This is a genomic window from Acinetobacter sp. AOR14_HL (assembly GCF_027855175.1).
Classification (GTDB): domain Bacteria; phylum Pseudomonadota; class Gammaproteobacteria; order Pseudomonadales; family Moraxellaceae; genus Acinetobacter; species Acinetobacter calcoaceticus.
Genome location: NZ_JAKTII010000017.1, coordinates 55,900 through 171,242 on the forward strand (window position 1 = coordinate 55,900; position 115,343 = coordinate 171,242).

At 38.6% G+C, this 115,343-nt stretch carries 104 protein-coding genes, 1 tRNA gene and 4 pseudogenes (2 of these 109 only partly in view); 53 read left to right on the forward strand and 56 right to left on the reverse strand.

What is annotated here, in order from left to right; genetic code table 11:
* Positions 1 to 22, reverse strand: the 5' end (the start) of a protein-coding gene (locus MKL38_RS16260) for an acyl-CoA dehydrogenase (protein ID WP_270903796.1). Its footprint begins 992 nt before the window's first position; 22 of the gene's 1,014 nt are visible here — the first part of the coding sequence; its start codon is at positions 20 to 22; its stop codon lies off the left edge, out of view.
* A gap of 249 nt (positions 23 to 271) precedes the next feature.
* Here MKL38_RS16260 and MKL38_RS16265 point away from each other — a divergent pair, with 249 nt between their 5' ends.
* Positions 272 to 505: a DUF2171 domain-containing protein gene (locus tag MKL38_RS16265; RefSeq protein WP_003650805.1), complete on the forward strand. Its 234-nt coding sequence runs from the start codon at positions 272 to 274 to the stop codon at positions 503 to 505.
* A 283-nt stretch (positions 506 to 788) separates the two neighbouring features.
* Positions 789 to 1,733: a metal-dependent hydrolase gene (locus tag MKL38_RS16275; RefSeq protein WP_270903797.1), complete on the forward strand. Its 945-nt coding sequence runs from the start codon at positions 789 to 791 to the stop codon at positions 1,731 to 1,733.
* A gap of 67 nt (positions 1,734 to 1,800) precedes the next feature.
* Here the strand turns inward: MKL38_RS16275 and MKL38_RS16280 are convergent, their stop codons facing one another.
* The 4 genes from MKL38_RS16280 to MKL38_RS16295 form a co-directional block, all read right to left on the reverse strand.
* Positions 1,801 to 2,355 carry a TetR/AcrR family transcriptional regulator gene (locus tag MKL38_RS16280; RefSeq protein WP_270903798.1) on the reverse strand — a complete coding sequence of 185 codons (555 nt, stop codon included), beginning with the start codon at positions 2,353 to 2,355 and terminating at the stop codon, positions 1,801 to 1,803.
* Between the two features lie 633 nt (positions 2,356 to 2,988).
* Positions 2,989 to 3,618, reverse strand: a complete 630-nt coding sequence (locus MKL38_RS16285) for a class I SAM-dependent methyltransferase (protein ID WP_270903877.1) — start codon at positions 3,616 to 3,618, stop codon at positions 2,989 to 2,991.
* A 244-nt stretch (positions 3,619 to 3,862) separates the two neighbouring features.
* On the reverse strand, positions 3,863 to 4,201 hold the full coding sequence (locus tag MKL38_RS16290; RefSeq protein ID WP_005048027.1) for a hypothetical protein: 339 nt from the start codon (positions 4,199 to 4,201) through the stop codon (positions 3,863 to 3,865).
* 283 nt (positions 4,202 to 4,484) lie between these two features.
* The gene (locus MKL38_RS16295) at positions 4,485 to 5,252 is read right to left on the reverse strand and encodes a class I SAM-dependent methyltransferase (RefSeq protein ID WP_198078845.1); all 768 of its coding nucleotides are present in this window, start codon (positions 5,250 to 5,252) and stop codon (positions 4,485 to 4,487) included.
* 365 nt (positions 5,253 to 5,617) lie between these two features.
* On the opposite strand from MKL38_RS16295, the gene MKL38_RS16300 reads away from it, so the two are divergent.
* Positions 5,618 to 6,103: an Lrp/AsnC family transcriptional regulator gene (locus tag MKL38_RS16300; RefSeq protein ID WP_031945309.1), complete on the forward strand. Its 486-nt coding sequence runs from the start codon at positions 5,618 to 5,620 to the stop codon at positions 6,101 to 6,103.
* A gap of 178 nt (positions 6,104 to 6,281) precedes the next feature.
* Entirely contained in the window at positions 6,282 to 6,398 is a 117-nt protein-coding gene (locus MKL38_RS16305) for a hypothetical protein (RefSeq protein ID WP_004793556.1), read from the forward strand.
* Between the two features lie 15 nt (positions 6,399 to 6,413).
* Here MKL38_RS16305 and MKL38_RS16310 read toward each other — a convergent pair whose 3' ends face one another.
* The 4 genes from MKL38_RS16310 to MKL38_RS16325 form a co-directional block, all read right to left on the reverse strand.
* Entirely contained in the window at positions 6,414 to 7,229 is an 816-nt protein-coding gene (locus tag MKL38_RS16310; protein ID WP_198078847.1) for a pyrroline-5-carboxylate reductase family protein, read from the reverse strand.
* Between the two features lie 397 nt (positions 7,230 to 7,626).
* Entirely contained in the window at positions 7,627 to 7,851 is a 225-nt protein-coding gene (locus tag MKL38_RS16315; RefSeq protein WP_198078848.1) for a hypothetical protein, read from the reverse strand.
* 220 nt (positions 7,852 to 8,071) lie between these two features.
* The gene (locus MKL38_RS16320; protein WP_003652601.1) at positions 8,072 to 8,287 is read right to left on the reverse strand and encodes a cold-shock protein; all 216 of its coding nucleotides are present in this window, start codon (positions 8,285 to 8,287) and stop codon (positions 8,072 to 8,074) included.
* Between the two features lie 344 nt (positions 8,288 to 8,631).
* A complete protein-coding gene (locus MKL38_RS16325) occupies positions 8,632 to 9,564 on the reverse strand; it encodes an LpxL/LpxP family acyltransferase (RefSeq protein WP_005041842.1) in 933 nt (310 codons plus the stop codon).
* 257 nt (positions 9,565 to 9,821) lie between these two features.
* On the opposite strand from MKL38_RS16325, the gene MKL38_RS16330 reads away from it, so the two are divergent.
* The gene (locus MKL38_RS16330; protein WP_205469587.1) at positions 9,822 to 10,439 is read left to right on the forward strand and encodes a LysE family translocator; all 618 of its coding nucleotides are present in this window, start codon (positions 9,822 to 9,824) and stop codon (positions 10,437 to 10,439) included.
* A gap of 97 nt (positions 10,440 to 10,536) precedes the next feature.
* Here the strand turns inward: MKL38_RS16330 and MKL38_RS16335 are convergent, their stop codons facing one another.
* The 3 genes from MKL38_RS16335 to MKL38_RS16345 form a co-directional block, all read right to left on the reverse strand.
* On the reverse strand, positions 10,537 to 11,082 hold the full coding sequence (locus tag MKL38_RS16335; RefSeq protein WP_270903799.1) for a glycoside hydrolase family 108 protein: 546 nt from the start codon (positions 11,080 to 11,082) through the stop codon (positions 10,537 to 10,539).
* Between the two features lie 30 nt (positions 11,083 to 11,112).
* On the reverse strand, positions 11,113 to 11,502 hold the full coding sequence (locus MKL38_RS16340; protein WP_270903800.1) for a hypothetical protein: 390 nt from the start codon (positions 11,500 to 11,502) through the stop codon (positions 11,113 to 11,115).
* A 209-nt stretch (positions 11,503 to 11,711) separates the two neighbouring features.
* Positions 11,712 to 11,966: a hypothetical protein gene (locus tag MKL38_RS16345; RefSeq protein ID WP_133746450.1), complete on the reverse strand. Its 255-nt coding sequence runs from the start codon at positions 11,964 to 11,966 to the stop codon at positions 11,712 to 11,714.
* 674 nt (positions 11,967 to 12,640) lie between these two features.
* On the opposite strand from MKL38_RS16345, the gene MKL38_RS16350 reads away from it, so the two are divergent.
* Positions 12,641 to 13,312, forward strand: a complete 672-nt coding sequence (locus MKL38_RS16350) for an XRE family transcriptional regulator (RefSeq protein ID WP_017390243.1) — start codon at positions 12,641 to 12,643, stop codon at positions 13,310 to 13,312.
* A 150-nt stretch (positions 13,313 to 13,462) separates the two neighbouring features.
* Here MKL38_RS16350 and MKL38_RS16355 read toward each other — a convergent pair whose 3' ends face one another.
* A complete protein-coding gene (locus MKL38_RS16355; RefSeq protein ID WP_005041855.1) occupies positions 13,463 to 13,696 on the reverse strand; it encodes a hypothetical protein in 234 nt (77 codons plus the stop codon).
* 173 nt (positions 13,697 to 13,869) lie between these two features.
* A tRNA-Met gene (locus MKL38_RS16360) sits at positions 13,870 to 13,946 on the reverse strand.
* Positions 13,947 to 14,200: 254 nt separating this feature from the next.
* Between MKL38_RS16360 and xseA the strand changes: the two genes are divergently transcribed.
* A complete protein-coding gene (xseA, locus tag MKL38_RS16365) occupies positions 14,201 to 15,466 on the forward strand; it encodes an exodeoxyribonuclease VII large subunit (protein ID WP_270903801.1) in 1,266 nt (421 codons plus the stop codon).
* Positions 15,456 to 15,650, forward strand: coding sequence for an exodeoxyribonuclease VII small subunit (xseB, locus tag MKL38_RS16370; protein WP_003652614.1), 195 nt, complete (start codon positions 15,456 to 15,458; stop codon positions 15,648 to 15,650). Before xseA ends, xseB begins: the two co-directional genes overlap by 11 nt.
* Before the next feature lie 269 nt (positions 15,651 to 15,919).
* Here the strand turns inward: xseB and MKL38_RS16375 are convergent, their stop codons facing one another.
* A complete protein-coding gene (locus MKL38_RS16375) occupies positions 15,920 to 16,138 on the reverse strand; it encodes a hypothetical protein (protein ID WP_045435956.1) in 219 nt (72 codons plus the stop codon).
* 48 nt (positions 16,139 to 16,186) lie between these two features.
* The gene (locus MKL38_RS16380; RefSeq protein WP_209830372.1) at positions 16,187 to 16,780 is read right to left on the reverse strand and encodes a LysE family translocator; all 594 of its coding nucleotides are present in this window, start codon (positions 16,778 to 16,780) and stop codon (positions 16,187 to 16,189) included.
* Positions 16,781 to 17,222: 442 nt separating this feature from the next.
* On the opposite strand from MKL38_RS16380, the gene MKL38_RS16385 reads away from it, so the two are divergent.
* Entirely contained in the window at positions 17,223 to 17,555 is a 333-nt protein-coding gene (locus tag MKL38_RS16385; protein WP_270903802.1) for a hypothetical protein, read from the forward strand.
* Positions 17,556 to 18,042: 487 nt separating this feature from the next.
* Complete coding sequence (locus tag MKL38_RS16390) at positions 18,043 to 18,393, forward strand: four-helix bundle copper-binding protein (protein ID WP_270903803.1); 351 nt, start codon at positions 18,043 to 18,045, stop codon at positions 18,391 to 18,393.
* 667 nt (positions 18,394 to 19,060) lie between these two features.
* On the opposite strand, the gene MKL38_RS16395 is transcribed toward MKL38_RS16390, so the two are convergent.
* The 3 genes from MKL38_RS16395 to MKL38_RS16405 form a co-directional block, all read right to left on the reverse strand.
* Positions 19,061 to 19,468: a GFA family protein gene (locus tag MKL38_RS16395; protein ID WP_270903804.1), complete on the reverse strand. Its 408-nt coding sequence runs from the start codon at positions 19,466 to 19,468 to the stop codon at positions 19,061 to 19,063.
* A gap of 29 nt (positions 19,469 to 19,497) precedes the next feature.
* Entirely contained in the window at positions 19,498 to 19,899 is a 402-nt protein-coding gene (gene cueR / locus MKL38_RS16400) for a Cu(I)-responsive transcriptional regulator (protein ID WP_005048061.1), read from the reverse strand.
* 75 nt (positions 19,900 to 19,974) lie between these two features.
* A complete protein-coding gene (locus tag MKL38_RS16405) occupies positions 19,975 to 22,446 on the reverse strand; it encodes a heavy metal translocating P-type ATPase (RefSeq protein WP_270903805.1) in 2,472 nt (823 codons plus the stop codon).
* Positions 22,447 to 22,611: 165 nt separating this feature from the next.
* On the opposite strand from MKL38_RS16405, the gene MKL38_RS16410 reads away from it, so the two are divergent.
* Complete coding sequence (locus MKL38_RS16410; protein WP_080592898.1) at positions 22,612 to 22,812, forward strand: heavy-metal-associated domain-containing protein; 201 nt, start codon at positions 22,612 to 22,614, stop codon at positions 22,810 to 22,812.
* A 57-nt stretch (positions 22,813 to 22,869) separates the two neighbouring features.
* Here the strand turns inward: MKL38_RS16410 and mobR are convergent, their stop codons facing one another.
* Positions 22,870 to 24,540 (reverse strand): phenol degradation transcriptional regulator MobR, encoded by a 1,671-nt coding sequence (gene mobR / locus MKL38_RS16415; RefSeq protein WP_270903806.1) that lies wholly within the window; start codon positions 24,538 to 24,540, stop codon positions 22,870 to 22,872.
* A 369-nt stretch (positions 24,541 to 24,909) separates the two neighbouring features.
* Here mobR and MKL38_RS16425 point away from each other — a divergent pair, with 369 nt between their 5' ends.
* From MKL38_RS16425 to MKL38_RS16455, 7 genes are all read left to right on the forward strand, one after another.
* A complete protein-coding gene (locus MKL38_RS16425) occupies positions 24,910 to 25,197 on the forward strand; it encodes a phenol hydroxylase subunit (protein WP_199942425.1) in 288 nt (95 codons plus the stop codon).
* A gap of 20 nt (positions 25,198 to 25,217) precedes the next feature.
* Positions 25,218 to 26,219, forward strand: a complete 1,002-nt coding sequence (locus tag MKL38_RS16430; RefSeq protein WP_270903807.1) for an aromatic/alkene monooxygenase hydroxylase subunit beta — start codon at positions 25,218 to 25,220, stop codon at positions 26,217 to 26,219.
* An 11-nt stretch (positions 26,220 to 26,230) separates the two neighbouring features.
* Complete coding sequence (locus MKL38_RS16435; RefSeq protein WP_000049450.1) at positions 26,231 to 26,497, forward strand: MmoB/DmpM family protein; 267 nt, start codon at positions 26,231 to 26,233, stop codon at positions 26,495 to 26,497.
* 45 nt (positions 26,498 to 26,542) lie between these two features.
* The gene (locus tag MKL38_RS16440) at positions 26,543 to 28,069 is read left to right on the forward strand and encodes an aromatic/alkene/methane monooxygenase hydroxylase/oxygenase subunit alpha (RefSeq protein ID WP_151744609.1); all 1,527 of its coding nucleotides are present in this window, start codon (positions 26,543 to 26,545) and stop codon (positions 28,067 to 28,069) included.
* A 59-nt stretch (positions 28,070 to 28,128) separates the two neighbouring features.
* Positions 28,129 to 28,491: a phenol hydroxylase subunit P4 gene (locus MKL38_RS16445; RefSeq protein ID WP_198078862.1), complete on the forward strand. Its 363-nt coding sequence runs from the start codon at positions 28,129 to 28,131 to the stop codon at positions 28,489 to 28,491.
* Between the two features lie 14 nt (positions 28,492 to 28,505).
* Entirely contained in the window at positions 28,506 to 29,567 is a 1,062-nt protein-coding gene (locus MKL38_RS16450; protein ID WP_270903808.1) for an NADH:ubiquinone reductase (Na(+)-transporting) subunit F, read from the forward strand.
* Positions 29,568 to 29,755: 188 nt separating this feature from the next.
* Complete coding sequence (locus MKL38_RS16455) at positions 29,756 to 30,637, forward strand: SphA family protein (RefSeq protein WP_270903809.1); 882 nt, start codon at positions 29,756 to 29,758, stop codon at positions 30,635 to 30,637.
* 47 nt (positions 30,638 to 30,684) lie between these two features.
* Here the strand turns inward: MKL38_RS16455 and MKL38_RS16460 are convergent, their stop codons facing one another.
* On the reverse strand, positions 30,685 to 31,644 hold the full coding sequence (locus MKL38_RS16460) for a LysR family transcriptional regulator (RefSeq protein ID WP_003652630.1): 960 nt from the start codon (positions 31,642 to 31,644) through the stop codon (positions 30,685 to 30,687).
* A 44-nt stretch (positions 31,645 to 31,688) separates the two neighbouring features.
* Positions 31,689 to 31,818: pseudogene (locus MKL38_RS16465) on the reverse strand (hypothetical protein).
* Positions 31,819 to 31,925: 107 nt separating this feature from the next.
* Here MKL38_RS16465 and benA point away from each other — a divergent pair.
* The 7 genes and pseudogenes from benA to MKL38_RS16500 all read left to right on the forward strand — a co-directional run bounded on the left by benA (position 31,926) and on the right by MKL38_RS16500 (position 40,090).
* A complete protein-coding gene (benA, locus tag MKL38_RS16470; protein WP_270903810.1) occupies positions 31,926 to 33,308 on the forward strand; it encodes a benzoate 1,2-dioxygenase large subunit in 1,383 nt (460 codons plus the stop codon).
* Positions 33,305 to 33,824: pseudogene (gene benB, locus MKL38_RS16475) on the forward strand (benzoate 1,2-dioxygenase small subunit). Before benA ends, benB begins: the two are co-directional and overlap by 4 nt.
* A 52-nt stretch (positions 33,825 to 33,876) precedes the next feature.
* Positions 33,877 to 34,893, forward strand: coding sequence for a benzoate 1,2-dioxygenase electron transfer component BenC (gene benC / locus MKL38_RS16480; protein ID WP_270903811.1), 1,017 nt, complete (start codon positions 33,877 to 33,879; stop codon positions 34,891 to 34,893).
* 21 nt (positions 34,894 to 34,914) lie between these two features.
* The gene (locus tag MKL38_RS16485) at positions 34,915 to 35,700 is read left to right on the forward strand and encodes a 1,6-dihydroxycyclohexa-2,4-diene-1-carboxylate dehydrogenase (RefSeq protein ID WP_270903812.1); all 786 of its coding nucleotides are present in this window, start codon (positions 34,915 to 34,917) and stop codon (positions 35,698 to 35,700) included.
* A 58-nt stretch (positions 35,701 to 35,758) separates the two neighbouring features.
* The gene (benE, locus tag MKL38_RS16490; protein WP_270903813.1) at positions 35,759 to 36,952 is read left to right on the forward strand and encodes a benzoate/H(+) symporter BenE; all 1,194 of its coding nucleotides are present in this window, start codon (positions 35,759 to 35,761) and stop codon (positions 36,950 to 36,952) included.
* A 477-nt stretch (positions 36,953 to 37,429) separates the two neighbouring features.
* The gene (locus MKL38_RS16495; RefSeq protein ID WP_270903814.1) at positions 37,430 to 38,788 is read left to right on the forward strand and encodes an aromatic acid/H+ symport family MFS transporter; all 1,359 of its coding nucleotides are present in this window, start codon (positions 37,430 to 37,432) and stop codon (positions 38,786 to 38,788) included.
* A gap of 45 nt (positions 38,789 to 38,833) precedes the next feature.
* Positions 38,834 to 40,090 carry an OprD family outer membrane porin gene (locus MKL38_RS16500; RefSeq protein WP_270903815.1) on the forward strand — a complete coding sequence of 419 codons (1,257 nt, stop codon included), beginning with the start codon at positions 38,834 to 38,836 and terminating at the stop codon, positions 40,088 to 40,090.
* Between the two features lie 102 nt (positions 40,091 to 40,192).
* On the opposite strand, the gene MKL38_RS16505 is transcribed toward MKL38_RS16500, so the two are convergent.
* Both MKL38_RS16505 and hrpA read right to left on the reverse strand, forming a co-directional pair.
* Positions 40,193 to 41,299, reverse strand: a complete 1,107-nt coding sequence (locus MKL38_RS16505; RefSeq protein WP_270903816.1) for a beta-ketoacyl-ACP synthase III — start codon at positions 41,297 to 41,299, stop codon at positions 40,193 to 40,195.
* A gap of 94 nt (positions 41,300 to 41,393) precedes the next feature.
* Positions 41,394 to 45,251 carry an ATP-dependent RNA helicase HrpA gene (gene hrpA / locus MKL38_RS16510; RefSeq protein WP_270903817.1) on the reverse strand — a complete coding sequence of 1,286 codons (3,858 nt, stop codon included), beginning with the start codon at positions 45,249 to 45,251 and terminating at the stop codon, positions 41,394 to 41,396.
* Between the two features lie 352 nt (positions 45,252 to 45,603).
* Between hrpA and ahpC the strand changes: the two genes are divergently transcribed.
* Positions 45,604 to 46,167, forward strand: coding sequence for an alkyl hydroperoxide reductase subunit C (ahpC, locus tag MKL38_RS16515; RefSeq protein WP_003652649.1), 564 nt, complete (start codon positions 45,604 to 45,606; stop codon positions 46,165 to 46,167).
* 252 nt (positions 46,168 to 46,419) lie between these two features.
* The gene (locus MKL38_RS16520) at positions 46,420 to 46,629 is read left to right on the forward strand and encodes a KTSC domain-containing protein (protein WP_003652651.1); all 210 of its coding nucleotides are present in this window, start codon (positions 46,420 to 46,422) and stop codon (positions 46,627 to 46,629) included.
* A 51-nt stretch (positions 46,630 to 46,680) separates the two neighbouring features.
* On the opposite strand, the gene MKL38_RS16525 is transcribed toward MKL38_RS16520, so the two are convergent.
* A complete protein-coding gene (locus MKL38_RS16525) occupies positions 46,681 to 47,874 on the reverse strand; it encodes an alkane 1-monooxygenase (RefSeq protein WP_270903818.1) in 1,194 nt (397 codons plus the stop codon).
* Between the two features lie 120 nt (positions 47,875 to 47,994).
* Here MKL38_RS16525 and MKL38_RS16530 point away from each other — a divergent pair, with 120 nt between their 5' ends.
* Positions 47,995 to 49,044, forward strand: a complete 1,050-nt coding sequence (locus MKL38_RS16530; RefSeq protein ID WP_270903819.1) for a helix-turn-helix domain-containing protein — start codon at positions 47,995 to 47,997, stop codon at positions 49,042 to 49,044.
* Here the strand turns inward: MKL38_RS16530 and MKL38_RS16535 are convergent.
* Complete coding sequence (locus tag MKL38_RS16535; protein WP_270903820.1) at positions 49,021 to 49,608, reverse strand: O-methyltransferase; 588 nt, start codon at positions 49,606 to 49,608, stop codon at positions 49,021 to 49,023. The genes MKL38_RS16530 and MKL38_RS16535 overlap by 24 nt on opposite strands.
* A gap of 45 nt (positions 49,609 to 49,653) precedes the next feature.
* Positions 49,654 to 49,872 (reverse strand): DUF1653 domain-containing protein, encoded by a 219-nt coding sequence (locus tag MKL38_RS16540; RefSeq protein WP_003652655.1) that lies wholly within the window; start codon positions 49,870 to 49,872, stop codon positions 49,654 to 49,656.
* A gap of 268 nt (positions 49,873 to 50,140) precedes the next feature.
* Here MKL38_RS16540 and ahpF point away from each other — a divergent pair, with 268 nt between their 5' ends.
* Together ahpF and MKL38_RS16550 are read left to right on the forward strand one after the other, a co-directional pair.
* Positions 50,141 to 51,706 (forward strand): alkyl hydroperoxide reductase subunit F, encoded by a 1,566-nt coding sequence (gene ahpF, locus MKL38_RS16545; protein WP_270903821.1) that lies wholly within the window; start codon positions 50,141 to 50,143, stop codon positions 51,704 to 51,706.
* 174 nt (positions 51,707 to 51,880) lie between these two features.
* Entirely contained in the window at positions 51,881 to 52,225 is a 345-nt protein-coding gene (locus tag MKL38_RS16550) for a hypothetical protein (RefSeq protein WP_270903822.1), read from the forward strand.
* 59 nt (positions 52,226 to 52,284) lie between these two features.
* Here the strand turns inward: MKL38_RS16550 and MKL38_RS16555 are convergent, their stop codons facing one another.
* Entirely contained in the window at positions 52,285 to 52,896 is a 612-nt protein-coding gene (locus MKL38_RS16555) for a glutathione binding-like protein (RefSeq protein ID WP_004642025.1), read from the reverse strand.
* 207 nt (positions 52,897 to 53,103) lie between these two features.
* Complete coding sequence (locus MKL38_RS16560) at positions 53,104 to 55,542, reverse strand: ExeM/NucH family extracellular endonuclease (protein ID WP_270903823.1); 2,439 nt, start codon at positions 55,540 to 55,542, stop codon at positions 53,104 to 53,106.
* A gap of 145 nt (positions 55,543 to 55,687) precedes the next feature.
* Here MKL38_RS16560 and trmB point away from each other — a divergent pair, with 145 nt between their 5' ends.
* From trmB to MKL38_RS16575, 3 genes are all read left to right on the forward strand, one after another.
* Positions 55,688 to 56,404, forward strand: a complete 717-nt coding sequence (trmB, locus tag MKL38_RS16565; RefSeq protein WP_004642023.1) for a tRNA (guanosine(46)-N7)-methyltransferase TrmB — start codon at positions 55,688 to 55,690, stop codon at positions 56,402 to 56,404.
* A gap of 171 nt (positions 56,405 to 56,575) precedes the next feature.
* Positions 56,576 to 56,950, forward strand: a complete 375-nt coding sequence (locus tag MKL38_RS16570; RefSeq protein WP_191899510.1) for a hypothetical protein — start codon at positions 56,576 to 56,578, stop codon at positions 56,948 to 56,950.
* A gap of 302 nt (positions 56,951 to 57,252) precedes the next feature.
* Positions 57,253 to 57,879 carry a glutathione S-transferase family protein gene (locus MKL38_RS16575; RefSeq protein WP_270903824.1) on the forward strand — a complete coding sequence of 209 codons (627 nt, stop codon included), beginning with the start codon at positions 57,253 to 57,255 and terminating at the stop codon, positions 57,877 to 57,879.
* Between the two features lie 14 nt (positions 57,880 to 57,893).
* On the opposite strand, the gene MKL38_RS16580 is transcribed toward MKL38_RS16575, so the two are convergent.
* The 5 genes from MKL38_RS16580 to MKL38_RS16600 form a co-directional block, all read right to left on the reverse strand.
* Positions 57,894 to 58,673 (reverse strand): Rossmann-like and DUF2520 domain-containing protein, encoded by a 780-nt coding sequence (locus MKL38_RS16580; RefSeq protein WP_270903825.1) that lies wholly within the window; start codon positions 58,671 to 58,673, stop codon positions 57,894 to 57,896.
* A gap of 103 nt (positions 58,674 to 58,776) precedes the next feature.
* Positions 58,777 to 60,198, reverse strand: coding sequence for an OmpA family protein (locus MKL38_RS16585; RefSeq protein WP_270903826.1), 1,422 nt, complete (start codon positions 60,196 to 60,198; stop codon positions 58,777 to 58,779).
* 213 nt (positions 60,199 to 60,411) lie between these two features.
* Positions 60,412 to 61,647 carry a dihydroorotase gene (locus tag MKL38_RS16590; RefSeq protein WP_270903827.1) on the reverse strand — a complete coding sequence of 412 codons (1,236 nt, stop codon included), beginning with the start codon at positions 61,645 to 61,647 and terminating at the stop codon, positions 60,412 to 60,414.
* A gap of 12 nt (positions 61,648 to 61,659) precedes the next feature.
* Positions 61,660 to 62,676, reverse strand: coding sequence for an aspartate carbamoyltransferase catalytic subunit (locus tag MKL38_RS16595; protein WP_270903828.1), 1,017 nt, complete (start codon positions 62,674 to 62,676; stop codon positions 61,660 to 61,662).
* Between the two features lie 124 nt (positions 62,677 to 62,800).
* Complete coding sequence (locus MKL38_RS16600; RefSeq protein WP_270903829.1) at positions 62,801 to 63,145, reverse strand: hypothetical protein; 345 nt, start codon at positions 63,143 to 63,145, stop codon at positions 62,801 to 62,803.
* 239 nt (positions 63,146 to 63,384) lie between these two features.
* Here MKL38_RS16600 and rlmKL point away from each other — a divergent pair, with 239 nt between their 5' ends.
* Entirely contained in the window at positions 63,385 to 65,595 is a 2,211-nt protein-coding gene (gene rlmKL / locus MKL38_RS16605) for a bifunctional 23S rRNA (guanine(2069)-N(7))-methyltransferase RlmK/23S rRNA (guanine(2445)-N(2))-methyltransferase RlmL (protein ID WP_270903830.1), read from the forward strand.
* An 18-nt stretch (positions 65,596 to 65,613) separates the two neighbouring features.
* Here rlmKL and MKL38_RS16610 read toward each other — a convergent pair whose 3' ends face one another.
* Positions 65,614 to 66,030 (reverse strand): hypothetical protein, encoded by a 417-nt coding sequence (locus MKL38_RS16610; RefSeq protein WP_270903831.1) that lies wholly within the window; start codon positions 66,028 to 66,030, stop codon positions 65,614 to 65,616.
* 269 nt (positions 66,031 to 66,299) lie between these two features.
* Here MKL38_RS16610 and MKL38_RS16615 point away from each other — a divergent pair, with 269 nt between their 5' ends.
* Positions 66,300 to 66,794, forward strand: coding sequence for a CinA family protein (locus MKL38_RS16615; protein ID WP_270903832.1), 495 nt, complete (start codon positions 66,300 to 66,302; stop codon positions 66,792 to 66,794).
* A gap of 50 nt (positions 66,795 to 66,844) precedes the next feature.
* On the opposite strand, the gene clpB is transcribed toward MKL38_RS16615, so the two are convergent.
* Together clpB and MKL38_RS16625 are read right to left on the reverse strand one after the other, a co-directional pair.
* Positions 66,845 to 69,424: an ATP-dependent chaperone ClpB gene (gene clpB, locus MKL38_RS16620; protein WP_017389110.1), complete on the reverse strand. Its 2,580-nt coding sequence runs from the start codon at positions 69,422 to 69,424 to the stop codon at positions 66,845 to 66,847.
* Between the two features lie 336 nt (positions 69,425 to 69,760).
* A complete protein-coding gene (locus MKL38_RS16625; protein ID WP_270903833.1) occupies positions 69,761 to 73,804 on the reverse strand; it encodes a Dyp-type peroxidase in 4,044 nt (1,347 codons plus the stop codon).
* A gap of 336 nt (positions 73,805 to 74,140) precedes the next feature.
* On the opposite strand from MKL38_RS16625, the gene MKL38_RS16630 reads away from it, so the two are divergent.
* On the forward strand, positions 74,141 to 74,950 hold the full coding sequence (locus tag MKL38_RS16630) for a peptidoglycan DD-metalloendopeptidase family protein (protein ID WP_270903834.1): 810 nt from the start codon (positions 74,141 to 74,143) through the stop codon (positions 74,948 to 74,950).
* Here MKL38_RS16630 and MKL38_RS16635 read toward each other — a convergent pair.
* From MKL38_RS16635 to MKL38_RS16645, 3 genes and pseudogenes are all read right to left on the reverse strand, one after another.
* Positions 74,947 to 75,370, reverse strand: a pseudogene (locus MKL38_RS16635) (GNAT family N-acetyltransferase). The gene MKL38_RS16630 and the pseudogene MKL38_RS16635 overlap by 4 nt on opposite strands.
* Positions 75,371 to 75,462: 92 nt before the next feature.
* The gene (locus tag MKL38_RS16640) at positions 75,463 to 75,885 is read right to left on the reverse strand and encodes an OsmC family protein (protein WP_005041936.1); all 423 of its coding nucleotides are present in this window, start codon (positions 75,883 to 75,885) and stop codon (positions 75,463 to 75,465) included.
* A 135-nt stretch (positions 75,886 to 76,020) separates the two neighbouring features.
* A pseudogene (locus MKL38_RS16645) lies at positions 76,021 to 76,083 on the reverse strand (hypothetical protein); the annotation flags it as partial.
* 241 nt (positions 76,084 to 76,324) lie between these two features.
* On the opposite strand from MKL38_RS16645, the gene crp reads away from it, so the two are divergent.
* Positions 76,325 to 77,032, forward strand: a complete 708-nt coding sequence (gene crp / locus MKL38_RS16650) for a cAMP-activated global transcriptional regulator CRP (RefSeq protein WP_005041938.1) — start codon at positions 76,325 to 76,327, stop codon at positions 77,030 to 77,032.
* Positions 77,033 to 77,191: 159 nt separating this feature from the next.
* Positions 77,192 to 78,241: an NADP(H)-dependent aldo-keto reductase gene (locus MKL38_RS16655; protein WP_003652689.1), complete on the forward strand. Its 1,050-nt coding sequence runs from the start codon at positions 77,192 to 77,194 to the stop codon at positions 78,239 to 78,241.
* Between the two features lie 53 nt (positions 78,242 to 78,294).
* Here the strand turns inward: MKL38_RS16655 and MKL38_RS16660 are convergent, their stop codons facing one another.
* From MKL38_RS16660 to gap, 6 genes are all read right to left on the reverse strand, one after another.
* Positions 78,295 to 79,074: a M48 family metallopeptidase gene (locus tag MKL38_RS16660; RefSeq protein ID WP_209830334.1), complete on the reverse strand. Its 780-nt coding sequence runs from the start codon at positions 79,072 to 79,074 to the stop codon at positions 78,295 to 78,297.
* A 116-nt stretch (positions 79,075 to 79,190) separates the two neighbouring features.
* Positions 79,191 to 79,508, reverse strand: a complete 318-nt coding sequence (locus tag MKL38_RS16665; protein WP_133746483.1) for a hypothetical protein — start codon at positions 79,506 to 79,508, stop codon at positions 79,191 to 79,193.
* Positions 79,509 to 79,629: 121 nt separating this feature from the next.
* Positions 79,630 to 80,949, reverse strand: a complete 1,320-nt coding sequence (locus MKL38_RS16670) for an adenylosuccinate synthase (protein ID WP_003652692.1) — start codon at positions 80,947 to 80,949, stop codon at positions 79,630 to 79,632.
* A gap of 63 nt (positions 80,950 to 81,012) precedes the next feature.
* Complete coding sequence (locus tag MKL38_RS16675) at positions 81,013 to 82,179, reverse strand: ATP phosphoribosyltransferase regulatory subunit (protein ID WP_270903835.1); 1,167 nt, start codon at positions 82,177 to 82,179, stop codon at positions 81,013 to 81,015.
* A gap of 183 nt (positions 82,180 to 82,362) precedes the next feature.
* Positions 82,363 to 83,451: a hypothetical protein gene (locus MKL38_RS16680; protein WP_270903836.1), complete on the reverse strand. Its 1,089-nt coding sequence runs from the start codon at positions 83,449 to 83,451 to the stop codon at positions 82,363 to 82,365.
* Positions 83,452 to 83,638: 187 nt separating this feature from the next.
* Positions 83,639 to 84,658 (reverse strand): type I glyceraldehyde-3-phosphate dehydrogenase, encoded by a 1,020-nt coding sequence (gap, locus tag MKL38_RS16685; protein WP_017389960.1) that lies wholly within the window; start codon positions 84,656 to 84,658, stop codon positions 83,639 to 83,641.
* 270 nt (positions 84,659 to 84,928) lie between these two features.
* Between gap and alaS the strand changes: the two genes are divergently transcribed.
* From alaS to csrA, 3 genes are all read left to right on the forward strand, one after another.
* The gene (alaS, locus tag MKL38_RS16690) at positions 84,929 to 87,565 is read left to right on the forward strand and encodes an alanine--tRNA ligase (RefSeq protein ID WP_270903878.1); all 2,637 of its coding nucleotides are present in this window, start codon (positions 84,929 to 84,931) and stop codon (positions 87,563 to 87,565) included.
* Between the two features lie 65 nt (positions 87,566 to 87,630).
* A complete protein-coding gene (locus MKL38_RS16695) occupies positions 87,631 to 88,911 on the forward strand; it encodes an aspartate kinase (RefSeq protein WP_151744542.1) in 1,281 nt (426 codons plus the stop codon).
* Between the two features lie 245 nt (positions 88,912 to 89,156).
* Positions 89,157 to 89,411 carry a carbon storage regulator CsrA gene (gene csrA / locus MKL38_RS16700; RefSeq protein WP_003652701.1) on the forward strand — a complete coding sequence of 85 codons (255 nt, stop codon included), beginning with the start codon at positions 89,157 to 89,159 and terminating at the stop codon, positions 89,409 to 89,411.
* 67 nt (positions 89,412 to 89,478) lie between these two features.
* Here csrA and rnhB read toward each other — a convergent pair whose 3' ends face one another.
* Complete coding sequence (rnhB, locus tag MKL38_RS16705) at positions 89,479 to 90,045, reverse strand: ribonuclease HII (protein ID WP_005041957.1); 567 nt, start codon at positions 90,043 to 90,045, stop codon at positions 89,479 to 89,481.
* 70 nt (positions 90,046 to 90,115) lie between these two features.
* Entirely contained in the window at positions 90,116 to 90,505 is a 390-nt protein-coding gene (locus MKL38_RS16710) for a hypothetical protein (protein ID WP_005041960.1), read from the reverse strand.
* Positions 90,506 to 90,743: 238 nt separating this feature from the next.
* Between MKL38_RS16710 and MKL38_RS16715 the strand changes: the two genes are divergently transcribed.
* Entirely contained in the window at positions 90,744 to 91,301 is a 558-nt protein-coding gene (locus tag MKL38_RS16715) for a cytochrome b (protein WP_005041962.1), read from the forward strand.
* 43 nt (positions 91,302 to 91,344) lie between these two features.
* On the opposite strand, the gene MKL38_RS16720 is transcribed toward MKL38_RS16715, so the two are convergent.
* The 3 genes from MKL38_RS16720 to MKL38_RS16730 all read right to left on the reverse strand — a co-directional run bounded on the left by MKL38_RS16720 (position 91,345) and on the right by MKL38_RS16730 (position 94,328).
* Positions 91,345 to 92,343 (reverse strand): adenosine deaminase, encoded by a 999-nt coding sequence (locus MKL38_RS16720; protein WP_005041965.1) that lies wholly within the window; start codon positions 92,341 to 92,343, stop codon positions 91,345 to 91,347.
* A 116-nt stretch (positions 92,344 to 92,459) separates the two neighbouring features.
* Complete coding sequence (locus MKL38_RS16725) at positions 92,460 to 93,779, reverse strand: NCS2 family permease (RefSeq protein ID WP_270903837.1); 1,320 nt, start codon at positions 93,777 to 93,779, stop codon at positions 92,460 to 92,462.
* Between the two features lie 321 nt (positions 93,780 to 94,100).
* Positions 94,101 to 94,328: a hypothetical protein gene (locus tag MKL38_RS16730; RefSeq protein ID WP_004641992.1), complete on the reverse strand. Its 228-nt coding sequence runs from the start codon at positions 94,326 to 94,328 to the stop codon at positions 94,101 to 94,103.
* 572 nt (positions 94,329 to 94,900) lie between these two features.
* Between MKL38_RS16730 and MKL38_RS16735 the strand changes: the two genes are divergently transcribed.
* A complete protein-coding gene (locus MKL38_RS16735) occupies positions 94,901 to 95,623 on the forward strand; it encodes a pirin family protein (protein WP_270903838.1) in 723 nt (240 codons plus the stop codon).
* A 77-nt stretch (positions 95,624 to 95,700) separates the two neighbouring features.
* Here MKL38_RS16735 and MKL38_RS16740 read toward each other — a convergent pair whose 3' ends face one another.
* Positions 95,701 to 96,321 carry a TetR/AcrR family transcriptional regulator gene (locus MKL38_RS16740; protein ID WP_003652710.1) on the reverse strand — a complete coding sequence of 207 codons (621 nt, stop codon included), beginning with the start codon at positions 96,319 to 96,321 and terminating at the stop codon, positions 95,701 to 95,703.
* A gap of 524 nt (positions 96,322 to 96,845) precedes the next feature.
* Between MKL38_RS16740 and MKL38_RS16745 the strand changes: the two genes are divergently transcribed.
* From MKL38_RS16745 to MKL38_RS16760, 4 genes are all read left to right on the forward strand, one after another.
* Positions 96,846 to 97,805 (forward strand): metal-dependent hydrolase, encoded by a 960-nt coding sequence (locus tag MKL38_RS16745; RefSeq protein ID WP_045434316.1) that lies wholly within the window; start codon positions 96,846 to 96,848, stop codon positions 97,803 to 97,805.
* A gap of 65 nt (positions 97,806 to 97,870) precedes the next feature.
* A complete protein-coding gene (locus MKL38_RS16750; protein WP_270903839.1) occupies positions 97,871 to 98,704 on the forward strand; it encodes an SDR family NAD(P)-dependent oxidoreductase in 834 nt (277 codons plus the stop codon).
* Between the two features lie 22 nt (positions 98,705 to 98,726).
* Positions 98,727 to 100,250 (forward strand): flavin-containing monooxygenase, encoded by a 1,524-nt coding sequence (locus MKL38_RS16755; protein ID WP_270903840.1) that lies wholly within the window; start codon positions 98,727 to 98,729, stop codon positions 100,248 to 100,250.
* Between the two features lie 113 nt (positions 100,251 to 100,363).
* Positions 100,364 to 101,239, forward strand: coding sequence for a class I SAM-dependent methyltransferase (locus MKL38_RS16760; RefSeq protein WP_270903841.1), 876 nt, complete (start codon positions 100,364 to 100,366; stop codon positions 101,237 to 101,239).
* A 2-nt stretch (positions 101,240 to 101,241) separates the two neighbouring features.
* Here MKL38_RS16760 and MKL38_RS16765 read toward each other — a convergent pair whose 3' ends face one another.
* Positions 101,242 to 102,264, reverse strand: a complete 1,023-nt coding sequence (locus tag MKL38_RS16765) for an AraC family transcriptional regulator (protein WP_270903842.1) — start codon at positions 102,262 to 102,264, stop codon at positions 101,242 to 101,244.
* Between the two features lie 136 nt (positions 102,265 to 102,400).
* Here MKL38_RS16765 and MKL38_RS16770 point away from each other — a divergent pair, with 136 nt between their 5' ends.
* The 4 genes from MKL38_RS16770 (at position 102,401) to MKL38_RS16785 (ending at position 107,450) form a co-directional block, all read left to right on the forward strand.
* Positions 102,401 to 103,888, forward strand: a complete 1,488-nt coding sequence (locus MKL38_RS16770; RefSeq protein WP_270903843.1) for a flavin-containing monooxygenase — start codon at positions 102,401 to 102,403, stop codon at positions 103,886 to 103,888.
* 44 nt (positions 103,889 to 103,932) lie between these two features.
* Positions 103,933 to 104,787, forward strand: a complete 855-nt coding sequence (locus MKL38_RS16775) for an SDR family NAD(P)-dependent oxidoreductase (RefSeq protein ID WP_270903844.1) — start codon at positions 103,933 to 103,935, stop codon at positions 104,785 to 104,787.
* Positions 104,788 to 104,857: 70 nt separating this feature from the next.
* Positions 104,858 to 105,751 carry an alpha/beta hydrolase gene (locus tag MKL38_RS16780; protein ID WP_270903845.1) on the forward strand — a complete coding sequence of 298 codons (894 nt, stop codon included), beginning with the start codon at positions 104,858 to 104,860 and terminating at the stop codon, positions 105,749 to 105,751.
* A 28-nt stretch (positions 105,752 to 105,779) separates the two neighbouring features.
* Positions 105,780 to 107,450 carry a GMC family oxidoreductase gene (locus MKL38_RS16785; RefSeq protein WP_270903846.1) on the forward strand — a complete coding sequence of 557 codons (1,671 nt, stop codon included), beginning with the start codon at positions 105,780 to 105,782 and terminating at the stop codon, positions 107,448 to 107,450.
* 65 nt (positions 107,451 to 107,515) lie between these two features.
* On the opposite strand, the gene MKL38_RS16790 is transcribed toward MKL38_RS16785, so the two are convergent.
* The 3 genes from MKL38_RS16790 to MKL38_RS16800 all read right to left on the reverse strand — a co-directional run bounded on the left by MKL38_RS16790 (position 107,516) and on the right by MKL38_RS16800 (position 112,625).
* Positions 107,516 to 109,714 (reverse strand): OsmC domain/YcaO domain-containing protein, encoded by a 2,199-nt coding sequence (locus MKL38_RS16790; protein WP_270903847.1) that lies wholly within the window; start codon positions 109,712 to 109,714, stop codon positions 107,516 to 107,518.
* 252 nt (positions 109,715 to 109,966) lie between these two features.
* A complete protein-coding gene (locus MKL38_RS16795; protein WP_270903848.1) occupies positions 109,967 to 111,247 on the reverse strand; it encodes an OprD family outer membrane porin in 1,281 nt (426 codons plus the stop codon).
* 31 nt (positions 111,248 to 111,278) lie between these two features.
* Positions 111,279 to 112,625: an MFS transporter gene (locus MKL38_RS16800; protein WP_270903849.1), complete on the reverse strand. Its 1,347-nt coding sequence runs from the start codon at positions 112,623 to 112,625 to the stop codon at positions 111,279 to 111,281.
* Positions 112,626 to 112,996: 371 nt separating this feature from the next.
* Between MKL38_RS16800 and MKL38_RS16805 the strand changes: the two genes are divergently transcribed.
* Both MKL38_RS16805 and MKL38_RS16810 read left to right on the forward strand, forming a co-directional pair.
* Positions 112,997 to 114,682, forward strand: a complete 1,686-nt coding sequence (locus tag MKL38_RS16805) for an arylsulfatase (RefSeq protein ID WP_270903850.1) — start codon at positions 112,997 to 112,999, stop codon at positions 114,680 to 114,682.
* 25 nt (positions 114,683 to 114,707) lie between these two features.
* On the forward strand, positions 114,708 to 115,343 hold the 5' portion of the coding sequence (locus MKL38_RS16810) for a formylglycine-generating enzyme family protein (RefSeq protein ID WP_270903879.1). It continues 318 nt past the right edge of the window; 636 of the gene's 954 nt are visible here — the first part of the coding sequence; its start codon is at positions 114,708 to 114,710; the stop codon falls past the right edge of the window.

Genomic DNA, 115,343 nt, shown 5'->3' on the forward strand with positions numbered 1-115,343 from the left:
TTATAGGTATTTTAATATTCATTGCAAATAATTATTTATAAGACTTGATTTAACCATATCTAAATACTTCTGTTTAAATAAACACATTAATTGTAATAAAAAGATAATTATTATTAGATTTATATCCAATTATTTCATTGTTACTCAAATATATTCATTAAGTGAGTTTATAAACCGATCCTGTAAGGTTTATTAAAAATTCAACATTTAGCTCATTATTTAAAGTAATTTAGTTTCTACCATTTTTCTATTTTCAAAGAAGAGGTCTAAAATGAATACTTTAAATATTACTGACATTCAAAAACACGCAGATGTTATTGCTTCTTGCGGTACTAAAGTAGGAACAGTCGACCATCTCGATGGTGAAAATCAATTAAAGTTGACTCGAGACGAAAGTGGTCAACATCATCTCATTCCTACTGCGTGGATTGGGGAAGTGAACGAAAACCAAGTCATACTCAATAAAAATTCAGAAGAAGTTAAAGATCAATGGCAAGCGATCTAGGCTTTTAAGCACGGCGAGTTACTTACCGTAAGCTTTATAATAAAAAGTTTTAGCTTATAAAAATGAATAGGCTTAAAGAATTTAAAGCCTAGATTATAAAAATGAAGGCTCCTTTTAATAAAGGAGCCTTTTTTATTGACCAAACCTCTCACTTAGACCTTTTTTATCTCTATAAGCCTTTTGTAAGATGTTTTTGTCCCTTAAGCACATGGTGATCGATTTTACTTAATGCTAAAAATTGTGCATTCGCATTAAATGAATAATTATGAATAGGGTGACGTATATGATCACAGGGAATCATCAGCTTAAAGCTCGAAAAGTATATTTTGATTTCGCGGAGTCATCTGTCTGCTGGATGCCGAATGATCCGTTATGCTCACATGTAGCAAATGGTATCAATATGCTTTTGCCAGCTGGCGAGTTTTGGTTCTGCCGAGTGTTTAATAAAACCCTTCCCTACATTACCGATGAAACATTAAAACAAGAAGTAGTAGGCTTTGTCCGCCAAGAAGCAGCGCATGCACGTGCCCATGAAAAAGCTCAAGACTTCTTACGTGAAAATGGCTATGACATTCAAGATCCACTCAACCGTGCCCATTTTGTTTTTAATATTTTATTGGGCGATAAACCTTTTGGTCTGCCGCTTGTGAAAGGCAAAAAACTTGAAGAATATTGGTTACTTTTCCGAGTAGGTGTTATTGCTGCAATTGAGCACTTTACGGGAACTATTGGTCAGTGGACACTTGATAGTAAGTCTTGGGATAGCGCCGACCCTGCAATGGCAGATTTATTCCGTTGGCACCTTGCCGAAGAAGTTGAACATCGCTGTGTTGCTTACGATTTATTTCAGCACCTTTTAACAAACAAGTTGGGTTTTTATGTGTCGCGCCAAGTCATTATGGCCGCTATTTTCCCGCTGTTTATTTACTTCCTTGCTGATTTTGCACGTAGTCTAGGCAAGCAGGATTTAGAGCACGAAGACATTCAAAAATTGATGCGTCGTGGCTTCTTTAATTTCATTCGTGAATTTGAAAAAACGGCTACTCGCTCAGACAACCTACCGACCATTAAATATTTATGGAAAGCGACTTTAAGATGGGTTTCTCCAAAATTTAATCCAATTCATGAAGGTGACACTGAGCAGGCTTTGGCTTATATGGCTCGTTCACCTGCGGTTCAACATTTTGAACAAATGGCCCATTCTGAAAAACCTGCGACATTAAGCTAAGAACCTATTTTCTTTCAAAGAAAAAGCCTCCTTAATAAGAGGCTTTTTTCTATTTAAGTTTTAACAATTAGGCAAAGTTTAAAAAGAAATAATCCAACAGCCGTGCGCTCTCATCTACCCCATTTTCACCTAAAAGCTGAACCATTGCCCCATCAATCATAAATAAAAACATGTAAGCATCTTGGATTGAAGCCGTCATTTTTAAGGTTAAAAGCAACTTATGAATTTCGCCAACAAACCAGTTTCTATAATCAACCACGACTTTATAGGCAACAGGATAGAGCTTTTCAATTTCAAAAATTGCCTTGAAAGGTAAATGATAAAAGCCGTTTAAGTCGACATGTAGAAAATAAATCTCCTTGAGTTTATCGAGCACCATTTGTTCACGATAAGAATTAGAAATTGAAAATACCTTGTCTTTTAGCGCGTCTTTTTGAAAAGTGAGACACATTTCGATGAGTCGTGCTTTTGAATGAAAGTCGTTGTAAAAAGTAGCTTTGGCAACTTTGGCTTCCACAATAATTCGGTCAACACCGACCTTATGAAAGCCATATTGATTAAATAAGTCTTTTGCGGTGTGAAGCACTCTGAGTGCTCTAAATGAAGATTCTAAATTTGGCATAGGAATACCGTTTAAATAATTTTTTGTTGTATATAAATGAGATAGAAATGCCGTCACTCTTAAAATGAGTGCTAAAAACAGGCATGCAAAAGCAGCACAAAATGTGCCCTAAACTATCTCGGGTTTTATTGTTGCTATGATTTTTTAGTCGTAACGATTCTTAAGGCGTAGAAAACCTAAAGTCGGTTAAACCGTTTTAAAGACTGTTTAAACGGTATGAATAGAGAGAGTTTGGCGTAGGCCAATTTAGAAAAATTAGGCATGAATGAAATCCTATATGCATAAAATTTCTGCCAATCACTGCTAAATGATTATGGTGGCAGAACGAAAGAGGGTTAGCAGACTGGGCATATAGAACCAGCACGCACAAGGCGTCCCCCTTCCGTCCTACCGCTACGAATGGGGGACGAACGAGTTCGCCACCAAAAAATTACTTTTTTGATGCGCTATACGCTCTCGGTCTGCTAAAACCGACTGGCAATGTAGGCCAGCACGCAAAGCATAATCGGAGGGGTTTTAGGTGTCAATGTGATATTGGCTAGAAATAAAGCTTTAAAATAATTTTAGTAAAAGGGTTTATTAATCTAATACAGAAGATTTGGTTTATAAAATAGAATAATTATTGAAAACAGCTTAATAAACTTTGAAAGAACATAATGCATTCTTTTCTTTTAATAATTCAACATTCTTAAAACCAGCTAAAGAAAATGTATTTATATGCTCATCAATAGTCATATATAAGTCTTTATTTTTCATTCCTTCCTCATTTTTGACTATATGATCAGTCACTATATATAAAGAATTTGTATTTAAGAGATGATTTCTAACTTGGATATGAAACTCTTTAGCAAAATCTTTATGCCTTAACTCATGTAAAGCTTGGTGAATGATGACCACATCGAAAGTTTCTTGTTGGCATACGTTGTACCACCCAGAATCTTTAAAATTGGCAGTTAAGTAGTTAGCTTTACTCGCAAATGATCCTAAGTTTTTTCTGGATAACTCATGCATAGCTTCAGAAAAATCTAAAGCTGTATATTCCAGAGACTCTATATTTTCTAATAGAATTTTTGCCAGATAGCCAGGACCAGCACCTATCTCAAGAATCTTAGGTTTTTTGATATTGAGTGACTTAATCTCAGCCACATACATGCTAAAAAATTCATATCTCCAAGGGCGTTTCACATTTACTTCTTCAGCCCACTCTAGAGCATCAGCTGCTTTTCTTAGGTCAATTGGACTTGAAACTTCCTTTATAGTCATAATTTTACGCCCTTCTAATAGCTTTTTTCGTATTAAAAAATGAATATACCTTTTAAAATATATCTCTATTAATTCTTCAGTTCTATTCATTTAAAAGAGATTTTAAGTGTCAAAGTGATATTGGGTGGATTCTTAAAGTTTATTTTCTAGTTTAATTGACGAATTATATACGGTGATACACCGATAAAATGAACAATTAAATTCATTCTATCGGCTTGCTAGAAGAGGTTTTTAAAACCTTATTTTATTTTTTAATATAGTTTGGAAACTCTTTTAAAACCCGACTACATAATTGACCTTTTGTATCTTCTTTCTTGCGCTCTTCAAATTGCTTCATACCAAATTTCATGACTTCTCTACCGTATTTATCGCCTAGCTCATGTTTAGTACATTTTGCTGCAGCATCCTTTAACTCTTCTGAATAATAGTGATAGTTACAATCAAGTTGAGCGCGGCTTAAAAAACCATGTAGCTCTACTGCTTTCTCGCAGTGTGTTTGCCCTAGAAGGCTTTTAGGTTCTTGATTAGCATGAATTGATGTTCCTACCAATAAAGTGAAAACCGTTACTAAAATATTACGCATTATTTCCCCGACAAAGTTATTAAAAGTATTAGTGGTAATGTTGCGCGCGTATTAAATAATAATTATTTATAAGTGTCTATTAATAAAAAGAAAATTAAATAAATCGCCTTCTCTTTTGAATACTTAATCACCTTATAAAAATTGTGTGATTAAGTTTTATCAAATAAATGATATTAGATTTGTTTTATACCCATCTTTAATATAATCCGAGCTATTCAAGAAAAGAGTTCTAGTGGCATTTAATTCATTTCTTATCTACTAAAACCCTTACTTATTACACCATTTAAAACCCTAATTTCTTAAAAACAAAATAACCCACATGGCTTTCAAAGCTACCGTCATTCTGAATTTTGAAATATTTCTTAACGAGGTCAGATGAACCTTCCTGCAAATAGCGCAAAGTTTTGATTTGATCTTCAGGGGTTTTCATACGCTTCACCCAACTATCAAAGTCTAACGAGAGCGTTTGTTTATCTAAGCCAACCAAGTCAAAGCCTGCATCTTCGATAAAATAGACCCACTCTTTTACACTGTAGTTTCGTACATGACTCGGGTCTCGAATAGTTTCGATCGTCTGTAAAAACGTGTCTAATATAGGCGAGCTAGAACTAATAATATCTACAAAAATAACAATACCATCAGGCTTAAGAACGCGGTTTACTTCTTTCATGGCGCTAGGAACATGCTGCCAGTGATGAGCTGAATATCGGCTAATGACGACATCAAACTGATGGTCACTAAAAGGCATATCTTCAGCAATGCCCTGCTGCACAAAGATGTTTTTTAATTTGCGTTGGCTGGCAGTCTTAGATACAGTGTCTAACATTTCATGAGATAAATCGTAAGCAAAAACAAGGTCTGCATGCGGAGCAACATTATAAGAGACATGGCCTCCACCACAGCCTAAATCTAAAACAACAGCCTTTTCAATTTTCTGAATTTCATTAATAAATTTATTAAATTCAATTCCTTCAGAATGAGCTTGGCTATTCAAATAGTCGAGGGACTTATTTTGATATTGTTTTTGATTTATATCATGCTGGGTGATCATAACCTTGCTTCCTTCTATGCAATGAAATCACCATAAAGGAAAAGTTAGATAAAAAATAATGATTAGTTTTTCTTCAATTGATAAATAAAAGTTATTATTTAATTTATTTTAATACACTATGACGATTAATGAAAATAGATTTAAAAATTTATAAGAAATCCGCAAAGAGCACTGTTTAGTCACCCTTACTGAAACAGTGCTCTTTGCTCCATCACAACCCCTATCCAGAAAGGTTCAATGCATAGAAATAGTGTATGTACCTTTAGCTCAAAATGTTTCCTGTATTTTTTGCTTTTTTTAAATGATCGCGGCATAAAAATAAAGTATATTTAATTTTATCAGAAGATTCTTCTTTGGTTTATATTTTGAACAGAACAGAATACACACTAGATCGCATAGATCGGAAAATTTTATCTGCCTTACGCGGTAATGGCCGTCTAACCGTTGCTCAATTAGCCGAAGAAGTCGGTCTTTCATCTTCACCATGCTGGACACGACTAAAACGTCTGGAAACTTTAAAAATTATTGAAGGCTATACGGTAAACGTAAACCCTAAAGCGATTGGCATTCATGAGGTATTTTTTATTGAAATTACTCTAGAGCGCCATGATGATGAAATGTTAGAGAATTTCAGCGAAGCATTAGCAGATATACCGGAAGTTGTAGAAGCCCATCTGGTTACAGGTGACTATGATTATTTGGTCAAAGTAGCCGTAAAAGATGCGGATCATTACGAACGTTTTTTACGGAAAAAACTCTATTCAATTAAAGGTATTCGACACACACGCTCAACCTTTGCCCTACGCCCTCTTAAATCTGCCAATACCGCCGATTTAATGTTAATTGAATAAAAGATGTAGCGCCTATAGCACATCGACTTAAAATATTGATTCTAAGATCTTTATTAAGTTAAGCAACTTAAACCATAACAGATTTAGACTCTGTTATATTTTTTTTAAAAAATTCTGTATCTATGATTACAGCCTCCTCATCTCCATAATAAAATTAATCTGAGTTGGAGGCATCGCCATGAACATTTTGAAGAAAAAAAATAAGGCCAGTTTTGTATTCTTTATTATTACTCTCTACTCTTTTATTGGGTTTGGCTTAGGTTTCATTATTTGGGAATACTTTTTAAAGGCCTAGTTTGCTAAAGAAGAGTTAACCAATTTCAGAAATAATTTCTGAAGTAATTTCTTTGCTACGATGATATGCGGCTTTCATAGCTAAACGTATATCATCTGATACATTTCCTAAATCGAACATGCGTAAAGCAGATTCGGTAATTCCGTTGGCTAAAGTGACCTTTCCACATAAATCCGCAGGTGGGACATTGGTTTTACGGATCATTTCAACTGCACCAGCAGCGGCTTGAAGTGCTAAATCTAAGGCAAACTGTTTGTCGAGGCCTAATGAAACGCCCGTCTTAATCATGCTATCTAAAATATAAAAAAAGTAAGCCGGTCCTGAACCAGATAATGCAATAATTGCATCAGTTTGTGTTTCCGAAGCTGCCCAGAAAGTCTGCCCCGTTGCAGAGTACAGCATTTCGATGACATCTTTATCGAGCTGGTCCATTTGCTCAGAAGCAATGAGTACGTGAGTACCCGTATGCGTAAGCACAGGTGGATTTGAAATTACACGAACAATTTTTTTTGAGCCAGTAATCGTTGATAATTTTGCAATATCAACCCCTGCCATCATAGAAATAATAACTTTACGTGCTAAATACTTTTTAAATGGTTCAAGCGTTTCTTTTAAGTTTTTAGGTTCCAATAATAAAATAACAATATCTGCTTTTTTTAAACCATTTTCCTTTTCCTTTTGCTTTAACATATTTTCATCGTTATTTTTTTTCTCTTCAATAAGATGGATCTTTTCTTTTTTGAATCCTTTTAAAACTAAGCCTCCTATTAATGCTAACGCCAAATTACTACTACCAACAAAACAAATATGAGGTTGTACTTCATTTAACATTTAAAATATTTTCCTTTCTTAGGGGTATTATAGTAATTAATATTATCTATAATTTAATTATAAGTATTGAGTTAATGAAAGGCTACCTTAATAAAGAACCCACTCAAATAAACTATATTAAAGTGGGTTTCGTTTTATTTGCGCAATAAATAAAACAACTTTAGCTTAAGCCTAATGTATAACTATTTATAGCAAATTCTACACAGAAATTGTTAAAGTCTGTAATTATCATTATAAAATTGTACACTATTTTAATAGCTTATAAAGAGTATGAAATTGTTAGGTTTTCTAAACAAAAAAATGATGAATGAAAGACTCTACTCTTCCATGAAACAATTGCTAATGCTTTTATCAATCAACAATATTCACAACTCATAATTATTAATTAAAAAAGCAGCTAATTAGTTTCTTTTTTATTCTTTAAAATTCTCTCAGCTTTGCTCATGGCTTGGGTTAGATCAACATCTTCACAAACCCAGAAAGTAAAAATTTGTCCAAACAAGTGGAAGTGCTGTTTAATATATTTAGAACTATTGTCTGAATAATGCTCTTCAACCTTAAAGAAATCATTATTGTTTTCTATTTTTTGACCGTCAAAAATACCGCCGATACAAATATCCATTTTAATACCATACACCTAATTAGTTATGTTATAACATAAAATTTTTAAAACCTTTTATAAGAGTATTTTTATACTTCTTTTTTTTAAATATAAGTTGAATCAAAACTTATAAAAAACCCACAAAATATAAAGTGGGCTTTTTAAACTCTAATAAAACGCTTTAGACTCAAATATATTTTATTTAAATAATATATTTAAATCAATTAAATGCTCTATTTATTTATGAGTTTTGAACAATCACAATATTTGAAGCTTGTGGGCCTTTTTTACCCTGTACTACAGTAAACTCAACACGTTGACCTTCCAAGAGAACTTTAAAACCAGGTGTTTGAATATCGGTAAAATGAGCAAAAATATCTTTACCTTCATCAGTCACAATAAAACCAAAACCTTTAGTTTCATTAAACCATTTTACTGTACCAGTAGTAGTAGACATATGTTATATCCTAAATCTTAAAATATTATAACTTATTATTGGGGAAACCAATTTAACTAAAAAATAGACGTCAAAACTTAAATATCTGAAAAAACCGAAGGATTATAAATAAAACTGCGCAAATAGAAATTTATGATGACAAGAATATTTTGTTAGTTATGCTCGATAATACACGCTTCAGAAGCATTTGCAATCGATATTCAAAATAATTAAAGCAAGAAAAATTCTATACCTCTTCCCACTCATCTTTCATATTGATTTAATTAAGATTCCTTTCAATTAAAAATCAAATTTTGTTTCATTTTAATCGAAAGGAGTACCTTTGTTATTTCCCCATAAGACCATCAATAAAATTTCTTTTCACCCGCAGGGCGTGTCTTAAAACGTCGATGGAACCACATGTATTGTGTAGGTGCGATGCGAATTTGATTCTCAATAATTTTATTTACTCTTTCAGCATCACTAACTTCACATCCACTTGGAAAATTCTCTAATTTGGGTTCAACGAGAACATGATATTGAGGATTTCTAATATTGCCACTTCTGTAAAAGTATAAAGGCACTGCTGCTGCTTTTGAGATATCCATAAGCCTGCGGTGGGCTGTGACAGTAGCTGCCTGCACCCCGAAAAATGATGCCATTACACCTTGCTTTAAGCCAAAATCCTGATCTGGGCTATACCATATGGCATGACCATGTTTAAGGTTTTGGATAAGTCCACGCATGTTATCTCGAGCAATCTGGTTTTTATACACTCTTGCACGGCTACGATGAATCAGAAAATCTAAAAAGGGATTGTTTTGAGGTCGGTAAACCACGTCCATATTAAAAAATAAGGTACACGCGGCTCCGCCTGCATCTAAAAGGGTGCTATGAGTGCCTAGTAAAAGTACGCCATTTTCCTGATTGTTGGTTAAATTCTCTAGTCCATCTATGTGAACACGGTTTTTAAACCAGTTTGGACTATACCAAGCATTTAAAGCCTCAAATACACCCGTTAAAGTATCAACAAAAACCTGTTTGGCTTTCACTTCAATTTGCATAGGTGTTTTTTCAGGAAAGCATGCTTCTAAATTACGTAGTGTTGTTTTTCTTCTTGAACCTAAAGATTTCCATGCTATTTTTGAAAGAAAATCGGCTAGACGCCATTGAATAGCCCAAGGTAACATCGCAAATAACATCAGAATAAAAGCTAAAACCCATAGACCCCAATATTTAAACGATAAAAAGGAAAATCGAAATTCGCCAGATTTAAACTGCCGTTCTTTTTTCGTCATACTGTATATTTCTTGAGGTATAGACTTAACATACTAACACGCCTACTTGTCGGGGTTGTATGTTTATGTTGCAATAACGGCTATGCTTTTAAATACATTATCTATTTATATAAATGCATATTTTATTTCGAAACTTTCAAATTTTAATATTTAATTTATTTATTTTAAATATACATAACCTTCTGTATACATAAATTATTTTCTCATTTAAAGTAATCGCATAATTTTGTCTCAATTGATAAATAGGATATATCAGCGTGAGCGGTCTTTTAGTTTTTATAACAATTGCATTCCTTACCCTATTAAGCCCCGGCCCCGGTGTTTTATTTACTGTCACAAATTCAATCAATTATGGTGTTAGAACCGCTTTATTCGGTATTAGCGGCTTAATTATTGGTATGTTTGTAATTGCTGTAATTTCCGCCAGTGGTGTAGGTCTTATTATTACGAGTAACCCTACTATTTTTACGGTTTTAAAATTTATTGGTGCATTTTATTTAATGTATCTCGGATATAAAAACTTTAGCAAAAAAATTCCATCGCAAGATTTAATCACAGATCAGCAAAGCGATAAAAATGTCAGTAAATCTAAACTATTTTATCAGGGTCTACTCGCATCTTTGCTTAACCCTAAAACAATCGTATTTTTTATTGCTCTTTTCCCTCAATTTATCGATATAAAGAAAGAAATTTTAAATCAGTTTTTAGTTCTATCTTTAACCTTTTGTTTGATTGGTTTTTTAATTCATCTAGTCTATGCAAATTTCTCTTCAATTTTTAAAGAAAAGATGTTGGCTGGAAATAATTTTTCTATACTCAATAAAATCAGTGGGGCTATTTTCTTTCTTCTTGCAATTTTACTCATCGCACAATAAATCATTGCTTTAAGAATTATGCTTTAAAAGCCTTAACTCATGTTTAGACTTTTAAAGCATTTCGATGATTGAGCATATTTTTATCTAATTACAATCTTTAAAACGATACCCTGTTTAAGATCCAACCATAAAAGAAGTCTTCATAATTTGGGTTCTTCTCTGTAATTTCTATATAGTGCTGCCCTTGCATAATATTTAAAACGCGTACCAATACCTTTTCTCCTTCTTTATGACGCCTGTTCAAATAACCTCTAAGAGCTTGAAAAGTGAGAGGCCCATACTGACCATCTAAAGCAAGATCTGACCAGCCTTCTTTTCCCTGCTTATTCAGCAAATTTAAAGCACGCTGCAACAAGGGTTTTGCAAAATTGACGCCACAGTTAACGCCTGTATCAAATAACTCTTCTGCAATAGTCGGGCTAATCTCATTGATCTGGTCAAATTGGGGTTCAAACCAATATTGTTTCTTATAAATAGATTTAGCCACAGCTAATGTTAAATCCTGCATATCACCTTGATAGCCGTGTGATCGAGCGACTGCTTCTGTAATGCCAAATTTGGTGGCATGTCCATGGTCTGATGGATGGTTAACATACCCACCTTCTCTGTTTATGATTGCTTCTAAGTACTGGTCGATATTCATTTTATTTTACCCATATGATTACAACTGTTTTTAGCTATTTTGCAGATCATCTTTTGCTTTTTTTAAGTCTTTCATGACTTCCACAATCGTTTTACCTTCTTGTTTATTGATGAAGTTAAATACCCATCTCACAATAGCCCAACCAGGCAAACCGCAAATGAAGAAGAATCCACAAAGTGTGATCATTCCCCAAATATCCAAAACCCATTCTTGTAAATTCCATTTCATGATAATAAATGAGCCACCTGTTAAGCTTGAAACTACTGTGCAGATCAGCCCAACAATCCATTCTTGCGGTGAGCGAGGGAAACGCATCATTAACACGACTGCGACAACTAAGCTGACTGCTAAAGCCACCATAATTGCAATGCTATAAAAATTTAAAAATGTGGCTAATCCATTCATTGGAACTGTTTTCATAATCTTGTCCTGCTTTAAAGGGTAAAACTTGAAAATCCATCACCATGACTAGCTTGTTGTTTTTCAAGTTTTATAAATACCCTTAGTTTTCTTTATTACAGTCAATAAAAAACACTAACGCTTTAATGCCGCGCTAAATTGCAAGACGAACTTACCTTGACCCGCTTAATTTCAGGGCCCAAGAAAGAATGTTTGTGTGCTAAAGCTGGTTAGTGTGCGCTGTTTAAGGCTTGTTCAATCAACTCAATCACGGTGATTGCACCTATCGCTTTTTGCATCGAGACTTGATCGTCAAATTCGAACGCTTCATCTTCAAGCTCACTTGCAATTTGCTTCGCCTCTTCAAGTGCCCTTTTTATTTTTTGTACCTTAAGTTTGTTTACGTCTTTTGCAATTGTTGGGACATACCCTCCACGTTTTGCATTTTTAAGTTGTTTAGCTCTGTTCTGCATTGCTGTAGTCATTCACTATCTCCAACTCAACTTACTCGTTTAATAAGGCATCTTTATCGTTTGTTATTCTTGAAGTTTTGACGCATTCTTTGAGCAATATAGCTAAGCTATGGCTACAAATGTGTGTTCGAAACGTTTCAACTGGTACAACAAACATATAGAACCAAACAATATGCGTTTAAAGCATTAATTTAAAAATAAATATTTCCTTTTCTGAAATTGTAAAAAAGTATTAAAGCTCTTAAGTTTAAGCCTTTTCCGGACTTTAATTTTTTGACCAAAAAGTTCAAATAAGGCTTTGCCGTATATCGGAAACTTTTGTTACGACTCACAATCTTTGTTAAATTCTCCATGTTCTTGATACCCTTTATCGACGAACATTAAGCCTGATCCACGGAATCGGGCTTTTTTTTATTCCAATTTTTGTTTTGATAGCCTATCTGCACATCATAATTGAGCTATCTCCCTTTTATTTTGCCTCCTATAAAAACAAAATAAATTTAGCTTTCATCTCAACACTTTGATAAAGCTATAAATAGAGACTTAAACACTACTAAAACTTTATCTATTCATCTTAAGATATAACTGATATTATAACTATAGTTATTATTAGTCAATAACTATAGTTGTTTTACTCGATATAACTTAAGTTATATATTTGTTATAAGTTTGCAGGTGTGACCGTTATGGCTCTTAAAGACCGTTTAAAAGACTCTAGGCTTAAAGCGAAAAAAACTCAGGCTGAAGTAGCAGAAGCAGTCAAGATGTCTCAGCCTGCCTATCAAGCTTTAGAGTCAGGGAAAAATTTGAAATCAGCGTTTCTTCCATTAATTGCCCAATTTTTAGGTGTAGATGGTTATTGGCTAACAACTGGAAATACTGAAGATTCTTTTAGAGAAAGTGATGTATTTAGCCCTACTGTTGTGAGTGCTGAATCCACCGATCAATATGTCTGGGTTGAAGTTGTAGAAGCTAGCTTTTCTTGTGGTACGGGTGAATCTATCGAGTTTCACTTCGATGCAATTAATGGAAAAATTCCTTTTCCAGCCTCATTTTTTAAAGAAAAACGGGTTGCTCAAGAGTGCATGCGTATTATCAAAGCTAAAGGCGATAGCATGACCGATTACATTAAAGATGGAGATTTAGTCGGCATTGATATCTCTCAGACTGAAGTCATTGATGGCGAGATTTATGCGGTTTACTTTGCTGGGGAAGGAATGATTAAGCAGATTTTTAAAGAAGCAGATGGCTCTTTAATTTTGCACAGTTTAAATGAAAAGTTTAGAGACCGACGTGTAACCGAAGAAAATGGAAAGAACTTTAAAGTCATGGGCCGTCAATTCTGGCGAGCAGGTTAATTTAGTTATAAATATAATTAAAAGAATAATTCTATCAATTTAATACGTTTTTGCTTTTTATAACTTTAATTATTTATAAATCGTATAGATATAAAAAAACCTATCTCCATTAAAAGAGATAGGTTTTTAGCTTGAGAGCTAAACATTTTATTAGCAATACGTACTTAAACGATAAAGCTGGTTAAATGCAGCATAAAAGCTTTTACCATCTTGGTTCAACTCGATTTCTTCACCAGTTTGAAGTTGAACTTTCTTACCAACTTCGACCCAACGATAACCATCTTGAGAGTTTTGCTTACGCACGTGAGGAACCACTCTCACATTAATTTCATTGCCATTTACGGCTGTGGCAATTTGCCACTCATTTACTATATTCACAATCATTCACTCATCACTGAGCTCATGTGATTTAACGGTATTTAATTAGAACGCTAGATTTAAGGTATGGACAGTCAGTCTAGAATTTAATATTTAGCTTGATATAGGGTTATTTATAAGCTAATGCTTTTCATAATTTTTGCATTATGAAAAGTGGTACATCACAGAGCATAATATTTTGGTTGCGGGGGTCGGATTTGAACCAACGACCTTCGGGTTATGAGCCCGACGAGCTACCAGACTGCTCCACCCCGCAATTGGAAGTAAGCTTTATACGCTTATATATTTCATAAAGCAAACTTTATTTTTTAATCTGTTGTAATTCATCAGTTTTATCTTTTTTAATTAATTTTATCTTTTGAATTAATTAGTAATGAACAAGCTAAATTTAAATTTAATCTTTTGAATTGTTGTATTTATTTTAAACAGAACCCTAAATTCACAGACAGCAATTGCCTTGGTTGGATGGCTTTTATACTATCTAGGTTGGTCCTTTAATGTTTAGTTCGTATGTCTGAACCTCAGTTTTCCCTTAGTGAATATCTCGGCACAGTTCAGGAAGTCATACGTTTGGCTTTTGATGAGCCAGTTTGGGTAAAAGCAGAAATTCGAAATTTAAATATTAAAGGCGGTCACTACTATTTAGAGCTTGCAGAAAAAGATGCAGAGACTGATAAAGTCATTGCAAGTTGTAAGGCCACAATCTGGAAATTTTCGGCAAGTAAAATTGTTTTAAAGTTTGAACGTGAAACTGGTATTGAGATTTCAAGTGACTTAAATGTTCTCATAAAAATTCGCGCACGTTTTGATCCTCAATATGGATTTTCAGTCAATATTGAAGAGATTGACTCAAGTTTTACCTTAGGCGAAATTGCTAAACGTTATCAGCAAATTATTGAACGACTCACTCAAGAAGGTTTAATTCATAAGAACAAACTCCTCTCAACTCCTTTTGATATTCAAAATGTTTTAGTGATTGCGCCTCAAAATGCTGCGGGCTTAGGTGACTTTAAAAAAGATGCCGATGCGCTAGAAAGAAATGGTGTTTGCCATTTTGTGTATCACACTGCTACTTTTCAAGGAAATACAGCCGCAACCAGCTTAATCGAGTCTTTAGGTGCAGGTTTAAGGCAATGGGCCAGCACATTTACATTTCCGCCGGACTTGATTGTGATTATTCGTGGCGGTGGATCTGTTAATGATTTAGCCTATTTGAATGATTATGAACTTGCAGCTCTGCTCTGCAAACGCACTGTACCCATTTGGGTCGGTATTGGTCATGAAAAAGATCGTACCATTCTTGATGAAATTGCCCATCGTTCATTCGACACGCCAAGTAAAGTGATTGCTGGTATTCGTAACCATATTGTTGAACGCGTACAAGAAGCAGTAGATAGTCTGCAAACCATTAAGCTGCTTTCACAGCATCAAATCACGACCTATCAAAGCAAGAATGACCAACTGCTTCACCACATTAAATCTTCAGCACAGAGTCAACTTAACTCGGCTCATCACCTGCTTGACCAGATGAAAGAACGCATTCAGTTTAGTTCACAGCAACAAGTTAAATTTTCATTAGCCCAAATCGAATCGTTAATGAAAGAAGTCCTTCTACAAAACCCGAAACAAGTTCAAGCCAAAGGGTATGCAATTGTTAGATCAGAAGGAAAAGCAATTCGTTCTATACATCAAATTTCAAACCCTGCTATTGCCATTGAAATGCAAGATGGTGTGATCGAAGCCAACATTACACAGGTAATTCCAAATGAAGAATAAAGAGTTAACATTTAAGGATGGCCATGACATTTTGAAGAAAAATGCCGAACTACTTGAGTCTCAAGAAAGCCCAGATATTGATAATTTAATGAAGATTGTTGAAGAATCGATTACTGCTTATAAAGCGTGTAAATCACGTATAGAAGCAGTTCAACAAGCCTTAGATGAAACATTTAAAGAATAATATGCAATAAAAAAAGCCCATTCCTACTTCTCATTGAAGGAATGGGCTTAGTGAAAACCACTTAGTCCTGAAATGCAAAAGTGTGGATTAGGTCACACTTTTACAAAAAGCATGGTCCCACAACAATTCCTGATATTCAATATTTTAATTGTATTCAATGGTTAATTTTGCTCGTATTTTCATCAGATTCTAGCTAAAAACTTTCTTACTAAAATCGTGATGAAATACAAATGTGTTCTAGATGTTATTTTCAAAAGTGAATCTAAAAATTATTCCTCGTTGAATGGCCCAATCAATTGATAAATTTTCCCGTCTTTAGGATTTTCATAGAGTAAATCCATATTGGGTAAAATAATGTCATCATCAATTTCAATATGTTCAACGCTTTTATGAAGTTCAAGGGCGTGGTCATTCATGGGTCTAACTTTCGCTAAAGCAATCGTTTCTTTGTTAAACTGGTCCTTAATAATTACTTTTACTCTTTTCATAAAAATCTCCTGAAAATTAAATTTTTTAATATAAATAATGGGTTAAGTTTAAAATGAGCTAATCGCTGAATAGCCGATTGGCATAGCAAAAAAAGTTAAAATAAATGCAGCCGTACGTTGTAAATTACGTTGGTTTAACCAAGTTACTTTGTTTGAAATTAATACGGTTCCAAAAGCAATCCATAAAAATGCAATGGGTGTAATTAATGATAAAAAAATAGCAATATGCACAAAATAAACGTGAAGCACTTCCCATGCTGCATGTGGAAAAATAGCAGAAGCAAAGAGTAAAGCTTTAGGATTTAAAAGTGTTGCGACAAATAAAGCCTTAGGCGTAATGAGTGGGTTGTCTAATTTGATGTCATTTGTTGATGTTACCCAAAGTTTAAATGCAAGGTAGAGAATGAAAGTTGCACTTATTAACTTTAATAAGGCAGGAAGCCAAGGGATTAAATGTGAAACTGACTCAAGCAAAACACCCCATGAAGTAATTGCAATGAGATACCCCACCACTTCAGCAGGAATAAGTTTAAGAGACTGCTTCACCCCTGCCTGTATTCCAGCCGAGGCTAACAATGTGTTTGTGGGGCCTGGAGTCAACAAAATGGTGACCACAAGTCCAATAAACAGAAATGACACCATAGGCAACGAACTCTTTAATTATGCTAGGCGAAATATGTCAAAAATGAGCATCTATTGTCGATAAAATGGTTGTAACAAGAAATATTAAAATTAAATTATTTAACATTAAAACAAATAGTTAACTCAAACCGACTGTAAATTCACTTACGATTTAAATAATTTTAAATGTGCAAAATCGATCACATAAATAGAGAATAATGAGCTATTATTACAAGCCTCTATGACATTAACTTGAGAGTTTTTTACTCAAAAAATCTGCTGTTTTTTTAATATTTTGAACTTATATAACTGAGTAAATAGCAGCTTTTTGCCTCACTTGAAATTTTAAAATTGAACAATATATAAACAATTAGAAATCGTGATTTTACTGAATATGATGTCTCATTCCCCATCAATTCATTGATTGTCGCTTTCATCAAATAAAACAAATGATGGAGGATGCATGATGAATGCTTATGTTCGCCCTCATCCAGATGGTTTTAAATCTTACTTAGGAAAGAATCTAAAAACTGGCCTCTATGCCGTGCGGCTCGGTTGGACAGTTTATGAAACGAATGGCAATGGTTCTGTGCTATACCTTGTCAAGAATGAAGATAAGATTCCATTGGATGTAGACAAGTTTAAAACTGATCGTCCCAAAATCTATGCTGCGCTTTTAAGTGAAGTGCAGTTTCAACGTAAAAAACAGTTAGCTATTGATCTGCAACAATCCCATATTCCTTCTTATGACCGCCAAGCCTACAAAAAGCGTCGTGGTTTTGTAGGGTCATCATAAACTCTTTGATTCAACCCGATGTTAGATTCAAATATAGAAAAAGCACCCTCGGGTGCTTTTTCTTTTAACGACCAGTTGTAATTAATACGAACATACTCAGTATTAATGTGCTTAATGATCGTTTGCAATGGATGTGGACTTCATGCTCAGCTCCGTGAGCGTATTGATTAACGTTTTCCATTTCGTGTCCTTCAAAGTTCACATTCCTAATTTGCCTAATATTCACACAATAAGAAATTAGCCAAAAGTATTATATGCAATTAAATTTAACACAATCCTTAAATTTAATTGACACTTTTTATCATCAAGAAATAAGCGCTTTTAAGCTAAAAACTGGATGTAACATTCTACTACGAGGTTAATTATGTATTGGGTATTTGTACCCCTTTCATCTCAAATGCCCATTGTTTAAAAAATGATCTATAAAATAGAAAAACATAACAATATTCCATTTTTTAATAAAGACTTTTGGAATAGGAGAATTCATATGCAAACCAATCAAGAAGCAAATAATTCATTATTTTGCCAAGCCTCTAGCTCAATTCAAGCCTTTGTAGAATGTATGATTGCTTGTAAGACCTGTGCAGCCGCCTGTTTGCAAGAAGAACATATGATGCGTGAGTGCATTAAACACTGTCTGACTTGTGTAGAAATCTGTCAGTTATGTACTTCTTTAGAGTTAAGGCATTCTGAGTTAGCTGAACAAGCGATGCCATTATGTGCCCATGCATGTCAACTTTGTGCAGCAGAATGCGGCAAACACAAGCATGAACACTGCCAAATTTGTGCTAAAGCATGCCTAGCTTGTGCTCAAGCGTGTCAAGCCTATCGTGCCTAGTCGCGTAACGCATAAGAAAGTTTGTATAGCTGATTTATAGTCAGGCTATATATGGTAGGAAAATTTCTAAAAAACTTAATGACTTAAGATATTAAAAACTAATAATTTATCTTTTTTATTTAAGTGAGGTTAATAATAACTTTTCTTTAGGCATAAAAAAAACCCGCATCTTGGGGAAGAATGCAGGCTCTTAGATCTCCCACAACGACCATGAGTCCATTATTAAACTTGAACTTTAAACCGTTAAGTAAATGTACCTATAAATAAATTAAATTGCAATACAGAATAGTCTGTATGTTTAAAATATTTTATTATTTCTTCAGAGTTTTATTTGCTTAAGACCATATGGTAAAAAATGGCGTCATAAAAAAATTTATTTATTGGATGACCAGACTATAAATGGCTTTTTTATAGGCATTAAAAAAGCCCGTTTCACGGGCTTTTCTGCAACGGTGAGCAATCTAAGATTTGTGTCTATCCATCTCTTACATGCTCTTTGCTAGCTATATGTAAGGTCTTATCGTATCTTTTGCCCTGTCCCAAGTTTCCCTGTGGATCGAGGAGATATTACGATTACCTTAAGTACAGTTATAGCACATTATTTATTCATGGCTAGTCTTGTTCACGTTTTTTTACAAATGAATAAAATACGATCCAACCTTAATATTTAAGGGTTTTCTACCCCATTTTGATATTGGTGAGCACTATCGCAAATTGGATACCACTCCACTTTTGAAGACACAAAAGCATGAGAAATGACAGATGTCGATATTTCTTCATTAATAAGCCCTACCCTTAAACGCACTACTTCAGGCTTATCTAGACGCTCACTCCAGATCGGTGAACCACAGGTTTTACAGAACACTCTCTTTTTATTAGGTGATGCAAAATAAGCCTGCAAAAGGTTTTCACCCTGCACAATATTTAAGTCATTTTTTTGTACTTGAGTAATGGCAGCGAAAGCAGCACCTTGGGCTTTTTGGCACTGCGTGCAATGACAAACCATGATGGGTGCTAATTCGGAATTAATACTGAGTTGAATACCATTACAAAGACAAGAAGCTGTATAAGCCATGATTTTTCCTTTTTTTATTTTAATAAGATTTAGCTTACACCTACACCTTTTTCAATGTGATCTAAAATGGCACAAGAAGCTTGCTGGTTACCACAGCAATCATCGGCTGATGCCTGCAAAATATTAACCATTTCTTGTAAATGCGCAATTTTCTGTTTTAATTCAGCAATATGTTTTACGGTTAAGGCTTTCACCTCTGCACTATGCCGATCGGTATTTTTCCAAAGCGAAATCAGCTCTTTCATTTGTTCGGATGAAAAACCTAACTCTCTGGCATGTTTTAAGAAGTTTAAAGTCTTTAGGTCTGTTTCTGAATAAATGCGATAGCCTGAAGCAGAGCGCTGAGCGGCTTCAAGTAAACCGATTTCTTCATAGTAGCGAATCATTTTTGCTGAAATACCAGACTGTTTAGATGCCTGACCGATATTCATCTCACACCTCAAATATTAAATTTGGTTTAAGACCTTCTGTCATGATCTTAAACCAAAATATGAGTTTCAGCACACTCACTGTACTGGCGCATGAAAACGTTTTAAGCGTAATGCATTGCCTAAAACAAAGACTGAAGAAAGTGCCATCGCTCCTGCTGCAAACATAGGTGAAAGTAGCACGCCAAATGCTGGATATAATGCGCCTGCCGCAATTGGAATAAGTGCAACGTTATATACAAATGCCCAGAACAAGTTTTGGCGTATGTTGCGCATAGTGGCTTTACTTAACGCAATTGCGTTCGGCACACCTTTTAAACTACCTGACATAAGCACAACATCAGCAGCTTCAATAGCAACATCTGTTCCTGTACCAATGGCTAAGCCGACATCTGCTTGCGCCAAGGCTGGTGCATCGTTAATGCCATCACCTACAAAAGCCAAACGACCATACTGCTTTTGCAGCTGGCGAACGGTGTCCACTTTACCTTCAGGTAAGACCTCCGCCACAACTTCATCAATATTAAGTTTTTTCGCAATCGCTTGCGCTGTATGACGGTTGTCCCCTGTAATCATGGCAACCTTGAGACCTAATTGATGTAAGGCCTCAATGGCAGCATAGGTTGTTTCTTTAATTGGGTCTGCAACGGCAATAATCGCAGCAAGTTGTTGATCAATGGCAACATAAAGCGGCGTTTTACCCTCTTCACCCAACTGTGCAGCAATCGCTTGAAATGAGCTGGTGTCTAAACCAAGTTGGTGCATATAACGGTCTGCGCCAATTTGTACTTTTTGACCTGACACTTCAGCTTCAATACCTGAACCTGTAATCGAGTTGAATGCTGTTACTGGTAATAAAGTTATTCCCTCGCCCTCAGCAGCCTGAACAATGGCTAGAGCAATTGGGTGTTCAGATTTGGCTTCAACCGAGGCAACCAACGTCAGCACTTGTTCACGCTCAAAACCAGATTGCACATTAAAGTCTGTCAGTGTGGGTTTGCCTTCAGTGAGCGTTCCAGTTTTATCAACGGCAACCACCTGCGCTTCTTGTAAAAGCTGCAAAGCTTCGCCTTTACGGAACAAGACACCGAGCTCAGCACCACGTCCAGTACCGACCATAATAGAAGTTGGTGTTGCAAGTCCCATCGCACAAGGGCAAGCAATAATCAGTACTGCAACGGCGTTGACCAAACCAAAAGTTAACGCAGGCTCTGGCCCAAAAATAAACCAGACCAAGAAAGTCACTACAGCAATGAGCATCACCGCTGGCACAAACCACATGGTGACTTTATCGACTAAACCCTGAATTGGAAGTTTAGAACCTTGGGCTTGTTCAACCATGCGAATAATTTGTGAAAGCACAGAAGAAGAACCAACGGCGGTTGCCCGAATGTTTAGAGTACCGTTCTGGTTGACCGTACCACCAACCACCTGATGCCCTACTATTTTTTCAACAGGAACAGGCTCACCCGTAATCATAGATTCATCAATGTAGCTGTGCCCTTCAACTACTTCACCATCGACAGGCACACGCTCACCCGGACGAATTTCTACAATAGTTCCACTAACTACTTCGGCAACTGTAACTTCCACTACTTGACCATCACGCTGAATACGAGCAGTTTTTGGCTGCATTCCCACTAAATGTTGAATCGCTTGTGAAGTACGACCTTTAGCTTTGGCTTCAAAATATCGCCCAAGTAAAATTAAGCTGACAATTACAGCAGCCGCTTCAAAGTAAACATTGACTGTGCCTTGTGGTAACACATGCGGCATAAAGGTTGCTACAACAGAAAAACTATAGGCAGCCAAGGTTCCAACAGCCACCAGAGAGTTCATATCTGGTGCTAAACGCCATAGGGCTGGAATACCTTTTTGGTAAAAACGGCGACCGGGAAAAACCAAGACCAGTGTTGTCAAAACAAACTGTAAAAGCCAGCTATTGTATTGACCAATCGTGTGCATGACCCACATGTGAAAAGCTGGAATTAGATGTGAACCCATTTCCAAAATAAACACAGGTAAAGCCAATACAACCGAAATGATCAAATCTTTTTTAAGCTGATCTAACTCTGACGCTTTTTTGTCGAGCTTCTCATCTTGATTTTTTTCAGAGGCTTTTGCGTCGTAACCTGCTTTTTTAACAGCGCGAATTAGGTCTTCAACATTGACTGATGCATCTGCCTGAACCCAAGCCTGCTCTGTGGCTAAGTTAACTGTCGCTTCTTGAACGCCGTTTACTTTTTTAAGGGCTTTTTCAACTCGTGCCACACAAGATGCACAGGTCATACCCTCAATAGACAATTCCACTGGTGCCGCTTTGGGAACATCATAACCCGCTCGTTCAACTGCTTTAACCAGTGCTTCACGCTGAATTGGTTGGTTTGAATATACAACAGCTTTTTCTGTTGCCAAATTAACGTTGGCAGTCTCTACATTTTCAACTTTCTTAAGTGCTTTTTCGACACGACCTACACATGAGGCACAGGTCATGCCTTCGATTGGAAGTGTTTCACTATATGCTGGCAATTTTGTGTTTTTTGAGTCCATCAAACACCTCTGCAAATCTGCAAAATTTAATATTCTGTATTGAGCATACAGATTCCCATCATGGGAAGGTCAAGCATATTTTTTAAAAAATTGGTCTTGACCTTACAATCATGACAAGGTTTAGACTCAGTGTTATCCAAACAAACATCTCATTCTTGATGGAGTATGAACATGAAACTACTTATTGAAAATATGACTTGCGGTGGCTGCGCTCGTGGCGTGACAGCAACTATTCAAGATGTCGACCCAAATGCAAAAGTAGATGTAGACCTAGCGACCAAAATAGTGACTGTCGAAACCAGTGAAAGTGTCGAAAAAATTACCGAAGCGCTGGATGAAGATGGTTTTCCAGCTCAAGTACAATAATGAATAAGGCCTAACATTTAAAGTTAGGCCTTTATTTTTGATCTTGTTGATATTTGCTCAAAGCTGAAATTTTTTAATTCGATAATCCAGTGCTGCCCGAGTTATTCCCAATAAACGTGCCGCTTCAGACACATTATGATTTGCCTTTTTTAGAGCCATTAAAATTAACTGCTTCTCGTGTTCTTCTAAATTAAAATCTGCCTTTAATAATTGCTCAAAGTCAGTTTCAACAGCTACAGCCTGCTCTGGGTCATGCTTGATCTGTGGGAAAATGGCATTTAACTTAATCAGCTGCTGATCGTCCGTTAATAAAACGGCCCTTTCTAATAAGTTTTCCAACTCGCGAATATTGCCCGGCCATTCATATTGCTGCATAAAAACTTTGGTCTTTTCACTTACACCCTGAATAGTTTTACCGTACATTTTTTCAAAGCGATGAAGAAAGTGTTCAACCAATAAAGGAATATCTTCACGGCGCTCTCGCAAAGGCGGAATCTGCACTGGGAAAATATTTAAGCGATAATACAAATCTGCCCGAAAGCGTCCTGTTTTCACAGCTTGCTCAAGATCTTCATTGGTTGCTGTAATTACACGGACATCTAAAATACGAGTTTGTGAATCTCCGACTCGCTCAAATTCACCTTCTTGCAAAATGCGTAATAGTGCCGCTTGTGCACGAGGTGAAAGCTCAATTACTTCATCTAAAAAAATAGTTCCGCCATTGGCTCGTTCAAACTTACCCAAGCGGGATTGATGCGCTCCTGTATAAGCCCCCTTTTCTACGCCGAATAATTCAGACTCAATTAACTCTGGTGGAATCGCTGCACAGTTTACTGCAATAAAAGGTTGGTCTTTTCTTTGGCTATTTTCATGAACTCCTCGTGCAAAAGCTTCTTTACCAACGCCTGTTTCGCCTTGTAGCAAAATGGAAACTTTCGAACCTGCTGCTTTTGTTAGTAATGCACAGACCTGTTTATAAGATGCTGACTTACCCACAGAACTAAATAATTGGTAATCGGCTTCGCTGTCGCTATAAATTGATTTTTTAAGTTCAAACAGTTCAGCCTGCAACGCAATGAGTTCTTTTTCCATAGGTTCGGGTGACATGAACTGAATCAGCTCATCTGCATTTTCCCACTCTTCTAAAGGCTTACCGATAATACGACAATGCTCATCGCCACAGGCCTTACACTCTATTTCTTGATAAATAATGGTCATGCCCGTCGCAAAACTGCTATATCCGCATGCATAACCAAGAAGCATCCAGCACGCAGGTTCGGCACTTGGGCCAAAATGCTCTAAATGTACATCGGCTTCAAAAGAATTAAGCCAGTTTAAATCGGCATAAAACTGTTTTTTATCGTGGCTTAAATTGAGCTGGTTGGCCTGTACTTGAACCATTCCACGAATCGCATGCATTTGTGGACCTGCCATAAAAGCATCGTATTCATTTAGATCTGGACGCATCTTTGTTGTCACTTCTGCATCCTTTAACCCAGCTTGATACCCTAAACGAATAAAGAAACGCTTAGTCCGCTCAAGCCCAATCATGTGCGCTAAATCTTTACGTAAATATCCCATAATGCTGGTGTGTAAAAGCAGCATCCGATATTCATCAAACCAGATTTGGCCGTGGGCAGTATCAAAGTGCAGTTTAGACAGCAAATCGTGAATTTCTTGCGGATGATCTGCGTATCGTCCCGTTGTATCGTATTTTACTCGAGCCATGAGTGATCTGTTTTAATCCATTAAACACATTTGGGTGTTATCTCATCTTATCGAAGAACAAGATAAATGTCCTAGTACCTTAAAGACATAACTTCATACTAAAAAAGTATTTCTAAATTTCTCCTTTTAAAGCCTCAAACATTCTAAAAATAAATTTTTACAACCCTCTTCATCAAATCATGAATATCTCTATTTCATCATTCAAAAAAATTCATGAAATGGTGAATTTAAAAAACACCTCACTTTCCATAAAAATTCTAATTAATTGTTTTTAATAATAAAAATAAAGTTGGCATAGCTTTTGTAAAGCTAATAGTGAGAGCAAGGAGCATTCATCAATTTCAAGACCATGTCTTGATGGAGTACAGCATGACGCAACCTCAAGTCGAAGCATTAACCAAATATATTCGGGTCACTGGCGACTTAAACGCAGAGTTTATCGAATTCGATTTTGCCATTCACGACCCAAGTCTATTTGTGGAACTGGTTTTGCCTAAACATGCATTTAATGATTTTTGTAAAACCAATCAAGTGGTTGAAATGACCCAAGAGCAGCAAGCTTTTAACGATGCTCAGGAAGAAAAATGGCGCTATGGCAATGAAGCAACCCTAGTCGGCACGCAACGTAATAGCAAAGATCACGATGATCAAATGTAAAAATATAAGGAGATAAAACTATGACTTTAGAAATCAAAACTTCAAATGTCGAACCCATCCGCCAGAACTACGCCTATATCGAAAGACGATTTGGCAGTAAGCCAGCAACTCGATATCAAGAAGTCAGTTTTGATGTACAGGCAGAGACTAACTTTCACTATCGTCCGTTGTGGAAACCTGAAAAGACCTTAAATGATAAAACCCATACTGCCCTGCAAATGCAAGACTGGTATGCATTTAAAGATCCACGTCAATTCTATTATGGAACTTATGTTCAGCACCGTGCGCGTCTGCAAGATACTGCTGAAAGTAATTTTACTTTTTTTGAAAAACGTCAGCTTGCAGAACATTTGTCTGATGAAGTCAAAGTAAAGGTGATTGAATGCCTATTGCCATTTCGCCACGTTGAACAAACTGCAAACTTACACATGATGTCTGGCAGTGCCTATGGTTATGGCACTGTGCTTACCCAAGCCTGTATTTATGCTGCGATGGATCATTTAGGAATAGCGCAGTATATCTCACGGATTGGCTTAGCTTTAGATGGTAACAGTGGCGACTCATTACAACAGGCAAAACAGGCGTGGATGCAACATCCAGCATGGCAAGGCTTACGCCGTCTGTGTGAAGAAAGCCTCACCGAGCAAGACTACTTCAAACTTTTCTTATTACAAAATCTTGTGATTGACGGCTTTGTGACAGAGCTTGTCTATCAACAGTTTGATCAGTGGTTAGTGAGTCAAAATGCTCGCGACTTAGCTATGTTGACCGAATTTATGAAAGACACTTTAGGTGATTTACGTAAGTGGTCAGACACTGTCATTAAAACTGCCGCAGCAGAGTCGGATCACAACAAACAGCTATTAAATGAATGGTTCGCTCAGTCTTTGGCTCAAGTGAAAGCAGCCTTTACACCTTGGGCAACAGCAGCCTTAACAGCAGATGCAGTCGATCAAGCAGAACAAGCCGTTATTGAACGTGCAAAAAAACTCGGCCTACAACCAGAACTTGCAAACGCTTAAGGAGAAGCAACATGTCTAAAGTCTATCTCGCGTTACAAGACAACGATACTTCACGCTACATCCTCGAAGCGATTGAAGAAGATAACCCTGAAGCTTCAATTCAGTATTTGCCCGCCATGATCCGAATTGAAAGTGAAACTGATTTGGTCATTAAAGCCGAAACCGTTTCTGAAAAATTAGGCCAAGATTGGGACATCCAGTCATTACAACTCAACATGATTACGCTAGGCGGCAATGTCGAAGAAGATGACGATACTTTCCGTCTTCATTGGAATTAATCACAACATAGACGTTGTTTAACAAAGATTTAAGGATGATCAATCATGACAACTCAAACTAAAGAAACCAGCAAAAAATTAAATGCTAAAGATCGTTACCGTGCATTAACTCGTGATCTGGACTGGGACTTTTCCTATGCTGACCGTAAAGAAGCCTTCCCTTATGAAGAGTTTGAAGGCATCAAAATTACTGACTGGTCTAAATGGGAAGATCCGTTCCGTTTGACCATGGATTCATACTGGAAATATCAGGCAGAAAAAGAGAAAAAACTTTATGCCATTTTTGATGCCTTTGCTCAAAACAATGGTCAGATGAATGTCAGCAATGAACGCTACCTCAATGCGATCAAACTCTTTTTAACGGCAGTTACCCCACTTGAATATCAGGCTTATCAAGGCTATGCCCACGTAGGCCGCCAGTTTAGTGGTATTGGAGCACGTATTGCTTCTCAGATGCAGTCGATTGATGAGCTGCGTCATGTACAGACCCAAATTCATGCCATGAGCCATTACAACAAGTTCTTTGATGGTTTTCAGGACTGGGCGCATATGCATGACCGTGTTTGGTATTTGTCTGTGCCTAAATCATTTTTTGAAGATGCCCGTTCTGCTGGTCCTTTCGAATTTTTATTAGCGATTAGTTTTGCTTTTGAATATGTACTTACCAATTTGCTGTTTGTTCCGTTTATGTCAGGTGCAGCCTATAACGGCGATATGGCAACTGTAACCTTTGGCTTTAGTGCGCAGTCAGATGAAGCGCGCCACATGACGCTTGGTCTGGAAATCGTAAAATTCTTGCTCGAACAACATGAAGACAACGTACCGATTGTGCAGGAATGGATTGATAAATGGTTCTGGCGTGGGACGCGTTTGCTTTCAATTGTGGGCATGATGATGGATTACATGCTGCCAAACAAAGTGATGTCTTGGAAAGAAGCTTGGGAAGTTTACTTTGAACAGGCAGGCGGCGCGCTATTTAAAGATTTAAGCCGTTATGGCATTCGTATGCCGAAATATAGTGATGTGATTGTGAAAGAAAAAGAGCATGTCTCACATCAGGCATGGTGGATTTTCTATAACTTTGGTCATGCTGCCGGTTTCCATACATGGATTCCAACCGACGAAGAAATGGATTGGTTATCGGCTAAATATCCAGACACTTTCGATAAATACTACCGTCCAAAATGGGAACTGGCTCGCAAAATGGAAGCCGAAGGTAAACGCTTCTATAGCGCAGGTTTACCACAGCTTTGTCAGGTTTGTCAGATTCCTATGACCTTTACCGAAATGGGCGATGATCCGACTCAATTTAGTTATCGCCATAGCATCTATCAAGGCGAACGCTACCACACCTGTTCAGATGGTTGTCATGACATTTTCGAGCGCGAGCCTGAGAAATATATACAAGCATGGCTACCTGTAAATCAAATTTTGCAAGGCAACTGTGGTGGCGGTGACCTCGAAACTATGCTCCGCGATTATTACCGCATGAATGTCGGTGCCGACAATCTGGATATTGAAGGTTCACCAGACCAACAGCGCTGGAAAAAATGGAAAGGCAACGCAGCTTAAGCACAAGGAATTGTTCAGGCAGTCATCAAGCTGCCTGATAGGAAATAAGGAGATTGAACATGACTGTTCGCGCGATACACAACAACTATCAATTTGAACCACTGGATCTGCAAAAAAATTATGGCGATCAATTCTTACTTTACGTGGGTTGGGATCATCACACCCTTTTTTGCTCGGCACATGCCATGCTTGCCTCGCCTCAACAAACTTTTGGACAGTTGATTGAGCAACAAATTACAGGTGGTTTTGCCCAACATCCAGATTTTGCCAAAATTGATTGGTCAAAAGTGCAATATACCTTAGATGGTCAAACAATAAATCCAGAGGGTACACAAAGCTTGGCAGAGCTTGGTTTTGGTCATAAGTCATTACTTCGTTTCGTTACGCCAGAATTAAATGGCTATAACGACAGCTATGTTTAATTCGGAGGTGTGTCATGAGTTATCAAGTCACCATTGAACCGATCGGAACAACGATTGAAGTAGAAGAAGACCAAACTATTTTAGACGCCGCTTTACGCCAAGGTGTTTGGTTGCCCTTTGCCTGTGGTCATGGCACTTGCGGAACATGCAAGGTTCAAGTCACCGACGGTTTTTACGATGTTGGTGAAGCTTCTCCATTTGCGCTCATGGATATTGAACGCGATGAAAACAAGGTACTTGCCTGCTGCTGCAAACCACAGTCCGACATGGTTATTGAAGCCGATGTCGATGAAGACCCAGATTTCTTAGGTCATTTGGTTCAAGACTATCAAGCGACAGTCATTGAAATGAAAGACTTATCGCCAACCATTAAGGGTATTCGTCTACAACTAGATCGTCCAATCGAGTTTCAGGCTGGACAATATATCAATGTCCAATTTCCTGATATTGAAGGAACTCGTGCGTTTTCAATTGCCAATTCACCAAGTGAAGTCGGCATTGTTGAGCTGCATATTCGTAAAGTTGAAGGTGGCGCAGCGACGACTTATGTACATGAACAACTTGCCACAGGTGATCAGCTTGATATTTCAGGCCCTTATGGTCAATTTTTCGTACGCAAGTCAGATGATCAAAATGCCATTTTCATTGCAGGTGGCTCAGGTCTTTCAAGTCCACAATCGATGATTTTAGACTTACTTGAGTCTGGAGATAGTCGCACGATTTACCTCTTCCAAGGAGCAAGAGACTTGGCAGAGCTATACAACCGAGAATTGTTTAAACAACTTGTGAAAGACTATCCGAACTTCCGTTATATCCCTGCCCTCAATGCCCCAAAAGCAGAAGACCAATGGACTGGATTTACTGGATTTGTGCATGAGGCTGTTGCCGATTACTTTGAAAATCGATGTGGCGGACACAAAGCGTATTTGTGCGGTCCACCAATCATGATCGACTCGGCAATTTCAACACTCATGCAAAGCCGCTTATTCGAACGTGATATTCACACTGAACGTTTCTTAAGTGCAGCCGATGGTGCTGCTGGACAATCGCGTTCGGCTTTATTCAAACATATTTAAAGATAAACCTTTAAGCAATCTGCTTTTTCAAATGAGCTTTGTATTTGCGCTTTAGCGAAAGTAAATACAAAGCTCACAGGAGTTCTGCATCCCAAAATTACAGGTTAAAACAGACTCAAATTTTTAAAAATCGTTAAGGAATAACGTTTTTTTAGTGACAAACCAAACAACACAGAATAGGACATTCTATGAACAACAAAATCTCTGCAATCATATGTGGTGCAATTAGCGCCTTTTACCTTCCCTCTGCATTTGCAACAGAAAATGGCGCAGACTCTTTTGCTTTAGGAGCCGAAGGTATGATGGCAGGTGCCCTACCACCTGCTGGTGTCTATTTACTCAGTTATTATCAAAATTATCATGCATCAGAGTTTCAAAATGGTCCCGACCAGTTCCATGTTGATGTCAACGCCGTGGTTCCTCGTTTGGTCTGGATGACTGATCAAAAAATTATGGAGGGACAACTTGGTTTTTATGCAGCCCAGCCATTGGTTGATCTAAGACTAAAAGTAAATGGAATGACTGACTCAAACCAAGGACTCGGTGACCTAATTTTGGGTGGTATGCTCGGCTGGCATCAAGGAAATCATCACTGGATCGCAGCCCTAGAAACCGTACTCGGGACAGGTGAATATGACAATCCAAGTACGATACATCCAGTTGAAGCCAATCTCGGGAAAAACTATCACACCATTCGACCTATTCTTGCCTATAGTTATGCCAACGCGGCAGGTTTAGATCTTTCAACTAAACTGTCTTATAGCTGGAATACACGTAACGACGCGACCGACTACCAGTCTGGCCAATACATTGCGGGTGACTATAGCTTGGGCTACCGTATTAACCCCAAACTCAAAGTTGCAGTTGAAGGCTATGCTTTTAAACAAACCACAGATGACAAAGTAAACGGAAATGACATTGGGTTTAAAGGACAGGCTTTTGCAATAGGTCCAGGCATTCAATATGCCGATAAAAACTGGTCTATTGAAGCCAAATTTCTAAAAGAATCCGAAGTCGAATATCGTCCCGAAGGCCACACCAGCTGGCTAAAACTGATTTGGGCTTTCTAAAACACATCAACGCATAGCTTCAGCTTTTGAGGCTATGCCCTGCTTATTTAAAAATCGATACCGTTTGAATCATCTATCGGGTTTTGATCAAGTGTAAAAACCGTCCGTTGATAAGGTATCCCTTCTAAATCGTAAACCTGATAAATACAATCAAATAAAAGCTGTAAGTCTTCACTTCGATCCATTGCGCGTGCCGTAATGAAAATCGGACTGACTGCACCGTTATCTAAAATCGGAATGTAGTTTAAATGAGGAAAACGAATGGTATCGGCACTGGCAGGAATAATACATAAACCTTCACCCGCTGCCACCAAGCCCAAAGCCAGTTGAATTTCCCGTATTTCATGCATATTTTTTGGAACCAAACTATGCTCGGCAAAAATGTTCAAAAGCTGGGTCGAAAAATTCGGTTTCGGCGAAGTGGGATACATAAACATCTTTTCATCAATAAGATCGGCCAGATATACCCCTTCCGTACGCTGTGCAATGGGATGGCTGGTATGTGCAGCAACCACCAGTCGTTCTTTACGTAGCAAAATACGTCTCACCGCAGGATCACTAATTCTTAGACGTCCAAATCCAACATCAATACGTCCTTCTTTTAATGCCTGTAGTTGCTCGGTCGTACTTAACTCCATCAATTGAATATTCAAATGAGGTTGTTGTTGCCGAAATAAATAAATGATTCGCGGCAGTAAACCATAGAGTAAAGACCCAACAAAGCCAATCGTCACGCTACGTTCAATCAGACCAATCCGCTTGGTCATACTTTTTATTTCTTCAGCATTCGACAAAAGTTTAAGGGCATGCTGATAAAAGAAATGTCCGGCTGGGGTTGTCTGTAAAGGACGGCTTCCGCGCTCAAACAGTTGAATTCCAAGCTCACTTTCCAAATTTTGAATCTGTCGACTCAAAGGTGGTTGAGCAATAAATAGTTTTTCCGCGGCTTTTGTAAAGCTCTGCTCTTCAACAACAGCCACAAAATACCGTAAATGTCTTAGTTCCATAAGGCTTCCATACCTTTAAGATATAAAAAAATGCAAATTCAGTCTTAGACACAGTTTAACCATTCTTTTAAGGTATATACAAGCAACAAACCGATGAAGTGATGAATTGCTTTGTGAAAAAGCCTTCTTGCCAATCTTCCAGTAATTCATCTTCATCAATTCACGGTTAAACACCCAGCGCACTCATGCGCTTCATTGACAATATTAGGATATCAAGACCTTGTAGATCTTTAGCTAAGGCCTTGGTGACTTCCACACTTTTGGAAAGTCGGAGAACGGACATGCCACGTATTCCTGTAATCAATACTAGCCATCTTGACCGTATTGATGAATTACTTGTAGATAATATCGATACAGGTGAATTTAAACTTCATCGCTCAGTGTTTACTGACGAAGCCCTATTTGACCTCGAAATGAAATATATCTTCGAAGGTAATTGGGTTTACTTAGCACACGAAAGCCAAATTCCAAATAATAATGACTACTACACCACTCACATTGGTCGTCAGCCAGTCATTATTGCCCGCAATCGTAACGGTGAATTGAATGCCATGATCAATGCATGTTCACACCGCGGAGCACAACTTTGCCGTCACAAGCGTGGTAACAAAGCAACATATACCTGCCCTTTCCATGGCTGGACTTTTAACAACTCAGGCAAACTTCTAAAAGTTAAAGATCCAAGCGAAGCTGGTTACTCTGACTGTTTTAATCAAGACGGCTCACATGACCTTAAAAAAGTGGCTCGCTTTGAGAACTACAAAGGCTTCTTGTTTGGCAGCTTAAATCCGGATGTTCCTTCACTTGAAGAATTTTTGGGTGAAACCACCAAAATCATCGACATGATTGTTGACCAGTCTGAATATGGTCTGGAAGTTTTACGTGGTTCATCTACCTATACCTATGAAGGCAACTGGAAACTCACCGCTGAAAATGGTGCGGATGGTTACCATGTTTCTGCTGTGCACTGGAACTACGCAGCAACAACTCAACACCGTAAAGAAACTCAAGCTGCCGATAACATTCGTGCGATGAGTGCAGGTTCTTGGGGTAAACAAGGCGGTGGCTCGTATGGTTTTGAAAATGGCCACATGTTGCTTTGGACACAATGGGCAAACCCAGAAGACCGTCCAAACTTCCCGAAAGCAGACGAATACACCGAAAAATACGGTGAAGCGATGTCGAAATGGATGATTGAGCGCTCACGTAACTTGTGCCTCTATCCAAATGTGTATTTGATGGATCAATTCGGTTCGCAAATTCGTGTACTTCGCCCACTTTCTGTAAATAGAACCGAAGTCACCATTTACTGTATCGCACCTAAAGGTGAAGCACCTGAAGCTCGTGCACGCCGTATCCGTCAATATGAAGATTTCTTCAATGCTTCAGGCATGGCAACACCAGACGACTTAGAAGAATTTCGTGCTTGTCAGGCAGGCTACGCAGGTATTGCACTTGAGTGGAATGACATGTGCCGTGGTTCAAAACACTGGATTTATGGACCAGACGATGCAGCGAACGAAATTGGTTTAAAACCAATGTTAAGTGGTATCAAAACTGAAGATGAGGGTCTTTACCTTGCCCAACATCAATATTGGTTAGAAACCATGAAGCACGCAATTGCATCAGAGAAAGAAATTGCTGATCAGGGAGAAACAGCATGAGCGCTCAAGACAAAGCAACTTTAGAAAATATTGCTCAGTTTCTCTATCGTGAAGCTCGCTTTTTAGATGATGAACAATGGGATGACTGGATTGCATGCTACGCACCGGAAGCTTCTTTCTGGATGCCAGCTTGGGATGATGACGATAAATTAACTGAAGATCCACAATCTGAAATTTCACTTATTTATTACCCAGACCGTCAAGGTTTAGAAGATCGTGTGTTCCGTATTAAAACTGAGCGTTCATCTGCAACCATGCCGGACACACGCACAAGCCACAATATTGCCAACGTTGAAGTCGTCGAGCGCGATGGAGATAAAGTTACTGTTCGCTTTAACTGGAATACCTTGAGTTTCCGTTACAAGACAAATTACAGCTATTTCGGTATGTCACGTTATGTGATCGATTTTTCAGGTGATCAACCAAAAATCTTGAGCAAGTATGTCGTTTTGAAAAATGACTACATTAATCAAGTGATTGATATTTACCACCTTTAAGACATACCCCCTCAGTTAAACGGACTGTTGGCTGAGGGTAAAAGTTTCAAATATTTTGTAGGATACATGCCATGTCAAACCACAATGTTGCACTTCAATTTGAAGATGGTGTTACACGTTTCATTAACGTAGCTCAAGGCGAAACCTTATCTGACGCAGCCTATCGCCAAAAAATTAATATTCCTTTGGATTGCCGTGATGGTGCATGTGGAACTTGCCGCGCATTTTGCGAGTCAGGTCATTATGACATGCCAGAAGAAACCTATATTGAAGATGCATTAACACCAGAAGAAGCCGAGCAAGGTTATATTCTTGCTTGCCAATGCCGCCCAACTTCAGACGCTGTATTTCAAATTCAAGCATCGTCAGATGTCTGTAAAACAGAAATTCATAGCTTCCAAGGCACATTAGCCCGCGTTGAAAACTTATCAGATTCAACCATCACTTTTGATATTCAACTTGATGAAGGCCAACCGGATATTCATTTCCTTGCAGGTCAGTACGTTAACGTTGCAATTCCAGAAACTGGGGAAACACGTTCATATTCATTTAGCTCAAAACCGGGCAATCGCTTAACAGGCTTTGTGGTCCGTAACGTACCGAACGGCAAAATGAGTGAATTCTTGAGCAAAAATGCCCAAGCTGGCGACAAAATGACATTTACCGGTCCATTCGGTAGCTTCTATTTACGTAATGTAGCGCGTCCAGTGCTGATGCTCGCAGGCGGTACTGGGATTGCCCCATTTATGTCGATGTTACAAGTGCTTGAAGAAAAAGGTTCAGAACAGCCTGTTCGTTTAGTCTTTGGTGTCACCAATGATTTCGATTTGGTGGCTCTAGAAAAACTCAATGAATTGCAGGCGAAATTCCCATGGTTTGAATATCGAACTGTAGTTGCAAGCCCTGAGAGTAACCATGAACGCAAAGGCTATGTCACTGGTCATATTGAAAGTGAATGGTTAAACGGTGGCGATGTCGATGTTTATCTATGTGGTCCAGTTCCAATGGTAGAAGCTGTGCGTGGCTGGTTAGAAACTGAAAATATCAAACCTGCTAGTTTCTTGTTTGAAAAATTCTCTGCAAACTAATTCAAGGTGGAGAAGTTATCCATGTCAAACCGTCAAAGATTTACTAATAAAGTCGTGATTGTTACGGGTAGTGCCCAAGGTATTGGTCGTGGCGTGGCACTGCACGTCGCAGCTGAAGGTGGCCAAGTCATCATGGCTGACCGCTCTGAATATGTTGAAGAAGTTCTCAAAGAAATTCAGAGTGCAGGTGGTGATGCTGTCACGATTAACGCTGACCTTGAAACCTATGCAGGCGCGCAAGCGGTTGTTGCAAAAGCCATTGAACACTATGGTCGGGTAGATATCCTGATTAATAATGTAGGTGGCGCGATCTGGATGAAACCTTTTGAAGAGTTTTCCGAAGAAGAGATCATTAAGGAAGTAAATCGCTCATTGTTTCCAACGTTATGGTGCTGCCGCGCTGTGTTGCCCGCCATGCTTAAGCAACAATCGGGTGTTATTGTAAATGTATCTTCAATTGCAACACGTGGTATTAATCGTATTCCCTACTCGACATCTAAAGGTGGTGTAAATGCTTTAACGGCATCACTTGCTTTTGAACATGCCAAAGATGGAATTCGAGTCAATGCCGTTGCGACTGGTGGAACCGAAGCACCGCCTCGGAAAGTACCGCGTAATGCCAACCCATTAAGTCAAAATGAAAAAGACTGGATGCAGCAAGTGGTTGATCAAACAATAGATCGAACATTTATGGGCCGTTATGGCACAATTCAAGAACAAGTGAATGCAATTTTATTTCTTGCATCAGATGAAGCATCGTATATGACTGGATCAGTCATTCCAGTCGGAGGTGGAGATCAGGGTTAACCCTGATCTTTTTACATGATTGGGTAAATAAAATGATTTGCATGGAGGCAGTCAAAGAATGACAACCCTGTTAAAGATATTAAAAAATGACTGGTCTATATCAGCAACAGTTGCTGGCTTTCTTGCGGTTTTAATTTCTTACTCAGGCCCACTGATTATTTTTTTCCAAGCTGCCCAGCGGGCCCATGTTTCAACCGACATGATGGTGTCATGGATTTGGGGAATTTCAATTGGTGCCGCCGTTTCAGGTATTTATCTTTCAATTAAATATAAAACTCCTGTCATAACCGCATGGTCTGCACCGGGTACTGCCTTATTGGTCACCCTGTTTCCAAACGTCTCACTGAATGAAGCAGTAGCTGCCTATATTACTTCTGCCATCGTTATTTTTTTAATTGGCGTTACTGGTTACTTCGATAAGTTACTTAAATGGATTCCGCAAGATGTCGCTGCCGGCATGATGGCAGGTATTCTTTTTCAATTTGGTATTGGTCTATTTACCGCGTCTGATAGCATGCCTTTTATTGTCTTTAGCATGCTCATTGTCTTTTTAATTGCCAAACGTTTAATGCCGCGCTACACCATGATTTGGGTGTTAGTTGCCGGAGTTTTATTAAGCCTCATTTTAGGCAAAATGAATCCGGTTGGTGTGAGTTTTAATTTAGCGATCCCGCAGTGGATTAGCCCAGAGTGGACATGGAACTCAACACTGAACCTCGCTGTTCCTCTCATTTTAGTCAGTCTAACTGGCCAATTTTTACCGGGTATGGCGATTATGAAACTCAGCGGTTACGACACCCCAGCCAAACCGATTATTACTGTTACCAGTATTACCTCTTTAGCTGTTGCTTGCATCGGCGGTATTACCATTGTGCTTGCCTCAATTACCGCAGCTTTATGTATGGGCAAAGATGCACATGAGCTGAAAGAAAAACGCTATATCGCAGGAATCGCCAACGGGATTTTTTATATTTTAGGAGGCTTATTTGCTGGCAGTATTGTCATGCTATTTAGTTTACTTCCTAAAGAGTTAGTTGCCGCACTGGCAGGTTTAGCCTTGCTTGGCGCGATTGCTACCAATATTTCTGTCGCCATGAGAAATGATAGTCAACGTGATGCTGCACTTATTACCTTTTTAGCAACAGCATCAGGCATGCATTTTCTTGGATTAAGCTCAGTTTTTTGGGGTATTTGTATTGGTGTAATCGCCCATTTCATTCTCACACCACGATCAACTCCAGCCACAAATTAAGTTTTTTATCTAAACACTCCAACCAAAATAAAGCCTAAATCGCCAAATCAGGATGCAAATAATTTGCTAACCCTGATTTGGCGATTTTTATTTAATATCAATTAAATTTCATTTTTAAGATCAATTTATAAAATAATTAAATAATAGACTTTAATCTCCTGTCTTAATATTTTCACTCCAATTCATAATATAAATTTAGCTCTATTTTTATCAGTGATTCTTAGCAAGAAAATCAAGAATAAAACACCAATAAAAACATTGAAATTCTCACCATATAATATTTACTATCATTTAATACAGATAATAAAACCCAATTCAACAATCAAAATAAATTAATATTTTTCAAACAATTAAACCAATAAAAACACAATACCTTAAAGACATAAAGATATATCAATTAGGTTTTTGACTCTAACTCAATAACAAAATAGCTTATTAAAAAATAACGCGATACTTCACAAATTGGAGGTGAAGAAAATGGATACGAGCAAGGTTAATATTAATGAGCTAATTGATAAGGCCAGTTTTACTTCTTTTCATTGGAAAGTTTTAATCTGGTGCTTACTTATTATTATTTTTGATGGATATGATTTAGTCATTTATGGAGTAGCACTCCCTTTATTAATGCAACAATGGTCATTAACTGCGGTAGAAGCAGGTTTGCTTGCAAGCGCGGCTCTATTTGGCATGATGTTTGGCGCCATGATTTTCGGCACACTTTCGGACAAGCTCGGGCGTAAAAAAACCATCCTGATTTGTGTGACTTTATTTAGTGGATTTACCTTTATCGGTGCTTTTGCCAAAGGACCAACTGAATTTGCAATTTTGCGCTTTATTGCTGGCCTTGGTATTGGTGGCGTTATGCCAAACGTGGTCGCACTCATGACCGAATATGCGCCTAAAAAAATTCGTAGTACATTGGTCGCAATCATGTTTAGTGGTTACGCAATTGGTGGCATGACATCTGCCCTACTCGGTGCATGGCTCGTTAAGGATATGGGCTGGCAAATCATGTTTTTACTTGCAGGTATTCCACTGCTATTACTCCCACTGATCTGGAAGTTTTTACCAGAGTCTCTCGCATTTTTAGTGAAATCTAATCAGAGTGAACAGGCAAAAAGTATTGTCAGCAAAATTGCGCCTCAAACTCAGGTAAATGCCAATACACAACTGGTGTTAAACGAAAGCACAACAACTGAAGCACCTGTCCGTGCGCTTTTCCAACAAGGCCGTACCTTCAGCACATTTATGTTCTGGATTGCTTTCTTTATGTGCTTACTCATGGTGTATGCCTTAGGAAGCTGGTTACCTAAACTTATGCTGCAAGCGGGCTATTCGCTAGGTGCAAGCATGTTGTTCCTGTTCGCACTTAACATCGGTGGCATGGTCGGTGCTATTGGTGGCGGTGCTTTAGCAGACAGATTCCATTTAAAACCTGTTATTACCATCATGTTTATTGTTGGGTCAGCAGCTTTAATTTTACTTGGCATCAATAGTCCACAATTTATTTTATATAGCCTGATTGCTATTGCTGGTGCTGCCACAATTGGTTCGCAAATCTTACTCTACACCTTCGTTGCACAGTTCTATCCGACAGCACTTCGTTCAACTGGCATGGGCTGGGCATCTGGAATTGGCCGTATCGGTGCGATTATCGGTCCAGTTTTAACTGGAGCCCTACTCACATTTGAGCTTCCTCACCAAATGAATTTCTTAGCAATTGCGATTCCGGGTGTGATTGCTGCACTTGCAATATTTATGGTCAATCTTAAAGCCTCTGTTGCTGCACAGACTCCATCAACTTTTACCCCTCAAAACACGCTTACCCAGCAGTAAACATACATGCGCCTAGGACTGGCGCATATATCACGGAAATGGATTATGGAATTATTACATCGCTTTAAGCCACATGCTTTAACCTTTGCAACCTTAGTATTGATGTGTGGCAATTCATTCGCTGCAAATCCAAATCAGCAGGCTGAAGATGAATGGAAATTCACTTTAAAAAACGCCTATATCAACCGTAATTTTGACAATGATGCCTTAAAAGACACTGGCAGTTGGTCTCAGGCAGCGTCATTATTTTATAAATCGAAAATGCATGACACTCCACTGCAAATTGCAGACAAACCGATTACGATTGGTGCCGATGCTTCTGTTCAATACGCCGTTCGCTTAAGTTCAGATAAACATGTTGCGGACACTGTTTTGCCTTTTAATAAAGAAACTCAGTCACAAGCATCTGACTTTTTAAAATACGGGGCGACATTAAAATTAGGTTATGACAAAACGCTTTTGAGTGTGGGTGAGCTTTGGCTAGACCTGCCTGTAACCGCTGTCGATGCCAGCCGACAATTGCTCGCTTCTTATTGGGGAACCAATTTAAAGTCGCAACTTTCGGATCAACTTTATGCCGAAATTGGTCGAGTTGAAAAAGTCTCGCCACGAAATGAAGAAGATTTTAAAAAGTTTTCTTTTACGGCAAATGGAATTACTAAAGAATCTGATGGCTTAAACTACGTTGATCTACGTTATCAATTTACGCCGTCACTCAAGGGTGAGTACTACTTTGGTAATTTAGAAGACCTCTACAACAAACACTATGTTGGACTTGAACATAATTGGAAACAACCTAATTTTGCTCTTACGTCTAAGTTTAAATACTTCAATGCAAAAGATGATGGCAATACTTTTGATATTGCTGCGCAAAACATTGGGTTGTTAGAAACGCTCAAAGTAAAAAACCATACCTTTGGTTTGGGCTACCAACAAATTATGGGTGAGTCAGCTTACCCGCTACCCGATGGTTTTTTACCAGAGACCTATTTCATTAACTGGAATACCACTGGCTTCTTTAAAGAAGACGAGAAGTCTTACCATGTCATGTACGGCTATGACTTTAAAGATTACGTGCCGGGCTTAAACGCGATGGTGAAATATGTGTATGGCCATGACTTTAAAGCAGCCAATGGCGAGAAAAACCACGAAACTGAGTCGAACGTGATTTTAAACTATGCGTTTCAGCAGCCATTCTTAAAAGGCGTCGCCCTGCAATACATTCGCATTGATTACAACGTAAAACATGGCAATGATTTTGGTGAAGACCGATTGTTTGTAAACTACACCAAAAAGTTTTAATAACTTTTGATTCAATCTAAGCGAGCTATTTTGGTTCGCTTTTTTATATTATTTCACTCATAAAAAAACGCCCTTACGAGCGTTTTTAATTAATCTAGCAACTTAAGCAACGTGCTTTTGTACAACAATCGAACCGACTGAATAGCCTGCGCCGAAAGATGAAATCACACCATACTCACCATCATTCACTTCGTGGCCTGTACGATGTAAAGCAATAATCACACCTGCTGAAGAGGTATTGGCAAATTCATCTAAAATAATTGGTGCACGGCTTAAATCTGCCTCTTTACCAGCCACATATTTCAAGATTAGTTCATTCATATTGGCATTGGCTTGGTGTAACCAGAAACGCTTAATATCATTTGCAGTTAACTGCATTTTTTCCAACTGCGCATTAATGATTTTTGCTACCAATGGACAAACATCTTTAAATACTTTGCGGCCATCTTGACGGAATAATTTGTCGTCAGCCACTGCATCTTCGCTACGGTTTAAGAAACCGAAGTTATTACGAATGTTGTTTGAAAATTGAGTAAATAAATGAATATCTAAGATTTCAAAACCAGTTTTAGTCGTAGTCTCTTCAATAATAGAAGCAGTTGCAACATCACCAAAAATGAAGTGGCAATCACGGTTACGATAATCTAGGTGACCAGAGGTAATCTCAACATTCACCAATAAAACACGGCGAGCACCTGAACGAATTGCATCTGCCGCTTGTTTCAAACCAAAAGTAGCAGCTGAACATGCAACATTCATGTCATATGCATAACCTTGAATACCTAGCGCCGACTGGATTTCAATCGCGACTGCCGGATAAGCACGCTGCATGTTTGAACATGCCAAAATCACAACATCGATATCTTCAGCAGTTACGCCTGCATTTTCCATTGCCTGTTTCGCAGCAATAACGCCCCACTCTGCTTGAAGTGAAAGTTCATCATTTGAACGTTCAGACAAACGAGGACGTAAACGAGTCGGATCGAGAATTCCTGATTTTTCGATTACGTAACGGCTTTTAATACCAGAAGCTTTTTCAATAAATTCAGCACTTGAACCACGTAACTCTTCAAGTTCACCAGATGCAATTTTCTCTGCATTGTCTTGGTTATATTGTTCCACATAAGCATTTAAACTGACGGCCAGTTCTTCATTAGAAATGGTTTCTGTTGGATGAAATAGCCCAGTACCTGTAATACGAATGCCCATGTAAAACTCCTAAAAAAATGAAAAGGGTCTGTTAATCTTTCATTTATAAATTGCGTTGTTCGCTAAAAACAACATAAACAGACCCATATCTATTTTAACTGATTCCCAAACGATCCCATAACTTTTGCAGTCGAGTTGGTGAAATAGGCATCTTGGTTTTCATCGGTTGAGAAAATAAAGAAATGCGAAACTCTTCCAACATCAAATACAATTCTTTGACTTTAGGATCATTTTTTAATTTAAACACCTTGTCCATCCATGGATCGACATCGTCAATTGCTGCATGATCTCGCTGTAGATTATTGGGCAATCGGTCTAAACGCAATAGCAGCGCTTTCAAATAACGCGGGTATTCCTGCCAAAGATCGACAGGCTGGCAATAAACAAAATTACTCAGTGACATTAAATCTAACTGATCTTCAATATCATCAATACTTCGCCCAAATATCTCTGGATCAAGCACCAAAAGCTGACGGCGAATTTGCTGCCATTGAATATAAATCTCGCTCAATTGCTCAAGAGCTTGCTGACCATAACTCAAAAATTGCTTTTTGACCTGTTCTAGCAGTTTATTAAATTCATCTGCATTAATTGGCAGAGTCGTAATTGCCATTTGCAAGGTTGCATAAACCAACATCTGCTCAAGTTTAGCTTTATCACCCAAAGGTGAGTAAGCTAAAGCAAGCGGTTTTGAAATCTGCTTTTTCAATTGACGAACCAAGTCACCAAGTTGCATGTGTACCAGACGGATAATACCTTCACGATGGTGTTTAATGGCTTCAGCCTGATCATTAAAGGTTTGTATGACAATACCAGAATCATCTTTAGCATCAGTTTCAGCAAAAGCTTTGGTCGGCACTAAAGCCTGATATTGTTTCACAACAACACCTGTGACCTTGTGTGAAGCCTCAAAAGTAAAGTTGTCAGGGAAGTTTTTAAACTCACCTTTTTGCTGTTTTACTGGACGATGCGTTTCCACACGACAACGTGCTTTTAGCTCTGGCAGATCACGACCTTTCGCAATCAACTTACCTTTTTCATCAATGACTTTAATGAATGGCACCAAATATGGATCAATGCGTTCAAACGAGAAATCTTTGTCTGTAATTTGCTCGCCACGTAAGGCAAAAGCTAAATAACTAAAAATATGTTCACGTAAATGTACTGCATCAATACCCTGCATGAGCTTACGAGCTGTATCAGGAATAGGCACCACATTACGACGCTTGTCTTTAGGTAACGCTTTGAGTAAAGCCTCAATTAAGTCTTGGCGCCAACCAGGAATTCCCCATGACCAAATATTTTCATCAACCTGAGGTAGTGCCTGAACAGGAATCTGAACAGTTGCACCATCTTCGTCATGGCTTGGGTCAAAATGATATGTTGTGGCTAAACGTAGTTGCCCATTATGCAGATGATCTGGAAATTGCTGCGTAGTTGGTCGATCATTGAGCCAAAGTGCATCATCCTCAACAAATAAATAACGCGGATTATTTGCTTCTACCGTCGCTCGCCAGTCTTCAAAACTACGACGGCTTGCAATTTCTTCGGGAATTTTAGAGGCATAGAACTGATAAATTGTTTCTTCATCAACCACCAAATCACGGCGACGCAATTTATCTTCAACTCGCTCTACTTCTTCAAGTTTAAGTAAGTTGTGTTTTAAAAATGGTGGAACCGTACCCAAATTACCTGTAGTTAATGCATCACGTAAGAAAATCTCATGAGCAGCAGGTTGATCAACTTTCTCAAAATTAATTAAACGTTTTGGTTCAATAATTAAACCAAATAAGGAAATTTGCGCATACGCATTTACGATCCCCGCTTTCTTAGACCAATGCGGTTCAAAATAGTGATATTTCAACAAGTCACGTGCAGCGAGCAAAATCCATTCAGGATCAATTTTGGCCAAAGTACGTAAATATACCTGCGACGTTTCGACCATCTCAAAAGCCATCACCCACGAGGTATTGGTTTTGTGCAGAGTACTTGCCGGAAAAACTTTTGCCTTTTGCTGACGCACTGCCATAAAGGTATTGCGTTCATCTGTTTTATTGGCAATGAAAGAAAGTAACCCTGTCAGCAATGCACGATGCAAGTTTTCATAATTTGCATCTTTTTCATTAAAGCTGAGTTTTAAACCTTCTGCTAATTCAACTAATTGCTGATGCGTTTGTTTCCACTCACGTAAACGCAACCAACTTAAAAAATTCTCCTTAGCAAACTGACGTCGTTTATTTTCAGACATACTTGCTTCACCTTTAGGATTTAAAGTATCCCAAAGTTTCAAATAAAACAGAAAATCTGAATCTGCTTCTTTGAACAATGCATGCTTTTGGTCAGCCTGCATTTGTTTGTCTGCTGGGCGTTCACGCGGATCTTGAACCGCTAAAGCACTCACCACAATCAAGATTTCTTTGAGTACACCAAAATGTGCACCACCAATAATCATACGTGCTAAACGTGGGTCAATCGGCATACGTGCCATCATTTGCCCGACTTTGGTTAGCTCATTTTTCTTCTCATTCATTGCCCCTAACTCAATCAAGAGCTTTCGACCATCATTCACAAGGCGGAAATCTGGCGGTTCAATAAAATCGAAGTTTTCTAACTCACCTAAACCCAAACTTTGCATTTGCAAAATAACGGAAGCTAAATTAGTTCGTTTAATTTCTGGTTCGGTAAATTCTGGACGGCTTAAAAAGTCTTCTTCGCTGTATAAACGAATACAGACACCGGCAGCAATACGACCGCAACGCCCTTTACGCTGATTGGCAGCAGCTTGGGAAATGGCTTCAATCGGTAAGCGTTGTACACGTGATCGATAGTTATAACGAGAAATACGGGCAAAACCGCTATCAATCACATAGCGAATATTTGGAACAGTAAGCGCAGTTTCGGCTACGTTGGTCGCAATAATAATACGACGGCCTTTACCACCTGGACTGAAAATCTTTTGTTGTTCAGAAACAGCTAAGCGCGCATACAACGGTAAAATTTCGGTATGTCTTGGCCCGTACTTTTGCAAGGTTTCCTGTAATTCACGAATTTCTTGCTCTGTGCTTGAGAAAATCAGAATATCGGCATGTTCTGGGTGACCTTTTGCTTCGGCATCGGCAAAACATTCTTCAACCGCTTGTACCACTGCACGTGGTAGATTTTCTTCAAAATCATCAAACTCATCGTCGTCACTTCCGCCAATATTCATCTCTGAAATTGGACGATAAAGCACTTCAACTGGATAACTACGCCCTTCCACTTCAAAAATTGGCGCATCATTAAAGTAGTTACTAAAACGATTTACATCTAAAGTTGCCGAAGTCACGATGACTTTAAGGTCTGGGCGTTTTGGCAGTAATTGCTTTAAATAACCCATAATAAAGTCGATATTGAGTGAGCGTTCATGCGCCTCATCAATAATGATCGTGTCATATTTAGACAAGAAGCGATCATTGCCTAACTCGGCAAGTAAAATACCGTCGGTCATTAACCGGACAATCGAATCTTGCGAACCTTGTTCATTAAATCGGATTTTAAAACCAATCGACTCGCCAAGCTTTTCGCCGACTTCTTCTGCAATACGCTGCGACACACTACGTGCTGCTAAACGGCGTGGCTGTGTATGACCAATCATACCTGTTAAGCCACGACCTGCTAACATTGCAATTTGGGGAAGCTGAGTGGTTTTACCGGAACCTGTTTCACCTGCCACAATAATGACCTGATGCTTTTGAATTGCATCAATTAGGCGGTCAGCATATTGAGAAACTGGTAGTTCCTGATTTAGTTTAATTTCAGGTAAACGTGCAAAGCGCTGTCTTACTTTGGCATTAGATTGTTCAAATAATTTTTCAATCTCTGCTGTATTGGCTTTTTTATCTTTACGTAAACGATTTAAACGGTGACGATCTCTTGCCATCACCCACTGATCTATATTTAAACCATTCTGCACAAACAAACTTTCCTGAAAATACAACAATCCGCTATTTTACGCTTTAATGTGCATAAGGTAAAACAATTGGTTTTTGATATATTTTTAATTTTTTTACATTTTACCCTTGAATTCTCACTAACGAGACTTCATGTTGTTAGGCAAGTTTCTTTTACTATAACTGTCATTTGATTTACATGTTTTTGCAGTCAAATCGAGTACAGTGTTTGGGGACTTAAAAATCGCAAATTTATCACTTATTCAATTTTCCGATTTTAGTCATGTAAAAATACTATTTCCCCAATAAAGAATTTTTATTTATTCTACATCTCGTAAACAAGTTTAAATATAAACCTCAATCATGGAGACAATGATGAGCTTGATTAATACTGAAGTTAAACCATTCCAAGCAACTGCTTACCACAACGGCCAATTTGTTGAAGTTAACGAAACTAACCTTAAAGGTAAGTGGTCTGTTGTATTCTTCTATCCAGCTGACTTCACTTTCGTTTGTCCAACTGAACTTGGTGACTTAGCAGACAACTACGCTGAATTCCAAAAACTTGGTGTTGAAATTTATGCTGTATCTACTGATACACACTTCACGCACAAAGCTTGGCACGACACTTCTGAAGAAATCAAAAAAATTCAATATCCATTAGTTGGTGACCCAACTTGGACTCTTTCTAAAAACTTCGACGTTCTTATCGAATCTGAAGGCTTAGCTGACCGCGGTACTTTCGTTATCGATCCAGAAGGTAAAATCCAAATCGTTGAACTTAACGCTGGTGGTATCGGCCGTGATGCGTCTGAACTTCTTCGTAAAGTAAAAGCTGCTCAATACGTTCACGCTCACCCAGGTGAAGTTTGCCCAGCTAAATGGAAAGAAGGCGAAGCAACTCTTGCTCCATCTATCGACTTAGTTGGTAAAATCTAATTTTTTAGATTAGACCAATACGTCTGAAACCACCCTTTTTAGGGTGGTTTTTTTATTGTTTATTTTTATAAATCTAAGCCCTACTCCACACCAAAATTTTATAGCTAATTTTTTACAATTCTTATACTTATAAATTTATAGCAATATTCATTTATGAATTGTCAGCCTGCTTAACTTAGAGTACTGTCAAATGATGAAACAAAAGAGTTTTATATATGTATTAAAAGATCAAACAAAAGTAGGAGTAGTTATATGGAAAAATCTGTTGTTGTAACCTCTTGGAAATACGATGTTTCTTCACGCTATTTAAAAATTTTCTATAGCAATGGCTCAGGTGAGCTCTATCATCCCGTTCCAGAGTTTATCTACAATAATTTGCTACGTACAAATGATAAAACTGCATTTGTTCACAAATATCTTGAGTTTGATCTGCATTTTAAAAGGCTCTGTATTTCTGCTTAATCATAAAAAATCAGCCCGCTTGGGCTGATCTGTTTTATATCTTTCAACTATTTAAGCCGCGTCATTTTGTTCAATATATTTTTCTAGCATTTTTTCCTTCACATCAACATGCATATTGATTTTACTGAGGTCGCCCTTATAGTGATCGACAACGCGATCATCCATAATTTTTGACCACCAAGATGGAATAAATGCAGGCAAAATCATTGCACCATAGCCTGCTGGTAATTGCGGCGCATCTTCAAAGTGACGTAAGGTCTGAAAGCTGCGGGTTGGATTGGCATGATGATCTGAATGGCGTTGTAATTGATACAAGAACAAATTGGTCACCACATTATTATTGTTCCAGCTATGCTCTGGTAAAGTACGTTCATATTGGCCATTTTCTTTCTTTGCACGCTTTAAACCATAATGTTCAATATAATTCACCGATTCAAACAAAGTTACTGCATAAGCGGCTTGAGTGACTTGAAATGGAATCGAACGCGCACCAAATTTCATCAACATGGCTGTATGGTACACAGCAGACATCGCCCAGCCATGAATTAGCTCATTTTCCTTACAGAAGAAAGGCAATTTCTTACGTTCTAAACGATTCTTTTCAATTTCGATTGCCGATTTAAAGCTACCAATTACGGTACGTGGTAAAAACTTCCAGAAGGTTTCACCAAATTGCGAAGATGCTGGATCTTCAGGTGTCGCAACGCGACGGTGGTGTCCATAAGGGTGTTCAATTCGGAAATGGTTATAACCCGAGGGCACTAACGCTAAATGCGATAAATAATGTTCAAGCTGTCCATTCTTGTGGCTAAGTTCATGTGCCGTATTAATAGCAATCCCATTGACCATTCCCACCAAAGTTCCCAGTAAAACCTGATCAGCAAGAGGTGTATTTTTACGACTGGCTAAATATGCCCCATAGATATTGGTCGCGTATTGCAGAGGAATAAAAAGTTTAACAATACGAGCGTAATACGGATCAGCTTCTAAATCGGCGATTGCATCTAATGGCGGATTTTCGTTGTCTTCACCAATCAATTTATCCAATGCAGGAATAACACCATGAATAAATAATGGCCCAAATGAAGCGAAGAACTTTTTAGTTTTTTTAGGACCAAATTGATAGCCCGCCAGGCCACCCATTGCAATTGTCGGTACAGCCAAACCCAATAGCCATAAATGACGTTTTTTATCCTTAAATGTTGTTGTCGCTTGCTCGACATCCAATTGAGTATGCGTATTCATTAGAGACTCCAATCAAACACAAAATGTTTTTCTTGAATTGATTGTGCTCGTTCATAGCCCCTCTATATTATCATTTTAAGACTTGCTATTATCATTTTAAGACTTTACTGAGTTTTTCTTGTGCAGAAGCAACAGATCCCTGTTATTCCATCACGTTATTATTTACGGCTGATTGAAATTTTAATCAACACGCATCAATACGATAATGATTTGTTGGTGGCATTGCAGCAAGAACTGGCAAAAACAGAATTATTATCGATTCAACAAATTGAACAATTTATTGAGATGGGTTTAAGTCTGCCCAATACCCAAGACTTGGCCTTTGAACTGGGTAAAAATATAAAACTCAGCTCACATAGTCTAGTGGGCTATGCGCTAATGACCAGTCCTAATTTGGAACATGCACTGAGGCTGATTGCCCAATATTTTAGACTGATTATGCCGAGTTTTAAGCTCAGTATTGGATTTCCGACCAATCAGCAAAAGGTTGAACTATTATTCGAACCGATTTTGCAGATGAATAAGCAATGTTTGGCCTTTCATATTGAAGCGATCGCCGTGGCGTTTTACTACAGCCTGTTAGAGTTAGCAGGTCAGCAATTGCAACGCTACCAAGTGTATTTGAGTGTTCCAGAGCCGAGCTATCAAGAACGTTACGTATCCTTAGTGAAAGCCAATTTCCACTTTAACTATACGTGGCTTTCAGGTATACGCGTGGTAATTGATCAGCAACAATTGGCACTGCCCTTGCCTTTAGCTGACGCACATAGTTTAAAAATAGTTGAGCAACGCTGTCAGGAACAAATCCAAAAGATCTATCATCAAGGTGAAATTGTTGAATGGGTCAGCATGATGTTGCGGCAAGCCAATCAAGTCCCAACCCTAATGGAATGTGCAAAAGTATTAAACATTTCTACCAAAACCCTACAACGCTATTTGCAGCAACAAGGTGTTGAATTTCATGCTTTAAAGCAACAGATCAGCACTGAGCGCGCCATTGATTTATTAGAGAATTCCGCCTTTACCATTACCCATATTGCCTATGAGCTGGGGTATTCCAATCCTGCCAATTTCACCCGTGCATTTAATAAAGTACAGGGCTGTAGTCCGCAAGCTTATCGGCAAGAATATCTAAAGAAAGTGAACTTACTTCAGAACCACCATACATAAACCAGCGCCTACCGGCAAAATACTGCTCATAAAGTTTTGATCATTTTTAATCAGTTCCAGAAATGATTTTACTTCAGCCGCATGTGAAATGACGTTATCAATAATGAGTACGCCACCTTTTGGCTTGATCAAACGTTTTAAATCTGGCCAATAATTCTCGTAAGCATGACGCTCGGCATCTAACAAAATAAAATCAAACGTTTCCTGCGCTTCTTTTAAATAATCAGTTGCATCCCCTACCCAAAATTGAACGATTTCACTAAGCTCTAACTCAGCAACATGGCGTTTCGCCTCAGCACTTCGCTTTGCATCAATTTCAACTGTAGTCACCTGCCCACCAGTTGCCTGAGCGGCTTCAGCTAACCATAAAGTTGAGTAACCCGTTGAAGTACCAATTTCTAAAATAGCCTTGGCTTGCTGCATGCGAATAAATTGCGACAGTAGTTTTGCAGACTCAGCCTCAATATTGCGATAACGCAGCAAGCGATCTGCCTGCTGGGCATCATGCCGTTTAAAGGTGTCATATAAATCTGCAACTCTTTGTAAGAAAAAAGTATTTGGCATCTATTCACCCTTTAAACTCGTTATTTTATATGACAGCCGTTTGAGTTAAGTGCTTTGAATTAACTTAAACCGCGGTACGATACTTCCATCAGCCACTTGAACCGTTTCAGTAAACATATCTAGTGGACGCACCCAAGTTGAATAGTCACCATAAAGACACTGATAAACGACTAGCTCCTCTTCAGTCTCACTGTGTTTTGCCACAGAAAAAACTTGATAGAGATTACCTTTATAATGCTGATAAATGCCGCGTTGCAATGACATGAAAGTACCTTTTAATGTTATGACATAAAATCTTTACAGCCATATAACATATATAAATTTTTAAATACTTTCACTTTAAAAGATAAAAAAAAGTAATAAAGGACACTTAAAGACAAATTACCGCTTTAAATTATTGATATTGTTTATGAGTATCATAATACATTCAAAAAACCGATCAAATCTATAAAAACATACTGTTTTACCTATTTTGTGTTTTAACGTACTATGCATCTATTGAAAGAATTTGGATGCATTGGAGTAAAAACAGATGTTAGATCAAAACATTAAAACTCAATTAAAAGCTTACCTAGAACGTTTAGAAAGTCCAATCGAATTAGTTGCTGCTTTAGATGAATCAGATAAAGCTGCTCAAATTAAAGAGCTAGTTAGCGAAATTGCTGAACTTTCTGACAAGGTCACTGCCCGTTTTGATGGCAACAATACACGTCGTCCAAGCTTTGGTGTGTCTAAAGCAGGTGAACAACCACGTGTGTTCTTTGCCGGCTTACCAATGGGACATGAGTTTACATCTTTGATCTTGGCACTGTTACAGGTGTCTGGCTATGCTCCTAAAGTTTCTGATGAAGTGCTTAACCAGATTAAAGGTTTAAACCTCAAAGCTGACTTTGATGTGTTTGTATCGCTAAGCTGTCATAACTGTCCGGACGTGGTACAGGCGCTTAACCTGATTGCAATTTATAACCCGAACACAACTGCAACCATGATCGATGGTTCATTCTTCCAAGACGAAGTTGAACAACGCAAAATCATGGCGGTTCCAATGGTCTTCCAAGACAATGAACACATTGGTCAGGGTCGTATGACACTTGAAGAAATCGTAGCAAAACTCGACACCAACTCTGCTGAAAAAGATGCAGCGGCGCTTAATGCCAAAGATGCGTTTGATGTGTTAGTGATTGGTGGTGGTCCTGCGGGTGCAACTGCTGCGATCTATGCAGCACGTAAAGGCATTAACACAGGTATCGTGGCTGAACGTTTTGGTGGTCAGGTCATGGACACCATGGACATTGAAAACTTCACTTCTGTTCAAAAAACTCAAGGTCCTAAATTTGCTGCCGAAATGGAAGCACATGTTCGTGAATACGATGTTGATATCATGAACCTGCAACGTGTAAGCAAAATCGTTGGTGCAGATCAAACTGCAAATGGTCTGGTTGAAGTTGAACTTGAAAATGGTGCAAAACTTGAATCTAAAACAGTAATCCTTTCAACAGGTGCACGTTGGAGAGAGATGAATGTACCGGGTGAAGCTGAATACCGTACCCGTGGTGTCGCGTACTGCCCACACTGTGATGGTCCATTGTTCAAAGGAAAACGTGTTGCCGTGATTGGTGGCGGTAACTCAGGTGTTGAAGCTGCAATTGACCTTGCAGGGATTGTTGAGCATGTCACTTTGGTTGAGTTCGACACTAAACTTCGTGCAGACCAAGTCTTGCAAAACAAATTACATAGCTTGCCAAACACGACAGTGATCATGAATGCTTTAAGCACAGAAGTGTTAGGCGATGGATCACAAGTGACAGGTCTTAAATATAAAGACCGTGCCACTGATGAAGAGCATGTAGTTGAGCTTGCAGGAATCTTTGTACAGATTGGTTTATTGCCAAACACTGACTTCTTAAAAGACAGTGAGCTTGAGTTAACCAATCGTGGCGAGATCATTGTAAATGACCGCAACGAAACCAATGTGAAAGGTGTATTTGCTGCGGGTGACTGTACAACTGTGCCTTACAAGCAAATCATTATTGCCACGGGTGAAGGCGCTAAAGCATCACTCTCTGCGTTTGATTACATCATCCGTTCGGGGCAATAAAAATAGGTCAAACCATTATTATTTAATTCAAGCCTAGCATTACAAAATGCTAGGCTTTTTTAATATTAGAGTTACAACTCTTTAACAATTTTCGATCTTTATTAATCAGTTAGTTTATGTTTATATTTTAGACATCCATAATTTTGGATGCCATAAATTAGAAGGAAAAACACAATGAATAAATTACTTGTTGCTTTAGGTCTTGCTGCGACCGTTGCTCTTGTTGGATGTAATAAAGATAAAGCTCCAGAAACAGGTGCGACAACGGGTGAACACTTAGAAAATGCAGCTCAACAAGCAAGTGCAGATATCAAATCTGCTGGTGACAAGGCTGCAGACGATATTGCAACTGCAACTGATAATGCTGCTGATAAAATCGACGCTGCAACTGACCATGCTGCTGATGCTACCGCTGAAGCTGCTGCAAAAACTGAAGCGACTGCTCGTAAGGCAACTGCTGATACAGCTCAAGCTGTTGAAAATACCGCTGCTGAAGTAAAAAAAGATGCTCAAAACTAATTGTCTTTAACAAAAAAAGCCCCTATTGATTAGGGGCTTTTTTTGGCTTTTAAAATCTTTTATGAAATTAAGCCTTCATCACGCATCGCAATTTGTACAGATTGACGCTCTGCAACTTTATTACGTAGTGCAATAATGTGTTTATATGGTGTTAAATCATGCTCAATTGAGTTTGACCAGTTTGTTAAAACAAATAGATAAGCATCTGCTGGGCCAAAATTATCATTTACCAAATAATCATAATCAGATTCAGCCAAATAATTATCGATATATTTTAAAAGACGATCAATTTCTGCATAAGCTTTGGTTTTTTCATCATTTGTTAACGGTGCGCCAAAGAAAACTGCATAAGCATCATGTAATTCAGAGTTTAAGTACCCCAACCACTCCAATACTTTCGCACGACCCATACCAGATGGCGGAATTAAATCCTGCTTAGGGTCATGCTGAGCAAGAAATGGTAAAATCGCAACGTTTTCAGTTAACATTAAACCCGGGTTAATTTCTAAAGCTGGTACATATCCTTTTGGATTAATCTCGTAATAATCTGCGCCTTTTTCTGTTTTATGAGTTTTTAAATTTACCCGTTCTAAGTCAAAATCAACATTAATTTCATTTAAAATAATATGTGCAGCTAAAGAACATGCGCCTGGCGAATAATATAATTTCATATCTGATCCTTGTTATCTCATATTAACGTTTTAAATTGCTTCTAGAAAACCTGCAAGGTTTGCACAATTCTTTAATTGTAAAAAAGCGTAAACTTATAAAATACTTACACCACCTAATATTCTTGAAAAAGTCATTCCTTGCAAGTTGTCTTGCGTGACGATTGTTTAAAATATGATAAAACACATTTGCGTCACGCAATTTTTCCGTTAACTGCGCTTAAAAAGCTGGCTAAGCCAGTTCATTAATTCAGATAAGAAATCAAAAATACCATTTTTCTTATCATCATCCGGATGACTTGAGTCTTTTCCATTTAAATCTAGGTCTACAATTACTGGGTCGTGGTCCGAAGAGCGATAAGCATCTTCACCATAGAACAACGCCTTTTGCTCATCTGTTTTATATTCTTCGTTATAGTCTAAAGCCGTTGGCTCATCAGCATTGATATGCCATGCAAAGGTTCTCACTACTTTTGGATATAAAGACGCATCAGCAATTGCATGATCTAGGTTACCTGCTCCCCCATTACCGTTGGCATCACTTGCAACACCAAAAACATAGCTATATGCCTGAGTACCCTGACCGATTTTAGTGTCATTAAGTAAAACTTTATAATTCGCTTTTTCAAATGACAAAATAGGTTCTTCTTTTGCGTAGCTGTTCATATCCCCGACAAGTAAAGCATTTTGCTTAGGCACTTGAGTTGGATTTTTCGCTAACCACTGCACAATTTGATCAACTGCTTTCACACGAGTTGGATTCCAACAGCCTTGACCATCTTTTTGGTCTGCATCAGTAGAGCTAGCATCGACCCCACTACAGCTTTTCGATTTAAGATGATTTGGAATAACAGTAAACGTTTTATTACCACGAACTGCTTGGAAACTTTGCGCCAAAGTTGTTCGGTTCTTATCACCCAAATCGAGTACAACAGGCTTATTTAAAGGCTTAACACGCTTACTGTTATAAATAATAGCCACAGCAATCGCATCACCACCTAAACGGTCTAGATTTTCAGGAACGACATATTTCCAATCGCTACCTAAAGCTTTGGTCAAATGAGCAATAGCACTGTTCGGTCCATAACCGTTGTTGGCAATTTCCATCAAACCGTATACATCGGCATCAATCGCTTTAAGTGCACTCACAATTTTACGATGCTGTTTGTCAAACTCAGCTTGTGTTGTCGCACCACGCTCTGTTGGGAAACCTGTTGCGCCATTGTCATAGTTCAAAACATTAAATGAAGCTACACGAATGTGATTGGCATTTTTGGTAAGGACACTTTGACGTGGGTTTGGTTGAGTAAGAACCTCAGGTTGATTGCGCCCAAGCACAGGTTGTACACGCCAACCATTAAAACGGTATTCTAAAATACCTTCAGCATTTTTAAGTTCATAACCCGAACGTAGCGTATTGGCAGCACTAAAATTGCTTGGTAACCATGGTGTACGGTTTTGGTTGTTATAACCATCATCAAAAATAATTTTTGATAATAAGTTTTTCTGAGCTAGAGCCTTAGCTTCAGGAGATAACGCAGGATATAAATTGGTTGGAATATATAAGCGGCCTAAGCTCAGCGATAATTCACCATAACGGCCATAATTGTAGTTCTCGCTGACCGTTAAAGTCTGAGGTAATTTGACCAACATACCTTGATAACGCTGTGGAGAATTGGTCGATCCACCAGTTAAATTTGCAAATGGAAGTTCAAGGCTAATCGGCTGAACCTGATTTGCCATATTGCTATTACAGGTTTGAATATCTTGTTGTAACTGATCTATCTGTAACTGATTTTGATAAGAAGTTAAACGACCACGTAAAATAACTTCATCGCCAACTTGTCCACCTTTTACCGCACTACTATTTGGAATATAAACAAAAATGGCATTGCTAACATTTGCACGTGCTTTTGTGTCTGGCGTCTGAACATAAAAACCAGAGAATCCATTGGCATAACGATAGTCAGCTGTAATCACACCACGCACAGTATAAGTCTGGTCTTGAGTTGCTGCAGCTAAGTCAGCAATCGCTGTATTTGAGCTTGAGCAACTGACTGTTTCAACAGGAGGCTGAGTTGTAGATCCTGATAAATTTGAAAAGTCATTTCGGTTTGTCCAAGCAGACCATGAATGGTCCAAATCAAATGCGGCGGTTGCATCAACACTTAAAGCTGGGTTCTCTGTTTCAATACGCTTAAAACTATTTCCCAAGCTTGAAACTGCTGTCCCCCATCCCGCTGCTGGGCGTTCACCAATACGACCAAAACGGTCTACAGGTGTACCTTTATAAACAAGTACGACTGCATCATCACCATTAAAAGAGAGTGCTGCCACCTGATTAACTTTACTTCCAAGCTCAGTTTGCAACTCTGAGCGGCCCACTAAAAACTTCTGTTTACTCGCGAGTGTACCTTGTAAACGAAAAGCCACAGTCTTCGCTGTTCCACCATTATTAAATTGTTGAATCTCATAATCGGCTAAATTAACTGTAGCGCCATCTGGATTATAAATTTCCAAGCCTTTTTTATTGCTGCTGCCGTCAACATATTGACTAAACATCAGCTGTGCTTGAGCAACTGAGCTATATGAAAATGCACCTAATGCACTTAAAAAGACCGAAAGTGTTCTTAATTGAAAAGTTTTCATGAGTAAAAGTGTTCATATGAGTTTTAATTAGTCTCTTAGAGTAAATATTGATCATGACATCTACATGAAGAAAAACACCGAAACATTTGACTTGATCACCTGAAGACTTAAAATACCGCATTTGAATTTCAATATTGCCAAGGTTATGTCGATCGATCAGTTAGAAACGCAAATTGCAGACTTAGACAATTTGCCTGAACACCGTGAAATTGTGACGTTTATGCGTCGTTCAGCACCACTTAATACGTCTCAACGCACGGCATTAGAACAACATCGCGATTTAATTTTGGAATATCCTGTTGGCGACTTACGTCAACACTTCGAACACCCAGAGCGTCCATTAACTGTAGAAATCGGTTTTGGTATGGGGCGTTCGTTAGTCCTTATGGCAAAAGCGAACCCTGAACGCAACTATGTGGGTATTGAAGTTCACGTACCTGGTATTGCTCAATGCCTATATGAAGCAGGTATAGCAGAAGTTAAAAACTTACGTGTACTTGATGCAGACGCGATTCAGGTTCTACGTGAAATGCCAGACAACAGCATTAACTGCGTACAACTTTACTTCCCTGACCCTTGGCAAAAGAAACGTCATTTCAAACGTCGTTTTGTTGCCCATGAGCGTATGCCATTGGTTGAACAAAAGCTTGAGCTTGGCGGTACATTCCATGCTGCAACAGATTGGGAACCGTATGCTGAATGGATGCTAGATGTATTAGACAACCGTCCAGACCTTGAAAACTTGGCAGGTAAAGGCAATAGCTACCCTCGTCCAGATTGGCGCCCAGTGACTAAGTTTGAACGCCGTGGTATTGAGTCAGGTCATAAGATTAATGACTTTATCTTTAAAAAGATTAAGTAACTAATAAAAAAGGCTTAGAACAAAATCTAAGCCTTTTATTTTAAAACCAATCTAGTGAATAAGCGGAATTAAAAATTAGCTGAGCATAAAGATTTAAATGAAAATAACCTTTGAATTATTAGTTATATAAATATAATAATAACAACCATTTTAACTAGACAGAAAATAACAATGAAGCTTTTCGCATTTCTAATTTGCGTAATTGTCTCAAGTGGCTGCTTTGCCTCAACTCAAGAAGACTTTGAACTTAAATATTACAAGTTAATGGAACGATACATTCAAACACAATCGGACAGAAATCAAATCATTTCCACAGAAGCAAAAACTGAGCAAGAAGATCTTGTTAGGTCTAATAAACTCAAAGCTCTTGATTGCAAAGGATGGAAAGAAAATATTGAACTTTTTGACTTTATCTTAAGTAGATTTAAAGAATATGAATCAGCCTCAGAAGAGGTTAGAACAATGGGATATACTAAAGAAAATCTACAGGAGGATTCTGAATGGCTGCGTGAGCAATTACACAAGCCAGAGAACCAATGTAGATAAACCAAAATTCAAAAAACCGCCGAAGTGCGGTTTTTTATTACCTGCTAAAAGCAGATGCAGACAGCATAACGAGCGAATATTCATTTTGTTTTCACGTAACAACATCCCCCTCTTGAGGTATATTGAATCTTCCTTTATTCACATATCTCCCTAAAAACAAAAAGCTCACAAGCAATATAGTTTTCTTTAAATATCACTTTAGTTAATCTCTAGACTTATTAATATTCATAAATCATGTTAAAAATATAGAAATGAACACTTCACTAACTAATTACTTAAACTCACGAAAGTCAGAAAATAATATGCTAAAAATCTTAGGGCGCGATAACTCAATTAATGTTCGTAAAGTCTTGTGGCTCTGCGAAGAATTAAATCTTGAATATGAAAGAGAAGATTGGGGAAGAGGCGTTCTTTCAACACAATCTCCTGAATTTCTACAATTAAACCCCAATGGACAAATTCCTGTTGTTTTAGGTGGTGATTTAGTACTTTGGCAGTCCAATAGTATTATCCGTTATCTAGCAAATGCTTATGACAAAGAGCATCTGCTTTACCCTACACAAGCGAAAGAAAGATTTTTTGTAGACCAGTGGCTTGATTGGCAAGCGATAGAGCTGAATAACAGCTGGACTTATACGATTATGTCTCTGCTTAGACATTCACCAGATCATCAAGACCCAAACTTATTACAACAAGGTATTGATAAGTGGAATCGTCATATGCAGATGCTTGATCAACAACTTGCAAAAACTCAAGCCTATGTTGCAGGTTCACAATTTAGCTTAGCCGATATTCCAATTGGTCTGTCTGTACAGCGCTGGAAGGCAACGCCTTTTGACCATCCAACGCTTAGTCATGTCGACCAATATTTTGAACTTTTAAATCAACGTGCGGGCTTTTTAAAATGGGGAAATAACGGCGAACCTTAATTTTTAAATAAGCTTTAAGCCGAGTGATGGCGTTGTAAGATGCCATCACTTAAAAGTTGATACACCTGTTTTAAATCATCTCGTTCTGCTTGAGCTAATAGGTTTTGATGCATTGCTAAGATATTTTGATCGCCTCGTACCGCTGGCCCTGTTTGCATTTGTTTTGGATCATTTTCAGTGGCTTTTTTTGCTGTTTCCACAATTAATGGATAAAGCAAACTAAAGTCCACCTGTTCTGCATCCACTATTTGCTTTGCCATATCAAAACAATAATTACTAAAATTACAGGCAAATACGGCTGCTAAATGCAAAGTTAAACGCTGCTTTGAGGTGTATTGATATACTCGTTTGCTTAGGCTATTTGCTAAATCTAAAAGTAGTTCCTGGTCGACATTTGTTACGGATTCAACAAATAACGGCGTTGCAGACCAATCAACATCTCTTTCTAAGCTAAAAGTTTGTAATGGATAAAACACCCCTGCTTTTTCATGCACATGACTGATGACTTCAATATTAGTGCTACCCGAGGTGTGAACCATAAGAGTTTCAGGAAATAATTCATGAACCTGTTTTACAAGCTCAGCAATTGCACTATCTGAAACCGCTAGAATGATGAGCTCGGTCGATTGAAATTGCTGTAAAGACTGACATGCTTTTGCTTGAATTTTCTCTGCAAATTTTTGGGTTTTATCAAAATCACGTGCATAGACTTGTACGATGTTATGACCTTGAGCCAATAAAGCCTGTGCCAAATGAAAGGCAACTCGTCCACTTCCTATCAAACTGATTTTCATATTAACCCAACAATATTTATCTCTATAAAAAAAGCTTCTCAAAATGAGAAGCTTTTTTCAAATCAAAATGAATAAAATCAATAATTTTTCATAAATTATTTCATTATTGAGCTACTGAAAACTCGATGCGACGGTTTTTGAAACGTCCTTCATCAGTTGTATTTTCAGCAACTGGTTGATCAGAACCATGACCTTGTGCAACTAATTTAGAGGCATCTACACCTTTAGATGTTAAATAGTCTACTACAGCTTGAGCACGGCGTTGAGACAAAGCTTTATTTGAAGCTGCATTACCGGTTGAGTCTGTATGGCCGCCAACATTTAATTTCACTCCAGACACTTTATTTAAAAGTGTTACAGCTTGATCAAGAATAGCTTTGTTATCCGCAGGGATTTCACTTGAACCACTCGCAAAATTAATAATTTGCAAGTTAAGGGCTTTCACCAAAGCATTTACATCGACATTGTTCGGGTCAATTGCTGTTAGAGCAGTTTGTGATGCACTCAAGCTATTGCTCACAGATTGTTCAGCTGTTACTGGTGCTGCGGCTACAACCTCAGTATGTGGCACCAATGCTTTTACTTTTGCAGTTAAAGCTTCTAATGTTGCCGCATCCCCCGCTTTCAAAGTAATTTTATCACCCACCCATTCTAAAGATGCATTTGGCACACCTTTTAATGCACCGAGCACACCAGCAAGTGCATCTTTGTCTGTAAATGAAGCCGCATAAGTTTGGCTTGTATCCACATTACAATCTTGAGTTGTCGAAAAAACCTTTTTAACGTTTGTTTGTAGCGTTGCCAAAAATCCTTGGTCACCAATCCCAGCCTGACACTGACTCACTGCCCCTTTATCATCTGTACTTAAAGTTAAACTAGCTGGTGCAGCAGCGGCTTCAACACCACTTGCAGCCGACGGTTCTGGTGCTGGTACAGCTTCTTTATGCTGGCAAGAACGCCATAACCACGCAATAATAAGACCCAGAATAATTAGAGCAATAATAGGCAAGAACCCACGAGACTTACCCGTTTTTTCGCTGGCTGCAGCTAATGGTGGAGCTGTTGAAGTTGAGTGTGGAACCGAAGATAAACCTGCACCAACACCTAAAGGTGCTAATAGACCTACTGCCCATGCAGGTAAATACGAACGAATAGTATCTGCATGCTGGCGCAAGTAATTCACAATACTTTGCTGGTCATTTCCAGCAACATCTGAAATTGCAGTAAGACTCGGTTTAATTGCACTGTTAAGTGTGCTTTCAATTTCATTATTTGGTGCTGTGCCGCTTAAATGAGTAAGCACAGTATTCTTGATTTGATCATTATGAGAAAAAAGATCGGATAACGATGGAGCCAGACTATTTTTCAATTGTCCGATAAGATCAGGTTTAGCAGCTAATAATGAAAGTAAAATTGGATAAAACTTAGATAAAGCATTTGATTTTTCGCCTAGGTATCCATCCTGTTCATCTAATAATATTGAAGATACTTTTTCTTTAAGCAATTCTATAGGGTTTATCGACATTGGTTATTCTCCCGAATTTATACGTCGTAACCAGCAACTTTTGATTATTCAAATAGTTCTTCTTTGCTGATAGTTTTTTATTCTAATCTGCCTAGAATCTTTTATTGTTTTTTATATAATTTATATACAATTTTCCATCTAGTATTTACAAAACAGGCAGATCTTATTGATCTACCTATTTATATTTTAAATTTACTTTAACTAAGTACTTTATCAGTTAGCAAAAGTTTGAAGTACTTTACCCGTCAAGGTTTGACCCAACAATGGGGTATTTTTTCCTTGCGATAAAATAGTGTCTTTGCTTACTGTCCAGTTAAAAGCAGGATCTACCAATACCCATCCAGCTTCATCTTCCCAACGCGAGGTCATGTTCGCAACCTGTGCTGGTACGCTGGTTACTTTAGCAACCCATTCTAGAGGTTCAAATAAACCTTCATTAATGAGTTGAATCCCTAACGATACATAGGTATCAAAAGCTGTAATGCCCGGCTGAGTTTCAGCAAATGGCGCCATTTTTGCCGAACTGCTTAAAGGCTCATGGTGCGTACAAATTGCATCAATTACGCCTTCTTTTAAGCCTTGACGTAAAATTTCTTTATCTTGCTCAGAACGCAATGGTGGGCGAACGTGTGCAAGTGAATTGAAACCGTCTGTTAAGTGTTCAGTTAAATGTAACTGGTGCATTGCAACATCGGCAGTCACAGGTAAGCCTTTTGCTTTTGCAGCACGAATTAGGTCAACCGATGCACCACAAGACAACAAACCAAAGTGAGCTTTTACGCCAGTTGCTTCAATCATAAGCAAATATTTTGCAATCGCTACAGTTTCAGCAAGTGCCGGAATCATCGGCAGACCTTGGCGAGAAGCAATAAAGCCTTCGTGTGTACATCCATCTTTAGCAATCTGTGGTTCTTCAGCATAGAACACAACCGTTAAGCCAAGACCAGCTGCATATTCCAAAGTACGAATAACAACATCATCATTTTCAAAAGCAGCGTTAGCATTTGAAACAGCAGTACATCCGCCCTTTTTCAGGCCAGCCATATTTGCAGGTTGTTTACCATTTAAGCCTTGAGTTTGAGCACCAATAATATGCATGTGAATGCCACCATCAAGCCATGCCTTTTCAATCAAGCCATGAATGAGGGCACCGTTGTCTTGTACAATCGGCTTTGAGTCTGGTGGGGTAATGACGTGCAAAATGCCATTAGCACGTGCCGCCTTCCCTTCAGATTTAAGTGTCCCATGTTGCTGTTGACCAGGCTCACGTAAACGCGCGCACAAATCAACCATGGTTGGCATTAACCATTTGCCTTGACCATCAATGGTTTGTTCAACTTGCTCTACTGGAGCAACCAGCTTGCCATTTTGAATATATACAGTTTGTACGTTGTCTGTTTTCTGGATTGGGTCTAACACACGTACATTTTCAATTTTTACAATACTCATGTGATCCATTCCTTACAACGTAATCGCTTCAATTAAGCCTTGTTCTTGGAGTTGGCCTTGCATTGACAACGCCAACACAGCCATACGAACTGCAATACCGTTGGTTACTTGTTTCAGAATAACCGACTGGTCTCCATCCGCCACACTTGAATCAATTTCTACACCACGATTCATTGGCCCTGGATGCATAACGATACAATCAGGTTTAGCCAAACCAAGACGCTCTTTGTTTAAGCCATACATTCTGTAAAATTCAGACTGTGAAGATAATGCTGGAGAATCAATACGCTCATTTTGAATACGTAGAGCAATAATCACATCACAATCTGCGATCCCTGCATCCATGTTATTAAACAAGCGGACATGCTGGCCATATTCTGAAAAGCCCACTGGTAATAATGTATTCGGTGCAATCACACGAATATCTTTACATCCTAGTGTTTGTAATGCTGCAACATCCGAACGTGCTACACGAGAGTGTTTAATGTCACCAATAATGGCAACACTCAACTCTTCAAACGGTTTTTTTGTTTCACGGCGAATGGTAAGCATATCGAGCATCGCTTGCGTTGGATGGGCATGACGTCCATCTCCAGCATTAATAATTGCGACCTTTGGACACACATCTTTAGCAATGAAATGTGCAGCGCCCGAAGATGAATGGCGTACAACAAAAATATCCGCAGCCATTGCTTCCAGGTTCCAGAGCGTATCTCGTAGCGTTTCACCTTTTGATGTACTTGAACGTGCAATATCAATATTCAATACATTTGCAGACAAGCGTTTTGCTGCTGCTTCAAAAGTAGTACGAGTACGGGTGGAGTTTTCAAAGAAAAGATTCATAACCGTCAATCCCTCTAAGAGCGGACGGTTAATTAAATTATTATTATCATCTAAAAAGCTTTGTGCGGTATCTAAAATCTTAGTGAGGTTTTCTTTTGAAAGTCCCTCAATCGTTAAAAAATGTTTTAAATTTCCGTCTTGATTGAGCTGAACCTGGCTCGGTTGATGCAACGCTGCAATATGCATAATGGATTCCTATGGGTCGAATCGCGAAAACGTGCATAGTGTAGCTGAATTCCGCTCTTTTCGCAGAAGAACTTTACAGAATAAGGCCCTAAATTGACCAGAAAATTTAGGACCGTGATCTGGACTATCTCAATGCACCTATATAATGGTGTGGAACTTGTGCCCGATAAATGTCTTCGGCGGTAATTTCTGAACCTTCATCGACTTTAACATCAGCAAGTTTTTCTTTTTGAGAAGACTCGGGTATTGCGTCAACCAACGATCTTAATCGCTCAACGCATCGTTTTAATTCGTCATCCTCTGTTTCTAACGCTACCGTAATTACATATTTTGCATAATCTTTATTTTGAATCACGTACATTGCATCTATTACCCGCCCAGTCACCCTACGCATACGTACATATATTTGTGTAGCCACAGAGAAAGCATCTGCATTAGTGATAAAACCATTCCCGATCATGTCTTTCATTTATAACGTTCCCATCCATTAAAATTATAAAAATGGTTAAAAACCGACTATGTCTGTTAAATAAATAACCATCGATAGTATTGGTCTAGCAAAATACATACCAATTTCAAGGTATTACTCATTAAAAATCAGTTTATTGGTTGCTAAATGATAGGTTGCAATAATTTAAAAACCTTTAGACATCAAAATACGTTAAACTTTGCATCGTTAATATTTATATGTTTTGGTCAATCGAGTTTATGAATACCTCTTTACGTTTAAACCACTATTGGATTACTTGTGCTGATGGTTTAGAACCCCTCTTACAAGAAGAAATAGAACAACTTGGCACCAAAGTGACAGAACGTAAAGCAGGACGTTTAATCATTGAAGGAACGCTTGAACAAGCTTACCGCATTTGTATGTGGTCGCGTCTCGCTTCTCGTGTTTTACTTCCTATTCATACTTATGAACTTGAATTTACGCATGATGCACGTGATGTAGCAGAAGAGCTCTATGAAGGCGCGATGAGCTTTGATTGGTCACTTATTTTTGCACCACAAAGTACTTTCGCAATCCGCTTACATGCAGAACGTGAAATCATGGTCAATTCGCAATTTGCCACACTGCGTGTAAAAGATGGCGTTGTTGATTCCTTTATGGAAGCTGTAGGCCGTCGCCCTAGCATTGACACCAAACAACCAGAAATTACGATCTATGCTTTGGCAGGTAAAACTGAACATACCTACTGTTTAGATTTATCAGGTGACTCGCTCCATAAACGTGGCTATCGTCGTTTTATGACGGATGCACCAATTAAAGAAAACCTTGCTGCGGCAATTTTACAAAAAGCTCAGCTCAAACAGCGTAATCCAGAGATTGTGCTTGACCCAATGTGTGGTTCAGGCACATTTATCATTGAAGCATTAATGATTTTAACTGACCGTGCACCAGGGCTTGTTCGTCGTTTTGGATTTAATGGCTGGCATGGTCATGACCGCGAACTTTGGCTTTCACTCAAAGCAGAAGCAGCAGAGCGTCACGAAAAGGCACTTGAATTACCTCTACCTAAATTTTATGCCTACGATGCAGACTGGGAAGCAATTAAAGCAACCCGTGAAAATATTATTGCGGCAGGCTTTGAAAATTTATTAGGTCAGATTCAGATCGAAGAGCGTACTTTAGCTGACTGGCCAGATTTTGCTGCTGAAGGCAAAACTGCATTTATTGTGACTAACCCACCTTATGGTGAACGTTTAGGTGAAAAAGCTTCTAACCGTTCTCTATACCTAGGTTTATCAGCGCTTTTACAAAAACATTTTCCAAATCAATATGCAGCAATTATTGCAGCTCAAATTGAACAATCCGATGTTTTAGCATTTGAAGCACCTGAAACTTTACGTTTAATGAATGGTAAATTACCAATTTATATTCGTTTCGGTGTAATCAAACCTGAAAAAGTAACTCAACCATTTTTAGCAACTTGGCAAGCTCAACCTATTGAAATGGAAGAAGCACAAGACTTCGCTAACCGTTTGCAAAAAAATATGACAGCCTTGAAAAAATGGGCAACTAAAGAAAATATTTATTGCTTACGTTTGTATGATGCCGATTTACCTGACTTTAATGTCGCTGTTGACTTATATGGTGACCGTTTACACGTTCAGGAATACGCTCCACCAAAAACAATCGATCCAGAAAAAGCTAAAAAACGTTTTAATTTAGCGCTTGCTGCAATTCGTGCTGTTACTGGTTTAAACCGCGATGCCATCTTTATTAAGACACGTGCACGCCAAACTGGTACAACTCAATATACGAAACAAAGTACAGCTTCAAAACGTTTTATCGTGCAAGAAGGTAAAGCTAAAATTTTAGTTAACCTGACTGATTACCTAGATACAGGTTTATTCCTTGACCATCGTCAAATGCGTTTACGTATTGCTCAAGAAGCACGTGGTAAACACTTCTTGAACTTATATAGTTATACATCTACTGCAAGCTTACATGCTGCACTTGGCGGTGCCGCAAGTACGACAAGTGTGGATTTATCTAACACTTACTTAAACTGGTCAAAAGAAAACTTCGTGCTAAATGGTTTAACTGTAGATCATGCAGATGAACAACACATGTTCTTTGCCAGTGACTGTTTTGAGTGGTTGAAAGAAGGTCATGAACAATACGATCTTATTTTTATTGACCCACCAACATTCTCAAACTCGAAAAAATTCTATGGTACATTCGATGTACAACGTGACCATATCTCACTAATTAAACGTGCAATGAACCGTTTGCACAGTGAAGGCACGCTCTATTTCTCGAATAACTATCGTGGTTTTGAAATGGACGAAGAGATCGAAGCTATTTTTCAGGTTGAAGAAATCACTTCTGAAACAATTGGCCTTGATTTTAAACGTAATCAAAAAATCCACCGTGCGTGGAAAATTCAGCACCCTGCTCTAGATCAATATTAATGAAATTAGAGGTTATTATTACTTCACGGTAATAATAACCTCACCATGAACATTTTTTGACTCAAAATCATATTTAGTAAATCGGTCTGCTCTTTCCGGTAGCGCAATTATTTCTAACCTCTTCTTTTCTTTACTATCAACAACATGATTTTGTTTTTGTTCTTGATAAGGCGAAAGTACGCTAGTTCTAAGCGCATCCCATCGAACCTGCTGTAAATAGTTATCTCCTAACGCCTGACGTACTTGTTGTTGTTCTATCGCAGGTTTTTTGGCATCGTCCTGAGCTTTCGCAATAATGACGGGTAAAGACGTGGTTATCGCTCCTGTTTGAGTTGCAAGTGCACTTTCTGACATTGGTTGAGCTGCCCATGTGTTTGATAATAATACAGATATACCGCTCAAAATTCCCAGCATATACCCTTGTTTATTGTTCATTTCATTCATCCTAAAATTGTTATTGTTTGTTATATCGAACAAAATTAACAATTTTTTAAGCATGTCGCAATGTTATAAACAAACTTCCCGACAATTAACATTGATCATTTTAAAACCTGAATTTTTTCACGAGCATTTTGTGAATATTCCAGTAGTTTTATAGATTGTTATCTCAGACTTGAACCACATCCTTAAATCACTTACTGTGATTTTATAATTTATCTGTAAATTGATTTTATTTATAAATAAACACCATTCGAGGTGAAATAATGCTTCAGCACTGCTGCCAAATATTAGAAACTCGTCAACTCAAAATTGCCTTTATTGAAAGTGCCAGTTCGGGTTATTTAACTAGCCAATTTTCCATTCATAAAAATAGCGGTGCAGACATTTTACTTGGTGGTTTAGTGAGTTATGACCCTAGCATTAAAGTTAGTATTTTAAATATCGACCCAAAGTTAATAGAAACCTACACAGCAGAGTCACCACAAGTTACTGAGGAAATGTGCAAACTGGGTCAACAGTTATTTCAACAAGCCGATCTTATTGTAAGTTGTACTGGTCTATTAAAATCTGGAGGAAGTGAAACCGCAGAAAAACCTGTAGGTACTTTTTTCATTTGCATTTCTTATCAAGAGCGTATTTATCATTACCACTATTTTTTATCTGGCCACCCCGAACAAAAATTAAAAACATTAACTCAGAAAGTTTCAGATGCCTTAGTTGCTTTACTCACATCAACAACACAAACAGCTTCATCATAAAAAAAGAGAATATGTTTCCATATTCTCTTTTCGGTTTTAGCAGAAAAAGCTTAGCTGAGTTTCATTTTATCGAAGACTAAGTGCCCATTTTCACCTTTAACTAAAATGGTATCACCTGCGACAAAATCACCCGACAAGATTTTTTGAGCTAATGTGTTTTCAATCTGTTGTTGAATCGCACGTTTTAATGGGCGCGCGCCATATACAGGGTCGAAACCAGCATCAATCAATAAATCAAAAGCAGTATCATCTACAGTTAAACTCATATCACGATCAACAAGTCGTGAACGTAATCGATCCAACTGAATATCGGCAATACCACGAATTTGTGCTTTCTTGAGTGAATGGAAAATCACAAGCTCATCAATCCGGTTAATAAATTCCGGACGGAAATGCTGACTTACCGCATTCATTACAATGGTACGCACTTCATCGTCTGTTGCACCCTCACCTAGCTCACGTACATCTTGTGAACCTAAGTTCGATGTCATCACAATAACCGTGTTTTTAAAGTCGACTACTCGGCCTTGTGAGTCTGTTAAGCGTCCGTCATCCAACACTTGTAGCAAGATATTGAATACATCAGGATGGGCTTTTTCAACCTCATCAAACAACACCACACTATATGGTTTACGGCGAACAGCTTCGGTTAAAACACCACCTTCTTCATAACCAACATAACCCGGAGGCGCACCAACCAAACGGCTAACCGAATGTTTCTCCATGAATTCACTCATATCGATACGAATCATGGCATCATCGCTATCAAACAAGAAGTTCGCCAGTGCTTTTGTTAACTCGGTTTTACCAACACCTGTTGGACCCAAGAATAAGAATGAACCACTTGGACGATTCGGATCAGACAAGCCTGCGCGTGAACGACGAACAGCATTCGAAACGGCAACAACGGCTTCATCTTGCCCTACAACGCGGTCATGTAAAAAACCCTCCATATTGAGTAGTTTTTCACGCTCGCCTTGCAGCATTTTAGCAACTGGAATTCCTGTTGCTGCACTCACGACCTCAGCAATTTCATTTTCAGTTACTTTAGTACGAATAAGTTTTGGCTCTTCGTTCTCTTCTGCAACTTCATCTTGCTCAAGTTGTTTTTGAAGCTCTGGAATTACACCATACTGTAAACGTGCTGCTTCAGCTAAATCACCCTCACGCTGAGCCTTTTCAAAAGCAATACGCGCTTTATCAAGTTCAACCTGAGCTTGTTTAGTGCCTTCTACAAGAGTCTTCTCAGATTTCCAGATTTCTTCAAGATCGTTGTATTCTTTCTCGACTTCAGCAATCTGTTTTTCAAGGTGAGCGACTTCGGCTTTACTGCCTACATCTTCATCTTTTTTTACAGCTTCCAATTGCATTTTCAACTGGATTAAACGGCGGTCCAGCTTATCAAGCGCTTCTGGTTTAGAGTCAATTTCCATCTTAATACGAGAAGCTGCTTCATCAATCAAGTCAATTGCTTTGTCTGGTAATTGACGATCTGTAATATAGCGATGAGACATTTTTGCCGCTGCAATAATCGCCGAGTCTAAAATTTGCACACCATGGTGAGTGGCATATTTCTCTTTTAGACCACGCAAAATCGCAATGGTATCTTCAACGCTTGGCTCATCAACCAATACTTTTTGGAAGCGACGTTCTAAAGCTGCATCTTTTTCAATATATTGGCGATACTCATCTAAGGTTGTTGCACCCACACAGCGCAACTCACCGCGTGCCAATGCAGGTTTTAACATGTTCCCTGCATCCATTGCGCCATCACCCTTACCTGCGCCTACAAGCGTATGTAGCTCGTCAATAAACAGGATGATTTCGCCTTCATGTTTAGCCAAATCTTTTAAAACAGCTTTTAAACGTTCTTCAAACTCGCCACGATATTTAGCACCAGCCAGTAATGAACCTAAATCTAATGATAAAACTCGTTTGCTTTTTAAGCCTTCTGGTACTTCACCATTTACAATACGCTGCGCCAAACCTTCAACAATAGCGGTTTTACCAACACCCGGCTCACCAATGAGTACAGGGTTGTTTTTTGTACGACGTGATAAGACCTGAATAGTACGGCGGATTTCATCATCACGCCCAATAACCGGATCAAGTTTTCCCGCTAAAGCACGTTCAGTTAAATCAATCGTATATTTATTAAGTGAGTCACGTTGATCTTCGTGATTATTACTCATGACTTTGTCACTACCTCGAATATGTTCAATAACTTTACGTAAGCTGTCCGGAGTTACACCTACGGCACTTAAAATATTTTTAGTTTCGCCTGTCTCTGCCAACCCTAATAGAACCCAGTCAGTTGACAAAAATTCATCGCCTGCTTTTTGCGCATATCTATCTGCCAGATTAAGCGCTTTAACGGCTTCAGGGTTTAAATTGACATCTCCAGTTGGATTCGCAATGGTCGGAGCATCTTTTATAGCTTGCTCAAGCTTTTGTTTAAGTTCAGGTAACCGTGCACCTGCTTGTTGCAACAAACTAATATTTGATGGCTCTTCTAATAGGGTAGACAAAATATGAATACCTGCGATCGCGGTATGGTCTTTACCCATCGCTAAAGATTGAGCATCTGAAAGGGCTTGCTGCAAGCGGTTTGTAAATTTTTCAAAACGCATTCTTGTTATTCCTCACAACAAATTTGTACTTGTCTAATAAATGGGAACACTTTTTCGGATTTCAAATAAATTTTTATATATTTTTCATAATGTTATTAAAACAACAATGAGTAAAACTCCATTATAATATGGGTTTATGAATGATCTATTTCAAGTATATTTTTTATAATTTTTAAGTAGAGAACGAAAAAACGATATTTTCATCTGAATTTTTATAACAAGTAGCAATTTTAAAGCTGCACTATGTTTAATAGTTATCACTGTTAAATTTTAAAATATTAAAGGCAGCCCTTCGTCTGAAAGACTACCTTATTTCAAAATAACTAATTAATTATGCTATTGATGGAATGGACATTTAGCTTGCTCTGTTTTTTCTTTTGGAATATCTGGCGTAGAGATTGGACGACGCTGATGCTGTTCCTGAATGATTGGGAAAACAGATGTAAAGAAGTTTGACCAACCACCAGTACGTACTCGTAACAAATTATACTGCTCAGGTGATGTTACAGCTTCACTAAATGTTTCTGGGTTAGCCACAGTTATTGTTAAAATATTAGATGAACTACCTTGGCTGAACTGTTTTAAAATACCAATCAAATCTTTAACACCAAAGTCTTCACGAATATTAAAATCTGTAGGTGCTCCATCGGCCATTAAGTCTGTGCCAATACCATCAAAGCCTTTTAAAGCACGGCTAAACTCAACTTTTTGATGATCAATTGCCAAATCTGCAGGACTTGGTGATGGACTTAGATCAGAAGCTACTGTCGTACCTAAACGGCGACCATCAGCACTCGCACCATTCCATGCCCCCATCTCCACATGATTTTCAAAAGTTCCCACACCCGGTTGAATCTGTATACCAAACGGATGCTCTTTTGAACCATAGCGTTCAGCCAAATTTTTAAGGCTTTGTGCGAATTGTGGCCATGGATGAGTAAATGTCTTGACTGATATCTCAGCAATCATTTTAACAATCTCATCACCTAGTTTATCGACTTCGGGGTTACCACGCCCATAGCGTGGTTGTGCCAAAGCAATTTCACGTAAACGCTTATAACGATCAGCTTGCGCAGCAATACGAGCATGACCAGCTAAATTGCTAATAAATGGCTCAGTCATTTTATATCCCCAGTCACAGCAGAGACACTCTAATAGTTCAGGCAATGTAGTAACTGCAGTTAACGGGTCAAAAACCATCGCCTTAATGGCATACAACGAGTTAATTGTATTACTGAGCGAGATATAACACGGTCCATAAATATTATATTTAGCACCACCACTATAAAAATCTTGCCCTTTAGCCAAGCAGTCATCCATCAAAACATTTAGAATTGGAGATGGACAAATATCTGTATTGGCACCGTAGCCTAGAATTTGCCCATTGAATGCCTTGCGATTGAGCAATTCAAAATGTTGCTTGTATAACTCTAATAATTCTTCAAAACTATCAATCTGATCAGCAGGTTTCGTATTTAATGAAACAGTTTGCCCAAACAGATAACTTTGTCCCGCACTTGAAATTGTTTTACCCTGATTTAGTGCACACTCCAAAGGCTGTAATGTCGAGAATCCACCTAAAGAAAACCAGTTTTCGCCAGGGAATTGAGGTTCATAACAACCATCGCAAGCATAATTTTGAGCTGAACGAATATCGACTTTAGAATTCCAATTTGGCAAATTAGTGAGTGTATCTCCCCCTACACCATTTCCACTTTGATGAAGACTAGGAATAAGCTTTTCATCATTTAATAAAATTGGATGAGCACCACCAGATAAAATTGCATGGGCAGCTTCTTCTAAAATATCTTCAGGAATATCTTTTCGGGTTCTTAAAGACAAGCATGGCGCATTTAATGGTAAACGACCGGATGCACGTATGAATAATCGTGTCACATCATTGTAAGCAGGTTCGGTTTTAGAAAAGTCTTCTTCACCATCAACTTTTGTACCACCCACTGTAATCTGTTGAATCCATTGTCCCAAAGATGCACCTTGAGGATAAGGCCCTGAACTGCCACCCATCGCGAGATTACCAAAAGGCTGATGGTCTTCCATAAAAATACGGTTTTGTTGTACTTTTTCATCTAGCTTGATATAGAAAGCATCAATAATTTCTTGTGCTTGTTCAGGCGTAGCTGAATGGTTGTCCAAGAAAGGTTGTAACAGTTGATCCATGCGTCCAAATGCTGTTGGTTCACCATTTAAATGCAAACAGCTATGCAATGTAAAAATAAATTGAACTGCTTCAATAAATGTCTCTGGTTTATCTTTCGACAACTTTTCCATTCGATGACCAATCGCATTTAAGTTCTGTTTTTCAAATTGTTGCCCGTCTTGCATTTGCCCTGCGACTTTAAATGCGAGCTTTGAGTAATTTAAAAAATATTCAGAAATACCGGTTAGCGCCAATCTAGAAGCTTCATAAAAATCTTTTTTCTCTGGAGTCTGTGCATTGCTTGCATGTTTAGCAATTTCTTGTTGTAGACCAGCCAAACCTAAATCTAGTGCTTTTTTATAATTCGGAATAACATGTCCAACACCCGATGCTTCACTTAAGTTACGCAAAAAGCCCTGAATACGTTCTTCCTCAGATAAATACTTCATGACATAGCGACCTTCACCCAAGGTCAGGTTTGGCATGGCTCCTACAATAATTTCATCAGGCATGATGCGATAGGTATCTGATCCATAAATAACCTGACCATCACATTCACGTCTATTCGAATATGGAATCATTTCACCATTTTTTAATACAATTTTCCTTCCACGGAAACCATAATTTTCTGATGAAAATAACTGTAAGCTTAATCGAATAGCCCAACCTTTACGCAACATAATAGATAAACCCATAATATTTTCAGGCTTATCACTGATGTTAAACTCATCAATGTAATAATCTATCCCGTGCTCAATCTCTTCTTGTTTACGGTTGAAATACCAGTTGTCTTGCCACAAAGAAAATGTATTCTCAAGTAGACTTAAAATACGATTAGAAGGTGGCTGAAAAAAATCACTATGATGATTTAGCCGAGTCGCCATATTAAAGAGATAATTACTATGGTTGTAATACATCAAACCATTATCAGAACTGTTCGTATAATGTCGATCAAAACGCGTCCAGTCCATACCTGGGAATAAATTCCAGTCCATGTCTTTGTCCATGTCTTTGTCTTTGTCTTTGTCTTTGTCTTTGTCTTTGTCTTTGTCTTTGTCTTTGTCTTTGTCTTTGTCTTTGTCTTTCAGATAATTGAAATTATTTAGATATTCTGGAGCATTATCTAATAGCAAGTCTTTTAAACTCGGAATATAGAAAATACCTCCTAAGTCTGAGTGAAGATTATTGAATAGACGGTCATTCATGAAGCCTTTGAGGACAGCTTGCTTGGAATCTTGCTCGGAATCTTGCTCGGAATCTTCCCTAGAATCTTTTCTTGGTCCAATCTGGCTTGCCATCACTTCTTCTAAAATGGCAGCAGTTTTTGCAAAACCAGCAAAATAAATTCCTTCTTCATCTGCTTTAGTTACCGATTTTGGCACTCTAAAACTTGAATTTGACTTAGCACGACCAAACGGCAAACCTAAACGCAGAACTGGTGTAGTATTTCCATTTTCATCTTGCACACGAGAAGCTTTAATGTGCGAACGGCTATCACGGTCTGGAATAATTGTGTCGTCAGTTTTACGTCCAATCAAATCTTCAATTTGGTCTTCTGACATCATGTTGATTTGATCCCAGTTAATCAGAAACCTTTGGGATAAAACGTATGAGCCACCAAAGTGCTCAATGTCTTCTGCACCAATTAAAGTATGCTTTGCCAGTGAAATTGGATCAGACGGGTTATTTAAGTTCTCAGAAAAACGACAACCTAGAACCTTACCATTACGACCAGTTTTAGATTGTGAAGCAGTATACTGTTCATTTATTCCTTTGATATCTGAACCTAAAAATTTCTTAATATATTCCTGTAATACTGTACATGCATTAGCATCATCACTTTTCACATGCAGCCAAATATCACCATTCGAGTTTTTAAAACTTTCATTAGAATCAGTAAAAACTTTTGAGATATTTGGATTTTTTTCTTCTGGATAATGTAATTGCATTCCTTTTGGTCGTGATAAACCATCTTTTTTACAAATTGCATCCCAGTTATCAAAAGATACACCAATCGCCAAAGTTGTATTTTTACTGGAAAGTGCCGGATTATTATGGACCTCTTGACGCACAGCTATCATTAATTGCTTGATTTTTTCACGTGTAATTTCTGTGTTAAGCCAAACCGTACTAAAAGTTGCATGAGGGGCAGGATAAACCAACCCACGTTGCATATATTTCCATATTTCAGTAAAACGATCTTCATAAGATATATTTAACATTATATTAAAGTCCTTTAAAATATTTATATAATAATTAAAATTTTGATTATAAATTTAACCAAAAAATCATTATTGACAATAAAAATTAAAATAACAAGATATTTAAAATCAAAGAAAAACGGTAAGAATTAATAAATAATAAAAATAAAAAGTTAAGTTTAGAAAATTTAAAATATAAGATAAATAAAATCACAAAAACAAGGATAAACAAACAATCAATTATTAAAATAAAGTAATAAATAAAATTATAATTCAATTGTTAAAAAAATTAAAATAACTCTTAATTAAAACTTACTGATATAATCTCGAATATTCTCTTATAAAATTATTGTTGCTATGTTAATAAAAAAACTTATTTCTACTTTGCTTTTTACATCAATACCTTTTTACTGCTTTGCCGAGCTCCCCCAAGACTCTCGAAGAGCTGGCGGAATCGCAGTTATTCCCTTAACTAGTGATATTACTCGGGTCACCTTTCAACAAAAGCCAGTTTTAATCAGTCAGGAAGGTCATCAGCGTTATGCTGTACTTGGTATTCCATTATCTACTCCACTCGGCAGTGTTCAGCTCGATACCAATAAAGCCCCTATTCAAATAGAAATTAAATCCTATTCTTATGCTGAGCAACGGATTAAAGTTACTAACCAAGACTATGTGAACCCCAACCAAAGTCAGTTAGACCGTTACGCTCAAGAAGCGAAAGAACAAAATGATGTGTATAGCTCATTTACACAGAGCACATGGCAAGCCTTGCCAAAATTTATACGCCCCACTTCGGGGAAATTCAGTAACTCTTTTGGGCGGAAACGCTTCTTTAATGGCGAAGAGCGCGCGCCCCACTCAGGTTTAGATATCCCTGCACCAGTGGGACAAAAAGTAGTTGCACCAGCAGATGGTGTTGTAATTCAAACCGGATCTTATTTTTTTAATGGTCAAACTGTATTGATTGATCACGGGCAAGGCTTAATCAGTATGTTTTGCCATTTAAGTGCAATTAAAGTAGAGAAAGGCCAACATATTCGCCAAGGAGAAACTTTAGGTTTAGTTGGTAAAACTGGACGTGTGACAGGTCCGCACTTGCATTGGGGCATGAGTCTCAATAATGCACGAGTAGATCCGCAATTGTTCTTAGGTAATGCCCGCTAATTTAAAACTTTCCGGAAATATTTTGGCGCATCTACATAGCCTTCTCGTAAGTAAAATTGATGCGCCAATGTCCGTTGTTCGCCTGAATGCAGTTCCATTCGATCACAACCACGTTGTCTTGCCAATTGCTCAGCCTGCTGCAAAAGTAAATGTCCAACACCTTTACTTCGTATATTTTCATCAACACATAAATAGCATACTTTGGCAAAGTCCCCTTTTAAGGCGATTTGTGGAATAAAATAAAGGGACAAAAAACCACAAATTTTATTCTCTTCTTCAGCAATCAAAATTTGTGATTTAAGATCGCTATGCAGTATTTCAAATTTTTCTTGGATAAGAGCGAGTGGTTGTGGGTACCCCATGTTTAAGTAAATTACAAATTGCCTGAGTATCTTCCCATTTAGCAGCACGAATATTCACTTTCATTTCTCCTCTTATTTTTTAGTTATTTTTGACAATAAAAAAGCCAACTCTAATGTCAGCTTCTTTTTTCTACCTATCAAAAAAACACCTTATTCAGCTTCAATAATTTCGAAGTCATGGGTAATTTCAACACCACCATCTGAAAGCATTTTACTCGCTGAACAATATTTTTCGGCAGATAATTCAACCGCTTTTGCAACCTGTTTTTCTTTTACAGCTTTACCTGTTACCACGAAGTGTAAGTGGATTTTAGTAAAAACAGCCGGAATTGTGTCAGCGCGCTCAGCTTTTAAATTACACACAACATTCGTCACATCTTGACGAGATTTCTTTAAAATGGTCACAATATCAAACGAAGCACACCCACCAAGTCCCATTAATAGCAACTCCATAGGACGTGGACCACGGTTTTCACCACCATACTCAGGTGAGCCGTCCATGATGACACTATGCCCACTATCTGATTTCGCTTCAAAAGCAACATTCTCTAGCCAATGTACACTTGTTTGCATTGCAACTACCTAAAAAAAATTATAAATTTAAGCAGGGTCTGTTGACATTTCATCTATGGATTGCGTTAGAGCTAAAAATTAATCCAAATAAGACGCAAAACCCAGACAATGGCAATCCTTTGTCCAGTTTTGTTATATAGTTTGTGAAATTTCAGCCATAATCTGAGTTGCCATTTAAGCAGCGCAGGCATAGCGCAAGACTATGTTATTTTGTACGTTCCGTTGTTAAGATCTATTTATTTAGAATGGCTAAATTTCATAGCTCTTGCTTGGTAACGTCTAAAAGAATTGTCTTATGTCGCAACCATCTGTGAAATGTCAACAGACCCTTGTTTTGTACACTAACATAAAATGAGTTGATAAGGAATTTCATCTCTTCTGTGTAATAGCTCATCTCGGGCTTGTGTGAATTGTTTACCCTATTCGGAACATATTAAGCATGACTTCAAATTTTTCACAACTCAGCACAGATGCTTTATCCCCGGGGCAACTACCTGAATCCGTTAAAGCATTGTTAAAACGTGCTCACATCAACAGATATCCAAAACGAACCACAATTGTTGATGCCGGAACAGAGTCGAAATCTTTATATTTAATTTTAAAAGGCTCAGTTTCAATTATTTTACGTGAAGATGATGAACGTGAAATTGTTGTTGCATATTTGAATCCGGGCGACTTCTTTGGGGAAATGGGGCTTTTCGAACCGAACCCTCAACGTACAGCTGAAGTTCGTACTCGTGATGTCTGTGAAATTGCAGAAATTTCTTATGACAACTTTCACGAACTTAGCAAACAATATCCAGACTTAAGTTATGCTGTTTTTGCACAACTCGTTCGCCGTCTAAAAAATACGACCCGTAAAATGACAGATCTTGCATTTATCGATGTGTCTGGCCGTATTGCACGTTGTTTAATCGACCTATCTTCACAGCCAGAAGCAATGATTTTGCCAAACGGTCGTCAAATTCGTATTACTCGTCAAGAAATTGGTCGTATTGTGGGTTGTTCACGTGAAATGGTTGGCCGTGTACTCAAAACTTTAGAAGATCAAGGCATGATCCAAACAGATGGTAAAGCTATTCTTATTTTTGATGTTTCATTAGAAGATGCACCTGTTTCTGATGACGACTATGATGATGACGAATAATATTTATTAAATTTTTAATCAAAAGCAAACTTCGGTTTGCTTTTTTTATATGCAACAATGAGTTAATACACAAAACTTACAAACTATTCTAATTTTATGATTTAAGTTGAATACATATTCTCCGTTAGGCTAACTCAAAATTTCCAAGGATTCCGCTGTATGCAATTTAACCCACTTAGTCGCACAGGCCTCAAGCTTCCAGAAATTTGTTTAGGCACCATGACATTTGGTGAGCAAAACTCCCAGCAAGAAGCATTTCAACAACTCAATTATGCTTTGGCACACGGTTTATATTTTTGGGATACGGCAGAGATGTATTCGGTTCCGCCAAAACCTGAAACTTACGGTGCAACAGAAACGATCATTGGCAATTGGTTTGCCCAAAATGGTCAACGTGACAAAGTCTTTCTCGCTTCTAAAATTGCCGGACCTGGCTTTGGAGGAACACACATCCGAGAAGGCCATACGCGCTTCAACAGCGATCATATTGCGAAAGCCCTAGATGGCTCGCTCAAACGTCTCCAAACCGACTATATCGACCTTTATCAACTCCATTGGCCTGAACGTCACACCAACTTCTTTGGTACGCTAGCTTATGGCAACCAACAAGCTCAAAATGATTACGACACGACACCTTTAGAGGAAACATTACTCGCCCTACAAGAAGAAATTAACCGCGGGCGCATTCGCTATATTGGCTTATCAAATGAAACGCCGTGGGGCACTATGAAATTTTTACATTTGGCTGAAAAGCTAGGTGTTAGCAAATTTGTAAGCGTTCAAAACCCATATAGTCTACTCAACCGTACTTATGAACTAGGTATGTCTGAAATTGCTAAATATGAAGATGTTGGTTTACTGGCATACTCTCCTCTTGCTTTTGGTTATCTTTCTGGCAAGTTTAGAAATGGCGCTCGACCCGCTAATGCCCGTGTCACATTATTTCCGCGTTTTAGCCGCTACAGCAACCCTCAAAGCGAATGGGCAACTGAGCAATATGCACAGCTAGCAGAGAAACATGGACTCAGCTTAACCCAAATGGCATTAGCATTTATCAAACAACAATTCTTTGTGACCAGCACAATTATTGGCGCCACGAATCTAGACCAACTTAAAGAAAATATTCAGGCATTTGAAATTGAATTATCTGCTGAAGTTTTACAAGGTATTGAAGCCATTCACACTCAACAGCCCAACCCTGCACCTTAAATAAAAAACGGATGCTTAAGCATCCGTTTTCTTTATCTATAAAAATTTATATCTTATTTACGGGTATTATAAACTGCCATTGCTGCAGGCAAGTTTTTACGCATTTCGCCAATACGCTGAGAGTTAGATGGGTGAGTAGACAAGAAAGATGAACCACCACCACCTTCAAGCTTGTTCATTTTCTCCCACAGTGTAATCGCAGCATTTGGGTTATAACCTGCACGCGCCATTAGCATTAAACCACCTTGGTCAGCACGACTCTCCAAACTGCGAGAATATGGCAAGCCCACACCCACCTGTGTACCTAATTGAGCAGCAGCAGTACCAAGCTGACCGACATTATTACCGGCATAGCTTAAACCAATACCTAATGCTAAATCAGTCAAAGCCTGAGCACCGATTTTACTTTTTGCATGCTCTTCTAAGGCGTGAGTCATTTCATGCCCCATAACCGCTGCAATTTCAGCATCAGTGAGGTTCAATTTATTGACAATACCGGTATAGAACACAACTTTACCGCCTGGTGCTACATAGGCATTAATCGTGTCAGACTTCAACACTGCCAACTGCCAGCTAAATGGCTGACCTGTCTGGTTCATCTGGTTCGCATACGGTTTCAAACGGTTGAATACAGAATTAATGCGGTTATATGTACTAGAACTAGTATCTAGCGCACCCTTACCACGCGCTTCCTGCACCATTTTACTAAAACCTTGAGCAGATTGAGCATTTAACGTTGCCGTATCTGCACCTGCCATGTCAGCTACTGTTGTACAACCAGAAATGGTTACAACACTCGCAGCACATAAGCTTAAAAAAAGTTTTTTATTCATCAATTGGATCACCTAAATCGTTAGAAAAGCTGTTTATTCTTTTGCACTTATTATAAGAAATCCCGCGTATGCTTTGAATGTCTCATTTCTTCATGATCATAGTATTTATGTAACGATCAAGTAGATAAAGTCATCAAATAAATCCAGAAAATCAAACATATTACATTTAAGCCAAGATAGATATGACTTAAGGTCTTAACTTTCTCTTCAAGATTAGGACTTTCTCTTTTCCAGAGTAAATAACTATTTTGTATGAATACCACAGGAATTAACACACATGCGAACAATACTGACAAGCTCATAAAAGCAGTCATGAAGAAATCTTCATGATATTCTTGCCCATAAATAACCAACATTGCTAATGTAGGTGAACCACCAATAGCAAATAAAAAAGAATAAAAGATTGTTTTTGAAATAGTTGGTTGCAGCTTCATCCTGAGCCCATCATTCCTTATCGATATATAACGTTTTAATCTGAATCGAATCAAACAAAAACTGCACTTTAGTCGGGTATAAAAAAGCCCCCTTTCAGGAGGCTTTTTTAATCTTTGCTAATTAAGCAGAGAATGGATGACGTAAAACAATTGTTTCTGCGCGGTCTGGACCAGTTGAAACGATATCAATCGGACATTCGATTAACTGTTCAATACGCTTCACATAAGCCAAAGCATTTGCTGGTAATTGGTCGATACTAGTTAAACCAACAGTCGACTCGCTCCAACCAGGCATAGTTTCGTAGATTGGTTTCAAGCATTCAAAAGAAACCGCATCAGAAGAACCTACACAGCCTGAATCTGTATTTTCATAGCCCACACAGATTTTCACTTCTTCTAAACCATCTAAAACGTCAAGTTTAGTTAAGCAAATACCAGAAAGTGAGTTTACATCTACAGAACGGCGAAGGATTTCAGCATCAAACCAACCACAACGACGTTGACGACCAGTAGAAGCACCAAACTCATGACCTACTGTACCCAAGTGTTTACCCACTGGATCACCAGCATCAGCTGCTGCATCGTAAACCAATTCAGTTGGGAATGGACCAGCACCTACACGAGTTGTATAAGCTTTAGTAATACCTAATACATAATCAAGATGTAAAGGTCCCATACCTGAACCAGAGCTTACGCCACCAGCAGTTGTATTTGAACTTGTAACATATGGATAAGTACCGTGGTCAATATCTAGAAGTGAGCCTTGAGCTCCTTCAAACATTACAGCCTTACCTTCTTTGCGATAGTCATGCAACACTTTAGTAACATCAACCACTAATGGAGCAAGAACTTCACGCCATTGGTTGCAAAGAGCCAATACATCTTCAAATTTAACAGCTTCTACACCGTAGAACTGAGTCAATTGGAAGTTATGTAACTCAAGCATTTCAGACAGTTTTTCTTCTAATGCTGCACCACCACGAACAAGGTCAGCAACACGCACTGCACGGCGAGCCACTTTATCTTCGTATGCAGGACCAATACCACGACCTGTAGTACCGATTTTAGCATTACCACGCTTCTTTTCACGTGCCTGATCAAGTGCAATGTGGTTAGGCAAAATGAGTGGACAGTTTGGAGAAATACGTAGGCGTTCTTTAACAGGAACTCCTTCTGCTTCCAAAATTCCCATTTCTTCAATTAACGCGGCTGGTGAAAGTACCACACCATTACCAATTAAGCACAATACGTTTTCACGTAAAATACCTGATGGAATGAGGTGCAATACAGTTTTTTTACCACCTACGACAAGAGTATGACCTGCGTTATGTCCGCCTTGATAACGTACTACCGCAGCCGCCTGATCTGTGAGCAGGTCGACGATTTTACCTTTACCTTCGTCGCCCCATTGGGTACCAAGTACCACAACATTTTTGCCCATAATAGCCTCATTACATCATGCTGTTAAAATTGGAAACCACCAGTAAAAAATTACCGTTGGCGTTTAAATCTTTTCAATATTCCATTGACCATTTTGCGCCACGAGTTGATGGGTCGCGTATGGAATAGAACTTAAATCATCATTACCTAACAATTGAACGACACGTAAACCTTGAGCGCGTGCATTCGAAATTGCTGAAAGTAAATCTTGTTCTGAGCCTTTTGGAGCAACAACAGTTTCGATCTCTGCGAACTGATTTGCACCTAAGGCATATAAATCACAACTAAAGCCAGTAGCAGGACGTGCACGACCAAAGTGTTCACCAATACCATCGTAACGGCCACCCTGCGCTAACGGCGCAGCACGGTTCGGCGCATATACTGCGTACATTAAACCAGTGTGATAGTGATAACTACGTAGCTCTACAACATCGATACCGATATTGAGATTTGGCCAACGCCCTTTAATTTGCTCAAGCGTCGTCTTAAGTGCATCTAATGCTGACTTAAATTCCGCATCTTGCAAAATATTGGTACTTAAATTCGTCTGCAATGCTTCTAGATCACTAGAATAACGGCCAAGCGCATAGAAATCAGAACCCATATTCAGGCTTTGAGTAAATTCTACTAACTCTGGCAATGCTTTTCTTTGATAAAGATCAGACAGTTCATGCTCTTCATTTTTTGACAGTCCAGCATACTTGACTAGACTACGGAACAACCCTACATGGCCCAAATCTAAATGCGCGCCTTGCAAAGTATAGATGTTCTCAATCAACCCCAGCATAACATCGACCATTTCGACATCAGCTTCGATACTATCGTGGCCATATAATTCGGCACCTAATTGTAAAGGTGCACGAGTGGCATTGAAATTTTGTGGTTTAGTATGTAATACAGTCCCTGAATAACAGTAACGTGCAACGCCTTCAACTGGTCTTACATGTGCATCAATACGTGCAACTTGTGGCGTCATATCAGCACGAACACCGAGTAAACGGCCTGAGAGCTGATCAATAACCTTAAAAGTTACTAAATCTAAGTCTTGATTTGATTCTGATAATGAAGACAACGATTCGATGTATTCGATAAATGGTGTATATACCAATTGATAACCTCGTACCGCGAGGAAATCTAAAGCTTCACGGCGAAGTTTTTCAATGACTTGTGCCTGTTCCGGCAATACATCGGCTACCCCGTCAGGCAGCAACCATGTCTCTGAAATGGTCATATTTCAAGCCTAAAATCTGATCAACGTGGAACGACCCCACATAAAAAAATCGGGAACACACCCGATTTCTCTTAGTGTAGCATGATACTTTCTGCCATGCACCTGACAATTTGCATAAATCTTTCTTAATAAACTCTAAAGTCAAAAAGAAGATTTAAACAATTAATAATAATATTCAATATCTTACTCTGCTTCGTTTATATCATAGACAAAAGTTCTTCGACCAAAGAAAGGGCCAATAACTGAACTATCACCTTGTTTCCAGTTAACCAAATTTAGCTTTTGAATAGCTTGAGCTGCCTGAGTATTAAAAGCAAAGCAACCTTTTTCAAGATTTGCGATTTTTAACTTTTGTCTGAAAGCAATTAATGAATGCACATCATTAAGCGGGTTATCTTCTATAAAATAAAGGTGAGACTTCTCATACGCCAAACTTTTATCGGCATCCCATAAACTGCTTGATACAAATTCCATAGAAGCAGACTGATCATTATTATTACCTGCTACACTTTGAGTATCACCAGTTTCTAAGTTTTCTAAAACAGTTAAGTTATAACCATACCACTGCGAGTTTAGAAGCCTAAAATACTTTTTATCTAGACCTAGGTTATTATATCTTTCGATGATTGACTGCTTTTTCTCACTAAACGCGGGATTGGCATAAAAACTAGATATATATGAAATATAAGATTGATTCCATTGAGTCTCTTTTAAACGATAACAATAACTATTTTTTGGAAACCTAACATTCTTATAGTTTTGATAAAATTCAATTAAATTTTTATCAAGTTGATTATGAAGACCCGTTTCTAGATTTTTATTTTCTTTATAGCCCGGTAATACACGGTCAAAGATATTTTCACCATCCAACTTCACAATTTCAAACTTTAAATTCTTTTTCAAATCAGGCGTTAATTCATAAGTCCAACTGCTAGGTGTCAACCTTTTTACAATATTTGTTTGTAATGTACCTTTATTTAAAATTTTTTGTTCAGTAAGAAGTTCATTCTCTAACGGCAGGTTATGTGACTTTACAAAAAATATTTCATTATTTTTAATTGGATATTGAGTGATTTCAAAAAAATCACTATAAACCTCTGAAGAAAAATTAGAAGGTTGGTAATAAACTTGGTAAATTGCATCGTCTTTTTCTAAATTACTTTCAGCTTGATCATTAGTATTTTGATCTGAGCCTCCACCACCACAAGCGGTTAAAATAATAGTAGATGTAATAATTAAAAAACCACTTATTTTTTTTGAGTTAAATTTCATATGAACTCTATAATTAAAATTTTAATGTTTGCGAATCATACAAATAGAGATAGTTTTTCACAATATAAATATTTAGAATTTTAAAATAAATTTTCTTTTAAGTTATTTCTATAACTATTCAGATCATAAATTAGTAATTATAAAAAAGGATGTTAATTTAACATCCTTAAATTATTTCAATTGACGTTTAGAAAGAATCACACAAATCTAATAATCGATTTGCATAGCCCCATTCATTATCGTACCAAGCAAATACTTTAGCTTGATGCCCCACCACCATGGTCTGGGTTAAATCAACAATCAGCGAATAAGGAGAATGGTTGAAATCACTTGAAACTAATGGTTCATCAGTAACAGCCATAATTTCTGCATAATCTGTTTGAGAAGCTTTAATCAATACTTCATTAATATGATGCACAGTAATTGGCGATTGAGCGATAAAAGTTAAGTCAATTGCAGCAACATTAATAGTCGGCACCCGAATTGAATAACCATCTATACGGTCTTCCATTTTTGGCATAACGCGTTTTAATGCACCGAGTGCACTAGACGTAGTTGGTATAATATTTTGCCCAGAAGCTCTGGCACGACGTAAATCACGATGCGCGTGATCAAGTACAGACTGGTCTGCTGTAACAGCATGAATTTCTGTCATGAGCGCTGTTTCAATGCCAAACGCATCGTCAATGATTTTAACTAAGGGTACTAATGCCTGAGTAGTACATGACACACTTGATATGATCTGATCAGTCGCTTTCACATCTGCATGGTTAACACCATAGACAATTGCTGCATCTACATGATCAAAAGGTGCTGCACCAATAATTACCCTTTTTGCTCCAGCTTGTAGATGGCGGGTTGCATCAGCGTGGGAACGGAATAGTCCAGTACACTCAAGTACGACATCAACATCCAAACTAGACCATGGCAAAAGCTCAGGTTGTTCCTGTTTTAAAACTTCAACTTTTAGTGTTCTTTGATTTGATTGAATATTCAAAAAAACTTTTTCATTTTCAATAAATATTTCCACATTTCCATTAAAACGGCCATGTGTGGAATCATATTTAAATAAGTGCACTAATGTTTGTACATCTGCTATATCGTTAATCGCCACGATTTCAAATTGAAATTGTTTTGAGCTCTCGAACCAAGCACGTAAAACATTACGTCCAATCCGCCCAAACCCATTAATGGCGATACGTTGCATGACCTATCCTTATCTACAAAACTAAAGGCTAAAGAAGGCATATAGTAAAGCACGTCACGCCCAATTGAATATAGATTTTTAGCCAAATCACAGTTTTGTAAGATATTCCTTTTAAAATCGTTGGTTCGGTGGGGTTTTTCCGCTACAATTTAGCGTTTTTAAAAAATAAGCCCCGTATCAAATGCTCAGGTTTGACATAAAACAAACAGGCATTGATACATTTAGCCAAATTCGAAAATATGGAGTGACTTGGTTGTGAGTACTCGTTTAATGACATCTGCTGAAATTCGTGAAGCATTTTTGCGCTACTTTGAGACGCAAGGGCATACACGTGTCGCGTCGAGTTCTCTTGTTCCTGCCAACGACCCAACTTTATTATTTACAAATGCTGGGATGAACCAGTTTAAAGACTGCTTTTTAGGTCTAGAGAAACGTGACTATGTACGTGCAACCACATCACAAAAATGTGTACGTGCTGGCGGCAAACATAATGATTTAGACAACGTTGGTTACACTGCTCGTCACCATACATTCTTTGAAATGTTAGGTAATTTCTCATTTGGTGATTATTTCAAACGTGATGCTCTTAAATTTGCTTGGGAATTTTTGACTAGCGATGAGTGGCTAGCACTTCCTAAAGATCGTTTATATGCAACCGTTTATCACACCGATGATGAAGCTTATGACATCTGGAATAAAGAAATTGGTTTAGCACCTGAACGTATTATCCGTATTGGTGATAATAAAGGCGAAAAATACGCATCTGATAACTTCTGGGCAATGGGTGACACAGGTCCATGTGGTCCTTGTTCTGAAATTTTCTTTGACCACGGCGATCATATTTGGGGCGGTTTACCAGGCACACCTGAAGAAGATGGTGACCGTTTCATTGAAATCTGGAACAACGTTTTCATGCAGTTCAACCGAACTGCTGATGGCGTACTTCACCCTCTCCCTGCTCCATCTGTTGATACAGGTATGGGCTTGGAGCGTATCTCTGCTGTATTGCAACATGTTAATTCAAACTATGATATTGACTTGTTCCAACACTTATTAAAAGCTGCTGCAAACATTATTGGTATTGAAGACGAAGGTCAGCCTTCTTTACGTGTAGTTGCAGACCATGCGCGCTCATGCTGTTTCTTAATTGCTGATGGTGTAAACCCAAGCAACGAAGGCCGCGGTTATGTATTACGCCGTATTATCCGCCGCGCTGTGCGTCACGGTAATAAGCTTGGTGCAACTGGTACATTCTTCTACAAAATGTTGCAACCTTTAATCGAAGTTATGGGTGAGGCTTATCCTGAGCTCGCAGCTCGTAAAGATGTGATTGAAGCAACTTTAGTTCGTGAAGAAGAACAGTTTGCTAAAACACTTGAGCAAGGTTTAAAACTACTTGAAGGTGAACTTGCTCAATTAAAAGACAAGACTATTCCTGGTGCGACAGTCTTCAAACTTTACGACACTTACGGTTTCCCAACAGACTTAACTGCTGATATTGCACGTGAACGTGACTTTATTATTGACGAAGCTGGCTTTGAAGTAGAAATGGCTGCTCAGCGTCAACGTGCTCGTGATGCTGGTAAATTCGCTATTGACTACAACAGCATTGTACAAGTTGAAGGCGAAACTCAGTTTGACGGTTACATCAACACTACTGGTCAAGGCCAAATTGTAGCGATCTACAAAGATGGCGTACAAGTTGATGAAGTTTCTGAAGGCGACGAAGCACTTATCGTTTTAAACCAGACTCCTTTCTATGCAGAAAGTGGTGGTCAGATTGGTGACACAGGTATCTTCAAAAATGAAACTGGTATTTTTGAAGTTCAAGATACTAAGAAGTCAGGTGGTGCCTTTGTTCATCAAGGTATTGTGACCGTTGGTAATCTTAAAGCCGATCAAAACGTTGAAGCGATTGTTAAAGCAGACATTCGTGAGGCAACAGCTCGTAACCACTCGGCAACTCACCTATTACATGCTGCTCTACGTCAAATTTTAGGTTCACACGTACAACAAAAAGGTTCTTTAGTTGCAAGTGATATCTTACGTTTTGACTTTGCTAATGACCAACCAGTAACGTTTGAACAGTTACAACAGGTTGAGCGCTTGGTAAATGCAGAAATTATTGCAAATACCGCAGTAACCACTGAACTACTTGACATCGAAGCGGCAAAAGCCAAAGGTGCCATGATGTTGTTCGGTGAAAAATACGGTAACGAAGTTCGTGTTCTCGCTATGGGTTCAGTGATTGATGAGAAAAACTTCTCAATCGAACTTTGTGGTGGTATTCACGTTAAACGTACAGGCGATATTGGTTTATTTAAAATCACTTCTGAAGGTGGTGTAGCTGCTGGTGTACGCCGTATTGAAGCAGTTACAGGTACTAAAGCTTTAGATGTGGTACAAAAAACCGATTCAGATATCCAGCACATTAATGGCTTATTAAAAGCACAGAAAGACCAAACTGTTGAGCGTGTACAAGCCAATGTTGAATTGGTTTCTACATTACAAAAGCAGATTGAACAGCTCAATCAGAAATTGGCAAACTTCCAAGCGTCAGAATTGATTGATCAGGTACAAACGATTGCTGGTCGTCAAACGCTTATTACCACTGTTCAAGGTGTAGATGCGAAATCACTTCGCAACTTGCACGACAGTGTTAAATCAAAATTAGAGAACGCAGTCATTGTATTAGCTGGCGTAGAGGGTGACAAAGTTAGCCTGCTTGCTTCAGTTGCATCACAATACACTGCAAATCTAAAAGCAGGTGACATCATCAAGCATCTAGCAACCGAGTTAGGTGGTAAAGGTGGTGGTAAACCTGACTTAGCACAAGGTGGCGCGCCACTTAACGAGAAGTTTGGACAAGTTATTGCTGCATTACCTGCATGGCTTGAACAAAAATAAGACTTCACTTTTTGTGTAACTGACCCTGAAAAGCCTCTCAGGGTCATGGCTTATATGGAAAAACTATGGCATTAATCGTTCAAAAATATGGCGGTACTTCTATGGGTACCCCCGAGCGCATTTTAAATGTTGCTCGTCGTGTTAAGCGTTGGCATGATCACGGTCACAAAGTTGTTGTGGTCGTATCTGCAATGAGTGGTGAAACAAACCGCTTACTTGCTCTCGCTAAAGCCATTACCGAAACACCTGACCCACGCGAGTTAGACCAAATGGTTTCAACCGGTGAACAGGTGACGATTTCCATGTTAGCTATGGCACTTAATTCGATTGGTGTGGAAGCTAAATCCTATACCGGACGTCAAGTCGGTATTAAAACTGACAGTGCATTTACCAAGGCGCGTATTGAGTCTATTGATACAGATGTCATGACCAATGACCTTGATGCAGGGCGTGTTATTGTTGTTGCTGGTTTCCAAGGCTTTGATGCTCATGGAAATATCACAACTCTAGGCCGTGGCGGTTCAGATACTTCTGGTGTTGCTCTTGCTGCTGCTCTAAAAGCAGATGAATGCCAAATTTACACTGATGTAGATGGCGTTTACACCACTGACCCTCGTGTTGCTCCTAAAGCAAAAAAAATCGACCGTATTTCTTTTGAAGAAATGCTAGAAATGGCTTCATTAGGTTCAAAAGTTTTACAAATTCGCTCAGTAGAATTTGCCGGAAAATATCAAGTTCCTTTGCGTGTATTATCAAGTTTTGATAATGATAACGACGGCGTGTTTGACGATGAATTTAAAGAAAATGTAGGTACACTCATTACTACTGAGGCGGAAGATAATATGGAACAGCCAATTATTGCAGGTATTGCTTTTAACCGTGACGAAGCAAAATTAACGATTTTAGGTGTACCTGATGAACCAGGTATTGCTTCTAAAATTTTATCACCAGTAAGTGATGCCAATATCGAAGTCGATATGATAGTGCAAAATGTTGAAGAAGACGGCACAACAGATTTCACTTTCACTGTAAACCGTGTTGATTTAGCTAAAGCTGAAAAAATCTTAAACGAAACTGCCAAAAATATTGGTGCACGTGAAGTTTCAACACGTGATGACATCGTTAAAGTGTCTATCGTGGGTGTAGGTATGCGTTCACATGCAGGCGTAGCGAGCAAGATGTTCACTGCCCTTGCTGATGAAGGCATTAATATCCTTATGATTTCAACATCTGAAATTAAAGTTTCTGTCATTATTGATGAAAAATACTTGGAACTTGCTGTTCGTTGTCTACACACCGCTTTTGGTTTAGATCGTGAACATGGTGAAAGCAGCGCCCGCGCTTAATTTTACCAAACGGTCAATTATTCATTAAAAAATGTTTACTTGTCCGACAATAATTAAAGAAAACACAGAGCCGCTATAGTTTTTTTTATAGCGGCTCTGTTATATTAAACGGAAAGTTTTTTGGCAGTGATTATCAAAATATGACTTTGTTCTCATATTTCTGTTAGAATCTGACTGAAAACTGAGGTTGAGCTTTTATTTGGGTACCAATATTGCAGTTTTAAGCGTTTAGCAAGGAGATAAACATGCTGATTCTGACCCGCCGTGTCGGGGAAACATTAATGATTGGGGATCAAGTCAGTGTTACTGTGCTTGGCGTCAAAGGAAATCAGGTTCGTATTGGTGTGAATGCACCAAAAGAGGTTTCTGTTCATCGCGAAGAAATTTATCAACGTATTCAACATGAACGTGCAATGCATGAACACCTTCAACATCTTGATCAAGATTATCAAGTTTCTTTTGAAGATGATAATTTTGCACAGAAAAACTTCAATCGTTAACATGAAGTTATTCTCTCCCTAATTAAAGCGACTTTATAGTCGCTTTAAATTTTTTAGGAAGTTGTATTTATAGGCCTAGAGCACGTTTAACAGGTGCATAACTACGGCGGTGCTGATCAATTACACCATGCGCTGCAATCGCTTCAAAATGCGCTTTAGTCGGATATCCTTTATGTTTGGCAAAACCAAATAATGGATATTGTTGATCTAATTCCTGCATTTGTCGATCACGCGTAACTTTTGCCAGAATACTCGCTGCACTAATCTCAGCATGACTCGCATCTCCCCCAACAATCGCTTCACAAGGAATAATGATTCCTTTTGGAATTTGATTACCATCTACAATCACTTTTTGTGGCTGAGTTTTCAAACCATCTACTGCACGCTGCATAGCCAAAAAAGTCGCTTGTAAAATATTTAATTCATCAATTTCACTGTGCGTTGCTTCTGCAATTGACCAAGCTAAGGCTTTTTCTTGTATTTCAATAAACAACTTTTCACGTTTCTTTTCAGTTAATTTTTTAGAATCATTTAATCCCGCAATTGGATTATTCGGATCTAAAATAACAGCCGCTGCCACAACAGAACCCACCAAAGGTCCTCGTCCCGCCTCATCTACACCAGCAATAAACATCAATTCTCTACCTTTAAACAAAAGAGGCTGATCAATAATAATCAGCCTTCTTTAATACAAAAATCATTAATTACTTTTGTAAAGCTTCTGCCACACACTCATTTACAGTTTTTGAAACCACTTGGTTTACAATTGTAGCACGTGCATTTACATCAAATGCAGCCGCAGCCAATTCTACTGCTGTCACACTATTTGGTGCTTTTTCGCTCACACAACCACAAACATTAGTTTGAATGCTGTCACGTTGGTCAGCAGTCATATATTTTGTTGCCGTTTTCCAAGCTGAAACATTATTAATTTCTGTAATACATTTTGCATTTACAGCAACTTTTAATGCAGCAACACCCAACTGTTGAGTTGTAGTTTGTGCAGAAGTAGCGCCTGTACCCGTACCTGTAGTCGTTGCACACGCTGTTAAAGCTAAAACAACTGGCGCTAGAGCGAGCATCAATTTTTTCATCATTTTTTCCTTTGATTGAACGTTGGCAGCGCGTATTGTGCCTAAACTCGACTTTATAAGAAACAAATAATTTGATGCATTTATGCAATCTATTTTCCCCTGCAAAACTCAACTCATCAAATGCATTTTTTCTTAAACGTTCTGTTTTTAGCACGCTCTGTTACATTTAAAACATTTCTCAAAATCAGCGCTTTCCCATAAAATTAAAAATCAAAACGACAAAAAAATAGGGTTTTTTATGCCTGCTGTTTCATCTCAGTATTACACCCGTACCGCACAAGTCCTGCATTGGGTGATGGCAATCATTTTCATCGCAGCGTGGGCTATTGGCTTCTATAGTGGAAATTTTTTAAGTTATGACGTTGATGGTCCCTTTAAAGGCGATGTCATTACGTTGCACAAGAATATTGCGACAACCATTATCTTTTTGGTGATTATCCGGATTTTATGGCGCTATACACATCCAGCTCCAAAATTACCAGATACGATGTCGCCGACCATGAAAACACTGGCACATATTGGTCATCTATTCCTTTATGTGATTTTGGTGGCGTTACCTGTCACTGGTTGTTTATTTAGCTGGAGTGCTGGTCACCCTGCCCCTGTTTTATATTTATTTGAAATTCCGCGTTTAGTACAAGATAACCCAGAGCTTTTAGCTGTTGTTAAACCATTACATATTTATATTTCTTGGTTTGCAGGCTTTCTTATTGTTGGGCATGTGCTGGCCGCTTTAAAACATCACTTTGTTGATAAAGACAATATTTTAAATAGTATGACCAAACAACCAAAGTAATTGTATGTATAAAAAAACCGCCTGAGATAGGCGGTTTTTTTATTTAGATTTTTTTGATTTCTGCAATCCACTTTTGTTTCTCTTCATCTGAAATGAAAGAGGCTTCAAAAGAGTTGATTGCGAGTTTTTTCAACTCATCATTTGTTAGGTCTAAAGCTTGCTGAATTGCAAAGAAGTTATCATTCATATATCCACCGAAATATGATGGATCATCTGAGTTTACAGTCACGTGTACGTCTTTTTGTAGCAAACGACGGATATTATGATCTTTCATATCCTTTACAACGCATAGCTTTAAGTTACTTAAAGGACAAACCGTTAGAGGCATTTTTTCGTTAATTAAACGTGCCATTAACTGTTCATCTTCTTCAGAACGTACACCATGGTCAATACGGTTCACTTTGAGCAAGTCTAAAGCTTCCCATACATATTCAGGTGGACCTTCTTCACCAGCATGAGCAACGATTAAGAAGCCCTCTTCACGCGCCTTAGCAAAAACACGTTCAAACTTAGCTGGCGGATGCCCCACTTCACTTGAATCAAGCCCTACAGCAATAATGTCTTGCTTAAATGGTAAAGCCTGCTCCAAGGTCTCAAAAGCTGCCTCTTCGCTTAAATGGCGTAAGAAACACATAATAAGCTGAGAACTAATACCAAACTTAGCTTTGGCATCAGCACAAGCACGTTTTAAACCGTTAATCACTGTTGAGAAAGCAACGCCACGATCAGTGTGAGTTTGCGGGTCGAAGAACATTTCTGTATGAACCACACGATCTTCGGCACATTTCTCAAAATAAGCCCATGCTAAATCATAAAAGTCTTGTTCATGTACAAGAACATTTGCACCAGCATAGTAAATATCTAAAAACGACTGAAGATTATGGAAGTTATAAGCTTGCTTAACTTCTTCAACAGATTTGTAAGGAATCTGAATCTGATTGCGCTGGGCAATTGCAAACATTAATTCAGGTTCAAAAGTCCCTTCAATATGCACATGCAATTCGGCTTTTGGTAAGGCGCGAATCAGCTCGACTTGATTCATATTAACTCCACGTCTAAAGAAAAAAGGGTGTGGTAAAAATCACACCCTTCTATAATTTTCTTCTTATTAAAAACTATGACTAAGACAGCTCAAGAAGAAAATTATAAAAAATCATATTAACCGCCAAACGCGATAAATTTAAATACCCAAAGTGCAGCAATAATCCACACCATGTACGGTACAATTTTTGCCTTACCTGTGAATAATTTAACTAATGCATAGCTGATAAAGCCCATTGCAATACCATCAGCAATTGAATAGGTAAATGGCATAAATACAATAGTCAAAAATGCTGGAACAGCTTCTGTAATATCATCCCAATCGATATGAGTGATCCCTTGAATCATCAACACACCAATGAACAATAAAGCTGGCGCTGTTGCAAAACCTGGTACAGATTGAGCAAGAGGCGCTAAAAATAAACAGCAAATAAATAAGACTGCAACGACAACAGCAGTTAAACCAGTACGTCCACCTGCTGCCACACCTGAAGCTGATTCAATATAAGGTGTAGTTGAAGATGTACCTAATGCGGCACCAGCAACAATTGCAGTAGAGTCAGCAAATAATGCTTTTTTCAAACGAGGTAATTTACCATCTTGCAAAAGACCAGCACGGTGTGAAACACCAACCAAAGTACCCGTACTATCAAACAAGTCGACAATAAAGAATACGAAGATTACGCCAACCATACTTGCAGTAAATAGACCTTTAAAGTCCATTTGCATAAAGGTTGGTGCAATTGAAGGAATTTGACCAACTACACCCTTAAATTCGTTTAGACCTAAGGCAGTCGCAATTGCTGTAACAACCAAAATACTAATAATGATTGCGCCACGGATTTTTAATTGGTGTAAAACCACAATCATTAAAAATCCAAATAACGCTAATAATACTGTAGGTTGTTTGATATCACCCAAGCCAACTAATGTCGCTTGATTATCAACAATGATGCCAGCATTTTTTAAAGCAATAAGTGCGAGGAATAAACCAATACCACCGCCAATGGCAAACTTAAGTGACATTGGAATGGCATTTACAATCGCTTCACGAATTTTAAAGAAGCTAATTGCAAGGAAGACAAGACCTGAAACAAATACAGCTGCTAAAGCTGTTTGCCATGGCACGCCCATACCCATACAAACTGAATAGGTAAAATAAGCATTTAGACCCATACCAGGGGCCAGTGCGATTGGATAATTAGCAATGATCCCCATCACTAAACAGCCGATTGCTGCTGCCAAACAGGTCGCAACAAATACGGCGCCATGATCCATGCCGGTTTCAGATAAAATGAGTGGATTGACAATAATGATGTAACACATCGTTAGAAATGTAGTTACACCAGCAAGAACTTCAGTCCGGAAAGTGGTTTTATTGTCGCTTAACTTAAATAAACGCTCTAACCAGCCTGCCGAAGAATTGGGCGCCGCCATAAGTAGCCTCTATGCAAAATCTGAACTGTGGAATATTTACTTCTATGTAGGTCGCTGAACAATATTGTTTTTCTGTTCAGGCCTATCAACAAGAATCTCAAATTTAAGAAGCAACAAATATGCCACTCATTTGGTTTCTAGTTCATCCATAGGAAATAACCACAGCCCCTCTTGAAACACAAAAAAGCTGCATAACCCCTATGCAGCTTTTTTACTATACGTTAAATAAGTTTAACAGATTCAATCGAAACATGATCAAAATTTATGAAAAGATATGACCAATGACGATGCAAAAAATCAGAAATTTAAAGCGCGATATTATTAGAAAATAATTTTTTTCTCGCTTATATAGCCTTGCAAATTATAAGAAGCCAAATTGCTGTGATGAGCATGATTAGGATTGCGTTCGATACTTTGTAAATTTTGTTCTGCTTCTTGAATGATTCGCATCAATTCCTGATGTCTTTTATTTTGGGTATCTAAATAAGCCCAATATCCTAATACAAAGACGATACTCACACACAACACGATTAATACTTTATTGATCATTATTATTATCTCTATGTTTTTAATGTTAATGATCTTAACAAAAAAAAATAGCTTTGTGAATGTTTTCACATTTATTTACAATAATACACATTCATCCAAATAATTGATAAAAAAGGTGATTTTAAATTTCTCACTACAATGATTGATAAATACGAAACATTTCCATTGAAAAGTAACTTTATTTTAAAACAGTTTGTGTTTAATTATTTTTAATATTAGCTTTTTATTCATTCCCATTATTAAGTTCATTTAAATATGCAGTGTAGACAAATGTGTATATCGCATGAAAAATCTCTAAATTTTCTATGTACTGAATAAGATAAAAAGATCGATTTTTCTTTCAATTGTTATATTTAAATTTGTTTGGTTACCCAGCCATTTCCCTATTTTATCCTTAGCTTCAAAAGTAAAATTCCAATTTTAACTAAAAGAACCCTTTTTCTGATTTGAGAAATAGCTTTCCATTTTATCGTTCTATAAATCGTACCAAGCTTTCCATTTTTAGAGCTTTATTACAATAATCGCTACGATAAACTGCACTCAGAGAAAAAATTAAATTAGGAGAGTAGATCATGTTTGATATGCGTTTATCTCATGAACGTGGCGCAGCACATCACGGCTGGTTACAATCAAAACATAGTTTTTCATTTGCTAACTATTGGGACCCAAAACAAGTCGGTTTTTCAGATCTACTTGTAATTAATGATGATAATGTTGCTCCGTCTAAAGGCTTTGGTACTCACCCTCACCGTAATATGGAAATTATTTCCTATGTACTTGAAGGCGCATTAGAGCATAAAGACTCGATGGGTACAGGTTCTGTGATTGTACCTGGCGACATTCAGTTAATGAGTGCAGGTCGTGGAGTGGCTCATAGTGAATTTAACCATTCTGCTCAAGAAGGCGTACATTTTTTACAAATTTGGGTCGTTCCAAATGAAGTAAATACAGATCCAGGTTATCAACAAATTCATATTGATGAAGAAGACAAACGCGGTAAATTGCATTTGATTATTTCACCAAAAGGCGGTGAAAAAACTTTATCCATCAAACAAGACATTAATATTTACTCAGGTCTTTTTGATGGTGAAGAAACTGCCGAATTTACGATTCCTGATGGTCGATATGTCTACCTACATGTTGCCAAAGGTCGCATTGATGTAAATGGTAAAACCTTTAACACAGGTGATGCAGCACGTATCCGTGATGGTGGAAACTTATCGTTTACCAATGGTGATCATGCTGAAATTCTGATTTTTGATATGCGTCCGGAAGAAGTTCCAACCATGCCATAATGAAGCTAAGCCCTCACATAAAGATTTATGTGAGGGCTTTTTTAGCGTTTATACAAATTGACGAAGTCTAGCTGTGATCAATGCTCTTCTGAGCGCGACATCTCTGCATTGATATAACTCATGATCATAGTGGTTAACCCCTGCACCATTTCATCAAAACTAATGTAAGGATTTGGCAAAATAAGATGCCGAGCCACATTAAAAATCCCACTGTTAATACAGATGTAGGTAATCACAGCTACGTTGTTAATTTTTAAATACTTAGGATTATGCATCATATATTTCATGATGACTTCCACTAAAGCCTGCTCAATTTTTGGAATGTATTTATCGTACTGTAACTCGCCTGCATAACGTAAAACAGTTAAATAACGGTCATTATTTTTCTTTAATAAATCACTAAAAGTATAAAAAATCATTTCAATGACTGGTTCTAACTCCAGCTGTAAAATAGTTGGCGTAAGCTCCGTAATCATGTCCAAAATTTCTCGAACAAAATAGTGATTCATCGCATCGTAAATTTCTTCTTTATTTTTAAAATATTCATATAAAGATCCGACACTCACCCCTGCAATTTCTGCAATATGACGTGTGGTAGTGCCACTGGGTCCATGAAGCGCCACTGCAATAAAACCCGCTTCAATAATAGTATCGACAGTAACTTTGGCTCGAGTTTGACGAGGTTTACGCGTGGTCATACGATCTAATCAATAATCCGAACATAAAGTCAGATTAGCATGTAATCAGACTCGGTAGAAATAAAAAAACAAAATCCGAATAGTTGTCAAACTTGATCAAAAAAAGCCTTCAAAATAGATGCTATTAAGGATATCTAAATATTCTTATATTTGCTTTAACGACCCTAATAAAAATAAATTATTTATTATTTTTCAATAATATGTACAAATTTTTATTAAAGTTTTTCTTATGCAAGAAATTGATAAATTACTTTTATATATTTAAAAATTTACCCGAATTGAATCCGAACATAAAGTCAGATTAATATGAAAAAATTAAAGAAGAGTCACTGAGAAATTCTGTGTATCTCAACTCTTCTTTCCGTTATTCAGCCAAATAATCAAACAAATAACGGAGCAACAACACCGTAGTCAATCCAGAGAACACTCTGCTTTGAAAATGGAATTTACAGTGCCTTGTTGAACATTAAGTTTATTGATTTTCATCAAAATGCACTACTACTGATTTGTCTCAAGGTGTCGCTATGATCTCGACCACAGTAAAAAAATCATTTAACAAACTTAAATTTCAACGTGAAATTGAGTTGCCGGATTTTGCCAGTAAAAGCACTATTCCAATCCGTCATTTAAATATTGGTTTTGATGGTAAGGAAATTGATGTCAGATTCTATATGGACAATCAATTTGCAACCTTGTTTTTTGCCACACTTTCAGTTTTTTTAACCTATGGTGAAGATCTGGTGATCGAAACTGCTCGTCATCACCGTGACTTTATTAAAGACCCAATTTTAAAACAGCGAGTGACTTCGCTTATTGGCCAAGAAGCAATTCACTCAAAATTGCACAATGAATATAACGATGCACTTCAAGATGCTGAATATCCTGTTGCACTCTATCGTTTCCTTGGCTCGAACTTCTTTAAATATGTGTTTTTAAAGTTTCCGCAGCCACTCAAATTATCAATGATGGCGGGTATTGAGCATTTTACTGCTGTACTTGCTGAATATATGATGAAGCATGAAAAGAACTTCTATTATTCAGATGATGCGAAAAGCCGTGCTTTGTGGATGTGGCATATGCTTGAAGAATCTGAGCATAAAGATATTGCCTACGATGTTTATCAACTCTTAAATGGTAGCTACCCATTACGAGCTTCTGGTTTCGCTCTTGCTCTAATTACCATTTTAGGGCTTATTCCTGCGACGACCTTATTTGTTCCTGTTTTAAGAAAACCGCAAGAGATGTTCACCTTAAAATTCTGGAAAGATGCCCGTCGTGGTGTAGGTTTAATCTTTGGCCCGAAAGATGGCGTTTTTGGAAGTACAATTGGTCAAATTCTTGACTATTTACGTCCAGATTTTCACCCAAATGACCATGATACGACTGAATATCTTGAGTACTACAAAAAGAAATTGCTGAACGAAGGTGGTGCAATTGCTCCTTACTTTGTTAAAGAATTTACCCCTCCAGTACGCATGTCTTAATCGTCCTGCATTTCCAGCTATCAAACAGATAGCTGGCATCTCTTCAAGTTATTTATGGATGAATCATGATTTTATTTGGCAAAAAGAAAGTTAAACCAAGCCAAAAAGCTTATGCAGTGGTGACAGGTGCAGGCAGTGGGATTGGTCGAAGTTTTGCAATTGAACTGGCAAAACGTGGTGGCAGTGTGGTTTGTGCAGACATTAATCTCGAAGCTGCTGAAGAAACCGTAAAAATTCTTGAACAACAAGGCGCGAAAGCTTTCGCTATACGTTGCGATGTCGGTAACTCAGAACAGGTTACAGATCTAGCAGAAACTGCTGAGATCTTACTTGGGCACCCTGTCACCCTTGTGATTAATAATGCAGGTGTAGGTTTAGGCGGAAAATTCGATGAAATGACGCTCGAAGACTGGAATTGGGTCATGAATATCAACCTTTGGGGTGTTATTCACGGTTGTCATGCTTTCGTCCCAAAATTTAAAAAGTTAGGTTATGGTGCGATTATTAACGTTGCTTCCGCTGCATCGTATACGGCTGCACCAGAAATGACCGCCTATAACGTGACTAAAGCAGGTGTACGCGCGCTTTCAGAAACGCTTTCTGCCGAACTACACAAGTTCAATATTAAAGTTAATGTGCTCTGCCCTACTTTGGTTCCAACCAATATCATCAAAAATGGTCGGATTCCGGGACGCTATTCAAAGCTTGCAGATCACGCGCTTATGAACTATGCCCTCACCACAAGTGATAGTGTAGCCAAATTAACACTGAACCGCCTTGATCAGAATGAGCTTTACACCATTCCTCAAATCGATGCGAAGTTATTCTGGCTCATGAAACGTGCATCACCAAGCTTGTATAACAAGTTCCTTGGCACGTCTTACAAATTATTTAAATAAGAAATTTATAGGTAGTACGCATATGACTGCTCAAATGAAAACAAATGCATCAGCAAAAAAAGCTGTCAATTCACCCAACCACATTTTCGACACCTTTATTGTAGGTGCCGGCATTTCAGGTATAGCTACTGCCATTCGCCTAGATCAAGTTGGCTATACCAATTATAAAATTATTGAAAAAGCTGGCCGTGTTGGTGGAACATGGCGTGAAAACACCTATCCAGGCTGTGGCTGTGATGTGCCATCTGCGCTTTATTCTTACTCGTTTGCACCAAGTGCAAAGTGGAGCCATTTATTTGCTCGACAACCAGAAATTTTAAGTTACTTAGAAGATGTGAGTAATGAGTTTAATGTCGCATCTAAAATCGAATTTAACAACGAATTGCTGAACGCCGCATGGGATGACTCACGCCATGTGTGGGTACTTGATACCACTACTGGTCAGTATTTATCTAAAACTGTTATTTTCGCTACAGGTCCAATTACTGAAGCACAAATTCCACGTCTTGAAGGTTTAGATACGTTTAAAGGTGAGATGTTCCATTCAGCTAAATGGAACCATGATTATGATTTGACAGGTAAACGCATTGCTGTGATTGGTACTGGTGCATCTGCCATTCAGTTTGTGCCCCAAATTCAACCAAAAGCGAAAGAGCTTTTTGTGTTCCAACGTACAGCACCTTGGGTACTACCAAAACCAGACACAGACTTGGGCGAATTTAGTAAATCAGTGATTGCTAAGTATCCATCTATTCAAGCAAGCTGGCGTAAAAGTGTAGCGTTAACTCTGAATGCAATTAACTTTGGTTTACGTAACCCGCTTGCACTTAAACCGGTAAATGTACTGGGTAAGCAATTACTTAAATTGCAGATTAATGACCCTGTGCTACGTAAAAATGTAACGCCAAACTTTGATATTGGTTGTAAACGTATTTTGTTTGCTAACAATTACTACCCTGCATTACAAGCACCAAATACGACCCTTATTCCTCATGGTTTAGTGAAAGTTGAAGGCAATACTGTTGTTGCTGCCAACGGTGAACGCCATGAAGTTGACGTAATTATTTGGGGCACTGGTTTTGAGGTATCTCATCCGCCAATTGGTAAACGTGTTCATAATGAAAAAGGTCAATGTTTACAAGATTTATGGAAAGATAGTTCACCTGAGGCTTATTTAGGTACCAACATTGAAAATGTGCCGAATGCATTTTTAATTTTAGGCCCGAATGTCTTGGTTTATGACTCTTTTATTGGCTTAGCTGAGGCTCAGCTAGACTATATTGTAGATGGCTTATTGAAAATTAAGAACAAGGGTATTAGCAAGTTCAACGTTAAGCCCGAAGTTATTAAAAAGCATAATGATCTGGTACAAAAGCACTTAAAAACAACTGTATTTAATAGTGGTGGTTGTAAGAGTTACTACCTTGATGCCAACGGTCGTAACTTCGCTGCATGGCCATGGTCATTGAAAAAGCTAAAACAACGTTTGAAAAACGTCGATTTGAAAGATTATGAAGTGACATATCAAACGACAAAAACTCATTAATTTGTAATTTTGATCAAATCCGTTGTAAGAAATAGGCAGTGTATTTTAGGTTTTCATGAAATACACTGCCTTCTTCGTTGAATATCTTCAAGAAATAAAAAAACAGGATAAAGATGAAAGAAGGTCAATCAAGTCGTACCGCCGAAGCCGCCGCTGCATTACGTGCAAATCACTTTAAAAATACGGTCAGCCCTGTATTTTCAGACCCTTATGCTTTTGAGCTGACCAGTAGAAGCTGGAAAAAACTTCTATCAAGCCCACTTCTTGTTAAATTAATGAATTCTGCGGTTTTAAACCGCACTTTAGGTTTACTTACCGGGCAAGTGGTCGGACGCTCTCGTTATGCCGAAGATTTACTTGATCAGGCAGTTCAACAAAACACTCAACAATATGTTTTAGTTGGTGCAGGTCTAGATTCATTTGTACTACGTGAGTCTCACCATTACCCAACTTTAAAAATCTTTGAAGTTGATCATCCCGATACTCAAGCTGCCAAACAAGCCAAGCTAAAAAAACTAGGCGAAATTCCTGCCACAGTTGAGTTTGTCGCAATTAATTTTGAAAAAGAGTCTATTTCGGAAGCCTTGACCAGAAGTGTCTATGAGCGATCCGCTCCTGCATTTTTCTCATGGCTTGGAACGACTCACTATTTAAATCCTCAAACAACCTTGCAGACTTTAAAAAGCATTGCTGAATTTTCAGCAAACGCTAGTGAAGTTGTACTCGACTATTCGACCTATTTTCAGGAATTAACTGGTATCGAACGCATTGGTAGCATGGGTGTTGCCCAGTTTACCCATTTGCTCAAAGAACCATTATTAGGTCAATTTAAACCTACTGATTTACATCGCGCAGTTGAACAGATGGGGTTTGAAGTCGTTGAAGATTTATCAGGTGAAGCCATTACTGAGCGTTATTTTAGTGCACGAGTAGATGAGATTCGCCATACCTCAGCAACACGCTTATTGCATTTGCGCTTGAATAAATAAACTCAGGTTGATGATTTACCACTTAACCGCACTGCATGCGGTGTCTTACCGTGCCATCTTTTATATGCATGAATAAAACTGGCAGGTTCGGCATATCCCAACCATTCGGCAATTTGCTCAATAGAGGCTTTCGGTAAAGTCAGATATTGTTCTGCTAAAACCTGTCTGACTTCTTCACGTATTTGAATAAAGGTCATACCTTCTTGAGCCAAATGACGGCGTAAGGTACGTGCATTTAAGTGCAAACGATCGGCAACCATGTCCATAGATGGCATTTCCCCTCGCACCCTCATTAACTGCTGCTGCACTAAATTAATAAATTTCTTTTGTGTTTGGCGCCTATCTAGAATTTGCCGACATTGTTCTTCAGCCGTATGTAAAATCAGGTCATTGGCCATTTGCAGTTTTTGGTCTACTTTGTGCGGATCGAGTAAAACAAAGTTCTTAGCCGCCCCAAACTCCGGCAGAATTCCAAACAAATCGATATAGGGTTGTACCTCAGTTTTAGGCTGGAAAGTGAAAGCCATATATTGACAAAAATTATCTTGTACCAAGTCCCGTTGCACCGTAATGAGCGCCGCCGCGTCCCGTTCAAGAATAAACTGGCGAACTGAAGGTGGTACGCCCTCATCTTCAATCTCAATCCGAATACCTTCATCTGTCTCTGAAACTAGAAATCGGGTAAAAGCAAAAGTAAGTGAAAAATAGGTTAAAGCTAAATCAAGTGCTTCACGAATGCTGGCACTGCTCATGAGGGCCATGCCTAAAGGCCCAAATGTTGTAAAGTGATAGCGTGTACCTACATCTAAGCCTAATGTCGGCCTGTCTCCAAGCTGCTCAACCAAGTTATGAATAACCTGCAATTCTTGCTGACCTGTCACCACCATATTAGGGTCAAGCAATTGCTGTTGACTGATTCCAGTCTCTTCTAAAATGGTCTGATAAGAAATGCCTGATTCCACCGCAAAATCAGCCATTAATCGAACACTATGTACACTGCGTTCAAAAGCCCATGCATACTTCACTGTATTGCTCAGAATGTCCTCGAATCACAATATTTTGTCCTCATCCATCCTCTAAATCAAGCAAATAAACGACTATTCTGCATACAGGAAATTGCGATTCTTTCGCCCACTGTTTTTAAGGATTTTAGAGCAGCCTATGTTTAATTCGTCAGCTAATTCAAATAAAAATGTACGTATCGCCATTATTGGCACTGGCTTTGGTGGTCTAGGACTTGCCATTCGCCTCAAACAAGCAGGTTTTGAACAATTTACTCTCTTTGAAAAAGCTGCTGATGTGGGCGGTGTCTGGCGCGACAATACTTATCCGGGTGCTGCGTGTGATGTTCCGTCACATCTTTATTCTTTTTCTTTTGAGCAAGAGCTGGGTTGGAAAAACCGTTACGGCACATCTCAAGAGATTTATCAATATTTACGCCACTGCGCCGATAAATATGACATTCGCCCACATGTTCAATTTAATACCGAAATTGCCAGTGCCGAATTTGATGCTCTGCAAGGTGTATGGCACATTCAAAGTACAACCGGTGAGCATTTTGAAGCTGAATTTTTAGTAGGTGCTGTGGGCCAGCTCAATCGCCCTGCCTATCCAAAACTTAAAGGTATTGAAAACTTTAAAGGTAAGGCTTTTCACTCCGCGCGTTGGGATCATGACTACGATTTAAATGGAAAACGTGTTGCTGTAATTGGTACAGGTGCAAGTGCCATTCAGTTTGTTCCCGAAATTGCTAAGGAGGTTGCTCATCTTGATGTTTATCAACGTTCGGCCCCTTACGTCATTCCGAAGCCAGATCGGATTTATCAACCTTTAGAGAAAAAAGCATTCCGCAAATTACCGATTTTGCAAAGTCTAGATCGTGCCTTGCAATATGGACATCACGAAATCCGTCTGCTGGCTTTTACAACTTCTTTAAATGAAATGCCTTTAGTGGAATATTTATTCCAGCGCCATATTCGTAAAGTGGTTAAAGACTCCAAATTACGTCACCGTTTAATGCCGGACTACCCAATTGGCTGTAAGCGTATTTTAATTTCTAACCATTGGTATGAAACGCTCACTCAACCTCATGTCGATGTTATTCATACGGGCATTCAAGAAATTACTGAAAATGGCATTTTAGATACGGACGGAAATCTGCGCGAAGTTGATACCATTATTTATGGTACTGGTTTCGCTGCAACTGAATTTATGGCGCCAATGCAGATTACAGGTCTTGATGGTCGCACTTTAAAAGATACATGGAAAGATGGTGCAGAAGCATACCTTGGCTTAACTGTTAGCGGTTTCCCTAATTTCTTTATGCTTTATGGTCCAAATACCAATCTTGGGCACAACTCAATTGTCTATATGATTGAAAGTCAGGTGAACTACATTTTAGATGCCATTCAAATACTGATAAAAAATAAGTTGTTATTCACCAATGTTCGTGCAGAAGTTCAACACGAGTTCAACCAAAATATTCAAGAAAAAATGAAAAAAACTGTCTGGGCACAAGGTTGTACCAGTTGGTATCAGACTGCGGATGGGAAAAATACCAATAACTGGCCGGGTTTTACCCTTGAATATCGTCAACGTACTCGTCGTTTCGATGTTGAAAACTACACTCAGGTTTCGGCTATTTCTTAAACAAGCTTCACCATAGGAAATGAGAAAAATAAACGGAGAATTTTATGAAAACATTTAAGAACAAAGTCGCGGCTGTTACAGGTGCGGGTTCAGGTATTGGACAAGCACTTGCAATTGCACTCGCAAAACAAGGCTGCCATCTGGCACTTTCCGATATCAGTGAAGCTGGCTTAGCCAAAACTGTCGAGCAGTTATCAGCCTACCCAGTTAAAGTGACCACTCAAAAAGTCGATGTAGCTAAGCGAACTGAAATTGCAGATTGGGCAAAAGCTGTTGTAAATGAGCATGGCCAAGCTAATTTGATTTTTAATAATGCTGGTGTTGCAATAGGTAGCACGGCTGAAGGTGTGAGCTATGAAGATCTTGAATGGCTTATTGGTATTAATTTTTGGGGCGTAGTTTATGGCACCAAAGAATTTTTACCATTTTTAAAGCAAAGTGGTGATGGGCATATTATTAATATTTCCAGCATGTTTGGCTTAACAGCTCAACCAACCCAAAGTGCCTATAATGCCAGTAAATTTGCTGTTCGTGGCTTTACTGAATCGCTACGCCAAGAACTTGATATGCAAAATGCTGGAGTTAGCGCGACCTGTGTTCATCCGGGTGGTATTCGTACCAATATTGCCAAAGCTGCCCGTATGAATAATAGCGTCCAGTCTTTAGGAATGGACCCTGTTAAAAGTCAGGATGCTTTCGATAAATTACTACGCACCCCTGCTGACGAAGCTGCTCAACAAATTTTAGAGGCTGTTCGTAAAAACCGTCGCCGTTTACTGATTGGAGCCGATGCAAAAGTCGTTGATGTAATTCAACGTATTCTTCCACAGGGTTACCAAAAGATTTTTGCAACTGCAACCGCATTGCAAACTCACCTACTCAACAAATCAGCAAAATAAAAATAGTGGTCGGTATGCTCTTCATTTTAGGAGATGCTGACTGTCATTAGGCTTAGTATGAGTCTTTATTATGAAGCAGCTTCTTGAATGGACTATTCGTACCACGCTACGTCCAGCTTTATCTCCTAAAACACCACTAAAACTTCAGCGTTTTTGTAGCGATGCAGCCAGTGCTATTGTGCTTGGGCCACGTGGCTATAAAACAAAAAAACAAATAATTGCTCAAGTGCCGACAGTTCATATTCAGCCCAAAATGACTAAATCAGGGCTGGGTATCTTGTATTTACATGGCGGTGGCTATGTTGTTGGTAGTTCAAAAAGTCACACTAAGCTTGCGGCTCAAATCGGACATGCAGCTCAAGCACAAGTCTGGTTACCTGAATATCGTCTAGCCCCAGAACACCCAAGCCCAGCTGCTCTTGAAGATGTAATTGCAGTCTATCAAGCTCTACTTGACCAAGGACAAGACCCGAAAAAACTCGTGATTGCGGGTGATTCTGCGGGTGGCGGACTCAGTTTAAGCACCGCAATTGCTATTCGAGATGCAAAGTTGCCGCTACCAGCAGCGTTAGTTTTACTTTCACCTTGGGTTGATTTAAGCCTCTCTGGAAGCACGATGAAAACCCACGCAGCTCAAGATGCGATGCTGTCTGAAGAATGGTTAGTGTGGTGTGCAAAAAACTATTGCGCGCAAAAATCAGTAACCGATCCAATCTGTTCCCCACTCTATGCTGACTTAACTGGACTACCGCCTATTTTGATTCATGTCGGTACCGAAGAAGTTTTATTAGATGATGCAAAACGTCTTGCTGAACAAGCTGGAAAATACGGCATTCCGACGAACTTTAGGATTTATGACCAAGTCGGACATGTTTTTCAGTTCCACAAGGGTATACTAAAAGAATCTAATGACTCGATTGAGCGCATTGGGCAATTCATTGATAAGCATACACAGTCAATATAAAAAATAATCGCCAGAGAGGAGCCTCGGCATGACAACAAACAATTATGACTATGATTATCTCATTATTGGTTCAGGCTTTGGTGGTAGTGTTTCTGCTTGCCGTCTAACCGAAAAAGGTTACTCAGTTGCTGTAATGGAAATGGGGCGTCGCTGGAAAGCCGAAGATTTTGCGAAAAATAACTGGAATTCCCGCCGTTGGATTTGGCGTCCGGGCATGAAGCTTTTCGGCTATTTCAATATGCGCTTTTTTCGCCATGTCACCATTATTTGCGGGAATGCTGTAGGTGGAGGTTCAATTACCTATGCCAATACCCTACTCGTTCCACCTGAACATATTTGGGACGAAGGCACATGGGCAGATGCTGCAGACTGGAAAAATGAAATGCCCCAGCACTATGCAGAAGCAGAACGTATGCTTGGGGTGACGGATAATAAAATTTTTGGTCCAGCTGACCATATGCTCAAACAAATGGGTGAAGCTATCGGTGTAGGTCATACTTTTAAACCGACACGTGTTGCGACTTTCTTCCCACCCGAAGGTGAACAAGGCGGCAAAACCTACCCTGACCCATATTTTAACGGTGAAGGTCCAGACCGTGCGACGTGTACAGCATGTGGCGGTTGTATGACAGGTTGTAAACACAACGCAAAAAACACTTTGGATAAAAACTATTTGTACTTTGCCGAAAAAAATGGTGCCAAGGTTTATGAAGAAACCAAAGTTGTTGATGTTAAACCACTCAATGGTAAAGCTGATGGCAGTGATGGCTATGAAGTAACCACTGAATGTTCAACCTCATGGTTTAATAAACAGCGTCGTACATGGCGAGTACGCAACGTAATTTTCTCGGCATCTTCTTTGGGTACTCAAGAGATGTTGTTCCGCTTAAAGCAGTCTGGTTCTCTGCCAAATATTTCCGATGACTTGGGTAATCGGGTTCGTACCAATGCCGAATCTATTTTAGGGGTTCGCTTCTTTGGTAAAGATGTCGACATGAGCAAAGGTGTTGCCATTGGTTCAAGTATTTACATCGACCATGATACTCATATTGAGGCAACTCGCTACCAAAACGGTTCCGATGCAATGGGTCTCATGTGTACTTACATGGCAAAAGGAAAACCGGGTTGGACACGTATCTTCTTTTGGTTATGGGCGTTAATCTGCCATCCATTTATTTTTCTACGCATGAGCAATCCGGTTGGTTTTGCGCGTCAAACCTTGATTTTCTTGGTGATGCAAACTGCTGATGCTTCAATTAACATGCGCTTGAAACGCAACTGGTTTTGGCCTTTTGGCAAGGTATTGTCTAGTGAGGGTAAAAAGCTACCAGTTTATATTCCACAGGCCAATACATTTACCGAAAAAGTCGCCAAAATGTTTAATGGCCACCCCATGACGACCATTACCGAAATTTTATTTAACGTGCCTTTTACCGCACACTGTATGGGCGGCTGTGCAATTTCCTCAAGCCCAGAACGTGGCGTGGTGGATGGACAAAATCACGTTTTTAACTATAAAAACTTATATGTTGTAGATGGTTCAATGTTAGGTGCCAATTTAGGTGTTAACCCAAGTCTCACCATTACAGCTTTAGCAGAACGTGCAATGTCTTATATTCCGGCTAAACACACTTTGGGCGAACATCAGGATCATAGAGCAGAGGCAGAAACCGTAGAGATCACGAAAGCTTCTGCTTAAAATAGAAATTTGTTTTATAAAAAAAGCCTATTTAAAAATAGGCTTTTTTTCTTTCGCTTTTTAGATTACATCGTTACGGCTTTAGCACGAGCTGCATGCAATTTTTTATAGCTCTCGATCAGACGTAAATGGCGATCAAGTCCTTCTAGTTTCATGCTTGTTGGTGTTAAACCATAGAAACGAACGCTACCATCGACAGAACCTAATACTGCCTCCATTCGTGTGTCACCAAACATACGACGGAAGTTAGTCAGGTAATCTTCAAGCTCTAGTTCTTCATCCAACATCACTTCAAGCACCACGTTCATGCACTGATAGAACAAACCACGCTCAACGGTGTTAGTGTTATATTGCAGGTAAGTTTCGACTAACTCTTTTGCCTCGTCAAATTGCTGCAAAGCAACGTAAATCAACAATTTCAACTCTAAAATCGTGAGCTGTCCCCAAACTGTATTGTCATCAAATTCAATGCCAATGAGCGTGGTGATTTCGGTGTAATCGTCTAACTCACATTCTTCTAAGCGCTCAACCAATGCTTCAAGTTGTTCATCATCCAAACGATGCAGATTTAAAATATCTTCACGGAATGAAAGTGCTTTATTGGTATTGTCCCAAATCAAATCTTCAACGAGATAAATTTCTGAATAATCCGGCACTAAAATACGGCAAGCGGTCGCACCTAGGTGCTCATATACTGCCATATAAACTTCTTTGCCCATCTCTTCGAGAATACCGAACAACGTTGCAGCTTCGTCTGCATTCGACTCTTCGCCTTCTCCAGAAAAATCCCACTCAACAAAGTCATAGTCAGATTTAGAACTAAAGAAACGCCAAGATACCAAACCGCTTGAGTCAATAAAATGCTCGACAAAGTTATTCGGTTCAGTCACCGCATTACTTTGGAAAGTCGGTTGTGGTAAATCATTTAAGCCTTCAAAACTACGACCTTGAAGCAGCTCAGTCAAACTACGCTCTAACGCAACTTCAAAACTTGGATGTGCACCAAACGATGCAAAAACACCACCCGTACGTGGGTTCATTAAAGTCACACACATTACAGGGAACTGACCACCTAATGATGCATCTTTAACTAGAACAGGAAAACCTTGCTCTTCTAAGCCTTTAATACCAGCAACGATACTTGGGTATTTTGCTAATACTTCTTCAGGAACATCTGGAAGTGCAATTTCACCTTCTAAAATTTCACGTTTAACAGCACGTTCAAAAATTTCTGACAAGCATTGAACTTGGGCTTCCGCCAAAGTATTACCTGCACTCATACCATTACTTAGGTACAAGTTTTCAATTAAATTTGATGGGAAATATACAACTTCATCGTCAGACTGGCGCACGAAAGGCAGCGAACAAATGCCACGCTCTACATTGCCTGAATTGGTGTCATATAAATGCGTACCGAGTAATTCATCATCTGGGTTGTAAATCTCAAGACAATATTCATCTAAGATTTCTTTAGGTAATTCACCATTTGGACCCGGTTTAAACCATTTTTCATCTGGATAATGCACAAATTCAGCATTGGCAATATCTTCACCCCAGAACTGGTCGTTATAGAAGAAGTTACAGTTTAAACGCTCAATAAACTCGCCTAATGCAGACGCTAAAGCGCTTTCTTTAGTTGCACCTTTACCATTGGTAAAACACATCGGAGACTGTGCATCACGAATGTGTAATGACCATACATTCGGAACAATATTACGCCAAGATGCGATTTCAATCTTCATGCCCAAATTTGCCAAAATGGCAGACATATTGGCAATGGTTTCTTCTAATGGCAGGTCTTTACCCTGAATATAGGTATGGCTTTCTGAAGTTAAGCTTGGCAATAACAGTGCTTGCGCATCTGCATCAATGCTTTCAACTTCTTCGATAATAAATTCAGGACCAGTTTGAATAACTTTTTTAACAGTACAACGGTCGATTGAACGTAAAATCCCTTGGCGATCTTTATCTGAAATATCGGCTGGTAATTCAATCTGAATTTTAAAGGTTTGCTTGTAGCGGTTTTCAGGATCAACAATATTATTTTGTGATAAACGAATATTATCGGTTGGGATATCTCGAGCTGCACAATACACTTTTACAAAGTACGCTGCACACAATGCGGAAGATGCTAAAAAATAGTCAAATGGGCCCGGTGCCGAACCGTCACCCTTGTAGCGAATTGGTTGATCGGCAATTACCGTAAAGTCATCGAACTTAGCTTCCTGTCGAAGATTGTCGAGATAATTAACCTTGATTTCCATGCTGGCACCTAAATATTTTTATGTGTCAGCACAGACACATAAAATTCTAAATATTGAAATATAAGCCGAATCACAGCGAAGAAATTGACTTAAAAAAATGAGAGATTAAAGCCATGTGTTTAATGAACGACTCAATTGGCTTTAATAAGATTGGCGGTATTATAGAGTGATTTTGTGAAGTTGATAACTAAAGTTAAAACATTGATGCTCACAATGCTTTAACTTGTCTTTAATTTACTTAAATATTGAGCATTAAAATTTAAAGGTGTAATCAACATTCAACCGTGTTTCATTTGCCGAGTGAAATGTCATATTGCTTGGCATATCGTTGCGATAGTGAGAAAAACGAGCTCGCATGCCTAGGCCTTTTAACTTTCCTTCAGGAATTTTATAGCCTAAATCAAACTCCATCGACTCTTCTTTAAAACGCTGATCGCCATATTGCAGCAAATCAATATCTTCCCCTTTTGCATAGCGGATCATAAAGCGCAGTCCATTTAATGGAACATCCCCTAATCGTGCATTTTTAAAATCATATTCGTAACGAATCGAATAGACTTTTTCATCTTTGTTCGAATAGTCCGAACTCATAAAATCAAGCACGACTGGACTTTCAGTTCCCGACAAAAACGGCAAACCAGTCGAGCCAAACGACTGCATATAGCCCAAAGAAACCGTATGGTTTTGATAGTTCAAACCAAATAAACCACTCATATGACGGTTATCGACCTTTCCTATTTTTTTGCTTCCAGTTTCTTCACTATTAAAAAAACGCACGTCACTTAAAAAATTAAGCTGGTCATTTAAAGGCTGTTTTCCGTTAAAACCCAAAAATTGTTGCTGGTAAATGTCTTTGAGTTCAGCATGGTAGGCACGGAGACGATAGTCCTTTAACTGATAACTTCCTCCCAGCGTGTAAAAAGAATCAGTGGTTGCCGCCTTGTCAAAACGACGGTTGATATTATCCGTTCCAACATCGGTATAACGAATGGAATCGCGCTGCCGCACTTCATCGACATAAAATCCTTCGAGTTGAAGATTTGGAATTTCATTTGAAACAAAGCGAATACCGCGATAAGTCTGGGGGAACAAACGCGCTGGCGATGAAAATATGGTCGGTAATTGTGGAACTAAATCCCCCACAAAAAGCTCATTTTTCCTAAATTTAGCCTTCCCTGTAATACCAATTTTTCCATAATAATCGTCACGCGAGTTATCAGTATTGACGGGTAATAAGCCACTACGTGCATAGTCATCAGCCCGATTTCCCATCAGGTTAAAACCCGCCATTGCCAGCACATCAACACCGAACCCAACTGTCCCTTCGGTATAACCCGACTGTCCTTTAAAAATTAAACCCTGCGCCCAATCTCTGGCTGCGGTATAGGGATATGGGTCTTTTTTATAGTCTCGGTCAAAGTAAAAATTACGCAGTGTCAGCTCAGCTTTACTGTCTGCAATAAACTCGGCATGCACAACTTGAGTAAATAATGGGCACAAGCATACCCCCACCCACAATGGTGTCTTTTTCATTTTTTATCTCAACTATTTAATTTATAATGGATTAAGGTGCTGTTTTAAGAGAGTAGTTTTGCTCTTTCTTACTTCGATAAAAAGCACTACCCAAACTTAAAATCAGGAAAATAGCCAAAATAAAGACCACACCGTAATAGGCATAAAGCGTTGCTGGTGCGATGCCTTTATCCAGAAAAATACCTGCAATCGTTGGCGATAAAATTGCCCCAATACGACCAAAACCAATGGCATAACCCACACCGCGACTACGGATTTCAGCGTCATAAATTGTTGGAGAAATAGAATATAGACCTGCCACACAGCCATTAATAAGTGTGCCGAGTAATAACCCCACCATGAGTGCGACACTCACTTGAGACGAGACTGCGACAAATAGAAAAACACATGCAGACGTTAGCCCTAAAAATAGGCTTAAGGCATAGAAAATTTTTATGCGTGATGCGAGTAGACCAATAATGGCTGCACCGAAAATACCGCCAATACTAATTAAAATACCGGTACTTACCCCTTGCTCTGGTGACATTCCCATTGAAATAAGAATTTTTGGCGTCCAGCTCATAACAAAGTAAAAGCCAAACATCACTAAAAAGAATGCAAACCAAAGGCAAAGTGTTTGAAATCCCAGTTGCCCTGCAAATAATTTGCTGAGTTCACTGCCATTTTGCGTACTCATTTTTTCATAGCGCGGCATAATTGATAGTTCATTAAGCCCCATACGGTTTACAGTTGTATTGATTCGTTCCAATGCCTGTTTTGGTCTTTTCGCGAGTAAGTAATCTAAAGATTCAGGCAATAACCATGCGCTGATCAGCAACATTGCAATGGTGGTGATTCCACCTGCTAAAAAGATTGAGCGCCAACCTAATTGCTCAATCAATGCGAGTGATAGTACTCCACCAAGCGTCGCACCAATTCCATAACCGGTAGACATTAAGCTCACTGCAAGACTGCGCCAGCGAGCATTGGCATATTCACTTGCCAACACATTACTACTCGCAAGGATGCCACCCACCCCAATTCCGGTAATAAACCGCAGTGCTGCCAACATGCCGTGGCTTTGTACAAAAGCACAGCCCAACATGCTAAGACCAGCAATTACAAGACAAACTAAGATGAGTAAACGGCGACCAATTTTATCGGCTAAAGGCGCAAGAAAAATAGAACCAGCAGCCATTCCAAAAAGACCTGAACTGAGCAACAAACCAATTTGTGCGCCTGAAAGTGACCATTCTGCCGAAACAGATGGAGCGGTAAATGCCATCACCATCACGTCAAAGCCATCAATAATATTAAGACAAATACAAATCAAAATGACGAACCATTGGTAGCGGCTCATATTGTTTTGATTGATCTCACTTAGAACGTCTCTTTCCATTTGTGTATCTCCCTTGGATAAGACATACACACGACATTGCTGATATGAGCGATTGGGTGGTTATGCACATCCGTATCCATAATGACCTAGAGGAATATTTGTTTTTTGAGCATCCTGCTCTTTTTCTATACTGAATATTTGGATCCAAAAAATCAACTAAAATTATAAACGGATTATTAAAAAGTATATAAATACATAAATTATATAACTATAAAATTATTAAAAACATAAAATTAGGATGCTTGAATATTTTTATGGATCCATATTAAAAAATCTATTATGATCGATTCCAGAGCATTTTTTAGCCAAAAAGCTCAGTTTATTTCCAGAAAATGCAAGATGCATTTATGAAACTTCAAAGGATTGTTGTTATGAAACTCAAAAGAGTAAGCCAGCTTACATTGGGACTTTTTTTTGCCAGCCAATTGTTTTACACAACGCAAGCAGCACCTCCAAAAAATCAACAACCACCCAACATCATGATTATTTTGGCCGATGATCTTGGATTTTCAGATATTGGCGCTTATGGCGGCGAAATTAAAACCCCTCATATTGATAGCCTATTAAAGCAAGGAAAAATGCTTTTTAATTTTCATGCTTCATCAATGTGTTCACCTACTCGTGCACAGCTTATGACAGGTGCAGATAACCACTTGGTGGGTTTAGGTGCGATGTATGAAACTTCAAAACGACAAGAAAAATTGGTTGGAGCCGATAGCCCGCGTGCACTCCTCAAAATTGATGGCTATTCAGGTCATTTAACGCAAAATGCTTATACACTCGCAGAGATTTTAAAGACAAAAGATTATTACACCTTCATGGTCGGTAAATGGCACTTAGGCTATGCTCCCGACCAAAACCCTAAAGCCCGCGGCTTTGATCAATCTTTTGCTCTGCTCGATGGCTTCGATTTACACTTTAAAGACCAACCTAAAAACTATCCTCGTAACACCCAATACACTGAAAATGGTCAAAAGGCCACATTACCTGACAACTACTACTCGACAGACTTCTTTACACAAAAAGCTTTCGAGTACTTAGACAAAAATAAAGCGCAAAAACCATTTTTTGCTTACCTAGCCTATACCGCTCCACATTGGCCAATACAGGCGCCTGCTCACTATAGAGACTTATACAAAGGTAAATACGATCAAGGCTACGATGCAATTCGAAAACAACGCTTTGAGAGACAAAAGCAATTAGGATTAATTCCTGCTAATGCAGAATACCCAATCGAGCGTGGCAACCAAGCTTTAGGTACCAAAAGCTGGAATGAACTGACATCACAAGAGCGCAAATACGAAGCACGTAAAATGGAAGTTTATGCGGGCATGGTTACCCAGTTAGACGACCGCGTGGGTGATGTCATTCAATATCTTAAAAAGCATCATTTATATGACAACACTTTGATTGTGTTTATGTCAGATAACGGCGCTGAAGGTGGTGATCATAATTTCCCAATGGGTGATGCTGACAATCGCTATGAAAATATAGGCAACGCCAGCTCATATCTATACATGGGACCACGTTGGGCCGAAGTAAGCAGTACGCCATTTACTTACTGGAAATCAGCCGCTTCAGAAGGAGGAGTTCGAGTTCCATTTATTGTTAAATCACCAACTCAGGTTTCTAAACAACGTGGAATTAACAATAACTTTGCTACAGTCAGAGATATATTCCCCACTGTGATGGAGCTAGCGGGGATTCAAAATAATCAGGTTTATCCAACTTCAAGCACCAAAATTAAACCATCGGGCTTTAGTTTGATTCCTGCTTTTAAAGATAACACTGCCCGTATTCGTCCTGTTAATTATTATGACTTCAAAGAATTACATGGCAGCCGCTACGCCAAAACTGACGAATGGAAGCTTATTGAAAACTCACCTTCTAAATTTAAGAGCCATGGCTGGGAACTCTACAATTTAAAAACAGATTTTAATGAGCAACATAATGTTTATGCAGCCCATCCTGAGATTGTCAAAGTCTTAAATGATAAATATTTAAGATATGCCGATGAAAATGGTGTTGTGGATTTTGAGCAATACAACAAAAAGTAGGAAAAATTAGATGAAACAGATCATGATGCTTTCATCGTTCCTCTTACTTTGTGCATGCCAAAAAACCACACCTCAACTAGAACAGACCACCTTGCCCGACTTAGGCAGCAAAGCTAAATGTAATTCTTATTCAGGCCTTCCTTCGGGTTGGCCTAAAAATAAAGAAGCAGGTATGGTCAAACTTCCTCAAGGGAAAGTTGTTCTAGGCACCACACAAGGCTATGAAGATGAACGCCCATTAAACTTACAGGCAACTTCCGTTCCCGCTTTTTTAATTGATGCGACTGAAGTCACCAATGCTCAATTTCAAGAGTTTGTTAAACAAACGGGCTATGTCACCGATGCAGAGAAGCAAGGTGGTGCGGCTATGTTTGTACAACCAGATCATCCAGTTGAAGAATTACAATGGTGGCGATTTAAAAAAGGGGCCAATTGGAAACATCCATGGGGCCCAAACAACCCTAAACAACCCGCACCTCACGAGCCTGTTCGCATGGTGACATGGAATGATGCCTACGCTTATGCAAACTGGCTGGGCCATGACTTGCCTACCGAGCTTGAGTGGGAATATGCAGCCAAAGGTTTTCAGCAAAATTCCGACATTGGCCCTACTCACGAAGGCCATATTGTAGCCAACTTCTGGCAAGGTGAATTTCCTTAT

Bases quoted from the DNA above. Each gene is read 5' to 3' on its own strand.
- MKL38_RS16500 (WP_270903815.1), top strand. From the start codon at position 38,834: ATGGAATTATTACATCGCTTTAAGCCACATGCTTTAACCTTTGCAACC.
- MKL38_RS16355 (WP_005041855.1), bottom strand. From the start codon at position 13,696: ATGATTGTGAATATAGTAAATGAGTGGCAAATTGCCACAGCCGTAAAT.
- MKL38_RS16790 (WP_270903847.1), bottom strand. From the start codon at position 109,714: ATGGAAATCAAGGTTAATTATCTCGACAATCTTCGACAGGAAGCTAAG.
- MKL38_RS16485 (WP_270903812.1), top strand. From the start codon at position 34,915: ATGTCAAACCGTCAAAGATTTACTAATAAAGTCGTGATTGTTACGGGT.
- MKL38_RS16350 (WP_017390243.1), top strand. From the start codon at position 12,641: ATGGCTCTTAAAGACCGTTTAAAAGACTCTAGGCTTAAAGCGAAAAAA.
- MKL38_RS16805 (WP_270903850.1), top strand. From the start codon at position 112,997: ATGAAACTCAAAAGAGTAAGCCAGCTTACATTGGGACTTTTTTTTGCC.
- cueR (WP_005048061.1), bottom strand. From the start codon at position 19,899: ATGAATATCGGTCAGGCATCTAAACAGTCTGGTATTTCAGCAAAAATG.
- MKL38_RS16455 (WP_270903809.1), top strand. From the start codon at position 29,756: ATGAACAACAAAATCTCTGCAATCATATGTGGTGCAATTAGCGCCTTT.
- MKL38_RS16340 (WP_270903800.1), bottom strand. From the start codon at position 11,502: ATGAAAACAGTTCCAATGAATGGATTAGCCACATTTTTAAATTTTTAT.
- MKL38_RS16710 (WP_005041960.1), bottom strand. From the start codon at position 90,505: ATGAAAAAATTGATGCTCGCTCTAGCGCCAGTTGTTTTAGCTTTAACA.
- MKL38_RS16770 (WP_270903843.1), top strand. From the start codon at position 102,401: ATGTTTAATTCGTCAGCTAATTCAAATAAAAATGTACGTATCGCCATT.
- MKL38_RS16345 (WP_133746450.1), bottom strand. From the start codon at position 11,966: ATGACTACAGCAATGCAGAACAGAGCTAAACAACTTAAAAATGCAAAA.
- MKL38_RS16265 (WP_003650805.1), top strand. From the start codon at position 272: ATGAATACTTTAAATATTACTGACATTCAAAAACACGCAGATGTTATT.
- MKL38_RS16520 (WP_003652651.1), top strand. From the start codon at position 46,420: ATGGAAAAATCTGTTGTTGTAACCTCTTGGAAATACGATGTTTCTTCA.
- MKL38_RS16695 (WP_151744542.1), top strand. From the start codon at position 87,631: ATGGCATTAATCGTTCAAAAATATGGCGGTACTTCTATGGGTACCCCC.
- MKL38_RS16305 (WP_004793556.1), top strand. From the start codon at position 6,282: ATGAACATTTTGAAGAAAAAAAATAAGGCCAGTTTTGTATTCTTTATT.
- MKL38_RS16440 (WP_151744609.1), top strand. From the start codon at position 26,543: ATGACAACTCAAACTAAAGAAACCAGCAAAAAATTAAATGCTAAAGAT.
- MKL38_RS16760 (WP_270903841.1), top strand. From the start codon at position 100,364: ATGAAAGAAGGTCAATCAAGTCGTACCGCCGAAGCCGCCGCTGCATTA.
- MKL38_RS16540 (WP_003652655.1), bottom strand. From the start codon at position 49,872: ATGTCATTGCAACGCGGCATTTATCAGCATTATAAAGGTAATCTCTAT.
- MKL38_RS16335 (WP_270903799.1), bottom strand. From the start codon at position 11,082: ATGAATATCGACCAGTACTTAGAAGCAATCATAAACAGAGAAGGTGGG.
- MKL38_RS16615 (WP_270903832.1), top strand. From the start codon at position 66,300: ATGCTTCAGCACTGCTGCCAAATATTAGAAACTCGTCAACTCAAAATT.
- MKL38_RS16580 (WP_270903825.1), bottom strand. From the start codon at position 58,673: ATGAAAATCAGTTTGATAGGAAGTGGACGAGTTGCCTTTCATTTGGCA.
- MKL38_RS16290 (WP_005048027.1), bottom strand. From the start codon at position 4,201: ATGCGTAATATTTTAGTAACGGTTTTCACTTTATTGGTAGGAACATCA.
- trmB (WP_004642023.1), top strand. From the start codon at position 55,688: ATGTCGATCGATCAGTTAGAAACGCAAATTGCAGACTTAGACAATTTG.
- MKL38_RS16595 (WP_270903828.1), bottom strand. From the start codon at position 62,676: ATGCATATTGCAGCGTTGCATCAACCGAGCCAGGTTCAGCTCAATCAA.
- MKL38_RS16665 (WP_133746483.1), bottom strand. From the start codon at position 79,508: ATGAAGCTGCAACCAACTATTTCAAAAACAATCTTTTATTCTTTTTTA.
- MKL38_RS16730 (WP_004641992.1), bottom strand. From the start codon at position 94,328: ATGATCAATAAAGTATTAATCGTGTTGTGTGTGAGTATCGTCTTTGTA.
- MKL38_RS16315 (WP_198078848.1), bottom strand. From the start codon at position 7,851: ATGGATATTTGTATCGGCGGTATTTTTGACGGTCAAAAAATAGAAAAC.
- MKL38_RS16460 (WP_003652630.1), bottom strand. From the start codon at position 31,644: ATGGAACTAAGACATTTACGGTATTTTGTGGCTGTTGTTGAAGAGCAG.
- benE (WP_270903813.1), top strand. From the start codon at position 35,759: ATGACAACCCTGTTAAAGATATTAAAAAATGACTGGTCTATATCAGCA.
- MKL38_RS16660 (WP_209830334.1), bottom strand. From the start codon at position 79,074: ATGAATAAAAAACTTTTTTTAAGCTTATGTGCTGCGAGTGTTGTAACC.
- MKL38_RS16610 (WP_270903831.1), bottom strand. From the start codon at position 66,030: ATGAACAATAAACAAGGGTATATGCTGGGAATTTTGAGCGGTATATCT.
- MKL38_RS16600 (WP_270903829.1), bottom strand. From the start codon at position 63,145: ATGAAAGACATGATCGGGAATGGTTTTATCACTAATGCAGATGCTTTC.
- MKL38_RS16275 (WP_270903797.1), top strand. From the start codon at position 789: ATGATCACAGGGAATCATCAGCTTAAAGCTCGAAAAGTATATTTTGAT.
- MKL38_RS16745 (WP_045434316.1), top strand. From the start codon at position 96,846: ATGATCTCGACCACAGTAAAAAAATCATTTAACAAACTTAAATTTCAA.
- MKL38_RS16725 (WP_270903837.1), bottom strand. From the start codon at position 93,779: ATGGCGGCGCCCAATTCTTCGGCAGGCTGGTTAGAGCGTTTATTTAAG.
- MKL38_RS16445 (WP_198078862.1), top strand. From the start codon at position 28,129: ATGACTGTTCGCGCGATACACAACAACTATCAATTTGAACCACTGGAT.
- MKL38_RS16795 (WP_270903848.1), bottom strand. From the start codon at position 111,247: ATGAAAAAGACACCATTGTGGGTGGGGGTATGCTTGTGCCCATTATTT.
- ahpC (WP_003652649.1), top strand. From the start codon at position 45,604: ATGAGCTTGATTAATACTGAAGTTAAACCATTCCAAGCAACTGCTTAC.
- clpB (WP_017389110.1), bottom strand. From the start codon at position 69,424: ATGCGTTTTGAAAAATTTACAAACCGCTTGCAGCAAGCCCTTTCAGAT.
- MKL38_RS16395 (WP_270903804.1), bottom strand. From the start codon at position 19,468: ATGGCTTATACAGCTTCTTGTCTTTGTAATGGTATTCAACTCAGTATT.
- alaS (WP_270903878.1), top strand. From the start codon at position 84,929: ATGACATCTGCTGAAATTCGTGAAGCATTTTTGCGCTACTTTGAGACG.
- ahpF (WP_270903821.1), top strand. From the start codon at position 50,141: ATGTTAGATCAAAACATTAAAACTCAATTAAAAGCTTACCTAGAACGT.
- MKL38_RS16320 (WP_003652601.1), bottom strand. From the start codon at position 8,287: ATGTCTACTACTACTGGTACAGTAAAATGGTTTAATGAAACTAAAGGT.
- MKL38_RS16325 (WP_005041842.1), bottom strand. From the start codon at position 9,564: ATGACGAAAAAAGAACGGCAGTTTAAATCTGGCGAATTTCGATTTTCC.
- MKL38_RS16750 (WP_270903839.1), top strand. From the start codon at position 97,871: ATGATTTTATTTGGCAAAAAGAAAGTTAAACCAAGCCAAAAAGCTTAT.
- rlmKL (WP_270903830.1), top strand. From the start codon at position 63,385: ATGAATACCTCTTTACGTTTAAACCACTATTGGATTACTTGTGCTGAT.
- MKL38_RS16495 (WP_270903814.1), top strand. From the start codon at position 37,430: ATGGATACGAGCAAGGTTAATATTAATGAGCTAATTGATAAGGCCAGT.
- MKL38_RS16295 (WP_198078845.1), bottom strand. From the start codon at position 5,252: ATGATCACCCAGCATGATATAAATCAAAAACAATATCAAAATAAGTCC.
- MKL38_RS16375 (WP_045435956.1), bottom strand. From the start codon at position 16,138: ATGAAAAGAGTAAAAGTAATTATTAAGGACCAGTTTAACAAAGAAACG.
- MKL38_RS16625 (WP_270903833.1), bottom strand. From the start codon at position 73,804: ATGTTAAATATATCTTATGAAGATCGTTTTACTGAAATATGGAAATAT.
- MKL38_RS16570 (WP_191899510.1), top strand. From the start codon at position 56,576: ATGAAGCTTTTCGCATTTCTAATTTGCGTAATTGTCTCAAGTGGCTGC.
- MKL38_RS16755 (WP_270903840.1), top strand. From the start codon at position 98,727: ATGACTGCTCAAATGAAAACAAATGCATCAGCAAAAAAAGCTGTCAAT.
- MKL38_RS16775 (WP_270903844.1), top strand. From the start codon at position 103,933: ATGAAAACATTTAAGAACAAAGTCGCGGCTGTTACAGGTGCGGGTTCA.
- MKL38_RS16575 (WP_270903824.1), top strand. From the start codon at position 57,253: ATGCTAAAAATCTTAGGGCGCGATAACTCAATTAATGTTCGTAAAGTC.
- MKL38_RS16670 (WP_003652692.1), bottom strand. From the start codon at position 80,949: ATGGGCAAAAATGTTGTGGTACTTGGTACCCAATGGGGCGACGAAGGT.
- MKL38_RS16525 (WP_270903818.1), bottom strand. From the start codon at position 47,874: ATGAATACGCATACTCAATTGGATGTCGAGCAAGCGACAACAACATTT.
- MKL38_RS16505 (WP_270903816.1), bottom strand. From the start codon at position 41,299: ATGGGCATTCGTATTACAGGTACTGGGCTATTTCATCCAACAGAAACC.
- MKL38_RS16655 (WP_003652689.1), top strand. From the start codon at position 77,192: ATGCAATTTAACCCACTTAGTCGCACAGGCCTCAAGCTTCCAGAAATT.
- MKL38_RS16550 (WP_270903822.1), top strand. From the start codon at position 51,881: ATGAATAAATTACTTGTTGCTTTAGGTCTTGCTGCGACCGTTGCTCTT.
- MKL38_RS16425 (WP_199942425.1), top strand. From the start codon at position 24,910: ATGACGCAACCTCAAGTCGAAGCATTAACCAAATATATTCGGGTCACT.
- MKL38_RS16435 (WP_000049450.1), top strand. From the start codon at position 26,231: ATGTCTAAAGTCTATCTCGCGTTACAAGACAACGATACTTCACGCTAC.
- MKL38_RS16740 (WP_003652710.1), bottom strand. From the start codon at position 96,321: ATGACCACGCGTAAACCTCGTCAAACTCGAGCCAAAGTTACTGTCGAT.
- rnhB (WP_005041957.1), bottom strand. From the start codon at position 90,045: ATGTTTATTGCTGGTGTAGATGAGGCGGGACGAGGACCTTTGGTGGGT.
- MKL38_RS16450 (WP_270903808.1), top strand. From the start codon at position 28,506: ATGAGTTATCAAGTCACCATTGAACCGATCGGAACAACGATTGAAGTA.
- MKL38_RS16800 (WP_270903849.1), bottom strand. From the start codon at position 112,625: ATGGAAAGAGACGTTCTAAGTGAGATCAATCAAAACAATATGAGCCGC.
- MKL38_RS16390 (WP_270903803.1), top strand. From the start codon at position 18,043: ATGCAAACCAATCAAGAAGCAAATAATTCATTATTTTGCCAAGCCTCT.
- MKL38_RS16735 (WP_270903838.1), top strand. From the start codon at position 94,901: ATGTTTGATATGCGTTTATCTCATGAACGTGGCGCAGCACATCACGGC.
- benA (WP_270903810.1), top strand. From the start codon at position 31,926: ATGCCACGTATTCCTGTAATCAATACTAGCCATCTTGACCGTATTGAT.
- MKL38_RS16780 (WP_270903845.1), top strand. From the start codon at position 104,858: ATGAAGCAGCTTCTTGAATGGACTATTCGTACCACGCTACGTCCAGCT.
- MKL38_RS16380 (WP_209830372.1), bottom strand. From the start codon at position 16,780: ATGGTGTCATTTCTGTTTATTGGACTTGTGGTCACCATTTTGTTGACT.
- MKL38_RS16675 (WP_270903835.1), bottom strand. From the start codon at position 82,179: ATGACCATTTCAGAGACATGGTTGCTGCCTGACGGGGTAGCCGATGTA.
- crp (WP_005041938.1), top strand. From the start codon at position 76,325: ATGACTTCAAATTTTTCACAACTCAGCACAGATGCTTTATCCCCGGGG.
- csrA (WP_003652701.1), top strand. From the start codon at position 89,157: ATGCTGATTCTGACCCGCCGTGTCGGGGAAACATTAATGATTGGGGAT.
- xseA (WP_270903801.1), top strand. From the start codon at position 14,201: ATGTCTGAACCTCAGTTTTCCCTTAGTGAATATCTCGGCACAGTTCAG.
- MKL38_RS16680 (WP_270903836.1), bottom strand. From the start codon at position 83,451: ATGAAATTTAACTCAAAAAAAATAAGTGGTTTTTTAATTATTACATCT.
- MKL38_RS16720 (WP_005041965.1), bottom strand. From the start codon at position 92,343: ATGAATCAAGTCGAGCTGATTCGCGCCTTACCAAAAGCCGAATTGCAT.
- benC (WP_270903811.1), top strand. From the start codon at position 33,877: ATGTCAAACCACAATGTTGCACTTCAATTTGAAGATGGTGTTACACGT.
- MKL38_RS16310 (WP_198078847.1), bottom strand. From the start codon at position 7,229: ATGTTAAATGAAGTACAACCTCATATTTGTTTTGTTGGTAGTAGTAAT.
- MKL38_RS16535 (WP_270903820.1), bottom strand. From the start codon at position 49,608: ATGCCAAATACTTTTTTCTTACAAAGAGTTGCAGATTTATATGACACC.
- gap (WP_017389960.1), bottom strand. From the start codon at position 84,658: ATGCAACGTATCGCCATTAATGGGTTTGGGCGGATTGGACGTAATGTT.
- MKL38_RS16285 (WP_270903877.1), bottom strand. From the start codon at position 3,618: ATGACTATAAAGGAAGTTTCAAGTCCAATTGACCTAAGAAAAGCAGCT.
- MKL38_RS16405 (WP_270903805.1), bottom strand. From the start codon at position 22,446: ATGGACTCAAAAAACACAAAATTGCCAGCATATAGTGAAACACTTCCA.
- MKL38_RS16410 (WP_080592898.1), top strand. From the start codon at position 22,612: ATGAACATGAAACTACTTATTGAAAATATGACTTGCGGTGGCTGCGCT.
- MKL38_RS16590 (WP_270903827.1), bottom strand. From the start codon at position 61,647: ATGAGTATTGTAAAAATTGAAAATGTACGTGTGTTAGACCCAATCCAG.
- MKL38_RS16715 (WP_005041962.1), top strand. From the start codon at position 90,744: ATGCCTGCTGTTTCATCTCAGTATTACACCCGTACCGCACAAGTCCTG.
- MKL38_RS16555 (WP_004642025.1), bottom strand. From the start codon at position 52,896: ATGAAATTATATTATTCGCCAGGCGCATGTTCTTTAGCTGCACATATT.
- MKL38_RS16640 (WP_005041936.1), bottom strand. From the start codon at position 75,885: ATGCAAACAAGTGTACATTGGCTAGAGAATGTTGCTTTTGAAGCGAAA.
- MKL38_RS16430 (WP_270903807.1), top strand. From the start codon at position 25,218: ATGACTTTAGAAATCAAAACTTCAAATGTCGAACCCATCCGCCAGAAC.
- MKL38_RS16385 (WP_270903802.1), top strand. From the start codon at position 17,223: ATGATGAATGCTTATGTTCGCCCTCATCCAGATGGTTTTAAATCTTAC.
- xseB (WP_003652614.1), top strand. From the start codon at position 15,456: ATGAAGAATAAAGAGTTAACATTTAAGGATGGCCATGACATTTTGAAG.
- MKL38_RS16585 (WP_270903826.1), bottom strand. From the start codon at position 60,198: ATGTCGATAAACCCTATAGAATTGCTTAAAGAAAAAGTATCTTCAATA.
- MKL38_RS16785 (WP_270903846.1), top strand. From the start codon at position 105,780: ATGACAACAAACAATTATGACTATGATTATCTCATTATTGGTTCAGGC.
- MKL38_RS16560 (WP_270903823.1), bottom strand. From the start codon at position 55,542: ATGAAAACTTTTCAATTAAGAACACTTTCGGTCTTTTTAAGTGCATTA.
- mobR (WP_270903806.1), bottom strand. From the start codon at position 24,540: ATGGCTCGAGTAAAATACGATACAACGGGACGATACGCAGATCATCCG.
- MKL38_RS16630 (WP_270903834.1), top strand. From the start codon at position 74,141: ATGTTAATAAAAAAACTTATTTCTACTTTGCTTTTTACATCAATACCT.
- MKL38_RS16280 (WP_270903798.1), bottom strand. From the start codon at position 2,355: ATGCCAAATTTAGAATCTTCATTTAGAGCACTCAGAGTGCTTCACACC.